Origin of the sequence: Rhodovulum iodosum, assembly GCF_041020385.1 — a bacterium.
Taxonomy (GTDB): Bacteria; Pseudomonadota; Alphaproteobacteria; order Rhodobacterales; family Rhodobacteraceae; genus Rhodovulum; species Rhodovulum iodosum.
In genome coordinates this window covers 1,548,694-1,659,700 of sequence record NZ_JBEHHI010000001.1, presented here as the reverse complement: position 1 = coordinate 1,659,700, position 111,007 = coordinate 1,548,694, and the positions used below count along the sequence as shown (strand labels likewise).

General features: G+C 67.1%; 110 protein-coding genes and 2 tRNA genes (1 of these 112 cut by a window edge). 56 read left to right on the top strand and 56 right to left on the bottom strand.

The annotated features are described in order from the left end of the window. Nucleotide 1: 1 nt before the first annotated feature. The 3 genes from Ga0609869_RS08125 to deoD all read left to right on the top strand — a co-directional run bounded on the left by Ga0609869_RS08125 (nt 2) and on the right by deoD (nt 3,169). The gene (locus Ga0609869_RS08125) at nt 2-1,969 is read left to right on the top strand and encodes a protein meaA (RefSeq protein ID WP_125408595.1); all 1,968 of its coding nucleotides are present in this window, start codon (nt 2-4) and stop codon (nt 1,967-1,969) included. A 177-nt stretch (nt 1,970-2,146) separates the two neighbouring features. After that, nucleotides 2,147-2,455 (top strand): H-NS histone family protein, encoded by a 309-nt coding sequence (locus Ga0609869_RS08120; protein WP_125408594.1) that lies wholly within the window; start codon nt 2,147-2,149, stop codon nt 2,453-2,455. A gap of 9 nt (nt 2,456-2,464) precedes the next feature. Further along, nucleotides 2,465-3,169, top strand: coding sequence for a purine-nucleoside phosphorylase (deoD, locus tag Ga0609869_RS08115; RefSeq protein ID WP_125408593.1), 705 nt, complete (start codon nt 2,465-2,467; stop codon nt 3,167-3,169). 3 nt (nt 3,170-3,172) lie between these two features. Here deoD and Ga0609869_RS08110 read toward each other — a convergent pair whose 3' ends face one another. From Ga0609869_RS08110 to Ga0609869_RS08065, 10 genes are all read right to left on the bottom strand, one after another. Beyond that, nucleotides 3,173-4,012, bottom strand: coding sequence for an urea carboxylase-associated family protein (locus tag Ga0609869_RS08110; RefSeq protein WP_125408592.1), 840 nt, complete (start codon nt 4,010-4,012; stop codon nt 3,173-3,175). 14 nt (nt 4,013-4,026) lie between these two features. Beyond that, complete coding sequence (locus tag Ga0609869_RS08105) at nt 4,027-4,806, bottom strand: succinate dehydrogenase iron-sulfur subunit (protein WP_125408591.1); 780 nt, start codon at nt 4,804-4,806, stop codon at nt 4,027-4,029. Between the two features lie 10 nt (nt 4,807-4,816). Beyond that, nucleotides 4,817-6,622 carry a succinate dehydrogenase flavoprotein subunit gene (gene sdhA / locus Ga0609869_RS08100; RefSeq protein ID WP_125408590.1) on the bottom strand — a complete coding sequence of 602 codons (1,806 nt, stop codon included), beginning with the start codon at nt 6,620-6,622 and terminating at the stop codon, nt 4,817-4,819. Nucleotides 6,623-6,643: 21 nt separating this feature from the next. Further along, nucleotides 6,644-7,015 (bottom strand): succinate dehydrogenase, hydrophobic membrane anchor protein, encoded by a 372-nt coding sequence (locus Ga0609869_RS08095; protein WP_125408589.1) that lies wholly within the window; start codon nt 7,013-7,015, stop codon nt 6,644-6,646. Nucleotides 7,016-7,027: 12 nt separating this feature from the next. Beyond that, on the bottom strand, nt 7,028-7,411 hold the full coding sequence (sdhC, locus tag Ga0609869_RS08090; protein ID WP_125408588.1) for a succinate dehydrogenase, cytochrome b556 subunit: 384 nt from the start codon (nt 7,409-7,411) through the stop codon (nt 7,028-7,030). Nucleotides 7,412-7,581: 170 nt separating this feature from the next. Continuing rightward, on the bottom strand, nt 7,582-8,616 hold the full coding sequence (locus Ga0609869_RS08085) for a MaoC family dehydratase (RefSeq protein WP_125408587.1): 1,035 nt from the start codon (nt 8,614-8,616) through the stop codon (nt 7,582-7,584). Nucleotides 8,617-8,619: 3 nt separating this feature from the next. Further along, a complete protein-coding gene (locus Ga0609869_RS08080; RefSeq protein ID WP_125408586.1) occupies nt 8,620-8,823 on the bottom strand; it encodes a DUF1737 domain-containing protein in 204 nt (67 codons plus the stop codon). A gap of 4 nt (nt 8,824-8,827) precedes the next feature. Next, complete coding sequence (locus tag Ga0609869_RS08075) at nt 8,828-9,388, bottom strand: NnrU family protein (protein ID WP_125408585.1); 561 nt, start codon at nt 9,386-9,388, stop codon at nt 8,828-8,830. Further along, entirely contained in the window at nt 9,385-10,245 is an 861-nt protein-coding gene (locus tag Ga0609869_RS08070; RefSeq protein ID WP_125408584.1) for an HpcH/HpaI aldolase/citrate lyase family protein, read from the bottom strand. Before Ga0609869_RS08070 ends, Ga0609869_RS08075 begins: the two co-directional genes overlap by 4 nt. Before the next feature lie 90 nt (nt 10,246-10,335). Next, a complete protein-coding gene (locus Ga0609869_RS08065) occupies nt 10,336-11,091 on the bottom strand; it encodes a sulfite exporter TauE/SafE family protein (RefSeq protein WP_125408583.1) in 756 nt (251 codons plus the stop codon). Nucleotides 11,092-11,249: 158 nt separating this feature from the next. Here Ga0609869_RS08065 and mdh point away from each other — a divergent pair, with 158 nt between their 5' ends. The 10 genes from mdh to lpdA all read left to right on the top strand — a co-directional run bounded on the left by mdh (nt 11,250) and on the right by lpdA (nt 23,029). Continuing rightward, nucleotides 11,250-12,212: a malate dehydrogenase gene (mdh, locus tag Ga0609869_RS08060; protein ID WP_125408582.1), complete on the top strand. Its 963-nt coding sequence runs from the start codon at nt 11,250-11,252 to the stop codon at nt 12,210-12,212. Nucleotides 12,213-12,431: 219 nt separating this feature from the next. After that, nucleotides 12,432-13,625: an ADP-forming succinate--CoA ligase subunit beta gene (gene sucC, locus Ga0609869_RS08055; protein ID WP_125408581.1), complete on the top strand. Its 1,194-nt coding sequence runs from the start codon at nt 12,432-12,434 to the stop codon at nt 13,623-13,625. A gap of 5 nt (nt 13,626-13,630) precedes the next feature. After that, entirely contained in the window at nt 13,631-14,092 is a 462-nt protein-coding gene (locus Ga0609869_RS08050) for a hypothetical protein (protein ID WP_125408580.1), read from the top strand. Then, nucleotides 14,092-14,973 (top strand): succinate--CoA ligase subunit alpha, encoded by an 882-nt coding sequence (gene sucD, locus Ga0609869_RS08045; protein WP_125408579.1) that lies wholly within the window; start codon nt 14,092-14,094, stop codon nt 14,971-14,973. The genes Ga0609869_RS08050 and sucD overlap by 1 nt, the downstream gene beginning before the upstream one ends. 26 nt (nt 14,974-14,999) lie before the next feature. Continuing rightward, entirely contained in the window at nt 15,000-15,533 is a 534-nt protein-coding gene (locus Ga0609869_RS08040; RefSeq protein WP_125408578.1) for a DUF805 domain-containing protein, read from the top strand. A gap of 92 nt (nt 15,534-15,625) precedes the next feature. Continuing rightward, complete coding sequence (locus Ga0609869_RS08035) at nt 15,626-18,595, top strand: 2-oxoglutarate dehydrogenase E1 component (RefSeq protein ID WP_125408577.1); 2,970 nt, start codon at nt 15,626-15,628, stop codon at nt 18,593-18,595. Nucleotides 18,596-18,602: 7 nt separating this feature from the next. After that, a complete protein-coding gene (gene odhB / locus Ga0609869_RS08030) occupies nt 18,603-20,135 on the top strand; it encodes a 2-oxoglutarate dehydrogenase complex dihydrolipoyllysine-residue succinyltransferase (protein ID WP_125408576.1) in 1,533 nt (510 codons plus the stop codon). 3 nt (nt 20,136-20,138) lie between these two features. Next, nucleotides 20,139-21,128 (top strand): GSCFA domain-containing protein, encoded by a 990-nt coding sequence (locus Ga0609869_RS08025; protein ID WP_125408575.1) that lies wholly within the window; start codon nt 20,139-20,141, stop codon nt 21,126-21,128. A gap of 2 nt (nt 21,129-21,130) precedes the next feature. Next, nucleotides 21,131-21,526 (top strand): MAPEG family protein, encoded by a 396-nt coding sequence (locus tag Ga0609869_RS08020; RefSeq protein WP_125408574.1) that lies wholly within the window; start codon nt 21,131-21,133, stop codon nt 21,524-21,526. 114 nt (nt 21,527-21,640) lie between these two features. Then, nucleotides 21,641-23,029: a dihydrolipoyl dehydrogenase gene (gene lpdA, locus Ga0609869_RS08015; RefSeq protein ID WP_125408573.1), complete on the top strand. Its 1,389-nt coding sequence runs from the start codon at nt 21,641-21,643 to the stop codon at nt 23,027-23,029. Between the two features lie 171 nt (nt 23,030-23,200). On the opposite strand, the gene Ga0609869_RS08010 is transcribed toward lpdA, so the two are convergent. Both Ga0609869_RS08010 and Ga0609869_RS08005 read right to left on the bottom strand, forming a co-directional pair. Beyond that, the gene (locus Ga0609869_RS08010; RefSeq protein ID WP_125408572.1) at nt 23,201-23,851 is read right to left on the bottom strand and encodes a GntR family transcriptional regulator; all 651 of its coding nucleotides are present in this window, start codon (nt 23,849-23,851) and stop codon (nt 23,201-23,203) included. 32 nt (nt 23,852-23,883) lie between these two features. Continuing rightward, the gene (locus Ga0609869_RS08005) at nt 23,884-24,576 is read right to left on the bottom strand and encodes a M48 family metallopeptidase (RefSeq protein WP_125408571.1); all 693 of its coding nucleotides are present in this window, start codon (nt 24,574-24,576) and stop codon (nt 23,884-23,886) included. A gap of 130 nt (nt 24,577-24,706) precedes the next feature. Between Ga0609869_RS08005 and Ga0609869_RS08000 the strand changes: the two genes are divergently transcribed. From Ga0609869_RS08000 to Ga0609869_RS07990, 3 genes are all read left to right on the top strand, one after another. Further along, the gene (locus Ga0609869_RS08000; RefSeq protein WP_125408746.1) at nt 24,707-25,039 is read left to right on the top strand and encodes a TIGR02300 family protein; all 333 of its coding nucleotides are present in this window, start codon (nt 24,707-24,709) and stop codon (nt 25,037-25,039) included. An 86-nt stretch (nt 25,040-25,125) separates the two neighbouring features. Then, nucleotides 25,126-25,201: transfer RNA gene (locus tag Ga0609869_RS07995), tRNA-Ala, on the top strand. Nucleotides 25,202-25,711: 510 nt separating this feature from the next. Beyond that, the gene (locus Ga0609869_RS07990) at nt 25,712-27,358 is read left to right on the top strand and encodes an ABC transporter substrate-binding protein (protein WP_125408570.1); all 1,647 of its coding nucleotides are present in this window, start codon (nt 25,712-25,714) and stop codon (nt 27,356-27,358) included. Nucleotides 27,359-27,431: 73 nt separating this feature from the next. On the opposite strand, the gene Ga0609869_RS07985 is transcribed toward Ga0609869_RS07990, so the two are convergent. After that, entirely contained in the window at nt 27,432-27,806 is a 375-nt protein-coding gene (locus Ga0609869_RS07985) for a glycine zipper family protein (RefSeq protein WP_125408569.1), read from the bottom strand. Nucleotides 27,807-28,273: 467 nt separating this feature from the next. Between Ga0609869_RS07985 and Ga0609869_RS07980 the strand changes: the two genes are divergently transcribed. Further along, on the top strand, nt 28,274-28,891 hold the full coding sequence (locus Ga0609869_RS07980) for an exopolysaccharide biosynthesis protein (protein ID WP_125408568.1): 618 nt from the start codon (nt 28,274-28,276) through the stop codon (nt 28,889-28,891). Between the two features lie 37 nt (nt 28,892-28,928). Here the strand turns inward: Ga0609869_RS07980 and Ga0609869_RS07975 are convergent, their stop codons facing one another. From Ga0609869_RS07975 to Ga0609869_RS07955, 5 genes are read right to left on the bottom strand one after another with little or no spacing between them, the layout of a single operon-like run. Continuing rightward, entirely contained in the window at nt 28,929-29,111 is a 183-nt protein-coding gene (locus tag Ga0609869_RS07975; protein ID WP_125408567.1) for a DUF3008 family protein, read from the bottom strand. Nucleotides 29,112-29,138: 27 nt separating this feature from the next. Beyond that, nucleotides 29,139-29,279, bottom strand: a complete 141-nt coding sequence (locus Ga0609869_RS07970; RefSeq protein WP_125408566.1) for an entericidin A/B family lipoprotein — start codon at nt 29,277-29,279, stop codon at nt 29,139-29,141. Nucleotides 29,280-29,292: 13 nt separating this feature from the next. Next, nucleotides 29,293-31,116: a sensor histidine kinase gene (locus tag Ga0609869_RS07965; protein WP_125408565.1), complete on the bottom strand. Its 1,824-nt coding sequence runs from the start codon at nt 31,114-31,116 to the stop codon at nt 29,293-29,295. After that, nucleotides 31,113-31,658 (bottom strand): RNA polymerase sigma factor, encoded by a 546-nt coding sequence (locus Ga0609869_RS07960; RefSeq protein WP_125408745.1) that lies wholly within the window; start codon nt 31,656-31,658, stop codon nt 31,113-31,115. Before Ga0609869_RS07960 ends, Ga0609869_RS07965 begins: the two co-directional genes overlap by 4 nt. 5 nt (nt 31,659-31,663) lie before the next feature. Beyond that, nucleotides 31,664-31,804 carry a NepR family anti-sigma factor gene (locus tag Ga0609869_RS07955; protein WP_245972423.1) on the bottom strand — a complete coding sequence of 47 codons (141 nt, stop codon included), beginning with the start codon at nt 31,802-31,804 and terminating at the stop codon, nt 31,664-31,666. 123 nt (nt 31,805-31,927) lie between these two features. Between Ga0609869_RS07955 and Ga0609869_RS07950 the strand changes: the two genes are divergently transcribed. After that, nucleotides 31,928-32,746, top strand: a complete 819-nt coding sequence (locus Ga0609869_RS07950) for a response regulator (RefSeq protein WP_125408563.1) — start codon at nt 31,928-31,930, stop codon at nt 32,744-32,746. Nucleotides 32,747-32,839: 93 nt separating this feature from the next. Here Ga0609869_RS07950 and Ga0609869_RS07945 read toward each other — a convergent pair whose 3' ends face one another. Continuing rightward, nucleotides 32,840-33,010 carry a DUF1328 domain-containing protein gene (locus tag Ga0609869_RS07945; protein WP_125408562.1) on the bottom strand — a complete coding sequence of 57 codons (171 nt, stop codon included), beginning with the start codon at nt 33,008-33,010 and terminating at the stop codon, nt 32,840-32,842. 147 nt (nt 33,011-33,157) lie between these two features. On the opposite strand from Ga0609869_RS07945, the gene Ga0609869_RS07940 reads away from it, so the two are divergent. Next, complete coding sequence (locus tag Ga0609869_RS07940) at nt 33,158-33,475, top strand: ElaB/YgaM/YqjD family protein (RefSeq protein ID WP_125408561.1); 318 nt, start codon at nt 33,158-33,160, stop codon at nt 33,473-33,475. Further along, nucleotides 33,475-33,831, top strand: coding sequence for a hypothetical protein (locus Ga0609869_RS07935; RefSeq protein WP_125408560.1), 357 nt, complete (start codon nt 33,475-33,477; stop codon nt 33,829-33,831). The genes Ga0609869_RS07940 and Ga0609869_RS07935 overlap by 1 nt, the downstream gene beginning before the upstream one ends. Before the next feature lie 6 nt (nt 33,832-33,837). Here the strand turns inward: Ga0609869_RS07935 and Ga0609869_RS07930 are convergent, their stop codons facing one another. From Ga0609869_RS07930 to Ga0609869_RS07915, 4 genes are all read right to left on the bottom strand, one after another. After that, entirely contained in the window at nt 33,838-34,188 is a 351-nt protein-coding gene (locus Ga0609869_RS07930; protein WP_148102876.1) for a hypothetical protein, read from the bottom strand. 109 nt (nt 34,189-34,297) lie between these two features. After that, the gene (locus tag Ga0609869_RS07925; RefSeq protein ID WP_125408558.1) at nt 34,298-35,884 is read right to left on the bottom strand and encodes a phospholipase D family protein; all 1,587 of its coding nucleotides are present in this window, start codon (nt 35,882-35,884) and stop codon (nt 34,298-34,300) included. A gap of 44 nt (nt 35,885-35,928) precedes the next feature. Continuing rightward, nucleotides 35,929-36,117, bottom strand: a complete 189-nt coding sequence (locus Ga0609869_RS07920) for a PLDc N-terminal domain-containing protein (RefSeq protein ID WP_125408557.1) — start codon at nt 36,115-36,117, stop codon at nt 35,929-35,931. A gap of 192 nt (nt 36,118-36,309) precedes the next feature. Further along, entirely contained in the window at nt 36,310-37,224 is a 915-nt protein-coding gene (locus Ga0609869_RS07915; protein ID WP_125408556.1) for a hydrogen peroxide-inducible genes activator, read from the bottom strand. Nucleotides 37,225-37,416: 192 nt separating this feature from the next. On the opposite strand from Ga0609869_RS07915, the gene katG reads away from it, so the two are divergent. From katG to Ga0609869_RS07870, 9 genes are all read left to right on the top strand, one after another. Beyond that, a complete protein-coding gene (gene katG / locus Ga0609869_RS07910; RefSeq protein ID WP_125408555.1) occupies nt 37,417-39,591 on the top strand; it encodes a catalase/peroxidase HPI in 2,175 nt (724 codons plus the stop codon). Between the two features lie 317 nt (nt 39,592-39,908). Then, nucleotides 39,909-40,685, top strand: coding sequence for a DeoR/GlpR family DNA-binding transcription regulator (locus tag Ga0609869_RS07905; RefSeq protein ID WP_125408554.1), 777 nt, complete (start codon nt 39,909-39,911; stop codon nt 40,683-40,685). 264 nt (nt 40,686-40,949) lie between these two features. Continuing rightward, a complete protein-coding gene (locus Ga0609869_RS07900) occupies nt 40,950-41,708 on the top strand; it encodes an SDR family NAD(P)-dependent oxidoreductase (RefSeq protein ID WP_125408553.1) in 759 nt (252 codons plus the stop codon). A gap of 166 nt (nt 41,709-41,874) precedes the next feature. Further along, nucleotides 41,875-42,945 carry a Hint domain-containing protein gene (locus tag Ga0609869_RS07895; RefSeq protein WP_125408552.1) on the top strand — a complete coding sequence of 357 codons (1,071 nt, stop codon included), beginning with the start codon at nt 41,875-41,877 and terminating at the stop codon, nt 42,943-42,945. Nucleotides 42,946-43,120: 175 nt separating this feature from the next. Then, nucleotides 43,121-43,741, top strand: coding sequence for a 30S ribosomal protein S4 (gene rpsD, locus Ga0609869_RS07890; protein WP_125408551.1), 621 nt, complete (start codon nt 43,121-43,123; stop codon nt 43,739-43,741). Nucleotides 43,742-44,028: 287 nt separating this feature from the next. Next, nucleotides 44,029-44,247 carry a GDCCVxC domain-containing (seleno)protein gene (locus Ga0609869_RS07885; RefSeq protein WP_125408550.1) on the top strand — a complete coding sequence of 73 codons (219 nt, stop codon included), beginning with the start codon at nt 44,029-44,031 and terminating at the stop codon, nt 44,245-44,247. Between the two features lie 447 nt (nt 44,248-44,694). Further along, nucleotides 44,695-45,780: a histidinol-phosphate transaminase gene (gene hisC / locus Ga0609869_RS07880; protein ID WP_125408549.1), complete on the top strand. Its 1,086-nt coding sequence runs from the start codon at nt 44,695-44,697 to the stop codon at nt 45,778-45,780. After that, nucleotides 45,777-46,697: a prephenate/arogenate dehydrogenase family protein gene (locus Ga0609869_RS07875; RefSeq protein WP_125408548.1), complete on the top strand. Its 921-nt coding sequence runs from the start codon at nt 45,777-45,779 to the stop codon at nt 46,695-46,697. Before hisC ends, Ga0609869_RS07875 begins: the two co-directional genes overlap by 4 nt. Further along, complete coding sequence (locus Ga0609869_RS07870) at nt 46,694-47,647, top strand: extensin-like domain-containing protein (RefSeq protein ID WP_342772256.1); 954 nt, start codon at nt 46,694-46,696, stop codon at nt 47,645-47,647. Before Ga0609869_RS07875 ends, Ga0609869_RS07870 begins: the two co-directional genes overlap by 4 nt. A 200-nt stretch (nt 47,648-47,847) precedes the next feature. Here Ga0609869_RS07870 and ggpS read toward each other — a convergent pair whose 3' ends face one another. From ggpS to Ga0609869_RS07855, 3 genes are read right to left on the bottom strand one after another with little or no spacing between them, the layout of a single operon-like run. Then, nucleotides 47,848-49,350 (bottom strand): glucosylglycerol-phosphate synthase, encoded by a 1,503-nt coding sequence (gene ggpS / locus Ga0609869_RS07865; protein WP_125408547.1) that lies wholly within the window; start codon nt 49,348-49,350, stop codon nt 47,848-47,850. 1 nt (nt 49,351) lies between these two features. Continuing rightward, nucleotides 49,352-50,134 carry an HAD family hydrolase gene (locus tag Ga0609869_RS07860; protein WP_125408546.1) on the bottom strand — a complete coding sequence of 261 codons (783 nt, stop codon included), beginning with the start codon at nt 50,132-50,134 and terminating at the stop codon, nt 49,352-49,354. Then, nucleotides 50,131-51,276, bottom strand: coding sequence for an NAD(P)H-dependent glycerol-3-phosphate dehydrogenase (locus Ga0609869_RS07855; RefSeq protein ID WP_438826868.1), 1,146 nt, complete (start codon nt 51,274-51,276; stop codon nt 50,131-50,133). The genes Ga0609869_RS07860 and Ga0609869_RS07855 overlap by 4 nt, the downstream gene beginning before the upstream one ends. Nucleotides 51,277-51,850: 574 nt before the next feature. On the opposite strand from Ga0609869_RS07855, the gene Ga0609869_RS07850 reads away from it, so the two are divergent. Both Ga0609869_RS07850 and gghA read left to right on the top strand, forming a co-directional pair. Next, the gene (locus Ga0609869_RS07850; RefSeq protein ID WP_125408545.1) at nt 51,851-52,747 is read left to right on the top strand and encodes a UTP--glucose-1-phosphate uridylyltransferase; all 897 of its coding nucleotides are present in this window, start codon (nt 51,851-51,853) and stop codon (nt 52,745-52,747) included. Nucleotides 52,748-52,832: 85 nt separating this feature from the next. Continuing rightward, a complete protein-coding gene (gene gghA / locus Ga0609869_RS07845) occupies nt 52,833-55,211 on the top strand; it encodes a glucosylglycerol hydrolase (RefSeq protein ID WP_125408544.1) in 2,379 nt (792 codons plus the stop codon). On the opposite strand, the gene ureG is transcribed toward gghA, so the two are convergent. The 9 genes from ureG to Ga0609869_RS07800 form a co-directional block, all read right to left on the bottom strand. After that, a complete protein-coding gene (ureG, locus tag Ga0609869_RS07840) occupies nt 55,208-55,831 on the bottom strand; it encodes an urease accessory protein UreG (protein ID WP_125408543.1) in 624 nt (207 codons plus the stop codon). The genes gghA and ureG overlap by 4 nt on opposite strands. Further along, nucleotides 55,828-56,478, bottom strand: a complete 651-nt coding sequence (locus Ga0609869_RS07835) for an urease accessory protein UreF (protein ID WP_125408542.1) — start codon at nt 56,476-56,478, stop codon at nt 55,828-55,830. Before Ga0609869_RS07835 ends, ureG begins: the two co-directional genes overlap by 4 nt. Then, a complete protein-coding gene (gene ureE / locus Ga0609869_RS07830; RefSeq protein ID WP_125408541.1) occupies nt 56,468-56,947 on the bottom strand; it encodes an urease accessory protein UreE in 480 nt (159 codons plus the stop codon). The genes Ga0609869_RS07835 and ureE overlap by 11 nt, the downstream gene beginning before the upstream one ends. Nucleotides 56,948-56,969: 22 nt before the next feature. Continuing rightward, nucleotides 56,970-57,197, bottom strand: coding sequence for a hypothetical protein (locus Ga0609869_RS07825; RefSeq protein WP_125408540.1), 228 nt, complete (start codon nt 57,195-57,197; stop codon nt 56,970-56,972). A 146-nt stretch (nt 57,198-57,343) separates the two neighbouring features. Next, complete coding sequence (gene ureC / locus Ga0609869_RS07820) at nt 57,344-59,053, bottom strand: urease subunit alpha (RefSeq protein WP_125408539.1); 1,710 nt, start codon at nt 59,051-59,053, stop codon at nt 57,344-57,346. Beyond that, nucleotides 59,053-59,358, bottom strand: a complete 306-nt coding sequence (locus Ga0609869_RS07815; RefSeq protein WP_125408538.1) for an urease subunit beta — start codon at nt 59,356-59,358, stop codon at nt 59,053-59,055. The genes ureC and Ga0609869_RS07815 overlap by 1 nt, the downstream gene beginning before the upstream one ends. Beyond that, entirely contained in the window at nt 59,355-59,519 is a 165-nt protein-coding gene (locus Ga0609869_RS07810; RefSeq protein WP_170168881.1) for a hypothetical protein, read from the bottom strand. Before Ga0609869_RS07810 ends, Ga0609869_RS07815 begins: the two co-directional genes overlap by 4 nt. Before the next feature lie 11 nt (nt 59,520-59,530). Next, the gene (locus Ga0609869_RS07805) at nt 59,531-59,833 is read right to left on the bottom strand and encodes an urease subunit gamma (protein ID WP_125408537.1); all 303 of its coding nucleotides are present in this window, start codon (nt 59,831-59,833) and stop codon (nt 59,531-59,533) included. A 1-nt stretch (nt 59,834) separates the two neighbouring features. Beyond that, nucleotides 59,835-60,704 (bottom strand): urease accessory protein UreD, encoded by an 870-nt coding sequence (locus tag Ga0609869_RS07800; RefSeq protein WP_245972422.1) that lies wholly within the window; start codon nt 60,702-60,704, stop codon nt 59,835-59,837. A 204-nt stretch (nt 60,705-60,908) separates the two neighbouring features. On the opposite strand from Ga0609869_RS07800, the gene Ga0609869_RS07795 reads away from it, so the two are divergent. From Ga0609869_RS07795 to Ga0609869_RS07780, 4 genes are all read left to right on the top strand, one after another. After that, complete coding sequence (locus Ga0609869_RS07795) at nt 60,909-61,382, top strand: thioesterase family protein (protein ID WP_170168880.1); 474 nt, start codon at nt 60,909-60,911, stop codon at nt 61,380-61,382. Nucleotides 61,383-61,478: 96 nt separating this feature from the next. Then, nucleotides 61,479-61,994 carry an ATP-dependent zinc protease family protein gene (locus Ga0609869_RS07790; RefSeq protein WP_125408535.1) on the top strand — a complete coding sequence of 172 codons (516 nt, stop codon included), beginning with the start codon at nt 61,479-61,481 and terminating at the stop codon, nt 61,992-61,994. Then, on the top strand, nt 61,991-62,896 hold the full coding sequence (rimK, locus tag Ga0609869_RS07785; protein WP_125408534.1) for a 30S ribosomal protein S6--L-glutamate ligase: 906 nt from the start codon (nt 61,991-61,993) through the stop codon (nt 62,894-62,896). The genes Ga0609869_RS07790 and rimK overlap by 4 nt, the downstream gene beginning before the upstream one ends. Beyond that, the gene (locus Ga0609869_RS07780; RefSeq protein ID WP_125408533.1) at nt 62,896-63,939 is read left to right on the top strand and encodes a succinylglutamate desuccinylase/aspartoacylase family protein; all 1,044 of its coding nucleotides are present in this window, start codon (nt 62,896-62,898) and stop codon (nt 63,937-63,939) included. The genes rimK and Ga0609869_RS07780 overlap by 1 nt, the downstream gene beginning before the upstream one ends. 33 nt (nt 63,940-63,972) lie before the next feature. Here the strand turns inward: Ga0609869_RS07780 and Ga0609869_RS07775 are convergent, their stop codons facing one another. Continuing rightward, nucleotides 63,973-64,254: an oxidoreductase C-terminal domain-containing protein gene (locus Ga0609869_RS07775; RefSeq protein ID WP_438826867.1), complete on the bottom strand. Its 282-nt coding sequence runs from the start codon at nt 64,252-64,254 to the stop codon at nt 63,973-63,975. Nucleotides 64,255-64,280: 26 nt separating this feature from the next. Between Ga0609869_RS07775 and Ga0609869_RS07770 the strand changes: the two genes are divergently transcribed. Continuing rightward, the gene (locus tag Ga0609869_RS07770; RefSeq protein WP_369022846.1) at nt 64,281-64,457 is read left to right on the top strand and encodes a hypothetical protein; all 177 of its coding nucleotides are present in this window, start codon (nt 64,281-64,283) and stop codon (nt 64,455-64,457) included. Here Ga0609869_RS07770 and Ga0609869_RS07765 read toward each other — a convergent pair. From Ga0609869_RS07765 to Ga0609869_RS07755, 3 genes are all read right to left on the bottom strand, one after another. After that, on the bottom strand, nt 64,454-65,185 hold the full coding sequence (locus Ga0609869_RS07765) for a proteasome-type protease (protein WP_125408532.1): 732 nt from the start codon (nt 65,183-65,185) through the stop codon (nt 64,454-64,456). The genes Ga0609869_RS07770 and Ga0609869_RS07765 overlap by 4 nt on opposite strands. 90 nt (nt 65,186-65,275) lie before the next feature. Then, nucleotides 65,276-66,256: an alpha-E domain-containing protein gene (locus Ga0609869_RS07760; protein ID WP_125408531.1), complete on the bottom strand. Its 981-nt coding sequence runs from the start codon at nt 66,254-66,256 to the stop codon at nt 65,276-65,278. Beyond that, nucleotides 66,249-67,667: a circularly permuted type 2 ATP-grasp protein gene (locus tag Ga0609869_RS07755; RefSeq protein ID WP_125408530.1), complete on the bottom strand. Its 1,419-nt coding sequence runs from the start codon at nt 67,665-67,667 to the stop codon at nt 66,249-66,251. Before Ga0609869_RS07755 ends, Ga0609869_RS07760 begins: the two co-directional genes overlap by 8 nt. Before the next feature lie 146 nt (nt 67,668-67,813). On the opposite strand from Ga0609869_RS07755, the gene Ga0609869_RS07750 reads away from it, so the two are divergent. Together Ga0609869_RS07750 and rpoN are read left to right on the top strand one after the other, a co-directional pair. Beyond that, nucleotides 67,814-71,155, top strand: a complete 3,342-nt coding sequence (locus Ga0609869_RS07750) for a transglutaminase family protein (RefSeq protein WP_125408529.1) — start codon at nt 67,814-67,816, stop codon at nt 71,153-71,155. A gap of 47 nt (nt 71,156-71,202) precedes the next feature. Further along, nucleotides 71,203-72,495, top strand: a complete 1,293-nt coding sequence (rpoN, locus tag Ga0609869_RS07745; protein ID WP_125408528.1) for an RNA polymerase factor sigma-54 — start codon at nt 71,203-71,205, stop codon at nt 72,493-72,495. Nucleotides 72,496-73,068: 573 nt separating this feature from the next. Here rpoN and Ga0609869_RS07740 read toward each other — a convergent pair. Beyond that, entirely contained in the window at nt 73,069-73,992 is a 924-nt protein-coding gene (locus tag Ga0609869_RS07740; RefSeq protein WP_125408527.1) for a DMT family transporter, read from the bottom strand. 62 nt (nt 73,993-74,054) lie between these two features. Further along, a complete protein-coding gene (locus Ga0609869_RS07735; protein ID WP_245972421.1) occupies nt 74,055-75,209 on the bottom strand; it encodes a HupE/UreJ family protein in 1,155 nt (384 codons plus the stop codon). Here Ga0609869_RS07735 and Ga0609869_RS07730 point away from each other — a divergent pair. The 3 genes from Ga0609869_RS07730 to Ga0609869_RS07720 are packed head-to-tail and all read left to right on the top strand — an operon-like array spanning nt 75,208 to nt 77,218. Next, on the top strand, nt 75,208-76,023 hold the full coding sequence (locus tag Ga0609869_RS07730; RefSeq protein ID WP_125408526.1) for a DUF4198 domain-containing protein: 816 nt from the start codon (nt 75,208-75,210) through the stop codon (nt 76,021-76,023). The two genes, Ga0609869_RS07735 and Ga0609869_RS07730, sit on opposite strands and share 2 nt — an antisense overlap. Nucleotides 76,024-76,043: 20 nt before the next feature. Then, nucleotides 76,044-76,619 (top strand): HupE/UreJ family protein, encoded by a 576-nt coding sequence (locus Ga0609869_RS07725; RefSeq protein ID WP_125408525.1) that lies wholly within the window; start codon nt 76,044-76,046, stop codon nt 76,617-76,619. Continuing rightward, the gene (locus Ga0609869_RS07720) at nt 76,616-77,218 is read left to right on the top strand and encodes a hypothetical protein (RefSeq protein ID WP_125408524.1); all 603 of its coding nucleotides are present in this window, start codon (nt 76,616-76,618) and stop codon (nt 77,216-77,218) included. The genes Ga0609869_RS07725 and Ga0609869_RS07720 overlap by 4 nt, the downstream gene beginning before the upstream one ends. Here Ga0609869_RS07720 and queG read toward each other — a convergent pair. The 7 genes from queG to Ga0609869_RS07685 form a co-directional block, all read right to left on the bottom strand. Beyond that, nucleotides 77,196-78,236, bottom strand: a complete 1,041-nt coding sequence (gene queG, locus Ga0609869_RS07715) for a tRNA epoxyqueuosine(34) reductase QueG (RefSeq protein ID WP_125408523.1) — start codon at nt 78,234-78,236, stop codon at nt 77,196-77,198. The two genes, Ga0609869_RS07720 and queG, sit on opposite strands and share 23 nt — an antisense overlap. 84 nt (nt 78,237-78,320) lie before the next feature. After that, nucleotides 78,321-78,986: an FtsZ-binding protein FzlA gene (gene fzlA / locus Ga0609869_RS07710; RefSeq protein ID WP_125408522.1), complete on the bottom strand. Its 666-nt coding sequence runs from the start codon at nt 78,984-78,986 to the stop codon at nt 78,321-78,323. 66 nt (nt 78,987-79,052) lie between these two features. Further along, entirely contained in the window at nt 79,053-79,802 is a 750-nt protein-coding gene (gene mtgA / locus Ga0609869_RS07705) for a monofunctional biosynthetic peptidoglycan transglycosylase (protein ID WP_125408521.1), read from the bottom strand. 51 nt (nt 79,803-79,853) lie between these two features. Continuing rightward, nucleotides 79,854-80,357, bottom strand: a complete 504-nt coding sequence (locus Ga0609869_RS07700) for a DUF1269 domain-containing protein (protein WP_125408520.1) — start codon at nt 80,355-80,357, stop codon at nt 79,854-79,856. A gap of 155 nt (nt 80,358-80,512) precedes the next feature. Next, the gene (gene gltB, locus Ga0609869_RS07695) at nt 80,513-85,051 is read right to left on the bottom strand and encodes a glutamate synthase large subunit (RefSeq protein WP_125408519.1); all 4,539 of its coding nucleotides are present in this window, start codon (nt 85,049-85,051) and stop codon (nt 80,513-80,515) included. Beyond that, a complete protein-coding gene (locus Ga0609869_RS07690; RefSeq protein WP_125408518.1) occupies nt 85,048-85,461 on the bottom strand; it encodes a GFA family protein in 414 nt (137 codons plus the stop codon). The genes gltB and Ga0609869_RS07690 overlap by 4 nt, the downstream gene beginning before the upstream one ends. 154 nt (nt 85,462-85,615) lie before the next feature. Then, entirely contained in the window at nt 85,616-87,049 is a 1,434-nt protein-coding gene (locus Ga0609869_RS07685) for an NAD(P)-dependent oxidoreductase (RefSeq protein ID WP_125408517.1), read from the bottom strand. A 223-nt stretch (nt 87,050-87,272) separates the two neighbouring features. Here Ga0609869_RS07685 and Ga0609869_RS07680 point away from each other — a divergent pair, with 223 nt between their 5' ends. Continuing rightward, nucleotides 87,273-88,076 (top strand): undecaprenyl-diphosphate phosphatase, encoded by an 804-nt coding sequence (locus tag Ga0609869_RS07680; protein ID WP_125408516.1) that lies wholly within the window; start codon nt 87,273-87,275, stop codon nt 88,074-88,076. Here Ga0609869_RS07680 and Ga0609869_RS07675 read toward each other — a convergent pair. Then, entirely contained in the window at nt 88,067-89,059 is a 993-nt protein-coding gene (locus Ga0609869_RS07675) for a complex I NDUFA9 subunit family protein (RefSeq protein ID WP_125408515.1), read from the bottom strand. The genes Ga0609869_RS07680 and Ga0609869_RS07675 overlap by 10 nt on opposite strands. Before the next feature lie 151 nt (nt 89,060-89,210). Between Ga0609869_RS07675 and Ga0609869_RS07670 the strand changes: the two genes are divergently transcribed. After that, nucleotides 89,211-89,297, top strand: a tRNA-Leu gene (locus Ga0609869_RS07670). Between the two features lie 85 nt (nt 89,298-89,382). Here Ga0609869_RS07670 and Ga0609869_RS07665 read toward each other — a convergent pair. Then, a complete protein-coding gene (locus Ga0609869_RS07665; RefSeq protein WP_125408514.1) occupies nt 89,383-90,615 on the bottom strand; it encodes a lytic murein transglycosylase in 1,233 nt (410 codons plus the stop codon). Between the two features lie 382 nt (nt 90,616-90,997). After that, nucleotides 90,998-91,969, bottom strand: a complete 972-nt coding sequence (locus tag Ga0609869_RS07660) for a LysR family transcriptional regulator (protein WP_245972420.1) — start codon at nt 91,967-91,969, stop codon at nt 90,998-91,000. 77 nt (nt 91,970-92,046) lie between these two features. Here Ga0609869_RS07660 and Ga0609869_RS07655 point away from each other — a divergent pair, with 77 nt between their 5' ends. From Ga0609869_RS07655 to Ga0609869_RS07625, 7 genes are all read left to right on the top strand, one after another. Continuing rightward, a complete protein-coding gene (locus Ga0609869_RS07655) occupies nt 92,047-92,517 on the top strand; it encodes a TRAP transporter small permease (RefSeq protein ID WP_125408513.1) in 471 nt (156 codons plus the stop codon). Further along, a complete protein-coding gene (locus Ga0609869_RS07650; RefSeq protein WP_125408512.1) occupies nt 92,514-93,812 on the top strand; it encodes a TRAP transporter large permease in 1,299 nt (432 codons plus the stop codon). The genes Ga0609869_RS07655 and Ga0609869_RS07650 overlap by 4 nt, the downstream gene beginning before the upstream one ends. A 31-nt stretch (nt 93,813-93,843) precedes the next feature. After that, a complete protein-coding gene (gene dctP, locus Ga0609869_RS07645; RefSeq protein WP_125408511.1) occupies nt 93,844-94,836 on the top strand; it encodes a TRAP transporter substrate-binding protein DctP in 993 nt (330 codons plus the stop codon). A gap of 71 nt (nt 94,837-94,907) precedes the next feature. Further along, entirely contained in the window at nt 94,908-96,008 is a 1,101-nt protein-coding gene (locus tag Ga0609869_RS07640; RefSeq protein ID WP_125408510.1) for an NAD(P)/FAD-dependent oxidoreductase, read from the top strand. Beyond that, nucleotides 95,983-96,291, top strand: a complete 309-nt coding sequence (locus tag Ga0609869_RS07635) for a (2Fe-2S)-binding protein (RefSeq protein ID WP_211336855.1) — start codon at nt 95,983-95,985, stop codon at nt 96,289-96,291. Before Ga0609869_RS07640 ends, Ga0609869_RS07635 begins: the two co-directional genes overlap by 26 nt. Further along, nucleotides 96,278-97,672: an FAD/NAD(P)-dependent oxidoreductase gene (locus tag Ga0609869_RS07630; protein ID WP_125408508.1), complete on the top strand. Its 1,395-nt coding sequence runs from the start codon at nt 96,278-96,280 to the stop codon at nt 97,670-97,672. The genes Ga0609869_RS07635 and Ga0609869_RS07630 overlap by 14 nt, the downstream gene beginning before the upstream one ends. A 10-nt stretch (nt 97,673-97,682) precedes the next feature. After that, on the top strand, nt 97,683-98,021 hold the full coding sequence (locus Ga0609869_RS07625; RefSeq protein ID WP_125408507.1) for a RidA family protein: 339 nt from the start codon (nt 97,683-97,685) through the stop codon (nt 98,019-98,021). A gap of 232 nt (nt 98,022-98,253) precedes the next feature. Here the strand turns inward: Ga0609869_RS07625 and Ga0609869_RS07620 are convergent, their stop codons facing one another. The 4 genes from Ga0609869_RS07620 to Ga0609869_RS07605 all read right to left on the bottom strand — a co-directional run bounded on the left by Ga0609869_RS07620 (nt 98,254) and on the right by Ga0609869_RS07605 (nt 102,061). Continuing rightward, nucleotides 98,254-98,697: a hypothetical protein gene (locus Ga0609869_RS07620; protein WP_125408506.1), complete on the bottom strand. Its 444-nt coding sequence runs from the start codon at nt 98,695-98,697 to the stop codon at nt 98,254-98,256. A gap of 294 nt (nt 98,698-98,991) precedes the next feature. Next, nucleotides 98,992-100,530 carry a tripartite tricarboxylate transporter permease gene (locus Ga0609869_RS07615; protein ID WP_125408505.1) on the bottom strand — a complete coding sequence of 513 codons (1,539 nt, stop codon included), beginning with the start codon at nt 100,528-100,530 and terminating at the stop codon, nt 98,992-98,994. 9 nt (nt 100,531-100,539) lie between these two features. Then, entirely contained in the window at nt 100,540-100,971 is a 432-nt protein-coding gene (locus Ga0609869_RS07610; RefSeq protein ID WP_125408504.1) for a tripartite tricarboxylate transporter TctB family protein, read from the bottom strand. Nucleotides 100,972-101,071: 100 nt separating this feature from the next. Beyond that, nucleotides 101,072-102,061: a Bug family tripartite tricarboxylate transporter substrate binding protein gene (locus tag Ga0609869_RS07605; RefSeq protein WP_125408503.1), complete on the bottom strand. Its 990-nt coding sequence runs from the start codon at nt 102,059-102,061 to the stop codon at nt 101,072-101,074. A 240-nt stretch (nt 102,062-102,301) separates the two neighbouring features. On the opposite strand from Ga0609869_RS07605, the gene Ga0609869_RS07600 reads away from it, so the two are divergent. The 6 genes from Ga0609869_RS07600 to Ga0609869_RS07575 all read left to right on the top strand — a co-directional run bounded on the left by Ga0609869_RS07600 (nt 102,302) and on the right by Ga0609869_RS07575 (nt 109,555). After that, a complete protein-coding gene (locus Ga0609869_RS07600) occupies nt 102,302-103,162 on the top strand; it encodes a PhnD/SsuA/transferrin family substrate-binding protein (protein WP_125408502.1) in 861 nt (286 codons plus the stop codon). Further along, a complete protein-coding gene (locus Ga0609869_RS07595) occupies nt 103,159-104,592 on the top strand; it encodes a sensor histidine kinase (protein ID WP_125408501.1) in 1,434 nt (477 codons plus the stop codon). The genes Ga0609869_RS07600 and Ga0609869_RS07595 overlap by 4 nt, the downstream gene beginning before the upstream one ends. Beyond that, nucleotides 104,592-105,806, top strand: coding sequence for a sigma-54-dependent transcriptional regulator (locus Ga0609869_RS07590; protein ID WP_125408500.1), 1,215 nt, complete (start codon nt 104,592-104,594; stop codon nt 105,804-105,806). The genes Ga0609869_RS07595 and Ga0609869_RS07590 overlap by 1 nt, the downstream gene beginning before the upstream one ends. Before the next feature lie 153 nt (nt 105,807-105,959). Beyond that, nucleotides 105,960-106,484: an arsenate reductase (azurin) small subunit gene (locus Ga0609869_RS07585; RefSeq protein WP_125408499.1), complete on the top strand. Its 525-nt coding sequence runs from the start codon at nt 105,960-105,962 to the stop codon at nt 106,482-106,484. 12 nt (nt 106,485-106,496) lie between these two features. Further along, nucleotides 106,497-108,962 carry an arsenate reductase (azurin) large subunit gene (locus Ga0609869_RS07580; protein ID WP_125408498.1) on the top strand — a complete coding sequence of 822 codons (2,466 nt, stop codon included), beginning with the start codon at nt 106,497-106,499 and terminating at the stop codon, nt 108,960-108,962. 68 nt (nt 108,963-109,030) lie between these two features. Next, the gene (locus Ga0609869_RS07575; RefSeq protein ID WP_125408497.1) at nt 109,031-109,555 is read left to right on the top strand and encodes a DUF2478 domain-containing protein; all 525 of its coding nucleotides are present in this window, start codon (nt 109,031-109,033) and stop codon (nt 109,553-109,555) included. Between the two features lie 29 nt (nt 109,556-109,584). On the opposite strand, the gene Ga0609869_RS07570 is transcribed toward Ga0609869_RS07575, so the two are convergent. Continuing rightward, on the bottom strand, nt 109,585-111,007 hold the 3' portion of the coding sequence (locus tag Ga0609869_RS07570) for an amino acid adenylation domain-containing protein (protein ID WP_125408496.1). The gene runs 596 nt beyond the window's last position; 1,423 of the gene's 2,019 nt are visible here — the last part of the coding sequence; its start codon lies beyond the right edge, outside the window — the gene reads right to left on this strand; its stop codon occupies nt 109,585-109,587.

The window sequence follows — 111,007 nt, the reverse complement described above, 5'->3', positions numbered from 1 at the left end:
CATGTCAAACGCCCCCAAAGACCGCCCCTGGCTGTTTCGCACCTATGCCGGCCATTCCACGGCCACGGCATCGAACGCGCTTTACCGGTCCAACCTCGCCCGGGGGCAGACGGGTCTTTCGGTGGCCTTCGACCTGCCCACCCAGACCGGGTATGACAGCGACCACGAACTGGCGCGCGGCGAGGTCGGCAAGGTGGGCGTCCCGGTGGCGCATCTGGGCGACATGCGGCTTTTGTTCGACCAGATCCCGCTGGAGCAGATGAACACCTCGATGACGATCAATGCACCGGCACCCTGGCTGCTGGCGCTTTACATCGCCGTCGCCGAGGAACAGGGCGCCGATGTGTCGAAACTGCAGGGCACCGTGCAGAACGACATCATCAAGGAATACCTCAGCCGCGGCACCTATATCTGCCCGCCCAAGCCATCGCTCAGGATGATAACCGACGTCGCGGCCTATACCCGCGAGCACCTGCCGAAATGGAACCCGATGAACGTGTGTTCCTACCACCTGCAAGAGGCCGGCGCGACGCCCGAGCAAGAGTTGGCCTATGCGCTGGCCACCGCCACCGCCGTGCTGGACGACCTCAAGGGCAAGGTGGCCGAAGAGGATTTCCCGGCGATGGTGGGGCGGATTTCCTTTTTCGTGAACGCGGGCATCCGCTTTGTGACCGAACTTTGCAAGATGCGCGCCTTCGTCGAGCTGTGGGATGAGATCTGCCGCGAGCGCTATGGTGTCGAAGACGCGAAATTCCGCCGCTTCCGCTACGGCGTGCAGGTCAACTCTCTCGGCCTGACCGAGCAGCAGCCGGAAAACAACGTCTACCGCATCCTGATCGAGATGCTGGCGGTGACGCTTTCGAAAAACGCCCGCGCCCGCGCCGTGCAATTGCCCGCCTGGAACGAGGCGCTGGGCCTGCCGCGCCCGTGGGACCAGCAATGGTCGCTCAGGATGCAGCAGATCCTGGCCTACGAGACCGACCTTCTGGAATACGAAGACCTCTTCGACGGCAACCCGGCGGTGACCGCCAGGGTGGAGGCGCTGAAAGAGGGGGCGCGGGCGGAACTGGCGCAGATCGACACGATGGGCGGCGCGGTGGCAGCCATCGAACACATGAAATCGCGGCTGGTGGAAAGCAACGCAGAGCGGATCGCGCGGGTGGAAAACGGCGAGACGGTCGTCGTCGGCGTCAACCGCTGGACCGAGGGCGAGTCCTCGCCGCTGACCGCCGGGGACGAGGCCATCATGATGGCCGACCCCGAGGCCGAGGCCGACCAGATCGCGCGGCTGGAGGCCTGGCGCGCCGGGCGTGACGAGGCCGCCGTCAAGGCCGCACTCGCCGCGCTGCGCGAGGCCGCCACGACGGGCGCCAATATCATGCCGCCCTCCATCGCGGCGGCCAAGGCCGGCGTGACCACCGGCGAATGGGGCGACGTGGTGCGCGGCGTGCACGGGCAATACCGTGCGCCCACCGGTGTGTCCGCCAGCCCCTCGAACCGCACCGAGGGGCTGGACGAGATCCGGACCGCCGTCGACGCGCTGGCCTCGCGCCTCGGGCGCAAGCCGAAATTCCTGGTCGGCAAGCCGGGGCTCGACGGCCATTCCAACGGCGCCGAGCAGATCGCCGCCCGCGCCCGCGACTGCGGCATGGACATCACCTACGAAGGCATCCGCCTGACCCCGGCCGAGATCGTCGCCGCGGCGCAAGAGCAGGGCGCCGACGTGCTGGGCCTGTCGATCCTGTCGGGCAGCCACATGCCGCTGATCGAGGAGCTGATGCAGCGCCTGCAGGCGGCCGGGCTGGCCCATATCCCCGTGGTGGTCGGCGGCATCATCCCCGAGGACGATGCCGAAAGGCTGCGCGCGCTGGGTGTGGCCAAGGTATATACGCCCAAGGATTTCGAACTGAATCGCATCATGTTCGATATCGTGGGCCTGATTGCACCAGCACCGGTCGCGGCGGAATAAGCCGCCAATTCCACCTTTGCGAAAGCAAAAGGAATTTGGTGGTCCTTTTGCGCGAATTTTTACCTCTCATTGTCACTCGATCGAAAAATCGTAACTCCGGTTTCTTGCCAGAGTTACGATTTCAATTGATCTTTTTTATCCCTTGGTAAATGTAGAACCAAAACAAGGAGAGAATTAATGGCTGTAGACCTCGACTCCATGTCGCTCAAGGAACTGGAAAAACTGCGCAAGAACATCGACAAGGCAATTGCCCGGCTCGAAGTTCGGCGCAAAGATGACGCCCGAAAAGCGGCAGAAGAGGCGGCGCGCCAATTCGGCTTTTCCCTCGATGAACTGACCGACGGCAAGAAACCCAAGAAAACCTCGCCGCCGAAATACCGCAACCCCGAAGACCCTAAGCAGACCTGGACCGGCCGCGGGCGTCAGCCCCGCTGGATCAAGGACGCAATCGAGGCCGGGCGCCCGATGAGCGATTTCGAGATCTGACCGGCGCCGATGTCGATACATATTGGCGCCCAACCGGGTGAGATCGCCGAGACGGTTCTTTTGCCCGGCGATCCGATGCGCGCGAAATGGGCCGCCGAAACGTTTCTGGACCGTCCGGCCTGCGTAAACCGCGTGCGGGGTATGCTGGGCTATACCGGCACCTGGCAGGGCCAGCGCATCACCATCCACGGCACCGGCATGGGCATGCCGTCGCTGTCGATATACGTCAACGAACTGATCCGCGATTACGGCGTCAAAACGCTGATCCGCATCGGCTCGACCGGGGCGATGCAGCGCGAGGTGGCGCTGCACGACCTGGTGCTGGCGATGACGGCCTCGACGCTGTCCACCCCCTCGTCCGGCATTTTCCGCGAGCTCAACTTCGCCCCCTGCGCCGATTGGGGGCTGTTGGAGGCGGCCCATCGGGCGGCCGTGTCGCGTGGCCGGCCGGTGCATGTCGGCGGCATCTATTCCTCCGACGCGTTCTACGACGAACGTCCCGACCTGAACGAGGCGATGACCCGCCACGGCATCCTCGCCGTCGAGATGGAAACCGCCGAGCTTTACACCCTCGCCGCGCGGCATGGGGCGCGGGCGCTGTCGGTGCTGACCGTGTCGGACCACCTGCTGACCGGCGCCGCGATGTCCTCTCAAGAGCGGGAAACGGGCTTTGCCGCCATGGTCGAGATCGCGCTCGAGGCCGCTCTGTCCTGACGGTCAGGCGCCGTGATGGCCGGCATAGCCGTTGGGCGCGGGCGGCTGCCACCCGTCCAGCGCCCCCGGTGCCGGCGCGAAGACCTCGACCAGAAGCGGATGACAGGTCGCGCTCTGCGGGCTGTTGGTGCCGCAGTCGCCCCAGGGACAGGCCGACAGCGCGCCCAGCAGGTCGATCTCGGCGAATGCCTCGATGTGGTCGCCGGGGCGCACGGGGCTGGGCTTGGTGAAATAGCGGTGGCTGTCGCGGGTAAACCCCGTGCACATGAAGACGTTCAGCACGTCGTGGACATGAGCCTCGGCCTCGGCGCGCGGCAGCCCGGTCTCGGCCGACAGCGCCCGGGTCAGGTTGGAATGACAGCACCTGTCGTAATCGCTGCCCGCCAGCAGGCGATGGGTATAGGGGTCGCAGCGGGTGCCGATCACGTCATGCACCCCGGCCCCGTCCGCGTCGTAGCCGTACCAGCCCAGCGTATCTTCGGTGATCGTCGCCATCGGGCGCAGATGGGGAAAGCAAGACCACATCCTGTCGCCCAGATCCAGATGCGTGCCATGCAGCGCCCGGGTCTTGCCTGAAAAGAACCGTTCAGACAAATCCTGCGCCGCCCAGAGGTTCAGGTCGCCGACCTGGGGGCCGTCGCTGCAGGTGATGCGAAAAAACTGCCCGGCCGCGACGCGGAAGGTCCGCGCGTCGCGGGGCGGCACGACGGTTTCGGCCACCTTTGCGGCCGCCGCGCGCGCCGCCCGGTAAAGCGCCAGGTCGGGCCCCGGCAGCGTCTCGGGCGGATAGGCGATCACCGGCGGCGCGGCGCGGCGGGCGGCGGCATCCTCGGGTGCAGACATGACGCCCTCCGGGCCTAGACGGCGCGCTCGAGCATCATCTTCTTGATCTGCGCGATCGCCTTGGCCGGGTTGAGGCCCTTGGGGCAGGTCTTGGTGCAGTTCATGATCGTGTGGCAGCGGTAGAGCTTGAAAGGGTCTTCAAGCTGGTCCAGGCGTTCGCCCGTCGCCTCGTCGCGGCTGTCGATGATCCAGCGATAGGCGTGCAGCAGCGCGGCGGGCCCGAGATATTTGTCGCCGTTCCACCAATAGCTGGGGCACGCGGCCGAGCAGGAGGCGCACATCACGCATTCATAGAGCCCGTCCAGCTTTTTGCGGTCTTCGATGGACTGGCGCCATTCCTTGGCGGGTGCGTTCGTCTCGGTCTCCAGCCACGGCATGATCGAGGCGTGCTGGGCGTAAAACATGGTCAGGTCGGGGATCAGGTCCTTGACCACGGGCATGTGCGGCAACGGGTAGATCTTCACCGTGCCCTTGATCTCGTCCATGCCGTAGGTGCAGGCCAGCGTGTTGATCCCGTCGATATTCATCGCGCACGATCCGCAGATGCCTTCGCGGCACGACCGGCGGAAGGTCAGCGTCGGGTCGATCTCGTTCTTGATCTTGATCAGCGCATCCAGAACCATCGGCCCGCAGGTGTCGAGATCGACGAAATAGGTGTCGACCCGGGGGTTTTCGCCGGTGTCGGGGTTCCAGCGGTAGATCTGGAACTTGCGCACATTGGTGGCGCCCTTGGGCTCGGGCCAGGTCTTGCCGGTCTTGACGACCGAGTTCTTGGGGAGCGTCAGTTGAACCATCGTCGCCTCCTCAGTAGACCCGCGCCTTGGGCGCGATCTTTTTCAGGTCGATCCCGCCCTTTTCGGCAGGGGACAGCGGCTCCAGGTGCACCGGCCGGTAGGCGAGCTTTACCTCCGCGCCCTCGATCCAAGAGAGCGTGTGCTTGCGCCAGTTGTCGTCGTCGCGGTCGGGGTAGTCCTCGTGTGCGTGCGCCCCACGGCTTTCCTTGCGCGCCTCGGCGCTGACGACGGTGGCCAGCGCGCTGGGCATCAGGTTGGTCAGCTCCAGCGTTTCCATCAGGTCGGAGTTCCAGATCAGCGAGCGGTCGGTGACCTTGATGTCGCCCATCTTGCCGGCGACCTCGGCCATCTTGGCGCAGCCGTCGGCCAGCGTCTTGTCGGTGCGGAAGACCGCCGCGTCGGCCTGCATGGTCTTTTGCATCTCCAGCCGCAGCTCGGCGGTCGGCACGTGGCCCGCGGCGTGGCGCAGCCCGTCGAACCGGTCCAGCGACTGCTGGATCGAGGCCGCGTTTGGCGTGGGCACGGCCGTTTCGGGGTCGACCACGTCCTTGGCACGGATCGCCGCGGCGCGGCCGAAGACCACCAGGTCGATCAGCGAATTCGACCCCAGCCGGTTGGCCCCATGCACCGAGGCACAGCCCGCCTCGCCCACGGCCATCAGGCCGGGCGCCACCCGGTCGGGGTGGTCTGGCGTGGGGTTCAGCACCTCGCCCCAGTAATTCGTCGGGATGCCGCCCATGTTGTAATGCACCGTCGGCAGCACCGGGATCGGCTCCTTCGTGACGTCGACGCCGGCGAAGATGCGCGCCGATTCCGAGATGCCGGGCAGGCGCTCGGCCAGCGTGTCGGGCGGCAGGTGGCTGAGGTTCAGGTGGATGTGATCCTTGCCCTCACCCACGCCGCGCCCTTCGCGGATCTCCATCGTCATGCAGCGCGAAACCACGTCGCGCGAGGCGAGGTCCTTGTAGGTCGGCGCGTAGCGTTCCATGAACCGCTCGCCCTCGGAATTGGTCAGGTAACCGCCCTCGCCGCGCGCACCCTCGGTGATCAGGCAGCCCGCGCCGTAGATGCCGGTGGGGTGGAACTGCACGAATTCCATGTCCTGCAGCGGCAGGCCCGCGCGCGCCACCATGCCGCCACCGTCGCCGGTGCAGGTATGCGCCGAGGTCGCGCTGAAATAGGCGCGCCCGTAGCCACCGGTGGCCAGCACCACCATCTTGGCGGCGAAGACATGCAGCGTGCCGTCATCCAGCTTCCACGCCAGCACGCCCTGGCACTGCCCGTCCTCGGACATGATCAGGTCGATGGCGAAGTATTCGATGAAGAACTCGGCCTTCTGCTTGAGGCTCTGGCCGTAAAGCGTGTGCAGGATCGCGTGACCGGTGCGGTCGGCGGCGGCGCAGGTGCGCTGCACCGGCGGGCCCTCGCCGAACTCGGTCGTGTGCCCGCCGAAGGGGCGCTGGTAGATGCGCCCTTCTTCGGTGCGTGAAAACGGCACGCCGTAATGTTCCAACTCGTAGACTGCCTTGGGCGCCTCGCGGGCGAGGTATTCCATCGCGTCGGTGTCGCCCAGCCAGTCAGACCCCTTGACGGTGTCGTACATGTGCCATTGCCAGTGGTCGGGCCCCATGTTGCCCAGCGACGCCGCGATGCCGCCCTGGGCGGCCACCGTGTGGCTGCGGGTCGGAAAGACCTTGGTCACGCATGCGGTGCGCAAGCCCTGCTCGGCCATGCCCAGCGTCGCCCGCAGGCCCGAGCCCCCGGCGCCCACCACCACCACGTCGTATTCGTGCGTCTCGTATTCGTAAGCGGCCATCTAGGTGGTCTCTCCAGTAGCTCAGAGGGCGAGGCGGACAACGGCGTAAAGCCCGGCCGCCATGGCGGTGTAGCTGATGCTGATCATCAGGATCAGCAAGGCCTTGCGAGTGACGCCGCTGGCGTAATCCTCGATCATGATCTGCACGCCGCGGCGGAAGTGGCCGAAGCCGACCCAGAATGTCAGGATGACCACCAGCGCCGGGAACGGGCGTGAAAAGGTCGCCACAACGTCTTCGTGGCTGCTGCCCAGCGACGAGCCCACGATCAGCACGAAAACCGGCATCAGCCCGATCAGGGCAACCGAACTGATCGTCGTGGTCCAATGCTCCATGGTCCCTGTCTTGGCCGCGCCCAGCCCCACGGCGCGCTTGCGGTCGGTGATGAAACGCATCGCTTCCCCCCCTCAGACGACGATCACGGTCAGGACCGTGAGAACGGCCGACCCGATGATGACGATCCAGCCCAGCTTTTCGGCGGTCTCCAGTTCCAGCCCGCGGCCCGAATCCCAGATCAGGTGCCGGATGCCCGCCAGCGTGTGGTACCAGAGCGCCCAGAGCGACCCGAACATGATCAGATCGCCGATCCAAGAGGTCAGCACCCAGTCGGCCCGCGCGAATGCCTCCGGCCCCTTGGCGGCCGCGAGGAACCACCAGACGATCAGGATGCTGCCCACAATCAGCGAATTGCCGGTGATGCGCGTCAGGATCGAGGTCACCGAGGTGATCTGGGGACGGTAGATTTGCAGATGGGGGGAAAGCGGCCGGTCTCCCCGGTTCACGTCAGCCATGATGTGCCTCTCGGATGCTACGTCGCGGGCTGGCCGCATGTGATAACGTTTTTTCGCCCGCTGTCACGGCTTGGCGGCGCTAACAGCGCCGTTTTTTCGCAGTCGCAGCGAAAAAACGGTGTTTTGTGATCACCAGATAGCAGCAAGTGATCACAATTCCACCCCCGCGATCAAAGCGGCATCAGCGCCCAATAGTCGAGATCGAGCAGGACCTCGGGCAGGTACTTGCCGTCCTCGCCCTTCAGCGCGCCCGGCTGGCCGCCTGCCTTGACCGCGACCAGCCGCAGCCGGATCGCGCCCACGCCCGGCGCGCCGGTTTCGGCCTTGTCCAGAACCTCGGACCATGCCTTGACGGTATCGCCCGCGAAGCAGGGGTTGGCATGCGCGCCCCCGTTGAGCCCGACAATCATCTGCGCGTTGGCCAGCCCGTTGAACGACAGCGCGCGGGCCAGGCTGATGACATGGCCGCCATAGATCAGCCGCTTGCCGTCGTCGCGGAAGGTGGCGTCGAAATGCACCTTGGCGGTGTTCTGCCACAGCCGCGTGGCCAGCATGTGCTCGGCCTCTTCGACGGTGACGCCGTCGACATGGTCGATCACCTCGCCAAGTTCGTAATCGCCCCAACGGTGCGGCTCGCCCGCCAGCGTGAAATCGTAACCGCTGAAACTCAGCGCCGGCGGCACCACCAGGTCGTCCGCCGCCACGGCCTTGGCCAGGTCCGGTATCGCCGTCACGGGCGCCGGGGCGTCGAGGTCGCGCTTGCGCACCATCACCCAGCGCACGTAGTCGAGCACCGTCTCGCCCGTCTGGTTCAGCCCCCTTGTGCGCACCCAGACCACGCCCGACGTGCCGTTCGAGTTCTGCTTGAGCCCGATCACCTCGGATTCGGAGCGCAGCGTATCGCCGGGCCAGACCGGGCGGTGCCAGCGCCCCTCGGCATAGCCGAGATTGGCCACCGCGTTCAGCGAGATGTCCGGGACCGTCTTGCCGAAGACGGTGTGAAACGCGATCAGGTCATCGAGCGGTGCGGCCGGCAAGCCGCAGCCCTGGGCGAACGCATCGGAGGAAAAAAGCGCGTGCCGCGCCGGGTAGAGCGCGTGGTAGAGCGCCCGCTCGCCGCCCGACACCGTGCGCGGCACCGCGTGCGCAATCACCTGCCCCAGCGCGTAGTCTTCGAAAAACCGGCCCGGATTGGTCTTGGCCATACTCTATAGATCTCCCAGCTTGATATCGGGCGCGTAGGCGCCCTCTACATCCTTGACCACGGCCTGGGCACAGCGCATCCGGCCGCTGCCCGCGTCGTAGGCATAGGCCGGGTCGCCATGCAGGACCCAGCCCCTGGCCAGCGCCTCGGATACCTTGTGGCAAAAGGCGGAATCGTCCTCACCCGTCAGCAAACGGTAAGCGCGCATCGGCTCATCCGAAGGGGTTGTAGCCCAGCAGCGTGTGCAAGAGCGCCACGACGCCGAACACCACGATCCCGCCGGCCACGGCGACCAGTTCCTTCTTCGCCGGCGGGCGCGGCGGCGGCGTCCAGTTGGGCTCGGCGCGGTTGATCAGCGCCATCTCGGCCACGCCCCAGGCCAGAAGCCCGCCAAACAGCACGATCGACGCGACATCGCCGTTGACCAGCAGGTGCGCCACTGCCCACGTCTTGAAGCCGATAAGCTGCGGGTGCCGGATGATGCGCGTGATGCGCGTCTTCGCGCCCGAGGCCGCGTAGAGATAGAAGGCAAAGAGCACGAGAAGGTTGTTGAACCCGGTCATCGCCGCGGTCCGCCCCCAAAGCGTGGGCGTGTCGGCCATGCGGTAGCCGACCACCATCAGTACGATCGAGGCCACGATCGCCACCGCGACCACCCCCTTGGTGCCGCCTTCGCCGATCGTGCCGACCAGGCGACCATGGGCGCCGGGGGCCAGCCGTTTGAACAGATGCGCCGCGCTCCAGAGCAGAACGCCCAGAATCAGCCAGATCATGTCTCCGCCTCCAAATCTGCAATCGCCGCCGCCTTGGCGAGCGTTTCCCTCGCTGTAATGATATGCAGATTTTCCACAATACGACCATCCACCACGGCCACGCCCTGACCGGCGGCCTCGGCCTCTTCAAAGGCGGAAATCTGCCGGCGGGCGAGGTCGATCTCGGCCTCGGCGGGGGCGAAGGCGGCGTTGGCGGCAGCAACCTGGGCGGGGTGGATCAGCGTCTTGCCGTCAAAGCCCATGTCGCGGCCCTGGTCGCATTCGGCCTTCAGGCCGTCCTCGTCCTTGAACGCGTTATAGACGCCGTCGACGGCCACGATCCCCTCCGCGCGGGCGGCCAGCAGGCAATGGCCGAGGCTGGCGAGCAGCGGCATCCGGTCGGCGCGAAAGCGGCAGCCGAGTTCCTTGGCCAGGTCGTTGGTGCCCATCACGAAACCCGCCAGTTGCGGATGCGCGGCAATCGCAGCGGCGTTGAGGATGCCGCGCGGCGTTTCCATCATCGCCCAGAGCGGCACACCGGGGGCGAGGGCGGCAAGCGCGTCCAGTTGTTCGGGGCTTTCCACCTTGGGCAGCAGCAGCGCATCGGGGCCGACCCCGGCCAGCGCCGCCACGTCGTCGCGGCCCCATTCGGTATCCAGCCCGTTGACCCGCACGATCCGCGCCCGCTTGCCATACCCGCCGGCGGTCAGCGTCTCGGCCAGCAACGCACGCGCCGCGGGCTTTTCATCCACCGCCACCGCGTCCTCGAGATCGAAGATGATCGCGTCCACGGCCAGCGTCTTGGCCTTTTCCAGCGCGCGCTGTTTCGAGCCGGGGATGTAGAGAACGGAACGGTACGGGCGGGCGCGCGGATCCATGATTCCTCCTGGGGGTCATTTTGTTGCGCAAACGATCACAGGCCGGACATATTGCGCAACCCCTATTCTGCCGCACCGCAGAAAACGGGCTCAGCTCAGCGAATCCCAGATCAGCTTGGTCCCGGTGACGGTCAACAGAACGTAGGTGATGGCGAAAAACAGCCCCTCGGGCACCAGGCGATGCGCCCGCACCCCCAGCCAGGCCCCCAAGAGCGCGAAGGGCGCCAGCAGCAGGTCCGCGCGCAGCGTTGCCCCGGTGAAGATGCCAAGCAGCGCGTAGGGCACGAACTTGTAGATGTTGACCAGCCAGAAGATCAGCACCGTGCTGGCCTGGTAGGTGGTCTTGCCCATGCCCTGCGCCAGCAGGTAGATCGCCACCGGCGGCCCGCCCGCGTGGCTGATAAAGCTGGTGAACCCCGCCAGAAGCCCGGCAACCAGCCCCGCCTCGCGCGAAAACGGCTCGGCCCGGTACCGCAGCAGGCGCAGCCGCACGGCCATCTGGAACGCGACGAAGCCGACCGCCACGGCGCCGATGAGAAACCGGAACAGATCGGCCGGCGCCACCTCGTAAAGCCCCGCGCCCAGCGCCACGCCGGGCAGCGCGCCCAGCGCGATCAGCCGGACAGAGGGCATGTGCCATTGCCCCCAATAGGGCCTCAGTGTGGCCAGATCGACCAGCATCAACAGCGGCAGCATCACCCCAAGCGCCGTGGCCGGATCGACCACCAGCGCCAGAATCGGTGTCGCGGCAAAGGCGGCGCCCGATCCGAATCCGGCTTTCGAAACCCCGGCGAAAATCACCGCGGGAATTGCAAGGGCCCAGAAGGTCGCGTCGGTCAGCTCCACCGGTCTGCCCCGGAAAATCTTCGATAGCCAAAGCCTTAGTCGATACGCCAGGCAAAGGAAAGCGACAGGGCCGACCCCGCTGCGGCGCGGCGCTCTTGCGCGGACGGCGGGGAAGGACTACGCAACGCCCACCAAAAAACCAGTCAGGGACATACCTCATGGCCAGACCCAAGATCGCCCTCATCGGCGCCGGACAGATCGGCGGCACGCTTGCCCATCTCGTCGCGCTCAAGGAGCTGGGCGACGTCGTTCTGTTCGACATCGCCGACGGCGTGCCGCAGGGCAAGGCACTCGACATCGCGGAATCCGGCCCCTCGGAAGGCTTCGACGCCAGCCTGAAGGGCACCACCGACTATGCCGATATCGCCGGCGCAGATGTCTGCATCGTGACCGCAGGCGTGCCGCGCAAGCCGGGGATGAGCCGCGACGACCTGCTCGGCATCAACCTCAAGGTCATGAAATCCGTGGGCGAGGGCATCCGCGACAACGCGCCGAACGCTTTCGTGATCTGCATCACCAACCCGCTGGACGCGATGGTCTGGGCGCTGCAGCAATATTCCGGCCTGCCGCCCGAAAAGGTGGTCGGCATGGCCGGCGTGCTCGACAGCGCGCGGTTCCGCCATTTCCTGAGCCTGGAATTCGACGTGTCGATGAAGGACGTCACCGCGTTCGTGCTCGGCGGGCACGGCGACACGATGGTGCCGCTGACGCGCTACTCGACCGTGGGCGGCATCCCGCTGCCCGACCTGGTCAAGATGGGCTGGACCAGCCAGGACAAGCTGGACGCGATCGTACAGCGCACCCGCGACGGCGGCGCCGAGATCGTCGGCCTGCTCAAGACCGGCTCTGCCTATTACGCGCCGGCCACCTCGGCCATCGAGATGGCCGAGTCCTACCTCAAGGACCAGCGCCGGGTTCTGCCCTGCGCGGCATGGTGCGACGGCGCGCTCGGGCTCAACGGGCTTTACGTGGGCGTTCCCACGGTGATCGGCGCGAACGGCATCGAAAAAGTGATCGACATCACCCTTGCGAAAGACGAGCAGGCGATGTTCGACAAATCGGTCGACGCCGTGCGGGGCCTCGTCGAGGCCTGCAAGGGCATCGACGACTCGCTTGCCTGAGGGCGCTGAACGCTAGACGACCGGGCCGGCCCTTCGGGACCGGCCTTTTCTTTCGCAGCCCCGCGCCCCGATATGGGCGCTTTGTGATCACACGATTTCCAGCCGTGATCACAAATTGCAGAAATCCCGCCGTTCCAGGCGTCTTGCGGCAGAAAGACGTTTCGCCGCACAGGCCGCTGTGCCAAGCAGGCCGAAACCGGAACCACATGGGACAGCTTGATGAATATCCATGAGTACCAGGCCAAGGCGCTCTTGCGCAGCTACGGCGCCCCGGTGTCCGACGGCCACGTCGTGACCCGCGCCGAAGAGGCCAAGAGCATCGCCGGCGAGCTTGACGGCCCGCTCTGGGTCGTCAAGGCGCAGATCCACGCCGGCGGCCGCGGCAAGGGCCAGTTCAAAGAGGCCGAGGCCGGCGAAAAGGGCGGCGTGCGCCTTGCCAAATCGGTGGGCGAGGCCGCCGAAGAGGCCAGAAAGATGCTCGGCCGCACCCTTGTCACGCACCAGACCGGCCCCGCGGGCAAGCAGGTCGGCCGCGTCTATATCGAGGACGGCTCGGACATCGCGCGCGAGCTTTACCTTGCGCTGCTGGTCGACCGGCAGACCAGCCGCGTCGCGTTCGTCTGCTCGACCGAGGGCGGCATGGATATCGAAGACGTCGCCGCCAAGACGCCCGAGCGGATCCTTTCCTTCTCGGTCGACCCGGTCACCGGCTACCAGGGTTTCCACGGCCGGCGTATCGCCTTTGCGCTGGGCCTCGAAGGCCAGCAGGTCAAGCAATGCGTCAAGCTGATGAGCCAGCTCTACAAGTGCTTCATCGAGAAGGACTGCGAGATGCTGGAGATCAACCCGCTGATCGTCACCGAAGCGGGCAACCTGAAATGCCTCGACGCCAAGATGGGCTTTGACTCGAACGCGCTTTACCGCAACGACGACATCCTCGCCCTGCGCGACGAGACCGAGGAAGACCCCAAGGAGTTGCAGGCCAGCAAGTATGACCTGAACTACATCGCGCTCGATGGCGAGATCGGCTGCATGGTCAACGGCGCCGGGCTGGCGATGGCGACGATGGACATCATCAAGCTTTACGGGTCCGAACCCGCCAACTTCCTCGATGTGGGCGGCGGCGCCACCAAGGAGAAGGTGACCGAGGCGTTCAAGATCATCACGAGCGACGAGAACGTGAAGGGCATCCTCGTGAACATCTTCGGCGGCATCATGCGCTGCGACGTGATCGCCGAGGGCGTGGTGGCGGCCGTGAAAGAGGTCGGCCTGAAGGTGCCGCTGGTGGTGCGGCTGGAAGGCACCAATGTCGAGAAGGGCAAGGAGATCATCAACGGCTCGGGCCTCGACGTGATCGCGGCGGACGACTTGAGCGATGCCGCCGAGAAGATCGTGAAGGCGGTGAAAGGCTAGAGCGAATGCCGTACACTTTTAAGACCAACGAGCTCTCAAAACTTCCGAGAACCGACGAAGAATTGACGCTTACATCCAACCACAATCACGTGGTGGGCGAGTTCGCGCAAAGCGACCCCGTCTTTGTGTTCGTTGAGAACGGCTCTATTCTCGGTGCGGTCGGAGGCATGGTCGCCAGAGGTATGCTGGTTGATGCGACGCCGGTTGAAAAGTCGGTGCGACTCACCATCCGGTTCGATGGCGTAAAGGTGTCCGCACCATTGTCATTGAAGAATCTCGATCGCTTCGCTCACCCAAAAAAATACCACCTGCCGGAACGTGACAATCCGGCATTGAGGGGCGTTTTCTCCATTTTGCAAGATGTTGCCGAAATCAGAAGAAACACGACGGGCCAGCCGGTTCATGCGCTCTCTGAAGATGCCGCAGACTGGCTGAACCTGTACCATTTCGAGAAAGAGAGAAGCTAATGGCTGTCCTCGTAGACGAAAACACCAAGGTCATCTGCCAGGGCTTCACCGGCTCGCAGGGCACCTTCCACTCCGAACAGGCCATCGCCTATGGCACGCAGATGGTCGGCGGCGTGACGCCGGGCAAAGGGGGCCAGACGCACCTGGACCTGCCGGTCTTCAACTCTTGCCACGAGGCGGTGCAAAAGACCGGGGCGAACGCGTCCGTCATCTACGTGCCGCCCCCCTTCGCCGCCGACTCGATCCTCGAAGCGATCGACGCCGAGATCCCGCTGATCGTCTGCATCACCGAGGGCATCCCGGTCATGGACATGATGACCGTCAAGCGCGCGCTGGAAGGGACGAAATCGGTCCTTGTCGGCCCCAACTGCCCCGGCGTCATCACCCCCGAGGCCTGCAAGATCGGCATCATGCCCGGCCACATCCACAAGCGCGGTTCGGTCGGCGTCGTCTCGCGCTCGGGCACCCTGACCTACGAGGCCGTCAAGCAGACCACCGATGTCGGCCTTGGCCAGTCGACCTGCGTGGGCATCGGCGGCGACCCGATCAAGGGGACGGAACATATCGACGTGCTGGAATGGTTCCTCGCCGACGATGAAACCCAGTCGATCATCATGATCGGCGAAATCGGCGGCTCGGCCGAGGAAGAGGCCGCGCAGTTCCTCGCCGACGAGGCCAAGAAGGGCCGCAGGAAACCCACGGCGGGCTTTATCGCCGGCCGCACAGCGCCCCCGGGCCGGCGCATGGGCCACGCCGGCGCCATCGTCGCCGGCGGCAAGGGCGGCGCCGAGGACAAGATCGAGGCAATGAAAGCGGCGGGCATCGTGGTCGCCGACAGCCCGGCCGAACTGGGCCAGGCTGTGTTGAAGGCGATCGGCTAGGGAAACCGGTCGCCAAGGGAGGGAACATGGGCTTCGGCAATGCCGTAAAGACCTGTTTCAGGAAGTATTTCACCTTTTCGGGGCGGGCCAGCCGCCCCGAATACTGGTGGTTCGCGCTGTTCGTGTTTGTCGGCAGCCTCGTCCTGGGCGGCCTCGACGCGTCGCTGTTCGGCACCACCGTGGTCGAAACCGACGGCGCGACCGAGATCCGCTCGAACGGACCGCTGGGGGGGCTGTTTGCGCTGGCCACCTTCATACCCGGCCTCTCCGCCGGCTGGCGGCGGATGCATGACAGCGGACGGTCCGGTTTCTACCTGCTTTACCCGCTGATCGTCATGCTCGGCATCGGCAGTTTCGCCGCCTTTGTCGGCGGGTTCGACCCGCTGATCTCGGGCAGCGCCGAGGCGGTGGTCGGCTCGATCGCCGGGCTGGTCCTGCTGGTGGCCGGGCTGGTGTTCCTGGTCTCGCCGCTGCTGGTTTTATGGTGGCTGACCCGCCCCTCGCAGCCGGGCAGCAACGAATACGGACCCAACCCGCAGAGGGCCGCGCCATGGAGCTGACCCGCCCGACCCGTCTGCATAACCGACGATGGCCCAGCCACCGCGCCCGCATTTTCCACACCGACCGCCATTGAATCACTTGTGAGATAGACATGACCGAACAAAGCCCCAACGACGCCTTTCACGGCTCCAGCTTTTTGCAGGGGCATAACGCGGAATATATCGAACAGCTCTACGCCCGCTACGCCAACGACCCGGACGCGGTCGACTCCGCCTGGCGCGAGTTTTTCGAAAGCCTCGGCGACGACGAGGTCTCGGTCAAACGCGAGGCCGCGGGCCCCTCTTGGGCGCGGCGGGACTGGCCGCCGGCACCGCAGGGCGAGCTGATTGCCGCGCTCGACGGGCAATGGCCCGGCGCCCCGGTGAAAGAGGCGAAGGCCACCGAAAAGAAAATCCGCAAGAAGGCCGCCGAAAAGGGCGTCGAGGTCACAGACGACCAGATCAAGCGCGCCGTGCTGGATTCGATCCGCGCGCTGATGCTGATCCGGGCCTACCGCATCCGCGGCCACCTGGTGGCCGATCTCGACCCGCTGGGCCTGCGCAACCCGACGCTCCACCCCGAACTCGACCCCGGCTCTTACGGGTTCACCGAAAAGGACATGGACCGCCCGGTCTTCATCGACAACGTGCTGGGGCTTCAGGTCGCCTCGATGCGCGACATCCTGGAGATCGTCAAACGCACCTATTGCGGCACCTTCGCCCTGCAATACATGCACATCTCCGACCCCGAGCAATCGGCCTGGCTGAAAGAGCGGATCGAGGGCTTCGGCAAGGAGATCAAGTTCACCCGCGAGGGCCGGCGCGCGATCCTGAACAAGCTGGTCGAGGCCGAGGGCTTCGAAAAATTCCTGCACGTCAAGTACATGGGCACCAAGCGGTTCGGCCTCGACGGGGGCGAGGCGCTGATCCCCGCGATGGAGCAGATCATCAAGCGCGGCGGCGCGCTGGGGGTCAAGGAGATTGCCATCGGCATGCCGCACCGGGGCCGTCTGAGCGTGCTGGCCAACGTGATGGGCAAGCCCTACCGCGCGATCTTCAACGAGTTCCAGGGCGGCAGCTTCAAGCCCGAGGACGTGGACGGCTCGGGCGACGTGAAATATCACCTCGGCGCATCCTCCGACCGCGAGTTCGATGGCAATTCGGTGCATCTCAGCCTCACCGCCAACCCCAGCCACCTGGAGGCCGTCAACCCGGTGGTCCTGGGCAAGGTGCGCGCCAAGCAGGAACAGGAAAAAGACCGCGAACGCACCACCGTCCTGCCGGTGCTGCTGCACGGCGATGCGGCCTTTGCCGGCCAGGGCGTGGTGGCGGAATGCTTTGGCATGTCGGGCCTTGTCGGCCACCGCACGGGCGGCACCATGCACCTGGTGGTGAACAACCAGATCGGCTTTACCACCGCGCCGCATTTCAGCCGGTCTTCGCCCTACCCCACCGACATCGCGCTGATGGTCGAGGCGCCGATCTTCCACGTCAACGGCGACGACCCCGAGGCGGTGGTCCACGCCGCCAAGGTGGCCACCGAGTTTCGGCAGAAGTTCCACAAGGACGTGGTGATCGACATCTTCTGCTATCGCCGCTTCGGCCACAACGAGGGGGATGAGCCGATGTTCACCAACCCCCTGATGTACAAGAAGATCAAGAAGCAGAAGACAACGCTGCAACTCTATACCGACCGCCTCGTGAAGGACGGCTTGATCCCCGAGGGCGAAATCGAGGACATGAAGGCGGCCTTCCAGGCCCATCTCAACGAAGAGTTCGGGGCCGCCAAGGAATACAAGCCCAACAAGGCCGACTGGCTGGACGGCCGCTGGAGCCATATCCAACGCGGCGGCGGTGACGATTACCAGCGCGGTGACACAGCCATCGGCGAGGAAACCCTGCAGGAAATAGGCCAGGCGCTGACCTCGGTGCCCGAAGGGTTTTCGATGCACCGCACCGTGTCGCGGCTGCTGGAAACCAAGAAAGAGATGTTCGCCACCGGCAAGGGCTTTGACTGGTCCACGGCCGAGGCGATCGCCTTTGGCAGCCTGCTGACCGATGGCTACCCGGTACGGCTGGCGGGGCAGGATTCGACCCGCGGCACCTTTTCCCAGCGCCATTCGGCGCTGGTCAACCAGGACACCGAGGAACGCTATTACCCGCTCAACCACGTCCGCCAGGGCCAGGCCCGCTACGAAGCCATCGACTCGATGCTGTCGGAATACGCGGTGCTGGGCTTCGAATACGGCTATTCCCTGGCCGAGCCCAACGCGCTGGTGATGTGGGAGGCGCAATTCGGCGATTTCGCCAACGGCGCTCAGATCATGTTCGACCAGTTCATCTCGTCGGGCGAGCGCAAGTGGCTGCGCATGTCGGGCCTGGTGGTGCTGCTGCCCCACGGCTTTGAGGGGCAGGGCCCCGAGCACAGCTCGGCCCGGCTCGAACGGTTCCTGCAGATGTCGGCCGAGGACAACTGGATCGTGGCCAACTGCACGACTCCGGCCAACTATTTCCACATCCTGCGCCGGCAGCTGCACCGCAGCTTCCGCAAGCCCTTGATCCTGATGACGCCGAAATCGCTTCTGCGCCACCGTCTGGCCGTCAGCGAGGCCAAGTCGTTCCTCACCGGTTCCTCGTTCCACCGGGTGCTCTGGGACGACGCCGAAATCCGGAATTCCTCGGAAAGCCAGCTCAGGCCCGACGCCGAGATAAAGCGCGTCGTGCTGTGCTCGGGCAAGGTCTATTACGACCTTCTGGAAGAGCGCGACGCCCGCGGCATCGACGACATCTACCTGATGCGGCTGGAGCAGTTCTATCCCTTCCCGGCGCTGAGCCTGGTGAAGGAACTCGAACGCTTCCACGACGCCGAAATGGTCTGGTGCCAGGAAGAACCCAAGAACCAGGGCGCCTGGAACTTCATCGAGCCAAACCTCGAATGGGTGCTCAGCCGGATCAACGCCAAGCACGGGCGGCCCCGCTACGTCGGCCGCCACGCCACCGCCTCCCCCGCCACCGGGCTCGCCAGCCAGCACAAGGCCGAACAAGCCGCGCTCGTGAACGACGCGCTGACAATCGAAGGGTAACATTACCATGTCCACTGAGGTCCGCGTCCCCACGCTGGGGGAAAGCGTCACGGAAGCCACCGTCGCCACATGGTTCAAAAAGCCGGGCGACAATGTCTCCGCCGACGAAATGCTCTGCGAGCTGGAAACCGACAAGGTGACGGTCGAGGTGCCCGCCCCCGCGGCCGGCACGCTGGCCGAGATCGTCGCCGGGGAAGGCGAGACCGTTTCGGTCGACGCGCTCCTGGCAACCATCTCCGAGGGCGCCGCGGCCCCCGCCGGCAAACCCGACGTCGCCCCCGCGAAAAGCAGCGGCAGCGCCAAGAAGAAAAGCGCCCCGGCCGGCGACAGCATCGACGTGATGGTGCCCACGCTAGGCGAAAGCGTCACCGAGGCGACCGTCTCGACCTGGTTCAAGTCCCCCGGCGACGCCGTCGCCCGTGACGAGATGCTCTGCGAGCTGGAGACCGACAAGGTCTCGGTCGAGGTGCCCGCCCCCGCCGGCGGCACCCTCGGCGAAATCCTCGCCCAGGAGGGCGAAACGGTGCAGGCCGGCGGCAAGCTCGCGGTGCTGACCACCGGCGAGACCCCGCAAGACGCCGAAGCGCCCGCCCCCGAAAAGGCCCAAGCCGCCGAGGCGCCCTCGGGCAAGTCTGTCGAACACGCCCCCTCGGCCAAGAAGCTGATGGCCGAAAAGGGCCTCAGCCCCGACGACGTGGAGGGCACCGGCCGCGACGGGCGCATCATGAAAGAGGACGTGCAGCGCCGCCTCGCCGAGGGCGCGGCCAAGCCCGCCCCCGCCGCGGCCCCGGCCGCCAGGCCTGGCCCGTCATCCCGCGCGCCGGTGCCCGCCGAGGACGCCGGGCGCGAGGAACGGGTCAAGATGACCCGGCTGCGCCAGACCATCGCCCGCCGGCTGAAAGACGCCCAGAACACCGCCGCGATGCTGACCACCTATAACGAGGTGGACATGTCCAGCGTCATGACGCTGCGCCGCGAATACAAGGACCTCTTCGAAAAGAAGCACGGGGTCAAGCTGGGCTTCATGTCGTTCTTCACCAAGGCCTGCTGCCACGCGCTGCGCGAGGTGCCCGAGGTCAATGCCGAGATCGACGGCACCGACATCGTCTACAAGAACTTCGTGCATATGGGCATCGCGGTGGGCACCCCCACGGGCCTGGTCGTGCCGGTGGTGCGCAACGCCGACCAGATGGGCTTTGCCGAGATCGAACAGCGCATCGCCGAGCTGGGCATCCGCGCCCGCGACGGCAAGCTGTCGATGAACGAGATGCAGGGCGGCACCTTCACCATCTCCAACGGCGGCGTCTACGGCTCGCTGATGTCCTCGCCCATCCTCAACCCGCCGCAATCGGGCATCCTGGGCATGCACAAGATCCAGGACCGTCCGATGGTGGAAAACGGCCAGATCGTGATCCGCCCGATGATGTATCTCGCGCTCAGCTACGACCACCGCGTCGTCGACGGCAAGGGCGCGGTGACCTTCCTGGTGCGGGTGAAAGAGGCGCTGGAAGACCCGCGGCGGCTGTTGATGGACCTCTGATCAATGGGACTCCTGGAAACACTCTTCAACCGCAAGCGCGAGGGCCGCTTCATCGTCCGACCCGGCGAGAAGCGGCGCGACAACCAGGTCTATTACGAGATGAGCGGCGCGACCCGCCGCGCCCACCGCTCTTGGTACCGCGGGCCACACACCAATTTTCACCCGGTGCGCGACAGCCTGGCAGAGCCCGACGCCTTCGAAAAATACGTCGGCCACGGCTGGCTGCCGGCCGAACCCTTCATCGGCAGGCAGACCTACATCGCCGCCTTTGGCAGCTGCTTCGCCGCCGAGGTGACCAAGTTCCTCGCCCGAGAGGGCTACAACGTCTTCGGCCGCAACCTGCGGCTCGACGCCCATATCGTGCGCTCGGGCGAAGGCATCGTGAACACCGCCGCCCTGCGCCAGCAATTCGAATGGGCCCTGGAAGGGGCCGGCGCGGCCTCGGGCCAATGGCACGACAAGACCGGCGCAGAGCTCGAGGTTTCCCAGAGCGTGCGCGAAGAGACCCGGCGCATCTTCGAAGAGACCGAGGTGTTCATCCTCACCCTTGGCCTGTCCGAGATCTGGTACGACAAGCAAACGGGCGAGCCCTTCTGGAAAGCGATACCGAAGGATGATTTCGACTCCACCCGCCACGGTTTCCGCGTCCTCACCGTGGCCGAGAACCTCGAAAACCTCCAACGGGTGCGCGCGCTGATCCGCGCTCACCGCCCCGGCGCGGCGATCGTGCTCACCCTGTCGCCGGTGCCGCTGGCCGCGACGTTCCGCCCGGTTTCCTGCATCACCGCCAACGCGGTGTCGAAGGCCAGCCTGCGCATGGCCATAGACGAGCTGATGCGCGCGCACGACGACGACGAGAGGCTCTTCTACTTCCCCTCCTACGAGATGATCACCGCCTTCCTGCCCGATCCCTACGAAAACGACCTCCGCCACCCCACACGCGCCGCCGTCGCCCAGGTGATGCGCGCCTTCCAGAAAGCATACCTCTGCTGACCATGACACCAGAACTCACCGTCCTCGCCCTCGCCATCCTGCTCCAGGCCGTCCAGCTGACGCTGCTGGCCGTGCCCGCCAACATGGAGCTCGGCACCCGCTACACCCTCAGCCCGCGCGACGAGCCGCCGCCCGAACAGCTCTCGCGCCGCACCGCCCGGATGCAGCGCGCGCTGAGCAACCATTTCGAGGCGCTGACGCTCTTCACCGCCGCGGTGGTCCTGGTCAGCGTATCGGGCCAGTCCGGCTGGTTCACCGCCGCCTGCGCCTGGGTCTACCTGCTGGCGCGCATCGCCTACGTGCCCGCCTATACCCGCGGCTGGGTGCCCGCCCGCTCGATCCTCTGGGCCGTGGGCTTTTTCGCCACCATCCTCATGACCCTCGCTGCGCTCCTATGAGCTTCTTCTGGCGAAAAATATCCTCGGGGGGCGCCGCCCGGCACGGGCGGCGGGGGGCAGACAGCCCCCCTCCCCGGCCAATCACCCCTAGATACGCCCCGACAGGAGGCCCAAATGGCAAGCTATGACGTCATCATCATCGGTTCCGGCCCAGGCGGCTATGTCTGCGCCATCCGCTGCGCGCAGCTCGGCCTGAAAACCGCCTGCGTCGAGGGGCGCGACACGCTGGGCGGCACCTGCCTGAACGTGGGCTGCATCCCGTCCAAGGCGCTGCTGCATGCCAGCCACCAACTGCATGAGGCCGAGCACAACTTCGCCAAGATGGGCCTCAAGGGCAAATCGCCCTCGGTCGACTGGGCCCAGATGCAGGCCTACAAGGACGAGGTGATCGGCCAGAACACCAAGGGCATCGAGTTCCTGTTTAAGAAAAACAAGGTCGACTGGATCAAGGGCTGGGCCAAGATCACCTCGGCCGGCAAGGTCGAGGTGGGCGAGGAAACCCACACCGCGAAATCCATCGTCATCGCCAGCGGGTCCGAGGCCTCCAGCCTGCCGGGCGTCGAGGTGGACGAAAAGGTCGTGGTCACCTCCACCGGCGCGCTGAGCCTGCCCAAGGTGCCGAAAAGGCTCGCCGTGATCGGCGCGGGCGTGATCGGGCTGGAACTGGGCTCGGTCTACGCACGGCTCGGCGCCGAGGTGACGGTGCTGGAATATCTCGACCAGATCACGCCGGGCCTCGACACCGAAATCGCGCGCAGCTTCCGCTCGCTGCTCAAGAAGCAGGGCCTGGAGATCATCACCGGCGCGGCGGTTCAGGGCACCGAGGCGCTGAAAACCAAGGCCAAGGTCAGCTACACCCTGCGCAAGGACGACAGCGAGCACCAGCTCGACGCCGACGTGGTGCTGGTGGCGACGGGGCGCAAACCCTTCACGAAAGGGCTCGGGCTCGACGCGCTTGGGGTGGAGACGACCAAGCACGGCCAGATCGCCACCGATGCCGGTTACAAGACCAGCCTCGCGGGCGTCTATGCCATCGGCGACGCGATCGAGGGCCCGATGCTGGCCCACAAGGCCGAGGACGAGGGCATGGCCGTGGCCGAGATCCTGGCCGGGCAGAAGGGCCACGTGAATTACGACGTGATCCCGGGCGTGATCTACACCCATCCCGAGGTCGCCAGCGTCGGCCAGACCGAGGACCAGCTCAAGGAGGCGGGGCGCGCCTACAAGGCCGGAAAGTTTTCGTTCATGGGCAACGGCCGGGCCAAGGCCAATTTCGCCGCCGACGGCTTCGTCAAGATCCTCGCGGATGCCGAAACCGACCGCATCCTCGGCGGCCATATCCTGGGCCCCGCGGCGGGCGACCTGATCCACGAGATCTGCGTCGCCATGGAGTTCGGCGCCGCGGCCGAAGACCTCGCCCGCACCTGCCACGCGCACCCCACCTATTCCGAAGCGGTGCGCGAGGCGGCGCTGGCCTGCGGCGACGGGCCGATCCACAGCTGACCGGGCGCGGCCGGTCACAGGATTATTGCCAGGAAATACGGCCCAGGCGTTTCGGCCGGACCGCTTGGGCCGCACCTGTCGGACCGCCGGCGCCAGCGTCCGGCGGACGTGCGGATTTTACCCGTGTGCATTGGGTATTTTTTCCAAGAAGAAGCCCCGGGGGCGGCGGGCTCAGGTGGCCAGCAGTTTCAGCCCCTGGGTGACGTCGGTGCGCACCGCCAGCCTGAGCCCCGGCTCGTCGCCGGCGCGCAGGGCGGCGAGGATCATCCGGTGATGCTGCGGCGGCTCGGTGCGCCCCAGCCTTCCGTAGAGCGCGCGCATGGTGGGGCCTAGCTGCAGCCAGACGGTTTCGGCCATCGCCAGCATCGCCGGAGCCTGGGCGCGCAGGTAAAGCGTGCGGTGGAATTCAAGGTTCGAGCGGATATAACCCACCGCGTCGCCCCGCGTGGCGAGCTCGCCGATGGTGGCGTTGATCGTCTGCAGCCGCTCGATAAGGGCCATGTGGGCGCGCGGCAGGGCGCGGCTGGCCAGTTCGGGTTCGAGCAGGGCCCGCAACGCGGCCAGTTCCTCGATCCGCTCGTTGGTGAGTTCGGGCGTGGCGACCCGGCCCGACGAGGACAGGCTGAGCGCGCCTTCGGCCACCAGCCGGCGCACCGCCTCGCGCGCGGGCGTCATCGACACGCCGAACTGCCGGCCGATGCCGCGCAGCGTCAGCGCGGCGCCCGGCATCAGCTCGCCATGCATGATCTGGGTGCGCAGGGTTCGGTAGACGCGGTCATGGGCCGCGGTGCCGGCCTCTCCGGGGCGGGTCTGGATGAGCATGGGCCATTGTGATCACAGCGACCGGCCCGGCGTCAATCGCCAAAACGGAAGCGGTGCAGGCTGGCGGCGTTCTCATGCAGCCAGGCGCGGCGGGCGGCATGGTCGGGGCAAAGCCGCGCCACGATCGCCCAGAACGCCGGCGAGTGGTTCATTTCCACCAGATGCGCCACCTCATGGGCCGCGACGTAGTCGAGCACCGCGGGCGGCGCCATGATCAGCCGCCAGGAATACATGAGGTCGCCCTTGGCCGAGCAGGAGCCCCAGCGCGAGCGGGTATCGCGCAGGGTCAGCCGCCCATAGCCGCGCCCCAGCGCCGCCGCGTGCCGGTCGGAAGCCTGCGCCAGCCGCTGGCGCGCCCGCTCCTTTAGAAATCCCCGTACCCTTGCGCCGGCCGCTTCCGGCGGGCCGGGCACGACGAGTTGCCCCAGCTCGAGCCGCGGCGCGCGGCCCGGGCCGGGCACCAGCGTCACCTGCGTGCCCTCGACCGGCAGTTCCGCGCCCAGCCCGACCTGCGCGGTGTCGGGGCGGCGTCCCAGGTGGCGGCGGATCCAGCCCTCTTTTTCCCGCAGGAAGGCAAGCCCCTCGTCGAGCGGCGCGCGGTCCGGCACTGTCAGCGTCACCCGCCCGTCAAGCTGCGAGATGCGCAGACTATAGCGCCGCGCCCTGCCGGAGCGGCGGATATGAACCGTGACCGGCGGGTCGCCGGGAAGGCAGGCGGTGGACATGGCGGCGGAACGTCGGAGCAGCGAGAGGACACCGGGGCTGAGGTCTTGGCCAAAAGGGCTTTGACACGTCGCGGGACTTGTGGCAGGTGGCTGCAACCGCGAAATCACCGCAACGTTTCACGAGGACATCATGCCCAAGGAAGAATGGGGCGTAAAGCGCGTTTGCCCGAATTGCTCGACCCGATTCTACGACTTGCAGCGTGACCCGATGACCTGCCCGTCCTGCGGGCACAGTTTCTCGCTGGAAAGCCTGACATCGGGCAAGGGCCGCACGCTGATCGCCGACAAGCCCGCGCGCAAACCCCAGCCCGAAGCCGAGCCCGAGATCGACAACGACGCCGATGTGATCGAAGACGACAGCACGGATGTCGATCTGGGCGACGACGTTCTGGAAGACGACGAAGACGACAACGTCTCGCTCGACGACATCGCCGATGTCGCCTCGGACGACGACGATAGCTGACGGCCACGCCGCCCGATTTTTTTCTTGAACTCGGCGGCGGGCTTCCATAGATAGCGGCGGGCGGGTAACGCCCGCTACCCAAGGTCGGGGCCATAGCTCAGTTGGGAGAGCGCTTGCATGGCATGCAAGAGGTCAGGGGTTCGACTCCCCTTGGCTCCACCAAACTTCTCTAAGTGGTATCGAAATGGAACGGGCCGGATTTCCATCTGGTATCCTATTCCTTTTTTCTAACGGTCTTCTGTCATGTCTCTCCTCGGGGCGGCTCTGCATCGGACCGGGCCCCCGGGTGTCGTTTGGTCCCCCGCTCTATTTTGAATGAAACAGCCACTGTCCAGGCGGTCTTCCGGCCTGACGCATAACTTGCCGGGGTGGCGGCGCCACCAGGGTCATGTCCAGCAGAGCCCGGGCGGCAGGACCCGGAATCAGGACGTCCTTGCATTGGCGCGCCGACGCCCGCACACTTATGGACTGAAGCGGCCTGCTCGATGTTCTTTAGGAGGGTCTCGGAGGGAACGGGCCGCAACAAGACCGCGCGACGAAAGCCGCAGGGCCAGCCCGCCGCCGCAGATGACGGCGGTTGGCAGCGCGGTCGCACCGCTCGCTCACGGCCCGTCAGATCGGCCGGACCGGGTGCAATTGAATTCAGCCAGGAAACACGGGGAGACACGCCCGATGACAGATTTCGAAGCCCGCCGCGCGCGGACCCACCCGGCCGCGGCGCTTTACGCGGACGAGCACCGCGCCGGGGCGATGAGCCGCCGCGAATTCCTAGGCCGCGCCACGGCGCTCGGCGTGGGCTCTGCCGCGGCCTATGGCCTGATCGGCCTCGACGCACCGGCCCGCGCGGCCACACCGCAAATGGGCGGCACCCTGCGCGTCCAGATGAGCTGCCGCGAGTTGAAGGATCCGCGCACCTATGACTGGCCCGAGATGGCCAACCAGACGCGCGGCACGATCGAGTATCTCGCCGAGGTTCTGCGCAACGGGACGCTGGCGCCGATCCTGCTGAAAAGCTGGCAGGCCAATGAAGACGCCACCGAATACACCCTGAACGTCAGGCAGGGCGTGACATGGAACAACGGCGATGACTTCACCGCCGAGGACGTGGCCGCCAACATCGTCGGCTGGTGCGACGAATCCGTCGAGGGCAACTCGATGGCGACGCGGATGGCCGCGCTGGTCGAAAACGGCACCGCCGCCGACGGCGCGATCGAGGTTGTCGATAGCCATACGGTCCTGCTCAGGCTGCGCTACCCCGACGGGACGCTGATGTTCGGCATGGCCGACTACCCGGCCGCGATCATGCACCGCGACAGGATCGGCACTTCGGTTCTCGACCACGGCATCGGCACCGGCGCTTATGTGTTCGACGAGTTCCGGGTGGGCGAGAAGGTCGTGCTGGTGAAGAACCCCGACCACACATACTGGGGAGAGACCTTTCTCGACCGGGTCGAATTCCTCGATTACGGCACCGACCCGGCGGCCTGGCTGGCCGGGGCCGATTCCGACGAGTTCGACATGGCCTACGAAACGGTGGCCGATTTCATCGAGATTTTCGACGCGCTGGGCTGGGTCAAGAGCGAGATCGGCACCGCCGCGACCGTGGTGATCCGCCCCAACCAGGAGGCCGAGATCGACGGCCAGACGCCCTATGCCGACGTGCGGGTGCGCCGTGCCCTGGCGCTGGCCGTAGACAATGCGGTGCCGCTGGAACTGGGCCTTTCCAACCGCGGCGCGCTGTCGAACAACAACTACCACGTGGCGCCCGGCGTGAACCCGGACCATGCCGACATCCCGGCCCATGAACGCGATGTCGAAGAGGCCCGGCGCCTTATGGAAGAGGCCGGCATGATGGAGTACGAGCATGACCTCGTGTCCATCGACGACGGATTCATCAAAGCCACGACCGACGCGGTGGCGTCGCAACTGCGCGACGCGGGCTTTCAGGTGAACCGTACGGTTTTGCCCGGCTCGACCTTCTGGAACAACTGGACCAAGTACCCGTTCTCGTCCACCAACTGGGGCCACCGCGAAACCGGCATCCAGTCGATGAACCTGGCCTATCATTCCAACGCGACATGGAACGAAGCGGGCTTTCGGTCCGAGGCGTTCGATGCGTTGCTGGCAGAGGCGACCGCGATTGCCGACAACACCGCGCGCCAATCGGTCATGGCCAAGCTGGAGCAGATGATGGTGGATGAGGGCGTCGCGATCATTCCCTATTTCCGCGCGATCTTCCGTCACTACAAGGACGGCTTGCTCGGCGCGGAGCAACACCCGAAATACGAGATCAACGTCCACCGGCTGGGGTGGTCCTGATCGACGATTGACGGGGGCGGCGGGCGGCGGCAGGCCGCCCGCGCCAGATCGGCGAGGGCGGCCCGCGTCAGGCTCAGCCGACCACGTTGTAGCCGCGGCCGCGCATGCAGTTGCGCACGATGGCTTCCTTGTTCTTCTGCTGCTGCAGCGCACTTGCGGCCACGCCGGCGGCTGCGCCGACCAGCGCGGCGTCGCGCACATTGGTACCTTTGTTGTTCAGAACGGCCGTGGTGCCGCCGGCTGCGGCGGCCCCGGTCGCGGCGGCCGCGGCAGTATTGTTGTCAAACGCGCCCTGCTGCGACGCCAGCGCCTGGCAATAGGCCAGATCGTTGGAATAGTTCGGACCGATCGGCCCGTCGACGATCGGCTGGTAGTTCGCGCCCGATGTTGCGCAGGCTGCAACCGACGCGATCAGCGGAATGGCAAAGAGATGCTTGAGTTTCGGCATTTTGGGCCCTTTCGGCACGTGGCATTGTTGGTCAGACGGCCCGGTTTCAAATGGACCTCGTCATACTCTAGCGCAAGAAATACCGCTGTCACACCGCATCGCGGCAGGCCCGGCATATTGCGGCCGGGTGGGCAGGGCACCCCATTGGAAACGCAGATGGCCGCCGATAGGCGCAAGCCCCGGCAAAGCGGCACGCACACGGATTTCAGGTGTTTGCCAGATCGGCCGCGGCGAGTGGAAATCGGCCGGCAAACCGACTACGTCTCTGCTTAGCGAAAGCGTTTTTTCGAACGCCGTTTGGCCCGAACGCGGCTCGACGTGTGTTTTCACGCATTATTGCGCCTTTCGTGCCGAACCGAATGCCGGTTTCTGCGTTGTAGTGATGTCGCGGCACGAGGGGTGGCAGCGCGACTGTCTCGGGATGACGCGCAAGCCCGACAAGGCCGCCCATCGGGCCGGAGAGCAGGATGACATTGGACGACAGCATTGCCGAGCAAACGGCCGCGCGCTTGGTGGAAGCACCGGTGACCACCGTGCTCGAAGAGGTCGCGGCGGTGGCGCGGGACGATGTCGTGTCGATCCGGGCGCTGTTCGAGGCGCTGGGCACGGCCTCTTACGCGCCACTGATGATGGCGCCGGCCCTGGCCGTGGTGTCGCCACTCAGCGGAATTCCGGGGTTTTCCAGTCTTTGCGGTATAACGATCAGTATTTTCGCGGCACAGATGGCGGTCCGACGCCGCCACGTCTGGGCGCCGCGGTGGCTGATGCAGCGCCGCATCCGCGCCCGGCAAGTGCGGCACGCAGTCGATTGGCTGCGCCGGCCCGCGGCGTGGCTGGAGCGCATCGCGCGCCCGCGCCTGGCCGCTCTCGTCACCCCGCCCTTGCTGCGCCTGTTGCAGGTGCTGTGCCTGGTGGCAGGCCTGGCAATGCCTTTCCTGGAACTGGTGCCATTCTCATCGTCGCTTCTGGGCGCATCGGTGGTGATGCTGAGCGTTGCGATGCTGACCAAGGACGGGCTGCTCGCGCTGGCGGGCATGGCACCCTTCCTCGGCGCGGCTGCCATTGTCGCGGCATTGCTGATTTAGCCGCGCGGCGCGATGGTCGGGCCGACCTCTCCGGCCGCTAGCCCTTTTCTTCCGGCAGGTCGTCGTGGCCGGTCGAGGCAAAGTCCTCCAGCTCGGCCTCGGACATCGTCTCGAACATCTCTTTCGATGCCCCCTGAAGCTCGGCTTCGGGCATCTCGCCGCGCTTGGCGGCGAGGGCGGCGCCAGCGGCGCGTTGCTGTGCTTTCGATTTGGCTGGCATCGGGGTCTCCTGCGGTTGGGCGCGGCCCTAGCGCTTAGCCTCCCGGGCCTCGCGCGAGATTGTCTTGCCTGCGGTTTCCAGGTCGCGCCCCGCGCCTTCGACGGTTTCGCAGGCGGTCAGGGCCATGAAGCTGAAAAGCGCGAGGGCAGCGGCGGCGAAACGGGTCATGGATCCTCCAGAATCAATCGGTATTGGAACGCGCATCTTGCGCGCCGGTTCCCTCGTCCGGCAAGGTGTCGGTCTCGTCGTCGGGCTCGGGGGCAAGCGGCGTAAAGGTAACGTGTAGCTCATATCGCTCGGGCTCGGCCTGGATTTCAAGCGCGCCGTCGAGCTGCGCCGCGAAGGACTCGATCAGCTTCTGCCCCAGCCCAGATCCGTCGGCATCGCCCGGCGCGGCGTCCGCCTGCGCCCCGGCGCGGGAATTGACCACCGACAGGCAGACGCGCCCATCCTCAAGCGCCTGCAGCGCGATGGTGATCCAGGGCGCGCCGGAAGCGGGCGCGCCGCAATACTTCACCGCGTTCATGGCCGCCTCGGTTGCCAGCAGCGACAGCGGCACCGACTGGTCGGGGCTGACCTCGACCGGGCTGAACTCGGTCGAGATCCTGACCCGTTCATCACCGCCGCCGATATCGCCCACCACCACGAGCTGGCCGATGATGTCGTCGAGCAGGCGGTCGGCGCGCACCATCGACAGCTTGCGCGCAAGGTAGAGGTAGCGGTGGATCGCGGCCAGCGCCATCACCCGGTCCTGCACCCGCCTGAGCAGGGTTTGCGCCTCTGCGCTCTGGGCGTTGCGGATCTGCATGTTCATGATCGAGGTGATGAGCTGGAGGTTGTTCTTCACCCGGTGGTGCACCTCCTTCAGCAGGATGGTCTTTTCGGCCAGGTCCTCTTCCAGCGCACGCTCCTGCTCGGCCAGGCGCCGGGTCATCGACCGGAACGCCTCGGCCATCACTTCCAGCTCGTCCGGCGCGTGGTCCAGCCGCTCGGTCTCGAAATCGGTCTTGCCGCCGGCATAAAGCTGCATCCAGGATCGCAGGCGGCGGATATGGCGGATCACCAGGCGATGCACGCCGAAAAACGCCACCACCATGCCCGCGCCCCACATCAGCAGCGGGAAATAGAGCGCCATCGCGCGGCCCGCCCGTGGCAGCAGGCTGGTGCGGTCGGGGGCCCAACTGCCCAGCACGTAGACGCGCCCCTCGACCACCGGCACCACGGCGAAATCGCGCGTCTCGCCGCGCCGGTTTTCGCCCCGGAACGATTGCCGGCCGCTGGCGGCCAGACGTTCAAGCGTCCGCCCCCGAGGCAAAACCTCTTCGAAATCCTGCGGCGGCGTGCCGTAATCCCTTTGCGCGGCCTCGGCGGTCAGGAACTCTCCCTCGCCGTCGAAGACCAGCAGATCGACAGGGTCGCCCTGTCCGTCGAGCGAGTAATAGACGGCCGCGTAGGGCATCGAGATCAGCACGAACCCCTGCAAATCGCCGCGCTCGTAGACCGGCACACTGACCCGCACCACCCGCACATGACGAAGATTGGCATTGGTGCGGGTGTCGACCCGTGGCTTGGGGTCGCGCAGGATGTCCAGGAAATAGGCGCTTTCGGCGACGCTCAGCCGCTCTCCGGTGGACGAACAGGTGATGTTGCCGCGGGTGTCGATGAACCCCGCAAAAATATAGGCCTCGCTCTCGTCGACCAGCCTTGCAAGAACCGCGTCGCAGGACAGCCCGCCGCCGTCGAAAAGGACATTGGCCGCCGCCACCGTCTTGGCCGCGCCGAAGGCTGACTGGATCAGCGCCTGGGTGCGGGCCGCGGCGCGCTGTGTACGGTCCATCAGGGCGACGCCCGATAGCCGCTGGGATTCGTGCAAGACCTTCGAGGTTTGGTAGACCGAAATCAGCCCGAGCGGCAGCATCGCAACGGTCAGCGCACCGATCAGCCAGACCGCCAGCGATTTGGTCACCCGGCGCGTCGTGATCCGCGCCTGCAACCGTTCGGTCATGCGGTCGACGCCCCGGAAAGGCCGGCCAGGGTGGTCGCGTCGGTCATTTCCAGATCGTCGGTATCATCGAGGTGCATCAGTTCGGCCAGTCGCGCCCGCGCCCGGTTGACCCGGCTCTTGATCGTGCCCACCGCACAGCCGCAGGTGGCTGCGGCCTCTTCGTAGGAAAACCCCTCGGCGCCCACCAGGATCAGGGCCTCGCGCTGCTCGTCCGTCAACTCGGCGAAGGCCGTCTTGAAATCTTCCAGCGCGAGCCGGCCGTCATGGTGCGGCTTTTCCGACAGGTGGCTGGCCAGCACGCCGTCCGGGTCCTCGACCTCGCGCTTTCGTTTTCGGTGGAGTGAATAGTAGGTGTTGCGCAGGATGGTGAACAGCCACGCGCGCATGTTTGTGCCCGGCTCGAACTTGTCGAGGTTGTCCCACGCCTTGACCAGCGCATCCTGCACCAGGTCGTCGGCCGTGGCGCCGTTGCGCGTCAGGCTCAGTGCGAACGCGCGCATCGCTGGCAGGTGTTCTATCAGTTCGTCGCGGGGGTCGGTTATTTCGCTCACGAGTCGGCCTCGCTGTCGGGCACGGCCTTGCCCTTCTCGCGCAGCTCGTCGAGAAGCTTGAGAAAGCGCTCGGGCACCTCCTCTTGTACCGTGTCCGCGTAGACCCGCCGCAGGTTCGCGTCGATTTGCTCTTCCATGCGCCCCCTGGGTTGCGTCTTTGGCATTTGTACCGGTCCGCCCTATTTCGCAAATTTCTGGAACCGAACGCGCCCGTCTCGCGTTCGGTTCCCATCACGATGCAACTTTTTTCGAGGTCATGCATGACGGAACCTAATGATGGGGACGATCTTTCCCAAGCGATCGGGGCCGAGTTGCCCTATGTGCGCCGCTATGCGCGGGCGCTGACCGGCAGCCAGAAAAGCGGCGACGCCTACGCGCTGGCCACGCTCGAAGCGATCCTGGCCGACGCGTCGGTCTTCGAGCGCGGGCTTTCGGCCAAGGTGGCGCTTTTCAAGGCGTTCAATCGTATCTGGTCGTCTGCCGGCGCGCCGATGGACGCGGCAGAGGCCGCGACGCCGACCGAGGCGCAGGCGCAGGCGCGCCTCGCCCAGTTGACCCCCAACACCCGCGAGGCGCTGCTGCTGCATTCGATCGAGGGCTTCGGCGCCGAGGACATTGCCGAGATTATCGGCACGGATGCCGACGAAGCGGCAGACTTGGTGCGCATCGCGCGCGAAGAGATGTCCAAGGCGATCTCGGGCCGGGTTCTGATTATCGAGGACGAGGCGATCATCGCGGTCGATATCTCGGCCATCGTCGAGGGGTTGGACCACGACGTGACCGGCATCGCCCGCACCCGCGCCGGCGCCGTCGAGCTGGCGCGCAAAACCCCGCCCGACCTGATCCTCGCCGACATCCAGCTCGCTGACAAATCCTCGGGTATCGACGCGGTGAACGATATCCTTTCGGAACTGGGCGAACGGCCCGTGGTGTTCATCACCGCCTTCCCCGAGCGGCTGTTGACGGGTGAACGCCGTGAGCCCGCCTTCCTGATCTCCAAACCCTATTCGGAAGACCAGGTGCGCTCGGCCGTCAGCCAGGCGATGTTCTTTGCCAGCACCGAGACGCTGGGCGCCTGACCACGCCCGCCGCCCGAATGAAAAAAGGCCCCGCCGGTCACCGGCGGGGCCTTTTCGTGCCCGGCTCTTATGGCGGGCGGGATCGGCCGCTCGTCAGGGCCTACGGCCCGACAGCAGGCGCATCAACACCGCGCCCACGAAAAGCACGAGGAAGATGAAAAACAGGATCTGCGCGATCCCGGCCGAGGCAGAGGCAATGCCGCCAAAGCCGAAAACGCCCGCGATGACGGCGACGATGAAGAACATGAGGGCCCAATAAAGCATGGGGGTCGTCTCCTTTGTTGTTCGCTTGTCGTGGGTCAACGCGCCGCAGACCGGCCGGTTCCGCAAGACCCTGCCAACCACGCGGTGGAACCCTGACCGCCCTCGCGCGTTGATTTCCAGATTGGACGGACAAAAAGGAGACGCAACATGGCCAGCAATGCCAATGGCGCCGCCAGCAGCGAAGATCTCGAACGCCAGATCGACGCGCTCAAGGCCGACATCGCCGGTATCTCGCGCACGCTCGCCGACATGGGCGCCGAGCGTCGCTCGGAGCTTCAGGACAGCGTTCACAAGACCGCATCCGACCTCAAGGCACGGGGCGAAGCCACCTTGGACGATGCGCGCGCCCGGGGCGGAGAGCTCGGCGACCAGGCGGCTGACGCAGTGCGCCGGCAACCGGCAACCGCGATGGGCCTGGCCGTTGGCCTGGGCTTTGTCGTCGGTCTGATGACGGGGCGGCGCTGATGATGTTGCCCAACCCGCTAGAGGCGGCAGAGCGGCGCGCCGAGGCGCTGTCGCACCGCCTGGCGCTTCGGGCGGCGGGCGCTGCCTGCGTCGCGGCTGGCGCGGGGTTCCTGACGCTGGCCGCCTGGCTGGTTTTGGCCGCGCAGGGTAGCCCGCTCTATGCCGCCACGGTGATCGGCGCGGTCTATGCCGGGCTGGGCCTATTGCTGTGGGCCATCGCGCCGGGCGGCGGCGCAAGACAAAACACGCCGCAACAGGCAGAGCCCGACCCCTACGGCCCTTTCTTCCAGATGGCCGAAGGCTTCGCCGTGGGGATGGAGGCCGGTCGCGCTGCGCGCCGGCCTGAAGCGCGTTGAGCGGGTTCAGCCCTCGCTCAGCGCCTGGTGCACCATCTCGTCGGTAAACGGGCGCAGCAACAGCCGCCAGCCCGTACCGGCAATCCGTTCGACATCCTCACCCATGGTCAGAACCATCCGGGCGCCGTCGCGCGCCAGTTGAGTCGACAGGGTACTGTTGATCGCCTCATCGTAGCGCATCTCCAGGAACGCCGCGTCAACCGGGCGGATTTTGTGCAGCTCGGGCCCGATCTCATCGACCGAGGCATAGTGCACCACGCGGCAGGGGCCGCGTGACTCGATGGCCTGGATCAGATCGGCCGAAATTAGGGCGTCGCGTTCCAGCACCAGGTAGGTCGGTGGCGTCAAGGCAGGCATGTCCGTCAAGATCCCGGTTCGTGCCAGTTTTAGCCACAAACGGGGTGCCATGCCATATTGCCGCGACGCTCACGCGCGAAATCCCGCCCAAATCTGCCCAAAAAGCCGTCTAGACCATCGCGTCCGGCACGCCGGGCGCCGGCAGCGCGATTTCGCGTGCCGGTTGCGAATCATAGGGAACGAGAAAACCCTGGCGTTCGCTCGGGGCGGCGCGCGCGTTGCGCTCGGCCAGCGCGACCCACCGCCCGAAGGCCGTGGCCGGGGCCAGCGCCGCATCCTCGACCGGATCGGGCAGCCAGTGCCCCATCGCCCGGCGGCGCAAATGCGCCAGTTGGTCAGGCTCGGTCAGCTCCAGCCCGGCCTCGCTATCCCAGCACAGGCTGCGCCCGTTGAGATTGGCCGATGACAGGATCGCCGCCCGGTCGTCGAAGATCGACAGTTTGGAATGCACGTAGACCAGCGGCGCCGCCTCCAGCGTCTCGCGTCCGTCGCCCGGATGGGGACGCGACTGAACCGGCGAGACCACCAGCATACGCCGCTGGCCGAACCCGTCGCGGATCACGTCGAGGCAGCGCTGCTGCAGATGCTCGCCATAGCGCGCATCGAGGCCGCGATTGTCTTCGAAGGCCACATCCTCGGGCGCGGCGGGCACCAGCAAAATCAGGCACAGATCCGGGCAGGCGCGGGCGCGGCGGGCCAACGCACGGGCCAACGGCAGGTGCCGGAAGAATTGCGTTTCCATATAGATCAACTGGCGCGCCTCGGCGATCCGCGCGAAATGCGCCCGTTCCAGTTCGCGCACCATCGGCACGGGTGAAAACCGGAACGGCGCCCGCCGGGCCCGGCGCGACAGGGTCCGCAAAAAGCCCGGCGCCGGCGGGGGCGGCGCCCGGCGTCCCGCGACCGCATCAAGAAAGCCCTCCAGATGGGCCGTGGCCGCGGCCACAACGGGGCCTTCGACCATCGCCTGCAAATCGTGCCAGGTGCTGTGCGGCGCGCGGCGATGGCCGGGCGTGTCATAGCGCCGTTCGTTGAGGTCCAGCCCGCCGATATAGAGGCGGCGCTCGTCGAAAACGGCCATCTTTTGGTGATGGGTCGCCGGAAACAGCCTGGGCAGCGCCGCCCGCGGGGCAACGCCGTCTCGCCCCGGGCGCACCAGCGCGGCCAGGCCGGGGGCCTCGGACAGGTAGCGCGCGCGCTTGGCTTCGGGCAGGGCGTTGAGCTTGCCGATCACGCCGCGCAACCGGCCGAAGGCACCGGGCGCCAGCACCAGCCGCGCCCCTGCGCCGGCCTCTGCCGGATGGCAGTCGCTGATCACCTCGAGCCCGCCCTCGCCGGCCAGTTCGGCCGCCGCCGCGAACCAGCGCCGCGCGCGCCAGCACAGGCGGTGCAGGTCATCGGCGCCGATCGGGTCGAAATCCGACAGCACCATCCGCACCCGGACGCCGCGCCGGAGCGTATGCACCAGCAGGTCGAACCAGTCCTCGCCGATCTTGCGCGCCGCGTCGGAGCGCAGCCGCGTGGACAGGTCGAAAACGCGGAAACTGGCCGAAATAGTATTTTCGGCCGCCAGGAATTCACGTTCGAGCGCCGGGTAGGCCTCGGCGGCGGTCACCAGCACGTCGAAACGCGTCACCGGACCCGTCTCGCCGCGGCGCGGGTCAACGGCTGCGCCCGCGGCGCGCGGATCGGTCATCTTCACTTGCCCTGCTCCTGTGCTGGGGCGGGTCGGTCAGGTTTTCAGCCGGCAGACGCCGCGCGAGGCCCGGCCAGCAGCCAGATGATGAACCCCACGATAGGCAACAGCACCACAAGCAAAACCCAAAGCACCTTGCGCCCCGTGCTGACCGAAGAGCCCAGGACCGCGACGATGGCCCAGATGTCGAGTACGAGGACGATCAGACCGCCAAGCCCGGTGATTTCCATCATGGATGTCCCTTTTCAATTCTGCGTCGGTTTATCGGGGATCAACGCAAGGCGGCGGACATGGTTCCCTTGTCGCGGCGGCAACGCCATCCGTCAGCCCGGGTCAGGCTGTTGGCGACATCGGGCCCGCGCCTGGGACAACCGCATCGTGCGGCTGCCCCTCACGTCAGGTCGCGCCTGACCCGGCCGCAACCCTCAGGGCAGGCCGGCATCCTCATCCATCCGGCCGGCGGTCTGGCGGACGATCTGCGCGATCTCGGCCAACTGGCCGGCCAGCGGGTTGGTCTTGCGCCAGACCATCCCGATGGTGCGCTTGGGCCGCGGCCGCGGCAGGCGCACGACCGAGACCGCGGCCGACCGCGTCTCGATCGGCACGGCCATCTCGGGGATCAGCGTCACGCCGATGCCGGCATTGACCATCTGCACCAGCGTCGCGAGCGAACTGCCCTCCATCAGGTCGCGCGGCAGGGCCGACGCGGACTTGCAAAACGAAATTGCCTGATCACGAAAGCAATGCCCCTCTTCGAGCAGCAAGAGGCGCATCTCGCGCAGGGTTTCGGAATTGGGCACCGGCTTGCCCGCATCCTCGCGCGGGCGCACCAGGACGAACTCCTCTTCGAAAAGAGGCTCTTCGACCAGGGCGGGCTCCGAGACCGGCAGGGCCACGATCGCACTGTCGAGCCGGCCCTCCATCAGGTTGTCGATCAGTTTGCGGGTCACCGTTTCGCGCGGGCGGATATCCAGCGCGGGGTAGCGCGCGGACAGATCGGTAATGAGCGCCGGCAAAAGGTAGGGCGCGACGGTCGGGATCACCCCGACGCGAAACCGGCCGGCCATCGCCCCGTGCGAGGCGCGGGCGAGGTCGTCCAGCTCGTCGACGGCGCGCAGGATGTCGCGCGCCCGCGCCGCGAAGGCCTCGCCAAGACCGGTCAGACGAATACGCCGCGCGCCGCGCTCGACCAGTGGCGCGCCCAGGCGTTCCTCCAGTTCCTTGACCTGCATCGACAGCGCCGGCTGCGAGATCGCGCAGTCTTCGGCGGCACGCCCGAAATGGCCGTGCCGGGCCAGCGCCTCGAAATAGCGGAGTTGTTTCATGGAGAGATTATTCATAAGGTAAGGTTATCGTGCACATCAGAAAATTCAACTTAATGTAATGGTAAATTCTGTTAGAACGATTCTAGGAGAAGAGGCTTGGGAGGGGATTCGCTCACATGCCGGCACACAGGCCGCGGTGGCGTCATGCGCCGCCCCCAGGGCCATCTTCCGAACCTTCAATCGACGCAGCCAAGATCGGAGAGCGATATGGATGGAAATGACGCGAGCATGAGCGGCAAATGCCCGGTAATGCATGGCGGGATCACGGCCACGGGCGTGTCCAACATGGATTGGTGGCCCAACGCGCTGAACCTCGACATCCTGCACCAGCACGACACCAAGCCCGACCCGATGGGCGAGGATTTCGACTATGGCGAGGCGGTCAAGACGCTCGATTTCGACGGGCTCAAGAAAGACCTCCACGCCCTGATGACCGATAGCCAGGACTGGTGGCCCGCCGACTGGGGCCATTACGGCGGGCTGATGATCCGCATGGCGTGGCACGCGGCAGGGTCCTATCGCCTGGCCGACGGACGCGGCGGCGGCGGCACCGGCAACCAGCGTTTCGCGCCGCTGAACTCCTGGCCCGACAATGTCAGCCTCGACAAGGCCCGCCGGCTGCTGTGGCCGATCAAGAAGAAATACGGCAACAAGATCAGCTGGGCCGACCTGATGATCCTGGCCGGCAACGTCGCCTACGAGTCGATGGGGCTGAAGACCTTCGGCTTCGCCTATGGCCGCAAAGACATCTGGCACCCCGAAAAAGACACCTACTGGGGCGCCGAGAAGGAATGGCTGGCCCCCTCGGACGAGCGGTATGACAATGTCGCAGACCCCTCGACGATGGAAAACCCGCTGGCCGCGGTTCAGATGGGCCTGATCTACGTCAACCCCGAGGGCGTGAACGGCCAGCCCGACCCGCTGAAGACCGCGGAGCAGGTGCGCGAGACCTTTGCCCGGATGGCGATGGACGACGAAGAAACCGCCGCGCTCACCGCCGGCGGGCACACCGTGGGCAAGTGCCACGGCAACGGCGATGCCGAGGCGCTGGGCGCCGAGCCCGAGGCCGCCGGACCGGAAAGCCAGGGGTTCGGCTGGGCCAACCCGAACATGCATGGCAAGGCCGCCAACGCGGTGACCTCGGGCATCGAGGGCGCCTGGACGTCGGAGCCGACCAAGTTCGACATGGGCTATTTCGAGATGCTGCTCGACCACGAGTGGGAGCTGAAGAAAAGCCCTGCCGGCGCCTGGCAGTGGGAGCCCGTGAACATCGCGGAAGAGGACAAGCCGCTTGACGCCTCCGACCCGTCGAAGCGGCACAACCCGATCATGACCGACGCCGACATGGCGATGAAGATGGACCCGGTCTACCGCGAGATCATGGAGAAGTTCCGCGCCGACCCGGCCTATTTCCAGGACGCCTTCGCGCGGGCCTGGTTCAAGCTGACCCACCGCGACATGGGCCCCAAGGTGCGCTACATCGGCCCCGAGGTGCCCGAGGAAGACCTGATCTGGCAGGACCCTATCCCGGCCGGCCCGACCGGATATGACGTGGACGCCGTCAAGGCCAGGATCGCCGACAGCGGCCTCGGCGTGGCCGACATGGTCGCCACGGCCTGGGACAGCGCCCGCACCTATCGCGGCTCGGACATGCGCGGCGGCGCCAATGGCGCGCGCATCCGGCTGGCGCCCCAGAAAGACTGGGAGGGCAACGAGCCCGATCGCCTGGCCCGCGTTCTGTCGGTGCTCGAACCCATCGCCGCCGAGACCGGGGCGAGCGTGGCCGATGTCATCGTGCTGGCCGGCAATGTCGGGATCGAACAGGCGGCCAAGGCGGCCGGCGTCGACGTCACGGTGCCCTTCGCGCCGGGCCGCGGCGATGCCACTGACGAGATGACCGACGCCGACTCCTTCGACGTGCTGGAACCGCTGGCCGACGGCTACCGCAACTGGCTCAAGAAGGATTACGTGGTCAGCCCCGAAGAGATGATGCTCGACCGGACCCAGCTCTTGGGCCTGACCGGGCCGGAAATGACCGCGCTGGTCGGCGGCATGCGGGTGATGGGCACCAACCATGGCGGCACCGCGCACGGCGTGCTCACCGACCGTCCGGGTGCGCTGACCAACGACTTCTTCGTCAACCTGACCGACATGGCCTACGCGTGGGAGCCCGCGGGCGACAACCACTACGAGATCAAGGATCGCAAGACGGGCGCCGTGAAGTGGACGGCGACCCGCGTGGACCTTGTCTTCGGGTCGAACTCGATCCTGCGCGCTTATGCCGAGGTCTATGCCCAGGACGACAACGCCGAGAAGTTCGTCAAGGACTTCATCGCGGCCTGGGCCAAGGTGATGAACGCCGACCGCTTCGACCTGGCCTGAGGCGAACAGGCCCCCCGCCGCGCCAAGTCCGCAGGGCGGGGGGCTGACTTTACTTCCGGCCGTGGCCCACATGCGCCGTGTCGGTCGAGACCCTTGTGACCAGCAGCGCCCGGCCGGCAGGCCGGGCGCTGTTGCCTTTGCGGGCCATCCGGCCTGCCGGGCCAATGTCGAAAGCGCGCCTGTTGCGGGATGGGCGCAATCGGCGCCGCTGGCTTGATCCGGGACGGGCAGGCGCGCCCTTAGGGCCCGCCCCGACCGGACGCGCGGCTTGCCGGCCCGGCGCAGGAATGCGAAGACATGAAAAAACGGCGAGGCTCATGTCGCAAACCTTCCGGCACCCCGAAATACTCGAGATCGCGCGGCGCGAGGGCAAGGTCACGGTCGATGACCTGGCCGCGCGGTTCGGCGTCACGCTACAGACCATCCGCCGCGACCTGACGGAGCTGGCCGAGGCGGGCCGGCTGGAGCGCGTGCATGGTGGCGCGATCCTGCCCTCGGGCACCACCAATATCGGCTACCAGGAACGCCGCGCGCTGAATGCCGATGCCAAGGCGGCCATCGCGCGGGCCTGCGCCGCGCGCGTGCCCGGCGACGCCTCGCTGTTTCTCAATATCGGGACCAGCACCGAGGCCGTCGCCCGCGAACTGCTGCACCACCGCAACCTGATGGTCGTGACCAACAACATGAACGTGGCCAACATCCTGGTGGCCAACCGCGACTGCGAGATCATCGTCACCGGCGGACAGCTGCGCCGCACCGATGGCGGGCTTGTCGGCTCTCTCGCGGCGGGCACGATCGGCCAGTTCAAGTTCGACCTGGCGGTGATCGGCTGTTCGGCGCTGGACCGCGACGGCGACATGCTGGATTTCGACATTCAGGAGGTCGGCGTCAGCCAGGCGATCCTGCGCCAGTCGCGGCGGACCTTCCTGGTCGCCGACCAGTCCAAGCGCCAGCGCACGGCCCCGGCGCGGATCGCCTCGCTGGCCGAGATCGACACGGTCTTTACCGACCGGCCGCTGCCGCCGGACTTGCAGCGGCGCTGCGCGGAATGGGGCACCGAAGTGGTGATCGCCGAGGCGGACGGCGACCGCTGAGGCAGCGTGCGGCCCGCCGGGGGCCCTGCCCCCGGACCCCCGGGATATTTAGCGCCAGAAGAAGCGGGGGGGCGGACGTTGGACGGCCATGGCGCCAGCGAGGCCCGATCGCATCGACAACCGGAAAGAGGCGACGCCGATCCTTTGTCGGGTCGCGGCCGCGGGCTGCTCCGGCTTGGGATCGGCGGATCTCTTCGCTATCATCGGACATGGGTCAAGGCGCGCCACGCCGCGCCGCTGCAAGGGACGGGAGCGGACCAGGACATGAGTGAACGTTTCGCACACTATCCAAGCCTCGGGGGCAAGACTGTGCTGGTGACCGGCGGCGCGTCGGGGATCGGCGCCGAGATCGTGGCCGCCTTCGCGGCGCAGGGCAGCCGGGTGGGCTTTGTCGATTTCGACGCGCAGGCCAGCGCCGACCTGGCGGCGCGGGTGCAGGGCGCGGTCGATTACGAACTGTGCGATCTGCGCGACATCGCGGCGCTGAACCGCGCGGTCGCGGGCCTGAAGGCGCGGCTGGGGCCGGCCGAGGTGCTGGTCAACAACGCCGCGCGCGACGACCGCCACGCCTGGGCGGACGTGACGCCCGACTATTGGGACGAGCGCATCGCCACCAATCTGCGGCACATGTACTTCGCGATCCAGGCGGTGGCGCCGGACATGATCGCCGCCGGTCGCGGGTCGATCGTCAATCTCGGCTCGAATTCGTGGTGGGAGGCGGTGGGGGGCCTGCCGGTCTATGCCACGGCCAAGGCGGCTGTGCACGGGCTGACCCGTTCGATGGCGCGCGAACTGGGGCCTCACCGCATCCGCGTCAACACGGTGGTACCGGGCTGGATCATGACCGAGCGGCAAAAGGCGCTGTGGGTCACGCCGGAAAAGCTGGAGACGCACCGCGCCCGGCAATGCCTGCCCGACCTGATCGAGCCGGTCCACGTGGCGCGCATGGTGCTGTTCCTGGCCTCCGACGACGCGGAAATGTGCACGGCGAACAACTACATGGTCGAGGCCGGATCGATCTGAAACCGGCCCGCCCGCCCCGGCGCGCGTTGTGCCGGGGCAACAGCCTGTGGATAATTTGCCCGCAATTTTTGGCCGCGATTCGCTTTCTCGCCCCTGCCTCTTTCCCGGATGAGCTTCGCGTGTTAACCGTTTCGTAATAAAAAACGAATTGAGGCGGGCTACAGGTATGAAAGCGGGCTTTCGCGGCACGTTTGTCGTTTCCTGGGCGCAAACAGAAGTGGATGGGGTCGCGGCGGCGCCGGTCGAGGCGTTGCGCGTGGGTGCGTCATGGGCGTGGTCGGGGCAGGCCACGCGCGTCGACGGGCCAGCGGACATCCTGCCACTCGGCAATGCGTCCGGGACAGAGGAGTTGCGCCAGCGCGCCGCACGGTCGGTGCGGCGCCTGGTGGGAATGGCCATCGATCCGGGACCGGAGGAAACCGCGGCGCTGAGCGGGCCTCTGCGCGACCGGGCCTTCGTCGTCACCGACGGCATGTCCAGCTACACCGGCACCCAGATCCCCACCGGGGCGGGGCGCCCGCCGCTGTTGATGTTTCTCGGCGAGATGCCGCCGGCGGGGGTCGAGCTGTGGGTGGTGCGCGAGATTGCCGAAGCGCCGCCGGTGCATCAGATAGGCGACGTGCCGCCCGGTGTGATCTGCTTTGCCGCGGGCACCCGGATCGACACGCCCGAGGGGCCCGTGCCGGTCGAGACGCTGGCCCCGGGCGACCGTATCCAGACCAAGGACGACGGCGTGCAGGAGATCCTTTGGGTCGGCCAGCGCCGGATGAGCGGCGCCCGGCTATACGCCATGCCGCAGCTTCGCCCGATCCGCATCCGGTCGGGCGCGCTGGGCGCCGAGCGGCCCGAGGGCGACCTGATCGTGTCGCCCCAGCACCGGGTTCTGGTGCGGGGCCGCGCGGCGGAGGTGCTGTTCCAGACGCCCGAGGTGCTGGTCGCGGCGGGGGATCTGCTGAACGACCGCACGATCCTGGTCGACCACACGCTGAGCGAGGTCACCTATGTGCATCTGATGCTGGAACGTCACCAGATCGTCTGGGCCAACGGGGTCGAAACCGAAAGCTTCCACCCGGCCAACACCTCGCTCGACACGGTGCCCGGCGACCAGCGCGACGCGCTGATCGAGGTATTCCCGATGCTGGCGCACGATCCCTATTGCTATGGTGATTTCGCCCGGCGCAATCTCGATGCCTCGGAGGCGGCGATCCTGCAATACGAGGGCGCGCTCAGCCATTGACAGGCGCCAGGGCATCTGTATAAGCCCTCCATTCCGGCCCGCGAGGGCCGGTTTTCATTGGTGTTGGTGGCCCCCGCAAGGGGATGCCTGTCGGGATGACGCGTGAAGCGGAATGCCAAAGGACAACGCCCTTCATAGCTGCCCCCGGGCAGCGCCCTGTTGAAGGAGATCAGCCGTGACAAAACGCACGTCTGCCAAGTACAAACTCGACCGCCGGATGGGTGAAAACATCTGGGGCCGTCCGAAATCCCCCGTCAATCGCCGCGAATACGGCCCCGGCCAGCACGGCCAGCGCCGCAAGGGCAAGATGTCCGACTTCGGCCTGCAGCTGCGCGCCAAGCAGAAGCTGAAGGGCTACTACGGCGATCTGACCGAGAAACAGTTCCGCCGCATCTATGCCGAGGCCGAGCGGGTGCGCGGCGACACCGGCGAGCTGCTGATCGGCCTGCTGGAGCGCCGCCTCGACGCGGTGGTCTACCGCGCCAAGTTCGTGCCGACCGTCTTTGCCGCACGCCAGTTCGTGAACCACGGCCATGTGCTGGTCAACGGCAAGCGCGTCAACATCCCCTCCTACCGGGTGCAGGAAGGCGACGTGATCGAAGTGCGCGAGAAGTCCAAACAGATGGCCGCGCTGCTGGAAGCGGTGCAACTGCCCGAGCGTGACGTGCCCGACTACATCGACGCCGACCATTCCAAGATGAAGGCCACCTTCGTGCGCACCCCGGGCCTGTCGGACGTGCCCTACCCGGTGCACATGGAACCGAACCTCGTCATCGAATTCTACGCGCAAAACTGAGGCTGACGCCTCACCACGCGACAAAAGGGCCCGCCGGATCACCGGCGGGCTTTTGCGTTTCGGCCGCCCGGCGGTCGGGCAATCGGCCGGTTTGACGACCAGTAGCCCCGCCATCTATTCGGATAGCAATTCATCAGGCGGAAACGACTGGCCCGATGACAGCCCCGCAAACCCCGATATCGGCCAGCGCCGTTGGCATCGACGTGGTACCGCGCCCCTGACGGACGGCGGCATCGCCGGCGCGGGCACTCTATCCCCTCCGCCCCAAGCGATGCTAATGTAGGAGTATGGCGGATCGAGCGATTGTCCTTGAAAGCACCATTACCTGCCCGAATTGCGGGCACTCGGCCGTGGAAACCATGCCGACCGATAGCTGCCAGTGGTTTTACGAGTGCAAGGCGTGCAGCAAGGTCTTGAAACCGCTGCCCGGGGATTGTTGCGTCTACTGCTCTTACGGGACGGTGCCGTGCCCGCCGATCCAGAAGGGCGATGACTGCTGTGGGTAGATAGCGGCCTGCGCACCACGTCCGCGTTGTAGACACGGCGCCGGCCACGTCGCACCAGGCGCGCAACACGATGGGCGCGTTGAAGTCCGCGAAAGGCGGAAGCGCGGGTAACGTCTCTTTGGCCTCGACGACCGGCGCCTCGGATCCCGAACCTGACACGGTGTGCAACTGAAGGCGCGGGCCGACCCGGCCACCGGCGATCAACAGCCCGCCCAACACGGCCCGAGATCAGAACGGCGAAACCGAGCATCCGCTTTTTTTCACGGGGCCCTCCTGAGGTGCGGCCGCGCAGAACAAACGGCCTGCGAATGACACCCGATGACAGTCGGTGCGGCGCGCCGATGGGCGGTCTATCCGCAACAGCCGGCAGGGCGGTCGCGCACCGGCGGTTTCGCGCTGGCCATGGCGCGGGTGCGCCGCTAGATACTGGCGCTCAGGAGGAAGAGCATGACCGAGATCCGACCGCAGCCGGGAATCATGGACATCGCGCTTTACCAGGGCGGTCAATCCCATGTGGCCGGCGTGGCCGACGTGGTAAAGCTGTCGTCGAACGAAAACCCCTTTGGCCCCAGCCACCGCGCCCAAGAGGCGTTCCGCCGAACGGCGCATACGCTGCATCGCTACCCCGCGACCGACCACGCCGCCCTGCGCGCGGCTATCGCCGAGCGGCACGGGCTGGACGCCGACCGCATCATCTGCGGCGCGGGCTCGGACGAGGTCATCACCTTTCTCTGCCAGGCCTATGCCGGACCGGGCGACGAGGTGATCCATACCGAGCACGGCTTTGCCATGTACCGTATCTCGGCGCTGGCCGCGGGTGCCACGCCCATCGAGACGCCCGAGCGAGAGCGCACCGTCGATGTCGACGCGGTGCTTGCGGCCTGTAGCCCTCGCACCCGGCTGGTCTTTATCGCCAACCCGGCCAACCCCACCGGCACCATGATCGGCGCGGACGAGACCGCGCGACTGGCCGAGGGGCTGCCGCCGCAGGCGATCCTGGTGCTTGACGGGGCCTATGCCGAGTATGTCGAGGGCTTTGACGGCGGCGCGGGCCTGGTCGAGGCGCGCGAAAACGTGGTGATGACGCGCACCTTTTCCAAGCTCTACGGGCTGGGCGGCCTGCGCATCGGCTGGGGTTACGGGCCGCGGCCGATCATCGACGTGCTGAACCGGGTGCGCGGGCCCTTCAACCTCAGCCAGCCGCAACTGGAAACGGCCGAGGCCGCGATCCGCGACCGCGACCATGCCGAACGCTGCTACGCCGAGAACGCCCGCCTGCGCACCTGGCTGTCGGACGCGCTGGCCGAGCGCGGCGTGCCCACGGACAGATCCTTCGCCAATTTCCTGCTGGCGCGCTTTGCCGATTCCGAAGAGGCCGAGGCCTGCGATGCCTGGCTGAAGTCGGACGGGCTGATCGTGCGCCAGACCGCGGGCTACAAGCTGCCCCATTGCCTGCGCATCACCGTGGGGGACGAGGCGTCCTGCCGCCGCGTGGCCCATTCGATAGGTCGCTTCAAGGAGAGCCGGTTATGAGCGTGGTCTACGGGCGCGTGGCGCTGATCGGCCTCGGCCTGATCGCGTCGTCCATGGCCTGGGGCATGCGCCGGGCCGGCCTGGCCGAAGAGATCGTGGGCACCGCGCGTTCGGCGCAGACGCGCGAAACCGCGCGCGAGATCGGCCTGTGCGACCGCGTGGTCGACACCGCCGCCGAGGCTGTGAAGGACGCCGATCTCGTGGTCCTCGCGGTGCCGGTGGGCGTGATGGGCGCGGTGGCCGAAGAGATCGGCCCGCATCTGAAACAGGGCGCGACCGTTTCCGATGTGGGCTCGGTCAAGCGCGCGGTGATCGCCGCGGTCGGCCCGCACATCCCCGACGGCGTGAATTTCATCCCCGCGCACCCGCTGGCCGGGACCGAGCATTCGGGCCCCCGTTCGGGCTTTGCCGAGCTTTTCGACAACCGCTTTTGCCTGTTGGTACCTGCAGAGAATAGCGACCGGCAGGCGGTGGACCGCCTGAGAGCCTACTGGGAGGGGCTGGGCGCCAATGTCGAAGAGATGGATGCCGATCATCACGACCTTGTTCTGGCCGTCACCAGCCACGCCCCGCACCTGATCGCCTACACGATGGTCGGCGTGGCCGACGATCTGCGCCGCGTGACCGACAGCGAGGTGATCAAGTATTCCGCCGCCGGTTTCCGCGATTTCACCCGCATCGCGGCGAGCGACCCCACCATGTGGCGCGACGTTTTCCTGACCAACAAGGACGCGACACTGGAAATCCTCGGCCGTTTCACGGAAGAATTGTTCGCATTGCAGCGGGCCATTCGAACCGGAGACGGAGACATGCTTTTCGATTACTTCACGCGCACCCGCGCGATCCGCCGCAGCATCATCGACGCCGGGCAAGACACCGACGCGCCCGATTTCGGCCGCTCGAAGGTGCACCCGTGATCCGGCTGGCCGCCGCCCTGCTTTCCCTGTTGCTGACCGCCACGGCCGCCGCCGCCCTGCCCGAATCCTCGCCACGCCCGGCGCCGCGCCCGGCGCTCGGGGCCGAGGCCGGGGCGCTGCCGCGTGTGCCGCTGGTGCCGGTGCATATCGGGGCCAAGCTGCGCCCGCAGGCCCGTCCGGCAGAGGCGGCGCCCACGGCGGCCCCGCCGCCGCGCCCCGCGGTGCCTGTCTTTTACAATGCGCGCACCCGCCCCGAACCGCGCCCCGCCCGCACGGCGCCGGTGGTGAAGGTGCGCCAGATCTCCAGCGGAACCGCGCTGACCCGGTCGGCCCGCCCCGAAAACCGGCCGCGCACGCCCGGCCAAAAGGCGGTGCTGGCCGCCGCAGGGGTGCGCAGCCAGCCCAGCACGGTAACGCGGGGCCGGCGCGGGGCGATCTGCGGCGACCGCGACATCCGCGGCAAGGAACTGGCGCCGATTCCCGGGCGCATTCGCGGCTGCGGCGTCGAGGCGCCCGTGCAGGTGACCGCAATCGATGGCGTGGCGCTGACCGCCCCGGCGACGATGGATTGCAATACCGCCCGCGCGCTCAAGACCTGGGTGCGCCAGGGGGTGAAGCCCACGGTCGGCCGGCTGGGTGGCGGCGTCGACAGCCTGCGCGTGGTGGCCCACTACGCCTGCCGCACCCGCAACAACAAACCCGGCGCCAAGATTTCCGAACATGGCCGCGGGCGCGCCGTCGATATCGCGGCGATCAACCTGAAAAACGGCGTGTCGATGACGGTGCTCAAGGGCTGGCGCGACCCGGTACAGGGCAAGCTGCTGAGAGCGATGCACAGATCGGCCTGCGGGCCGTTCGGCACGGTGTTGGGGCCCGGCTCCGACGGCTACCACAAGGACCATTTCCACCTCGACACGGCGCGGTACCGGTCAGGGACCTATTGCCGCTGACGGCCCAGCACCGGGATCTGGCCGGGTGAACCGAATGCCTGCGCGGCACATTTCAGGGGCGCAGCCCCATATTCGGTCGGGGCGTCGGCGAAACCGACTGGCCGCTTTCGCAGGACTTTCAGACAGCAAAACACCGCCCAACCAAATTGGGCGGCGTCGATCTGTGCATAGGTCCGCTCCGGCGGCGCGCGCCGGGAGCGTCAGGCGGCGGGCACGGTCTCGGCCTCGGTCTTGGCCGGTGCCAGCGCACGCATCTGATCTTCGGCCCAGAACCGGACGTCGTGGCGGCGCACGATCTCGTGCAGGGCGGCCATACGGTCGCGGCGCTCGGCCTCTTCCATGTCCAGCGCCTGTGCAATCGCGCTGTCCATCGAGCGGTTCGAGAACGGGTTGGTCAGCAGGGCCGACCCCATCTCGACCGCCGCGCCTGCGAATTCCGACAGCACCAGCACGCCGTCGCCATCGGTACGGGCCGCGCAGAACTCCTTGCAGACCAGGTTCATCCCGTCGGCCAGCGGTGTGATCCAGGCCACGTCGGCGGCGCGGTAGTAGGCGACCAGATCGTCGAACGGGATCGCGCGAGAGATCAGCGCGATGGGCTGCCATTCCAGGCTGCCGAAATGGCCGTTGATGCGCCCGGCCAGCTGTTCGATATCGGTCTGGATGTTCTCGTAGACCGTCATGTTGCGGTTGGCCGGCACCGAGACATGCATCAGCCGCAGCTTGCCGCGCAGGTCGGGGCGCGCTTCCAAAAGGCGCTCGTAAGACAGCAATTGCTCGATCCCGCCCTTGGTGTAATCGGTCCGCCCGACCGACAGGATCATTTGCGCCCCGCCCAGGTCGGCGCGGATTTCGGCGGCGCGCTTGGCCGTTTCGGGGCGCGCGGCGATGCTTTCGACATAGTCGGTATCGACCCCGACCGGCGAGGATTGCACGATGATCTTGTGCCCGTCGAAATCCAGCTCGGTCGGCACGCTGCGTTCCGACAGCGCGGTGACCTCCGACGCCAGGTCGGGCGCAACGGGTTCGCGCCGGGTCACGGCGACATCCAGCAGGCTGCGCGCGGCCGAGACGAAGTTGTTGGCATAGCGCGGGATGTGAAAGCCCACCACGTCGCAGGTCAGCAGGCTTTCGAGGATTTCCTTGCGCCAGGGCAGCACGTTGAACATGTCGGCCGAGGGGAACGGCGTGTGGTGGAAAAAGCTGATCTTCAGATCTGGCCGCATGGTCCGCAGATAGCCCGGCACCAGCCACAGGTTGTAGTCATGCACCCAGACCACGGCGCCCTCGGCGGCCTCGTTCGCGGCGGCCTCGGCAAAGGCCCAGTTCACTTCACGAAAGGTCGGCCAGTCGACGGGGTCGTAATTGTACCGCTCCTTGAAGGAATGCAGGATCGGCCAGAATGCCTCTTTCGAAGTGACGTGGTAAAAGCTGCTCACCTGCTCGGCGGTCAGGGGCAGGCGCGAAACCGTGTATTTGCCGTAGGCATCCTCGATCTCGATCACCCGGTCGAACTCGGGGTTGGCCGGGTCGTCGGCCTGTTTCCACGCGACCCAGGCGCCGCTTTCGAACCGGCCGAAAAAGCTTTTCAGCGTCGGCACGATGCCGTTGGGGCTCTTGTTTTCGCGGAACTCGGTCTTGCCGTCGACCTCCACCTCTTCGTAGGGCTGGCGGTGGTAGACGATCACCAGATTGGACGGCATATCAGCCTCCTTTCGGAATGTCGTGAAGGGAAAAGGCGTCGATCGCCTCCATGATCCCTGCCGCGCCATGGGCGCGGGCTTTGTGCACATGCCCGAGGGGCGCCACCCGTTCGATCAGCGGCGCCTCGGAATTGCCGACGGCCACCGCGTTCAGCCCGCATTCGAGCATCGACAGGTCGTTGAGCGTGTCGCCCGCGGCCAGCACCCGGCCTTCGGGCACTCCCAGATGTGCGATGAGCCGTTTCAGCGACGGGCCCTTGGACACGCCCTGAGGCAACACGTCGAAAAACCGGTTGTCCGAGATCAGCCAGTCGAGGTCCAGTTCCTCGACCTTGCCCTTGGCGCTGTCGCAAAAGGCGTCGGCCTCCAGATCATAGCTGACCCTGTGGCGGAACGCGGTGGGTTGCAGCGTCAGCCCCGGATGGCCGTCAAGCGCCGCGCGCACCGCGTCGCCCTTGCCGCCCCAGCGCCGGGCGATATCGGCCTCAAGCGTGGGGATCGGCGTGATGGTGCCGTCGTGCGATACCTCGGCAATCGACGTGCCGACGTCGCAAACCACGTATTCCGGCCATGGCAGGCCACGTTCCTCGCACAGCTCGACGATGAAATCGGGATCGCGCCCGGTGACGAAGATCAACCCTATGGTTGTACGCTGATCGTCGATCCAGTCGTAGAGGCGGCGGCGGTCGTCCTGGGTGCCGCCCAGGAACGTACCGTCCAGGTCGGTGGCCAACACGAAACGCCGCTCGGACAGCGGCGGCAAAAGGGTTTCGGCAAGCGTCATACCGGGGCTCCGAAGGGCAGCAAGGCGTTGGGTTCGGGATGGTCGAGCGAGATGTCGAGCGCCCGCGGCTCGGCCTCGATGGGCCGCACCCAGAGGTCGGAAAAGCTCTGGTTCAGGTCGGCGCCCTCGTGCAGAACGGCGTTGACCGTCTCGCAAATGGGCATCGGCACGCCGATCCGCCGCGCCAGGTCGATCACCGAGATGGCGTTGACCTCGCCCTCGACGACGACGGGCTTTCCATCGAAACACGCCTCGCGGGCCAGGCCGCGGCCCAGTTGCATCCCCAGCGACATGTTGCGCGACGTGGTGGACGAACAGGTCAGGGTCAGATCGCCCGCGCCCGACAGTCCGGTGACGGTTTCACGCTTGCCGCCCAGCGCCTCGGCCAGCGCCTTCATCTCGTCCATGCCGCGGGCGATCAGGGCCGCGCGGGTGTTCTCGGCAAAGCCGGCGCCCGACATCATCCCGCAGGCGATGGCGATCACGTTCTTCACCGCGCCGCCCACCTCGACGCCCACCAGGTCGTCCGAGATATAGGGGCGAAAGCCGCCGCCGCTCAGCGACATGGCCAGCCGCGCGGCCGGGCTGGCCCCGGGCGTCAACCGGTCGGCATAGGAAAACGGAAACGCGACGGTCGCCGCGGTGGGATGGCCCAGGGCGGTTTCCCGCGCGAATGTCGGGCCGGAGACGGCACCGATGGGATGATCGGGCAACTCTTCCGACGCCACCTCGGACAGCAACAGCCCGGTGCCCCGCTCGATCCCCTTGGCACAGAGCGCAAGCGGGATGCCCTTGGGCAGCACCGGCGCCGCGGCCCGGCAGATGTCGCGCAACGTTGCCGAAGGCGTGACCAGCAACACCGCACCGGCGCCGTCCAGCGCCTCTTGCAGGTCGGCGGTCGCCATGATCCCCGGCGGCAGGTCGATATCCGGCAGGTAATCCGGGTTCTGCCCGGTGCGCGAGATCGCGGCGGCCAGGTCGGGCCGTCGCGCCCAGAGCGTGACGTTTCGCCCGCTACGCGCCAGCACGCTGGCCAGCGCCGTCCCCCACGACCCGGCACCGATCACGGCGACGGTGGGGTAAGGGCTGGATTGGGGATTGGAGGATTGCGAATAGCTGTCTTTCATTCCGCTCACGGGCATCTATGGCTCTGCTTATCGGCCGAAGGACATTGCGGCCGCGCGGTGGGACGTGGCGTCACCCATACCGCGCCTGCCCCGTGCCGGGTCATCGGCCTGCCCTGACCCGCCGACGCACGAAGCGCTCTGCACATAAGGTACGCCATGCGGCCGGTCTTTCAAGGCAGTGCCGCAGCGCGGCGTCCGTGGCCGGTGATTTGGCCGTTCAATTATTTCATAGTGCTTAGCAAAAATACGAACTGCGCAAAAATTGTGCAACCCCTCAAGGCCCAGAAAAGCGAGGATTTGGTTGTCGACACCGCTATCGCTGAATCGCGACAGTCAGGCCCGGCGCGGCGACTTGCGGCTTTTTATAATGATTTACAAATATTTATAGTGGTTCTGGCTGCTAGGTGCGCGCAACAGGCCGCCGCTCCCCGATCGGTCGACACCGGCCTCGCCCGACCCGCCGGTTTTCGCCGACCGAATTGATTTGGCGGGCCAAGTCCCTAAAATATATTCACATAACGAAGTTTACTGCACCGCAGCAATCTTCTCGACAGCTACGTGCTGCACCAGTTTAAGGAGTAGGATCCGCATGACCTCTGCCACCGTCAGAACCGCCATCTTTCCGGTCGCCGGGCTGGGCACCCGTTTTCTGCCCGCCACCAAGGCCACCCCGAAAGAGCTGTTGCCGGTCATCGACACGCCGCTCATCCAGTACGCCATCGACGAGGCGCGCGATGCCGGGGTCGAGCGGATGGTCTTCGTCAGCCACCCGTCGAAATCGGCCATCGAACGCCATGTCCGCGCCGATCACGACCTGATCGAGACGCTGCACGCCCGCGGCAAGAGCCATATCGCCCGCGAGCTTCACGCCGCGGCGCTCGACGAGGATGAGCACGAGGTGGAATTCGTCATGCAGCACGAACCGCTTGGCCTCGGTCACGCGGTGCTCTGCGCGCGGCCGCATGTGCTGCCCGGGCCCGTGGCGGTGCTGCTGCCCGACGACCTGATCCTGTCCGGCCCCGGCTGCCTCAGCGAGATGATCGCCGCCTACCAGGCCTGCGACGCGGGGCACATGGTGGCCACCATGGACGTCACCCGCGAGACCGTGTCGCGCTATGGTGTGCTGGTGCCGAAACGGCATGACGGCCGGCTGGTCCATGCCAGCGGCATGGTCGAAAAGCCCGCCGCCGAGGACGCGCCGTCGCTCAAGGCCGTGGTCGGCCGCTATATCCTCGACGGGGCGATCTTTGACACGCTGGCCAGCCAGCCCCCCGGCGCCAATGACGAGATCCAGCTTACCGACGCGATCGCACGAGACGCCGGGCCGCTGGGCCTGGCCGGTTTCGCCTTCTCGGGCGAGCGCTTCGATTGCGGCTCGAAAGAGGGTATGCTGCGCGCCACGCTGTCGCTGGCCGCCCAGCACCCGAGCTATCGCCAGGTGCTGACCGAGTTCGCCACACCCGCCACGGCGATGGCCGCCGAATAAAGGCGCCCGTCGTCCAGCCCTTCCCGACCGGTCGGCGCGCACCATGCGACGCTGGCCGGTCATCTCGTTCAAGACAAGGAATCGAATGTCCCTGACAGACCGCGCCATCCCGCGCGACGACAAGGCGCAGGCCCTCGCCGACTGGTGCGCCGAAATCCACACCACCGCCTCCAGTCAGTTCGAGGCCAGCCGCGCCATCGCCCGCCGGCTGGGTGCACAGGTGGCCGAAGACCACGTGACCTTCGGCTTCTGGACGCCGGAATTGCAGGATCAGCGCGTGCCCGAGGGCGACGTGTTTCTCGAGGTGCTGGCCCCGACGGGCGCGCTGGACCTTACGATTTCCCACCAGGAGCAGCGGTTCGAGAAAGTGTATCTGCCCGTCGCCCGCTACGAGGGGTTCACCTTCGCCGCGGTCGCGGGGCTCGGCGCGGGCAGGCGCGACCGGCTGGGCGATTTCTACGCACTGGCCTGGCGCGACGGCCACGGCGCCTGGCACCGCATCTTCGACCCGCTGGCGATGTCGCTGCCCTTCGGCGCCTTCGCCCCGGCCGAGATCTACGACGTCGACGCGATGCAGGCCGCCCGGTCCGACGCCGACTATTTCCGCGCCTTCGCCGGCGCGGCGCCGCACAAGTTCGGCCCGCCCACCAACATCCTGCAAATCCATGTGCCAACCGCCACCGCCGGCGGCACGCTGGCCAGCCTCACCCGCCAGTACCACCGCCTGGCCGAACGCGTCGAGCACGGACTGAGACTGGAACCCGCCGACGCGCTGTTTCTGGGCTACGACGCGGTGCAGCTCTTGCCGGTCGAGCCCACGACGGTTTACGAGACCGGCCCCGCCTTCTGGCAGGAAAACCCGGTCTCGGAGGGCGAGGTCGACATCACGCTGACCCGTCCCGACACCACCAATTGGGGCTACGACGTGGTGATCTCGGGCATGGCCACGGTGAACCCCGTGCTGACCGAGACCGGTCGCCCGGACGAGTTGGTCGATCTCGCCGCGGTGCTGCACACCTTCCCCGGCAAGCCCAAGATGCTGATCTTCGACGTGGTCTTCGGGCATTCCGACAATCAGGGGCTCGAAGCGCTCAACCCGCATTTCTTCGCCGGGCCGAACATGTACGGCCAGAACCTCGATTATCGAAATCCCGCGGTGCGGGCGATCCTGCTAGAGATGCAGCGGCGCAAGGTCGACTTCGGCGCCGACGGCGTGCGCATCGACGGCGCGCAGGATTTCAAGTGGTGGGATCCGTCCCTGCAGCATCTGCGCCATGACGACGACTACCTTCAGGAAATGGCCGACGTGGAACAGCAGGTCGCCGGGACGCGCTACCGCCCCTGGATGATCTTCGAGGATGGCCGTCCCTGGCCCGACGAGGATTGGGAACTGAGCTCGAGCTACCGCGCGGTGATCGAGGCCCAGCGCGACGACGACGTGTTCCAGTGGGGGCCGCTGACCTTTGCCCACAACACGCCGTTTCTCTACACCTTCTGGCTGTCCAAGTTCTGGCGCATCCGCGAAATGCTGGAGATGGGCGAAAACTGGATCTCGGGCACCGCCAACCATGACACGCTCAGACGCGGCACCCAGGTCAACCCCAAGCTCAACATCAACACGCGCCTCGGCGAGACGCGGATGGAGCTGTTGGACAAGGCCTATGACAACCCCGCGGTGTCGATGCTGACCTACGCCGTGTTCCCCGGCGTGCCGATGGATTTCCTAAACGCCACGTCGCGGGCCAGCTGGGGCTTTGTCCGCAACCAGGATGACTCTTACGGGGTCAAGGTCGTGGCCGAAGAGGCGATCAGCCTGAAATGGCAGGTCGACGAATACAGCTATTCGGTGCCCGGACATTTCACCCGGCTGAAAGAGCTGGGCTTTGACACGCGCGAAGACCTCGCCCGGTTCTTCGAGTTCCTGCCGGCGCTGGTCGAGGTGACCGATTACGATCTCGACACCATCGCCACGCTGCTGAACGCGGTCGAGCCGCCGCTGGCCGGCCCCCCGCGCTTTACCGTGCCGGTCCTGAAACAGATCGCACGGGCCTGGATGGACGACATGCACGCCTATTGCAATGTCGCCAACTCGATCAGCGCGCTCGACCCCGCGCAGACCGATTTCATGCTGGCGCTGCGCCGGTTCCGCCGGGCCAACCCGTGGCTGCGCGGAAACTTCGGGCCGAGCGATCATTTCGACTACATCCGCCCCCTGGGCGGGCGCACCCTGTTCACCGCGCTGCGCAATGCGCCCGAGGGCGGGCAGAGTTTCACCATCGCGCATATGGAGGGCGGCCCGACCGACGAGGTCGACCCCCTCACCCTGCCGATTGCGGGGCTCGACGGGTTCGGCTGGCGGCTGGCGCTGCGCACGCCGGGGATCGGCGGCGATTACAACGGCGGGCCGATCACGCTGCGCGATTCCATGGCGCTGACATTTACCCGCGACCTGCCCGTCGGCTAGGCGCGCTCGACCAGCCCGCCCAACTCGCACAGTTGGGCGGCGATCTCTGCCACGCCCTCGCCGTTGCGAAGCGAGGCGAAGAGGAAGGGCCGCCCGCCGCGCATCCGCGTGGCGTCGCGCTCCATCACCGACAGATCGGCGCCGACATAGGGCGCCAGGTCGGTCTTGTTGATGATCAGCAGGTCCGACCTGGTGATCGCCGGCCCCCCCTTGCGGGGGATTTCCTCACCCGCGGCCACGTCGATGACGTAGAGCGTGATATCGGCCAGTTCCGGGCTGAACGTCGCCGACAGGTTGTCGCCGCCCGACTCGATCAGCACCAGCTCGAGGTCGGGGATGGCCGCCGTCAGCTCTGCGATGGCGGCGAGGTTGATCGAGGCATCCTCCCGGATCGCGGTGTGGGGGCAGCCGCCGGTCTCGACACCCTTGATGCGGTCCGAGGGCAGCACCTGCATCCGCGTCAGCGCCTCGGCATCCTCTTGCGTGTAGATGTCGTTCGTCACCACGGCGAGCGAAAAGCGGGGCGCGAGGGTGCGGGCAAGCTGGGCGGTCAGCGTCGTCTTGCCGGCGCCCACCGGGCCGCCGATGCCCACGCGAAGGGGGCCGTTGGGGGAAGTCATGAGCGGAACAGCCTCGAATACTGGGTTTCGTGTTTCATCGACGCGATATCGGCAAGAAAGACCGAGCTTTCCAGATCGTCCAGCCCGGCCTCGGCCGCCTCTTCGGCCAGCCGCAGGCACAAGGGCGTCAGCGCCGACAGCGTCTGTTGCCCCTCGGTTTGCCCGATCGGGATCAGCCGGATGCCCGCCGAGACGAGGTTGGACGTAAACGCATGCAGGTACATCCGCGCGGTCAGCACCATGGGCAGCCCCTCGACCCGCGCCGCGCGGCCCAGCGCCACCGGATAGGTCAGCGCGGGCAACGCAGCCCCCGGCCAGACCGCGCCCAGCGTCTCGGCAAAGGCGCGGCCTTGGGCCTCGGCCTCCAGCAGGCGCTCGGCCGAAGGGGCAAAGGCGCGCGCCTCGGCATCGATCCCGGCCACCTCCTCGGCGCTTTCGGCCCGGTAGGCGGCGGCCAGCAGGATCGCATCGCAGCGCCCGGCGCCGTGGGCCAGCACATCGCCCAGCCAGCCCCGCAGCGTGGCCGCATCGCGCACGTCGCCCGCCTCGACCGCCCATTCCAGCCCGTGGCTGTAGGTGAAGGACCCCACCGGAAATGCGGGCGACAGCCATTGCGCCAGCAGCAGAACCTCGGCGTCAGTGGTCATGGGAGTGGCCGTGATGGGTGGTGTGCCCATGTTCATGCGCATGGGTCCGGCCATGCCCGTAGGCCCCGCCCTCGGGCGAGAAGGGCGCCACGATCTCGGCCACCTCGGCGCCCAGCCGGTTCAGCATGTCGCGGATCACGTGGTCGCGCTGGATCAACAGCCGGTCGGCCTCGATCTGGCAGGGTGTGTGGCGGTTGCCGACATGCCAGGCGAGCCGGGGAAGGTCGCCGCGGACCTCCAGCAAATTCTCGTCCGCCGCGGCCACGGCCACCTTGCGCCCGTCGGCCAGCACGAAACACTCGCCCGCCTCGACCGAGGTCGTCTTGGCCAGGTCGACGACGAAGGCCAGCCCGCCATCGCTGACCAGCCGCTTGCGCCGCAGGAACCGGTCGTCATAGCTCAGCGTCACGGTATCGTCCGCGCCGCCCGGCGGGGCCACGTCTTGCGCGACGGGAAGGGCGCCGGTCATGCCGCGCCTCCGGCCGCGCTGGCTACAGGTTGAACAGATCGCGGAAAACGTAGCGCGGAATGTCTTCGCGGGTGATGCCCAGCTGCGAAAGCTGCGCGTCGGAATAGCTGTTCAACCGCTGGATCTCGCGCATCCGCGACCGGCTGAGAACATAGGCGTTCACGCCCTGCCCCAGCCCTGCAAAGAAGGCGTCGATGCGCTGGGACATGCCCGGCGGGCTGAACTTGAAGGTGATACTCGGCGTTGCCATAGGAAACCTCGTCTCGATCTAGAGGTGGTTTCCTCCCATGAAATGCAGGATAGGCCTGCCGACAGCCGCCGACCACGCCCGTTAAGGCATGCCCGTCCTGCGAATGCTGCATTGCAGCAGATTTCCGCATATCCGCACCCTTTCGCTCAGAACATGAAATAGCGCTGAGCCATCGGCAGCACCTCGGCGGGCTCGCAGGTCAAGAGCTCTCCGTCGGCGCGCACCTCGTAAGTTTCCGGGTTCACCTCGATCTTGGGCGTGGCGTCGTTGAGCACCAGGTCTGACTTGCCGATGCCGCGGGTGTTTTTCACCGCCACCGTCTGCTTGGCCAGCCCCAGCGCCCCGCCGATCCCCTCGGCCTGCGCCGCCTCGGACACGAAGGTGACGGCGGAATTTTCCAGCGACCGGCCGAAGGCGCCGAACATCGGCCGCGTGTAGACCGGCTGCGGCGTTGGGATGCTGGCATTGGGGTCGCCCATCTGGGCGCAGACGATGGTGCCGGACATCAGCACCGTCTCGGGCTTCACCCCGAAAAACGCCGGGTTCCACAGCACCAGATCGGCGCGCTTGCCCTCTTCCACGCTGCCGATCTCGTGGGAAATGCCGTGGGCGATCGCCGGGTTGATGGTGTATTTCGCCACGTAGCGGCGGACGCGGTAATTGTCGTTGTCGCCGGTTTCTTCGGCCAGCCGGCCGCGCTGTTTCTTCATCTTGTCGGCGGTCTGCCAGGTGCGGATGATCACCTCGCCCACCCGGCCCATCGCCTGGCTGTCCGACGCGATGATCGAGAACGCCCCCATGTCGTGCAGGATGTCTTCGGCCGCGATGGTCTCGCGCCGGATGCGGCTTTCGGCAAAGGCCACGTCCTCGGGGATCGACTTGTCGAGGTGGTGGCAGACCATGAGCATGTCGAGATGCTCTTCCAGCGTGTTGACCGTGAAGGGCCGCGTCGGGTTGGTCGAGGACGGCAGCACGTGTTCCTCGCCGCAGACCTTGATGATATCGGGCGCGTGCCCGCCGCCTGCGCCCTCGGTGTGGAAGGCGTGGATCGTGCGGCCCTTCATGGCCTTTATGGTGTTTTCCACGAACCCGCTTTCGTTCAGCGTGTCGGTGTGAATCATCACCTGGACGTCCATGTCGTCGGCCACGGAAAGACAGCAGTCGATGGCGCCGGGCGTGGTGCCCCAATCCTCGTGCAGCTTCAGCGAACACGCCCCGCCCTTGACCTGCTCGACCAGAGCGGCCGGCAGCGAGGCGTTGCCCTTGCCCGCGAAGGCCAGGTTCATGGGGAAGGCATCGGCCGCCTGCAGCATCCGCCCGATATGCCAGGGCCCCGGCGTGCAGGTGGTCGCCATCGTCCCCGTCGCGGGGCCCGTGCCGCCGCCCAGCATGGTGGTCAGCCCCGAATGCAGCGCGTCCTCGATCTGCTGCGGGCAGATGAAATGGATATGGCTGTCGAACCCGCCTGCCGTGACGATCTTGCCCTCGGCCGCGATGGCCTCGGTTCCGGGGCCCACGATGATATCCACGTTCGGCTGGGTATCAGGGTTGCCCGCCTTGCCGATCTTGACGATGCGCCCGTCCCTGATGCCGATATCGGCCTTGGTGATGCCGGTGTGATCGACGATCAGCGCATTTGTGATGACCGTGTCCACCGCGCCCTCGGCGCGGGACGCCTGGCTTTGCCCCATCCCGTCGCGGATCACCTTGCCGCCGCCGAATTTCACCTCTTCGCCATAGGTGGTCAGGTCTTTCTCCACCTCGATGATCAGGTCGGTATCGGCCAGGCGCAGCTTGTCGCCGGTGGTGGGACCGAACATGGCGGCATAGTCGGCGCGGGAAATCTCTCTGGGCATCAAAGCTCCCCCATCACCTGCTGGTTGAAGCCATAGACGCGCCGCGCGCCCGCGATCGGGATCAGCTGCACCTCGCGCCGCTGCCCCGGCTCGAACCGCACCGCGGTGCCCGCGGCGATATCCAGGCGCATCCCGCGCGCCGCGGCGCGGTCGAAGTCGAGCGCGGAATTGGACTCGGCGAAATGGTAATGGCTGCCGACCTGCACCGGCCGGTCGCCGGTATTCGCCACCATCAGCGTGATCGGCGCACGGTCGGCGTTCAGCGTCAGCGTGCCCTCGGCGGCGAAGAGCTCTCCGGGGATCATGTGCGCCGCCCGAACCGGAACGCGATCACCCCGCCGGCCACCAGCAGCGCGGCCAGGCCCAGCGTGCCGGCGTTCAACTCGTGCACGTGCGGGTAAAGGCCGTCATGGGCGCTGGCCGGCGCCGCGGCCAGCATCGCGGCGAGAAGGGGAAGTGCTTTCATACCTGGTCTCCTCAACGAATGGGATTGTGGACGGTCACCAGCTTGGTGCCATCGGGAAAGGTCGCCTCGACCTGAACCTCGTGGATCATCTCGGGCACGCCCTCCATGCATTGATCGCGGGTCACCACCGCGGCGCCGGCCTGCATCATCTCGGCCACGCTGCGCCCGTCGCGGGCGCCCTCGACCACCGCGTCGGTGATCAGCGCCACCGCCTCGGGGTGGTTCAGCTTGACGCCGCGGGCCAGCCGCTTGCGCGCCACCTCCGCGGCCATGGCGACCATCAGCTTGTCTTTCTCTCTCGGGGTCAGTTGCATCTCACGTCATCCACGATCGGGGCAGGGCGTTGTCGGTCAGCCGGGTCAGCACCGGCACGAGCGTCTTGCGCAAAGCGTAGCCGTCCGCGGCGACCAGCCGCAACACCAGAAGGTCGGGGCGGATCAGGCTGACGCCGCCGGTCCGGGGCATCAGCGCCCGCAGGGGCGCCAGATGCGCCTCGGCGCCGGGCGCGGCCAAGACCATGCTGGCCATGGCGACGCCCCCCCCGGCCACGCCCCGGCGCCCCAGATGGGCACAGATATCTCCCGTCAGGCCCAGCCCGTCACGGTAAACCGGCACGCCCTCACGGCGGATCGAGATACGGTCGCGGAACCGGGCATCGGTCAGCGCCTCGCCCATCGCCAGGCGGCCAAAGACCAGCGGCTCGACCATCAGGAACGCGGCGTCCCCGGCAAGCTCGACGTCGAGCCTCCGGTCGAGCGCGGCACCATCGTAGAGGATCGTCTCTTGCGGCAGCCACTCGGCCCGCGCCCCGGGCCCGGCCGACACGAGGTTGCGCACCTGCCCGGTCTCGCCCGGCTGGGCGCGATAGGCCCGCTCGGCCGCCTGGGTGGTGACGCGCAGATGCGCCCCCGCACCGGCCCGCGCCTCGAGCCGGAACCGGTCGCCCCCGGTGATGCCGCCCGCGGAATTGATGGAAATGACATCCAGCGCAGGCCCGCGCGGGCGCGGAAACAGCGCCTTCATCGCGCCCGCCTGGTGCAGGTCTTGCAGAACGCTGCCCCGCGCCGTGGCCTTGGCCGCGACCGCGATCCGGCCCATCGCGCGCGGCTGGGTCGTTCCTGCCGAGAAAGCCTGATAAGTGATCGCCGCCTCCCGCTCCTGCACAAGACCGCATCGTTTTTTCATGGGGCCTCATGGCGGGCACGGGAAATCGCTGTCTTACCTGACCTTCCACGGCCGACTGCCCGGTTCAAGGGCGCAGCACGCGCCGCTTGCCGAAAATCTGTGCGGGTTCGGGTGCCCGGCCCCGGCGGCAGCCCTTGCCAATCCACGCGGCGCGGCCCCATGATCGGCGCGCCCGCAACACGCCGAAACGAAAGGTCGGATCGCGTGAAACCCCATGTCTACAAGACCGTCGTCGCCGCGGAGTGGATCGACTATAACGGCCATATGCGCGATGCCCATTACGGGCTGGTGTTCAGCCATGCCGTCGAATCCTTCGAGATCGCGCTGGGAATGGACGCGGCGTATCGCAAGGCGACGGGTTGCACATTCTACCTGATCGAGGACCATTGCTTCTATCTCTCCGAAGTGAAGGAGGGCGACCCGCTGAGCGTCGAAATCCGCGTTCTGGAACACGACGAAAAGCGCATCCTGCTGCACCAGACCATGACCAGCCGCGGCACCGTGGCGGCGGTGTCGGAATATATGGAGCTGCATGTCAGCCAGCAGGACACCCCCCGCGCCGCGCCGATGCCCGAGGCGATGCAGCAAATCCTGCGCGACGCCCGGCTGAGCGCCGAAGAGACGGCCGGGCTGCGCCACCGGGCGCGGCCGATGGGTCTGACCCGTGGGCGGGCCTGAGCGGGCCGCGACATGCCGTTGACACCTCCTTCCGCCCGGGCGCGCGCGGACCGCACGCCGACGCATTCGGGCCAACAAACCGACGAGACGGAGACCATGAACCGAAAAACCGCCGCAGCCGGTAAGAAGACAGCGCACAAGCGGGCCAAGACGCCGCCGCTGGTGATCGGCTGGCGCGAGATCGTCGACCTGCCCGACCTGGGGCTGGACAGGGTGAAGGCCAAGATCGACACCGGCGCGCGCACCACGGCGCTGCACGCCGGCGACCTGCGCTTTTACGATGCCGGCGGCGCCCAATGGGTCGAGTTCCGCCCGCCCGATCTGGGCCACGTCGCGCCGGACCTGTGCCGCGCCAGGGTGCATGACCGGCGCGCCATCAAGAACACCAGCGGCGTGCCCGAAGAGCGTGTCATCATCCGCACCCATCTGCATATCGCCAACCGGAACTTCCTCATCGAGGTGGCGCTCGCCAATCGCGGCGACATGGCCTTCCCGATCATCATCGGCCGCACCGCCATCCGCTATCACCGCCTGCTCGTCGATAGCGGCCGGTCGTGGATTACACGGCCAAAACCCCTCAAACGCCCGAAAGCGAAAAGGAGCCCGTCATGAAAATCGCGATGCTGGCCCGTAATCCCAACCTCTATTCGCACAAGCGCATCAAGGAGGCCGCCGAGGCGCGCGGCCACGAATTGCAGATCATCAACACCACGCGCTGTTACATGAACATCGCCTCGCGCCGGCCCGAGATCTATTACAACGACGAGAAACTGCCGAAATTCGACGCGGTGATCCCGCGCATCGGCGCCTCGGTCACCTTCTACGGCCTCGCCGTGCTGCGCCAGTTCGAGATGATGGGCGTCTATCCCGTCAACGAAAGCGTGGCCATCGGGCGGTCGCGCGACAAGCTGCGCTCCATGCAGCTTCTGGCGCGCGACGGCATCGGGCTGCCGGTGACGACCTTCGCCTACGACCCCAAGCAGACCGACGAGGTGGTCAAGGTGGCCGGCGGCGCACCGCTGGTCATCAAGCTTTTGGAGGGCACGCAAGGGATCGGCGTGGTGCTGGCCGATACCGACCGATCCGCCCGCTCGGTGATCGAGGCGTTCCGCGGCGCCAATATCAACATCCTCGTGCAGGAATTCATCAAGGAGGCCGGCGGCAGCGACATCCGCGCCTTCGTGATCGGCGGCAAGGTGGTGGCCGCGATGAAACGCACCGGCGCCGAGGGCGAGTTCCGCTCGAACCTGCACCGGGGCGGCCATTCCAACGTGGCCCGGATCACCCCCGAGGAACGCTCGACCGCCGTGCGCGCGGCCAAGACGATGGGCCTGAACGTCTGCGGCGTGGATATGCTGCGCTCGAACCACGGCGCGGTGGTGATGGAGGTGAATTCCTCGCCCGGCCTGGAGGGCATCGAAAAGGCCACCGGCAAGGATATCGCGAACCAGATCATCGAGCATATCGAGAAATCCGCCGCGCCCGGCAAGACGCGCACCAAGGGCCGCGGCTGATGCCTGTACGGGCTGGTTTCGACCTCGGCGGCGAAACCGTCGCCGCCGGCCAGCGCCGCACCGTCGATCTGCCTGTCAGCGTCCTGTCGGACCACACGCCGGTGACCATGTCGGCCCACGTGATCCACGGCAAGCGCGCCGGGCCCACCGTTTTTGTCACCGCCGGTGTGCATGGCGACGAGGTGATCGGGGTCGAGGTCGTGCGGCGCCTGCTCAGCCTGCCGGTGCTGGGCAGCCTGCGCGGCACGCTCATCGCGGTGCCCATCGTCAACGCTTTCGGCTTTCTCGCCCGCTCGCGCTACCTGCCCGACCGGCGCGACCTGAACCGGGCCTTCCCGGGCTCGACCACCGGGTCGCTGGCCGCCCGCCTGGCGCATCTGCTGATGAACGAGGTCGTGACCCGATCCGATCTGGGCATCGACCTGCATTCCGCCGCGATCCACCGCACCAACCTGCCGCAAATCCGCATCGTGCCCGACCGGCCGCACCTCTTGCGCCTCGCCCGCGCCTTTGGCGCACCCGTGGTGCTGCCCTCGCAACTGCGCGAGGGCTCGCTCAGGAACGCCGCACTGGAGGCTGGCATCGACGTGCTGCTCTACGAGGCGGGCGAGGGGCTGCGGTTCGACGAATTCGCAGTGCGCGCTGGGGTGTCGGGCATCCTGCGCGTGCTGCATGTGCAGGGGATGGTTCCGGCCAAGGGCATCTCCAGGGCGCGCAGCACGCCGCTGATCTGCCGGTCCAGCCGCTGGCTGCGCGCGCCCCAGGGGGGCCTTCTGCGCAACTACAAGTCCGAGGGTGACGTGGTGCAAAAGGGCGAAACGCTCGCCATCGTTTCCGACCCGTTCGGCGAGGTCCATACCGACGTGGTCGCCCCGGATGACGGCATCATCGTCGGCCGGGCCGTCATGCCCATCGTCAACGAGGGCGACGCGCTGTTCCACCTGGCCGCGATCACCTCGTCGACCGATGCCGAGGACACGATGGAGACGCTGACCGCCCAGGTCGAGGACGACCCGCTCTTCGACGAGGACGAGATCGTCTGAGCCGCTATTCGGCCGCGGTGGCCGGTGCGCGCATCAGCGCGGCCAGGCCGGTGCCGTGGTCGGCCAGCGCCTCGGGCGCGGGCGAAATGCCGGCCTCATCATCCGCTTGCCGACCATGTCGGCGCGGGGGTCGTTCATCGCGTCCACCGCCAGCAACTGGGGCCCGGCGAAATACCCGTGCGACCGCCCCTTTTCGCCGTCGCGGCCCACCGCTTGGGTACAGCCGGCGTTCAGCCCCGCGATCTGAAGCTTGACGTCGTTCTGGTCCGACCAAAACGACGGCTTGGCCGCGTAGGGCGCGGCCCCGCCCAGCATCGCCGCCGCGGGCCCCGGTCTGGTCGATGGCGTTGGGCACGCTTTCCAGCCCGATGCGGGCGCCGCGAAAGCGAAAGCTCGCGCAATCGCCGGCTGTGCTGATCGACGGGGCCATCCTCGCCGCGCAGAACGCGCGCGACCCCGGCTTTGCCCGAGACACCGGGCGTCTGGCTGCGATCTATCACGACACGGTCGGGCGCTAGACCCGGATTTTGACCATCTCGCCGAATGCGTTGCGCAGCGCCGCCGACCAGGCTTCGGAAAGCTCCAGGAACTTCGGGTCGTTCTCCTCGATCCGGCGCAGCTGGGAAAAGCAGACGCTATGCGACGGCATCACCGCCAGGTCGAGGGGCATACCCACCGACAGGTTCGAGCGCAGGGTTGAATCCATGGACAACAGCGCGGCGGTGATCCCGGTTTCCAGCGACGTGTCGGGGCCGATCACCCGGTCGAGGATCGGCTTTCCATATTTGTGGTCCCCGATCTGGAAATAAGGCGTGTCGTCGGTCGCCTCTATGAAGTTGCCCGCCGAATAGATGTGAAACAGCCGTGGCGTGCCGCCGGCGCGATGGCCGGCAAGGATGATCGAGCTCATCGCGCTTTCGCCCATCGACGACAGGCCCGGGCCGTAGCGGCCCTGCACCACGCGCATCGCATCGCCCACGATCTCGGCCATGTGGAACATCGAACTGGCGGTGAACAGCGTCTCGATCCCCGATTCGGGGTTGTCGATATTTTCCTGCAACAGGCTCATCACCGCCTGGGTGATCGCCAGGTTGCCCGCGGTCACCATCGTGATGACGCGCTCGCCCTGCACCTCCCAGGTAAACATCTTCTTGTATTTCGAGATGTTATCGACACCCGCGTTGGTGCGTGTGTCGGAGAGACACACCAGGCCTTCATTGAGCTTGAGCGCAAGGCAATAGGTCATGGAAAGGCCCGATCGGTTATGGCGGAGCGACGGTGATACGCCCCAGCCGCCAACCGCCGCAAGCGAAAGCCGCATGCGCGCGCCGACGGATTATTGGGTCTGTTGCGCCAAAGCTTGCACATCGCCGCCGTCGAATCCGTAGACCCGTCCGATATCCTGCGCCAAAGCGTTGATGGAAATGATGAAATCGGTCAGCCATTCGTGCAGGCCATAGCTGATTATCGCATCCACCTCGGCCCTAGCGACATGATCGCACAGGCGTTCGGCCTGGATCGCCACCGTGTTCTGGGCGTCGGTATAGGCGCCGATATCGTGCAGCTCTTCGGCAATGCTCAGAACGCTGGACATCAGCGACCGCGGGCTCTTGAGGTTGCACACCAGAAGGTCCACCACGCCCTCGGCGTCGACCGTGCGCCGGTAGAGGTGGCGATAGGCGACCGCGGCATTGGCCGCGCGCAGCACCTGCAGCCATTGCAGGTAATCCAGCCCGCCGCCCACATCCTGTGTTTTCGGCAGCAGCACGTGGTATTTCACGTCCAGCAGCCGCGCGGTGGCGTCGGCCCGCTCGATCCGCTTGCCGAGCTGGATAAAGGCATAGCCCTCGTCACGCAAAAGCGTCGCGTCGATCGATCCGCGCACCAGCGCGCCGCGCGCCTTGACCCATTCCAGGAACTCGGGAAAGCCCCGGCCGAGGGTGCCGCGCGGCTCCATCCGCTTCATCTCGGTCCAGGACTGGTTGATCGCGTCCCACACCTCTCGGGTGACAGCGGTGCGCATGGCGCGCGCGTTTTCGCGCGCCGACGACAGGCATTGCTTGATCGAGGACGGGTTTTCCGGGTCAAAGACCAGATGCGCGGACACATTGGCCTGTGTCGCGTTCTCCAGCGGCTCGGGAAACGTGGTCTGACAGCCCGACGCGATCAGGATCGAGGCCCATTCGGTGGCCTTGGTGCCCGGCGGGCTGGGCAGCGCTTCCATCCGGCTGCCGGCGTCCAGCAGGCGGGCGATGTTTTCCATCCGCTCGACGTAGCGCGACATCCAGAACAGACCGTTTGCGGTGCGACTAAGCATCAGAGCCCCCTTCGCTAAGGACCCAGGTGTCCTTGACCCCGCCGCCCTGGCTGGAATTGACGACGAGCGATCCCTCGCGCAGCGCCACCCGCGTCAGCCCCGAGGGGATCAGCCGCGTGGTCTTGCCGGAAATCACGAAGGGGCGCAGGTCGACATGGCGTGGCGCGAGGCCTTCCTCGGACAGGATCGGCGCGGCCGACAGCGCCAGCGTCGGCTGGGCGATAAAGCCGTCCGGGTCGGCCTTCAGCCGCGCGGCATAGGCCTCGATCTCGGCCTTGGTCGAGGCGGGCCCGACCAGCATGCCGTAGCCGCCCGACCCGTGCACCTCCTTGACCACCAGTTCGTGCAGATGCTCCAGCACGTATTTCAGATCGTCCGTCTCGGAACAGCGCCAGGTGGGCACGTTCGACAGGACCGGTTCTTCGCCGAGGTAGAACCGGATCATCTCGGGCACGTAGGTATAGATCGCCTTGTCGTCGGCGACGCCCGCGCCGGGCGCGTTGACGATGGTCACGCCGCCGGCCTTCATCGCGCCGATGATGCCCGGCACGCCCAGCAGGCTGTCGGGCCGGAACACCTGCGGGTCGAGAAAGGAATCGTCGATCCGCCGATAGATCACGTCCACCCGCTCGGGCCCGTGGGTGGTGCGCATGTAGACGCGGTCATCCACGACGAACAGGTCCGGCCCCTCGACCAGCTCGATCCCCATCTGGTCGGCCAGGAAGGAATGCTCGAAATAGGCCGAGTTGTAGTGGCCCGGCGTCAGCAGCGCGAGGGTCGGTTCGCCCTCGCACATCGGCGGCGCGACCGACTGCATCGCCTCGGCCAGCATGTCGCCGTAGCCATCCACGGGGCGGATCACGCTGTCGCTGAAAAGCTCGGGGAAAAGCCGGCTCATCACCTCGCGGTTCTGCAGCACGTAGGACACGCCCGATGGCGTGCGGCAATTGTCCTCCAGCACGTACATCTCGGACTCGGAGACGCGCACCAGGTCGACGCCCACGACATGCGAATAGATGCCCCGCGGGGGCGTGTAGCCCTCGACCACGGGTTCGTAGGCGTCGTTGCCCTCGATCATCGGCAGCGGCACGATGCCCGCCTTGACGATCTCGCGCGGCCCGTAGATGTCGCGCAGAAAAGCGTTCAACGCATCGGCCCGCTGGATCGAGCCCCGCTCGATCATGTCCCATTCCGACGCGCCGAAGACGCGGGGCACCATGTCGAACGGGATCAGCCGGTCGGGGTCGCCGCCCTCGCCGTAGACGGCGAAGGTAATGCCGATTCTCCGGAACAGCGACTCCGCCTCTTCGCGCTTGGACAACAGCGCCTCGATCCCCTCGCGCTCCACCCAATCGGCGATGATCCTGTATTCGGGCCGGACATCGCCGCCCTTCAGCATCTCGTTGAACATTAATTGGCCCTTTCGACTATGGAGCGTGGCAATTCCGTGCAGGGAAGGCAATAAGCGGTATGGCCAAGGTTTTAAGGCTTATTCGCCTTGCAGAAAACGCCTTGATCTGGCCTCGTATGCACAAACACAAGGCAATCCGAGAATTCATGAGCATCACGGTCGCCCTGACTCACCGCACGAGCTACACCTATGACCGGTTGATCGGTCTCGGGCCGCATGTGGTGCGCCTGCGCCCCGCGCCGCATGCCCGCACGCCGATTCTCAGCTACAGCCTCAAGATCGAGCCCGAGGGCCATTTCATCAACTGGCAACAGGACACCTTCGCCAACTGGCAGGCGCGGCTGGTGTTTCCCGAAAAGGTTCATCGGCTGGATGTGACGGTCGACCTTCTGGCCGATCTGGTCGCGATCAACCCCTTCGACTTTTTCCTCGAAGACGCCGCGCAGGAGGTGCCGTTTCGCTACGACGAGGGGCTGCTCGAGGATCTGCGCCCCTATCTCAAGACCATCGACACCAGTCCGCGGTTCGACGATTTCGTGCGCGGCGCGCCGCGGCCCCAGGGCACGACGATCGACTGGCTGGTGGCGCTCAACCAGTATGTGCAGGACGCCATCGCCTATACCGTGCGGATGGAACCCGGCGTCCAGACACCGACCGAGACCATCGACAAGGCGCTGGGCTCTTGCCGCGATTCCGGCTGGCTGCTGGTCGCGCTGCTGCGCCAGTTCGGCTATGCCGCCCGCTTCGTGTCGGGCTACCTGATCCAGCTGGCCGCCGACCAGAAGGCCGTCGGCGGCCCCTCGGGCCCCGAGACCGATTTCACCGACCTGCACGCCTGGGCCGAGGTCTACCTGCCCGGCGCCGGCTGGGTCGGGCTCGACCCGACCTCGGGCCTGTTCGCGGGCGAGGGCCATATCCCGCTGGCCTGCACGCCCGAGCCCGGCAGCGCCGCGCCGATCACCGGCGCCCATGACGTGGCCGAGGTCGGCTTCGAGTTCGAGATGTCGGTGGCGCGCATCACGGAACCGCCCCGCGTCACCCGCCCGCTGACCCCCGTGCAGTGGGCCGAGGTCGACCGCGCGGGCCAGGCGGTCGACGACCGCATCGCGGCCCAGGACATGCGCCTGACCATGGGCGGCGAGCCTACCTTCGTCTCGGCCACCGACCGGGACGCCGAGGAATGGACGGTCGACGCCGTGGGCCCGACCAAGCGCCACTTTGCCGACGCACTGATCCGCAGGCTGCAGGCCCGCTTTGCGCCCCATGGCGTGCTGCACCACGGCCAGGGCAAATGGTACCCCGGCGAACAGCTGCCGCGCTGGGCCTATTCGCTGCTCTGGCGCGGCGACGGCCAGCCGCTCTGGTCGTCGTCCGACCTGATCGCGCGGGAGGGGCCGGGCGAGGCCACGCACGAGACCGCCGGGGCGTTTTGCCGATCGGTTGCGAAAAAGCTGGGGCTCGAAGACGATTTCGCCCAGCCCGTCTATGAGGACCCGATGGAATATATCGGGCGCGAGGCGCTGCTGCCGCAGAACGTGACGCCCGAAGACAGCAAGCTGGATGATCCCCAGGAACGGGCGCGCCTGGCCCGCGTGTTCAACCGTGGGTTCGAAAACCCTACGGGCTACGTGATCCCGATCCAGCTGGCCCAGAGCCAGGCCACCGGCAGCCGCCGCCTGCGCTGGAAGACCGAGAAATGGTCGACGCGCCGCGGCCGCCTCTTTTCGGTGCCCGGCGACAGCCCCGTGGGCTTTCGCCTGCCGCTCGGCTCGCTCAACTGGCTGGGCGACAGCCCCGAGCAGTTTCAGCGCGATCCGATGTCGCCTGCGGGCCCCCTGCCCACGCGCCAGGTGCCGCAGCCCCGCACCGACCCCGCCCCCGACACCGCAGATCACATGTCCGCCGAAGACGTGCTGGGCCACCACCCGCACGCGCAGGACTGGGTGTCGGGCGGCACCACCTTCACCACCCCCGACGGGGCGGTGCGTACCGCGCTGGCGGTCGAGCCGCGCGACGGCATCCTCCATGTCTTCTACCCGCCCACGGGATCGGCCGAGGAATATCTCGACCTTCTCGGCGCGGTCGAGGAAACCGCCCACGAGATGGGCGTGCCGATCCGCAACGAAGGATACGAGCCGCCCCGCGACGCGCGGATCAACGTCATCCGCGTCACCCCAGACCCCGGCGTGATCGAGGTCAACATCCATCCCGCCGGCAACTGGGCGGAGATGCGCGAAATCACCGCCGCGCTGTACGAAGAGGCCCGGCAATGCGGGCTCGACAGCGTCAGCTTCATGATCGACGGGCGGCTCACCGGGTCGGGCGGCGGCAACCATATCGTGGTGGGCGGCGCGACGCCGGCCGACAGCCCGTTCCTGCGCCGGCCCGACCTGCTGGCCTCGGTCATCCGCTACTGGCAGGCGCACCCGTCGCTTTCCTACCTGTTCTCGGGCACCTTCATCGGCCCCACCAGCCAGGCCCCCCGCTTCGACGAGGGGCGCCCCGAGGCGATCTACGAAATGGAGATCGCCATGGCCGAGCTCGACCGGCTGACCGGCGAAGGCACCTACCGGCCCTGGCTCGTCGACCGGCTGTTCCGGCACCTGTTGACCGACATGTCGGGCAACACCCACCGCGCCGAGATCTGCATCGACAAGCTCTTTTCGCCCGACGGTCCCACCGGGCGGCTGGGCCTGGTCGAGTTCCGCGGCTTCGAGATGCCGCCGCATTGGCAGATGAGCATGGCCCAGGCGCTGGTGCTGCGCGGGCTCTTGTCGTGGTTCTGGGACCACCCCTATTGCGACGAGATGCAGGGGTGGGGCACGGCGCTGCACGACCGGTTCCTGCTGCCAGCCCATGTCTGGGCGGATTTCAAGACGGTACTCGACGATCTCTCGCGCGCCCACGGCATCGCCTTTGACCCCGGCTGGTTCCAGGCCCAGTTCGATTTCCGCTTCCCGTTGGCGGGCCGCACCGAAGTGGCCGGAGTGGGTATCGAGCTGCGCAACGCCATCGAGCCATGGCTGACGCTGGGCGAAGAGCCCGGCGCCGGCGGCACCGCGCGCTATGTCGACAGCTCGGTCGAGCGGATCGAGGTCGCGCTGACAGGCCATGACCCCGAGCGATATACCCTCACCTGCAACGGCATCGCCGTGCCGCTGGTGCCGGACGCGGACCGCCACGTGGCCGGCATCCGGTTCCGCTCGTGGCAGCCGTGGTCGGCGATGCACCCCACCATCGCGGCGCACGGGCCGCTGGTCTTCGACCTTTTCGACCGGCACGCGGGGCGGTCGGTGGGCGGGTGCACCTACCATGTCGTCCATCCCGGCGGGCGGGCCCATGACGACCGCCCCATCAACGCGCTGGAGGCCGAGGGCCGCCGAATCGCGCGGTTCGAGGCAGGCGGCCACACGCCCGGCGCGACGATGCCCGCCTTCCGCGCCGTCCACCCGGCCTTCCCCTTCACGCTCGACCTCAGGCGCGGATAGCGCCGCGGCGCTTTACAACGGCATGGCCGCGGCGACATGATACGGCCATGGGCCGACCGCTGAACCTCGCGCCGAAGCTCGCGCTCAAGCAGAAAACCAATTTGGCGATGACGGCCCAGCTGCGGCAGGCCATCGCGGTTTTGCAATTGAGCAATCTCGAACTCTTGGCGTTTCTCGAAGAGGCCGCGCGGGACAACCCATTCATCGACATCGTCGGCCCCGAGCGGGCCGTGGCGCCCGGCGCGGGGCCCGCCCCCCCGACCGGAGACGGCCTGCCCGACAACGCCCCAAGCCTTGTCCACCATGTCACCCGCCAGATCGAGCTGGCCATCGCGGACCCTGCTGCACGCCGCGTCGCGCTGGCCTTTGTCGACGCGCTGGAACCCCATGGCTGGCTGGGCGAGGATGTGCAGAGCATCGCCGCGCGCTGCGGCTGCCCCGTCGCCGAGGCCGAGGCCGTGCTGGAGGTCTTGCAGGGCTTCGAGCCCGCCGGCCTTTTCGCCCGCTCCCTCGCCGATTGCCTGCGGTTGCAGGCGCGCGACCGGGGCGTGCTGAGCTCCGCTCTCGACTGCCTGCTCGACAATCTCACGCTGTTGTCCGATGGCGGCCCCGGCGCGCTGGCCCGACGGTGCGGCTGCGACGAGAAAGAGGTGCGGCGCAACCTCGCGCTGCTGCGCCGGTTCGACCCCAAGCCGGGTCACGCCTTTGCCGTCGACCCTCTGATCCTGCGCCCGCCCGATGTCGTGGTGCGGCGCGACGGCCCCGGCTGGTCGGTGACCCTCAACCGCGCCACCCTGCCCCAGCTGCGGCTGCGCGACGGGCTCGGCGCCGCGGCGCCGGCATTGGCCGCGGCCCTGGCCGAGGCGCGCAGCCTCAAGCGCGCCATCGACCAGCGCAACGCCAGCACCCTGGCGGTGACCGCGGAAATCGTGCAGCGTCAGGCCGCCTATCTCGACGGCGTCCGCCCATGCCCCGGCCCGCTGAGCCTGCAAGAGGTGGCCAACGCGCTGGGCCTGCATCCCAGCACCGCCGGACGCGCGGCCGCCGGGCTGACCGTGGAAACACCGCAGGGCGTGATGGATCTGCGCGCGCTCCTGTCGCGCGCGATACCGGCGACCGCCGCCGGCGGCGCCGTTTCGGCGCGCGAGGTCATGCACCGCATTCAGACCATGATCGCGGGGGAACCGGCCGAACGCCCGCTGAGCGACGCCAAGATCGCCGCCGGGCTGCAGGCGCAAGGCGTGGCCATCGAACGGCGGACTGTCACGAAATACCGGCTGCGGCTGAACATTCCCGGATCGGCGGCGCGCCGCAGGACAGCGCTGGCGGACGGACGGTAGCGCCGGGTTGCCGAACGCCGGAGCGATGCGCAGAGGGCCGCAGCCGAACCTGGGACGCGCGGCACTTCACCGGCATCACCGCCGCACGTTCCCGACCGAAGCCATGGGTGTTCCATACTCACGGAACCGCCCCGGCGACCTCGCTCTGCCACCAAGCGAGGCGCGGTCTTCCCCGGCGCCGCGACCTCCAGCTTCATCGCAGAATACCAGTCGGCATGGGCGCGGATTTCCCCTTGGTCAGGCCGCTAGCCACCCCGGTCATCATCTCATGCTCGCGCGCGCCCGCGCAAAACGCCTCATGCTGGCGGGTGGTATTGCTGGCCGGCTCGCCCGATATGTGCGGCGCGATGGGCACCTGCGCCACGCCCTGCAACCCGTGAAAGACGCGGCAAAGGCCGGCCTCCAGGTCTTGCGCCAAGGCGCCCCGCGGCGAGGAACACCACGTCAGCGGGCGGCTCTTCGCCCTTGTACTCGATAGTGCGCACGTCGCCCCCGCCATGCCCGGGGAAGCCCAATTTCTGGCCCGCCGCGGTCTGCCGGTTCAACGCGCCCGGCGGGATAGAGCGGCCGCGCTCAGCCCTGGGGCGTCATCCCCGGGCGGGCCTTGCCGCGCTCGATGCCCAGCTGCCGTTCGCGCCAGATGATCAGCACACCCGCGGCGATCACCAGTGCCGCGCCGCCCAGCATCGTCGGCGTCGGCACCTCTGAAAAGACGAAATAGCCGATGGCCAGCGCGAACAGCATCGAGGCATAGTCGAAGGGCGCGACCATGGCCGCCTGTGCGTAGCGATAAGCCGATGTCAGGCAGATCTGCGCAAGCCCGCCAAGCAGCCCCGCCGCGACCAGCATCGCCGCCTCGCCCGGTCCCGGCACCACCCATCCAAAAGGCAGCGTCAGCAGAGACAGCACCGAGGCCGTGACCGAGAACCAGAAGACGATGGCCGCGGTATGCTCTGACTGCACCAGCTTGCGCACGAAGACCTGCGCCAGCGCCGCGCAGGTGGCGCCCGCCAGCACCACCACCGCCCCAAGCGCCTCGCGCGGGTCCATCTCGCCACTGCCGAAGGCCGACAGCCGCGGGCTGAGCACGATCAGCACGCCGGTCAGCCCCAGCCCCACCGCCGCAAGGCGGAAGAGCCGCACCCGCTCGCCCAGAAACATCGCCGCGAACACCACCACCAGAATCGGCGCGGCATAGCCGATGGCGGTGACCTCGGGCAGCGGCAACAGGCCCAGCCCGGCAAACATCAGGCACATCGCCGTGCTGCCGACCAGCCCGCGCCAGAAATGTCCCAGCGGGTTGCGCGTGCGCAGCCCGACCGAAAGCTGGCGCTGCCAGACCAGCCACACCACGATCACCGGGATCGCAAAGAACGAACGGAAGAACACCGCCTCGCCCGGCGGCACATGAACCCGGGTGGCCTTGATCAGCGCCGACATCGCGACGAACAGAGCGACCGAGGCGAGTTTGAGCGCGATCGCGCGGGCGGGGTTCATCAGGACGGCTCCGGGCGGGGACGATCCTGACTACGCCGGGCCGCCGCGCTTGGGAAGGGGGCTCACAAAAGGGTGCGCTCGACCAGCCACCAGCCGCCTGTCGCGGCAATGACCAGCGAGGCCGGCACCGCGATACGTGCGCGGTACCAGGGCCGGTCGCCGAACCACACCGCCACCATCAGATAGGCCAGCGCGAGGATGGTAAGCTGGCCCAGTTCGACTCCCACGTTGAACCCGATCAGCCCGCCGAGAAACCGCGCCGGGTCAAGCCCGATCTCACCCAGGATCGAGGCAAAGCCCAGCCCGTGCAGCAGGCCAAATCCGAACACCACCGCGGTGCGCAGCGGGCTCATCCGCGACCACAAGGTGTTCTCGACCGCGATATAGACGATCGAGGCGGCGATCAGCGGCTCGACGACAGCGGCCGGGACCGTCACTATTTCCAGCACCGCCAGCGCCAGCGTCACGGTATGGGCCACGGTAAAGGCCGAAATCTGCACCAGCAAAGGCCGCAGCCGCAGCGCAAAGAAGAAAAGCCCCAGAACGAAGAGTATATGATCGAGCCCCTTGGGCAGGATATGGGTGAACCCCAGCCCGACATAGCGGCCGAAATAGGTCAGCGCCCCGACCTGCGCCACGCCGGTGCGCGGCAGCGGGTCGCTCAGCGCGCCGCCCTGCAGATACCCGGTATAAAGCTCGTTCTCGCCCGGCCCCACCTGGCGCAGCACCAGCGGCCCGTAGGCGGCCAGCCACCCCACCTGCACCGGCGCCTCGCCCGGCGGCAGCGCGGCGGTGACGGTCAGGAACGAATCCCGCGGCAGGTCGGTATCGCCCACCTCGGGGATGCGCAGATCGGCGAACTGCGCCGCGACGGGGACGCCCTCGACCTCGATCCTCAGCCCCTCGCGGATCCGCGGCCAGGCCCGGTCAAAGGCCGCGCGCAGCGCGTCGGGCTCCATCGCGCGCAGCTGGTCGTAATAGCCCGACAGCGGCGAATCGTTGGTGTCGTCCAGCCCGGCAAGGTCGATCCCGGCGACCATCGCCTCGGCCGTCAGGCGGATATCCATGCTCAGCCGCTCGGCCCCCACCTCGACATCGGCGATGGCAGGCCGCACCTCATGGGCATGCAAGACCCCGGCCAGCGCGATCAAAACCGCGGCAACCAGCGCCATCGCGCTTGACTTGGCCGCCCGGCGCGACAGCTTGGCTCTCGTCATGACTGTGCTCATCCGCCTTGCCTTTCTCGCCCTGTCGGCGCTGGCCCTCGGCCAGCCCGCCCGCGCCCATGAATTCTGGATCGAACCGCAGGGCTGGCAAGTGCCCGCGGGCACCGACATCGTCGCGGATATACGCGTGGGGCAGGATTTCAAAGGCCCCGAGTACAGCTATTTCCCGCCCAACTTCGCCCGTTTCGAGCTGGTGATGGGCGAAACGTCGACACCGGTGCCCGGCCGCCTGGGCGATCGGCCAGCGATGACCATGCCCGCCCCTGCGCCCGGCCTGGCCATTATCGTGCACGAAACCACCGACAAGCGCCTGACCTACACCGAGTGGGAGACATTTGTCGGCTTCGTCACCCACAAGGCGTTCGCCGATGCGCTGGCCCGCCACGCTGCGCGCGGCCTGCCCGAGACAGGCTTTTCCGAAACCTACCGGCGCTACGCCAAGGCGCTGGTCGCGGTGGGCGGCGGTGCGGGGGCCGACCGCCGCGTCGGGCTCGACACCGAGATCGTGGCGCTGGCCAACCCCTATACCGACCCGCTGCCCGGCGGCCTGCCGGTGCAGGTGTTTCTCGGCGACACGCCGCGCGCCGGCGCGCAGCTGGAGGTTTTCGACCGCGCGCCCGACGGCACGCTGACCCTCACCCGGCAAACGCTCGATGCCGAGGGCCGCGCCGATGTGCCCGTGCGCGCGGGCCATACCTACCTGCTGGACGCCGTCGTGCTGCGCGACACCGGCACCGACGATCCGGGGCAAGGCGCGGTCTGGCATTCGATGTGGGCCTCGCTTACCTTCCACCTGCCCGACTGAACCTGTGCGAGAGGTCCCCGATGCACCGCACCCTGCCCCTGATCCCGGCCCTTCTCGCCACGCCGGCGCTCGCCCATACCGGCGCGGGTATCCAGGGCGGTCTGATGAGCGGCTTTACCCACCCGCTGTTCGGCTGGGACCACGTGGTGGCCATGGTCGCGGTGGGCCTCTGGGGCGCGTTCCTGGGCCGGCCGGCGATCTGGCTGTTGCCGGTGGTCTTTCCCATGGTCATGGCCTTCGGCGGCGCGCTGGGCGTGATCGGCGTGCCTCTGCCGGCGGTGGAACAGGGCATCGCGCTGTCGGGCGTGGTCCTGGGCCTGCTGGTCGCGCTGGCCGTGCGCGCACCGATCTGGGTGGCCGCACTCATCGTCGGCGTCTTCGCCATCTTCCACGGCCATGCCCACGGCACCGAGCTGCCGACCGCCGCCAACCCCTTCGCCTATGCGCTGGGCTTCGTCACCGCCACCGGGCTTCTCCATCTCGCCGGCATCGCCTTCGGGTTTCTCACGGCGCTGCCTTGGGGCCAATGGGCGGTGCGCGGCGCGGGCGTGGTGGTCGCGCTGGTCGGCGCGGCTTTCCTGACCGGCCTGGCATGAGGCGCGCCGCCGCCCTTGCCCTGTTCCTCGCCGCCCCGAGGGCAGAGGCGCACGCCTTTCGCTCGGGCTCGGAAAGCTACGCCGCGTTTGTCGAGGGCGCGTCGGTGCCGCTCAACGACCCCGGCATCCTGATCTGCCTCGCCGCCACGGGCCTCGCCCTCGGCATCTGGCGCGCCCGCGGCCTGCCGGCGGTCTGGCCCGCGCTGATCGTCGGCCTCGCCGCGGGTCTCGCGCTGGCCCCGCTTGCCCCCGTCTGGTCGGGCATCGCTGCCCTGGGCCTGGGCATCCTTGCCGCGGTGATGGGCGTCACCGCCCTGCCCTGGCCCCGCTGGGCGCTGGCCACGCTGGCCGCCTCCGCGGGCCTTCTGGCGGGCTTTGCCAGCCTGCAGGGCCATGGCTGGGGCGAGCTTCCCCTCAGCGTGGCCCTGGGCGTCTTTTTCGGCGCCCACCTTGCGCTCGTCGTGCCTGCCGGGCTGGTCGAAGCCTGCCGCCGGCGGCTGGTCGCCCCCTGGGTCATGATCGGCTGGCGCGTCGCGGCCTCGTGGCTGGGCGCCGTGGCGCTGTTGCTGGGCGCGCTCAGCCTGACCCCAGCCGCCTGACCGCCCAGCGCGCCGCATCCGCCACCGCCGGGTCCGCATCGTCGACCAGCGCCCGAACCGCGCCGATCAGCCCCGGATCGTCCGAATTGCCGATCGCGTAGCAGACATTGCGCACGAATCGTCCCCGCCCGATCCGCTTGATCGGCGAGCCGGAAAACCGCGCGCGAAACCCCGCATCGTCCAGCGCCGCCAACTCGGCGAGCGGGGGCGCCACCAGGTCGGGCCGCGCCGCGTAGCGCGCCTCGCGCGCGGTCATCGCGAACTTGTTCCACGGGCACACCGCCAGACAGTCGTCGCAGCCATAGATGCGGTTGCCCAGGCCGGGGCGCAACGCCTCGTCCACCGGCCCCTTGTGCTCGATCGTCAGGTAGGAAATGCAGCGCCGCGCATCCAGCTGGAATGGCGCCGGGAAGGCGTCGGTCGGGCAGATATCCAGGCAGGCCGTACAGGTCCCGCAATGCTCGCCCTCCGGCGCATCGGGCGCGATCTCGACCGTGGTGAAGATCGCGCCGAGGAAGAACCAGTTGCCCAGGTCGCGCGCCAACAGGTTGGTGTGCTTGCCCTGCCAGCCCAGCCCGGCGGCCTCGGCCAGCGGCTTTTCCATCACCGGCGCGGTATCGACGAATACCTTGATCTCCGCGCCGGGCGCCGCCTCGATCAGCCACCGCCCCAGGCGCTTCAGCCGCTTCTTGACGATGTCATGGTAATCGCGGTTCTGCGCATAGACCGAAATCGCCCCCCGGTCGCGCCGCTCCAACACCGCCAGGGGGTCGGCCTCCGGCGTGTAAAGCTCTGCCAGCATCACCACTGATCGCGCCTCGGGCCACAGCGCCGCCGGATCGCCGCGCCAGCCCATCCTCTGTTCCATCCAGGCCATTTGCCCGTGCCGCCCGCCCCCCACGAAAGCGGCCAGTCGTCCGGCCGCCTGCGGTATCGCGTCGGGCCGGCACACCCGGCACTTGGCAAATCCCTCCGCCCCGGCCTGCGTCAGCAGGCGGGATTTCAGCCCAGCGCCCATGCTTCTTCTGGCCCAAATATCCTCGGGGGGAGTCCCGGATGACATCCGGGACGGGGGGCAGACAGCCCCCCGCCGACGCCGGGTTCAGAAATCCAGGTCGGCATAATGCGCCGGCGGCGGAAAGCCCGGCACCTGGTCGGCCAGGATGCCGCGAAAGGCCGGGCGCGACTTGATCTTGGCATACCAGTCCTTGACGTTGGCGTTGCGGTTCCAGTCCACGTCCGAGATGTAGTCCAGCGCCGACAGATGCGCGGCCGCGGCGAAATCGGCCAGCGTCATCCGGTCGCCGGCCAGCCAGCGGCGCTGGTCCAGAAGCCACCCGAGGTAATCGAGATGGAACTTGATCGCCTGCGCCCCGGCCTTGACGTTGCGGCTGTCGGGGTAGCCCTCGCCGGTGATCTTCTTGTTGACCCGCTCGTACAAGAGCTTCGAGGTCACTTCGGCGTGGAACTTGTCGTCGAACCAGAACACCAGCCGCCGCGCCTCGGCCCGGTCCCGCGGGTCTGACGGCATCAGCGGCGGCTCGGGGCAGGTTTCTTCCAGGTACTCGCAGATCGCCTGGCTTTCGGCAAAGGTACGTCCGTCCATGCGCAGGACGGGCACCTTTCCGGCGGGGTTGCGGCGCAGGAAATCGGCGTCGCGCTCCCAATAGCGCTCCTCCACCAGCTCGACCTCGATCTTCTTTTCCGCAAGCACCAGCCGCACCTTGCGGCAGAAGGGCGAGAGCGGAACGTGGAAAAGGCGGTTCATTCTGGTGTCCCTGGCGTTTGGCATGGGCCATTCCGTTCTTGTTCTTGCCGCGGGGCGGGCGGAGATTCAACTCTCGAAGCAGGCGGCGCGGCCATCCGCGCGGATCGTGGCCGCCCCGTCCTCGATCTGCCGCGCCCGCCGTGTCAGCCATCCCGACAGGTTCGCCGCGTCGCGGCCCTTGGGGTCGGGCAGTATCGCGGCCAGCGCCGCGGCCTGCGCCGGCGTCAACGCCTCCGGCCCCACACCGAAATAACGGCCCGCCGCGGCCTCGATACCGAACACGCCCTCGTCCCACTCTGCGATGTTGAGGTAGATCTCAAGGATGCGCCGCTTGGGCCACAGTGCCTCGACGAGCGGCGTCAGCCCCGCCTCCAGCGCCTTGCGCGTCCAATTGCGGCCCTGCCAGAGAAACACGTTCTTGACCGTCTGCTGCGTGATGGTCGAGGCGCCGCGCTGGCCGCCCTCCTCGATGGCGTCGCGGATCGCGTTCATGTCAAAGCCCCAGTGCAGGCAGAAATTGGCATCCTCCGCGGCCACGACCGCGCGCACCATCACAGGCGCCACCCGGTCGATCGGAACCCAGGCGTGATCGACCCCGCCCAGCCGGCGGGATTCGGACCAGATCGTTTGGGTGGTGGGCGGCGGCACCACGCGCAGCGCCAGAACCACCGCCAGCACAAGGAAGGCGGCGCCGAAGACCACCCGCGCGCTCCAGCGCCGCAGCCACGCCGTGAGACGGCGCAAAGGCGAAGGCCGGGCCTTCGCCTTGCCACGCCGGGGCGCGGTTTTCTTTCGTTTTGTCGCTGCTCTCGCCATGGGCCGTGTCTTAGCGCAGCCACGGCGCCATGGCTATCGGTCCGGCCGCGATCAGGCGGCGGTATCGGCGCGTTCCAGCACCTCGCGCAATTTCGCCTCGTCATCCTTCGACAGCGAGCTGCGCAGCACCCGGCCCGAGGCGTTCACCTCTTCCAACCGGTCGACCACCTTGTCGCCGGTGGCCTTGCGCACCAGCACGAACACCGCCGAACTGCCCGGCGTCAGGGTGTCGCCGATCTCCTTCATGAACTTGTCGTCGATGCCGATATCGCTCAGCGCGCCCGACACCGCCCCTGCGCCGGCGCCCACGGCCAGCCCGAAGAGCGGGTTGAGGAACAACAGCCCGATCAAGAGACCCCAGAAAGACCCGCCCACGGCGCCCGCCGCGGTCAGGTTCGTGGCCTGGTGCAGCTTGACCTTGCCATCCTCGTTGCGGGTGACGACCACGACGTCGTCCATGTCGATGAGATAGTCTTTCTGCATCCGCACCAGCTCGGCGCGCATGTCGAAGGCTTTGCTTTCGTCGTCGAAGGCAACGGCAATCAGGTCTGCCATGTCTTTCTCCTTTCGTTGACGGGTTTCGGGCCGGCCTGCGGGCGCGCCCCGTTCACCGGCAAAACGCGCGCCTGCCGGCCCGGGTTCCAGAAAAGAAAGCGCCCCCGCGGACCAGGGTCGCGGGGGCGCTGACGGTCGTGTGCGGATGCGGCGGCTTACTCTGCCGGCACGGCCTTCTCTTCGATGCCGAGCGGGTAAGACAGCTTGTTGAGCATCTCTTTCGGGCACACCTGCAGGAAATTGGCCCGCTCGAGATCCCAGTGGCGCAGGATGTCGTCGGCCTTGCGGCTGCCGGTCTCGGCGAAGTGGCGTTCGATCAGCCCCTTCAACTCGGCCTCCCAGTGCTCGACGGTGACCGGGCAGGTGACCAGGGTTTCGAGGTTCATCCGCTCCTCGGCTTTGCCCTCGGGGTCGTAGAGATAGGCCATGCCGCCGGTCATGCCGGCGCCGAAATTGGCCCCGATCGAGCCCAGGATCACGGCGATGCCGCCGGTCATGTACTCGCACCCGTTCGAGCCGCAGCCCTCGACCACGACCTGTGCGCCCGAGTTGCGCACGGCAAAGCGTTCGCCCGCCCGGCCAAGCGCAAAGAGATACCCCTCGGTCGCACCATAAAGCACGGTGTTGCCGATAATCGTGTTCTCCGACGCCACCAGCGGCGAGCTGAGCGGCGGGCGCACCACGACGGTGCCGCCCGACAGGCCCTTGCCGACATAGTCGTTGGCATCGCCGGCGACGATGATCTTGAGCCCCGGCGCCGCGAACGCGCCCAGCGACTGGCCCGCGCTGCCGGCCAGTTTTACCGTCAGGTGGTCGGGCTGCAGGCTGTTGTGCATCCCGAAACGCTGCACGATATGGCTGGACACCCGCGTGCCGATGGTCCGCGCGGTGTTGCGCACCGCGTAGGACAGCTGCATCTTCTCGCCATCCTCGAAGAACCGGTGCGCATCGCGCAGGATCTCGGCGTCCAGCGTGTCGGGCACATCGTTGCGCGGCTTGTAGCGGTCGTATTTGGGCCGGTCCGACCCGTCGACCTGCACCAGAAGCGGGTTGAGGTCGAGATCGTCCAGATGGGCCGAGCCGCGGCTGACCTGGGTCAGCAGGTCTGTCCGCCCGATCACGTCGTCCACCGACCGCGCGCCGATCTGGCTGAGGATCTCGCGCACCTCCTGCGCGTAGAAGGTGATCAGGTTCACCACCTTGTCGGCATTGCCGGTGAACTTGGCGCGCAGGCGCTCGTCCTGCGTACACACACCCACGGGGCAGGTGTTGGACTGGCACTGGCGTACCATGATGCAGCCCATGGCGATCAGCGCGGCGGTGCCGATGCCGTATTCCTCGGCCCCCATCATCGCGGCCATGACGATGTCGCGCCCCGTCCGCAGGCCGCCATCGGTCCTGAGCGTCACCCGCTCGCGCAGGTTGTTCATGCTCAGCACCTGGTGCGCCTCGGTCAGGCCCATCTCCCACGGCAGACCGGCATATTTGATGCTGGTCGCGGGGCTGGCCCCGGTGCCGCCGTTATGGCCCGATATCAGGATCACGTCGGCCTTGGCCTTGGCCACGCCGGCGGCGATGGTGCCGACGCCGGACGAGGCCACCAGCTTGACCGTCACCTTGCAGCGCGGGTTGATCTGCTTGAGGTCGTAGATCAGCTGCGCCAGATCCTCGATCGAGTAGATGTCGTGATGCGGCGGCGGCGAGATCAGCGTCACGCCCTTGGTCGAATGGCGCAGACGGGCGATCAGGTCGGTCACCTTCATGCCGGGCAGCTGGCCGCCCTCGCCGGGCTTGGCGCCCTGAGCCACCTTGATTTCCAGCTCTTCGCACTGGTTGAGGTATTCGGCCGTCACGCCGAAACGGCCCGAGGCCACCTGCTTGATCTTGGCCGAGGGGTTGTCGCCGTTGGGCTCGGGTACGAAATGCGCCGGGTCCTCGCCGCCCTCGCCGCTATCGGACTTGGCGCCGATCCGGTTCATCGCCACGTTCAGCGTCTTGTGCGCCTCGGGGCTGAGCGCCCCCAGCGACATGCCCGGCGTCACGAACCGCTTGCGGATCGCGGTGACGCTTTCCACCTCTTCCAGCGGCACGGGCTTGCCCAGCGGCTTGATGTCCAGCAAGTCGCGCAGGTGGATCGGCGGGTTCGCCCGCATCGCGGCCGAAAACTGTTTCCACAGCTCGAAGGACGCACGGTTGCAGGCCTCCTGCATCAGGTGCATCGTCTTGGCTTCCCAGGCGTGGGTCTCTCCGGTGCGCCGCGCCTTGTAAAAGCCGCCGATGGGCAGCACGTCGCGCCCGCCGCGCCAGCCCAGGTGATGCACCTGCTCCAGCTTGTGCTGGATGCCGCTGACGCCGATCCCCGAGATACGGCTGTGCATGCCGGGGAAGTATTCCGCACACATGGCGCGGGAAAGGCCCACCGCCTCGAAGTTCAGCCCGCCGCGATAGGACGACACCACCGAGATGCCCATCTTGGACATGATCTTGAGCAGGCCGAGGTCGATGGCCTTGCGGTAGCGTGCCACGGCCTCGGTCAGCGAACAGTCGATCAGCCCCCGCGCGATGCGGTCGGCCAGCGTGTCCTCGGCGAGGTAGGCGTTGACCGTGGTCGCGCCGCAGCCGATCAGCACGGCGAAGTAATGCGGATCGACGCATTCGGCCGCGCGTACGTTGAGCGAGGTGAAGGTGCGCAATCCCTTGCGCGTCAGCCAGCTATGCACCGCCGAGGTGGCCAGGATCATCGGCATCGGCACCTTGTCTTCGCCCTGGTGCTGGTCGGTCAGCACCAGGTGCCCGGCGCCCGAGCGCACGGCGTCCTCGGCCTCGGTGCGGATGCGGGCCAGGCCCTCGCGCAGCGCGTCGGGGCCGGCATCGGCCGGGAAGGTGCAGTCGATCTCGGCCATCGGCACGACGAACTGGTTCACCAGCTTCTCGAACTGGGCGTTGCCCAGAAACGGGCTTTCCAAGATGATGATGCGGGTTTGCGTGCCGTCCTCGTCCAGCACGTTGCGCAGGTTGCCGAACCGCGTCTTCAGGCTCATCACCCGGTATTCGCGCAAGCTGTCGATCGGCGGGTTCGTCACCTGGCTGAAATTCTGCCGGAAGAAATGGCTGAGCGGGCGGTATTTTTCCGACAGCACCGCCGAGGGCGTGTCATCGCCCATCGAGGCGATGGCCTCTTTGCCGTCATCGGCCATCGGCATCAGGATCGTCTCGATCTCTTCCACCGAGAACCCGGCCGCGATCTGCCGCTTGCGCAGCTCGGCCCCTTCGAAGATCGGCTTTTCGTCGACGCTGCCCAGCGAGTCATCCAGCTCGTGCACTTTTTCCAGCCACTCGCCGAAGGGCTGGCTAGCGGCCAGCATGTCCTTGAGCTCGCTGTCGTGGTAGAGCTTGCCCTCTTTCATGTCGACGGCGATCATCTGGCCCGGACCCAGCGCGCCCTTTTCGCGCACCTTGGATTCCTCGATCGGCACCATCCCGGCCTCGGACCCCGCGATCAGCAGCCCGTCGCCGGTGACGACGTAGCGCAGCGGGCGCAGGCCGTTGCGGTCCAGCCCCGCCGTCACCCAGCGCCCGTCGGTCATGGCCAGCGCCGCGGGGCCGTCCCACGGCTCCATGACCGAGTTCACGTAGGCGTACATGTTGCGCCAGGATTCCTTCAACTCCACCGCCTGCTGCGACCAGGCCTCGGGCACAAGCATGGTCTTCGCCATCGGCGCATTGCGCCCGGCGCGCACCAGCACCTCGAACACCGAGTCGAGCGCGGCGGAATCGGACGAGCCCAGCGCGACGATCGGCTTGATGTCTTCGGCCAGTTCACCGAACGTCGAAGACGCCATGCGGATCTCGTGGCTCTTGAGCCAGTTCAGGTTGCCCTTCAGCGTGTTGATCTCGCCGTTATGGGCCAGCATGCGGAACGGCTGGGCCAGCCACCATTGCGGGAAGGTGTTGGTCGAATAGCGCTGGTGATAGATCGCAAAGGCGCTTTCGAACCGCTCGTCCTTGAGGTCGGGGTAGAACTCGGCCACGTCCTGGGCCAGCATCATGCCCTTGTAGATCACGCTGCGGCAGCTCAGCGAGCACAGGTAAAGCGTTGGCACCTGCGCCGCGGCGGCGGCCTTTTCGATGCGGCGGCGGATGACGTAAAGCTCGCGCTCGAAGGTCTCTTCGTCCACGTCCTTGGTGTTCGAGATCAGGATCTGCTCGATCTCGGGGCGCGTGGCGTTGGCCTTTTCGCCCAGCACGTCGGTATTCACCGGCACGTGGCGCCAGCCGTAGATGTAATAGCCCATCCGCAGCACTTCGGTCTCGACGATGGTCCGGCAGACCTCTTGCGCGCCGAAATCGGTGCGCGGCAGGAACACCTGGCCCACGGCGATCAGCCGGTCGGGGTCGGGCTCGTGCCCCGTGCGGCGGATCTGGTCGTAAAAGAACGGCACCGGGATCTGCACATGAATGCCCGCGCCGTCGCCGGTGCGCCCGTCGGCATCGACCGCGCCGCGGTGCCAGACCGCCTTGAGCGCGTCGATGCCATTCTCGACCACCTTGCGCGACGGCTTGCCGTCGATCGCGACGACCAGACCCACCCCGCAGGAGGCATGCTCGTCATCGGGGCGGTAAAGCCCATGCTCGGCCATGCAGGCACGCTTGGCTTCCTCGCGGGCGACCCAGGCAGCATCGTATTTCGTCATCGTGCATCTCCCTCGACGAAGGGGTGGGAATTCTCGTACTCGGCGCGGCTGGCGCGCGGGTGCGATCCTGCAAGCCGGACACAGGCAAAGGCCCGGTCGGCATAAACTTCGTGGCTTAGCGGAAACTCCGACGCGGCGTCGAACAGGCCGGGCATCAGGTCGTAGTCCTTGCCGTCGTCGCGAATCCACAGATGGGTGCCGCAGGCCGGGCAGAAGGCGCGTTCGGCAAGGGGCGACGACCGGTAGGTCCGGACCTCTCCGGTCACCCGAACCTCCGCGGCGGCGGCCTCGACCGCCCACATCGCTGCCCCGGTCCACCGGCGGCAGGCCGCGCAGTGGCAGGCAGAGGCCGCCTGCGAGGAGGGGATGGCGGTGATCCGCACCGCGCCGCACAGGCAATGTCCGTCCATGGTTGCCACGTTCGCCTTCACTCTTTCTCAACACTCCGGGTCAGGCGTGCTGTCCTGCTTGTCCGTCGGTCGGCGGGGGCGCCTGCAAAAGGTCCGATGGAAGTCCGAAGAAAACCAGGTTTTCGAAATCGCCTTGCAGATGCCTCCCGGGCGGTCACTCGGCCGCCACCTGCGCCGGTTGGGCCAGGTACTCTAGAATGCTGTCGGCCGCCTCGCGCCCATCGCGGATCGCCCAGACGACGAGGCTGGCGCCGCGCACGATGTCACCCACGGCATAGACGCCGGGAAGCGAGGTTTCGTGGCTGCGGAAATCGGCCTTGATCGTGCCCCAGCGGGTGACTTCCAGCGCGGTCTCGTGCCACAGCGTCGGCAGGTCCTCTGGCTCGAAGCCCAGCGCCTTGATCACGATATCGGCGTCTTCGGTGTAATCGGCGCCCTCGATCACCTCGGGCGTCTGGCGGCCGGTCGCGTCGGGCGGGCCAAGGCGCATCCGTTGCACCATCACGCCCTCGACCGGGTCGCCGACAAAGCCCTTGGGGGCGGTCAGCCAGACGAATTCGACACCCTCTTCCTCGGCGTTCTGCACTTCGCGCTGGCTGCCCGGCATGTTGGCCCTGTCGCGGCGGTACAGGCATTTGACCGAGGCCGCGCCCTGCCGGATCGCCGTGCGCACGCAGTCCATCGCGGTGTCACCGCCGCCGATCACCACCACGCGCTTGCCGTGGGCGTCGAGCTCGCCGTTTTCGTATTCGGGCACCGCGTCGCCGAAACCGATGCGGTTCGACGCGGTGAGATAGTCGAGCGCGCGCACGACACCCGCCGCGCCCACGCCGGGGGCCTGCAGCGAGCGCGACTTGTAGACGCCGGTGGCGACCAGCACCGCGTCATGCTTGCCGCGGATCGCGTCAAAGCTGATATCGGTGCCGACATCGCAGTTCAGCACGAACTCGGCCCCGCTCTGTTCCAGCTGCTCGACGCGGCGCATGACCACCTCTTTCTCCAGCTTGAAGCCGGGGATGCCATAGGTCATCAGCCCGCCGGCGCGGTCGTGGCGGTCGTAAACGGTGACCTGCACGCCGGCCCGGCGCAGGGCGTCTGCCGCGGCCAGCCCGCCGGGCCCCGCGCCGATGATCCCCACGCTCTCGCCCCGCTCGGAGGTCGGCGCGATGGGTTTGACCCAGCCGCGTTCCCACGCGGTGTCGGTGATGTATTTCTCGACCGAGCCGATGGTGACCGTGCCGTGGCCCGACTTTTCGATCACGCAATTGCCCTCGCACAGGCGGTCCTGCGGGCAGATTCGGCCGCAGATTTCCGGGAAGGTGTTGGTGGCCTGGCTCATCGCGTAGGCCTCTTCCAGGCGGCCTTCGGCGGTCAGGCGCAGCCAGTCGGGAATGTTGTTGTGCAGCGGGCAATGCGATTGGCAATAGGGCACACCACACTGGCTGCAGCGCCCGGACTGCTCGGCCGCCTTGGCATCGCCGTACTCGGCGTAAATCTCGTCAAAGTCCTGCGCCCGCAGATTCGGAGCCCGTTTTTCCGGCATCTCCTTCGCAACATCCACGAACTGAAGCATCTTCTGCTTCGTCATGACGGACTCCTCCCGACCAATTCTTTCGAAGCGCCTCTATACGGAGGTTCGGGCGCAAATAAAAGTCATTATTGCTGACCTATATAAAAATATTTTCGTCTTCACAAGCGGTGTGGATACAGCCGCAGCACTTTTTAGGTAAGCACATGTTACCCAAATGCCCGCTTTCCTTATCGAATCAGCCCACTATGGTGTGCGCGTTCCTGCGGCAGTGTTGGCACCCATGGCACTTTATCATCTTCTACTGATCGCGGTCATCCAGGGGATTACCGAGTTCCTGCCGATCTCGTCATCGGGCCACCTGATTCTGTTGCCCAACCTGACCGGGCTCGCCGATCAGGGCCTGGTGATCGACGTCGCGGTGCATGTGGGCACGCTGGGCGCGGTGATCCTCTATTTCTGGTCCGACGTCGCGCGCGCGGCGGGCGGGCTGGTCCGCCTCCTGCGCGGCCAGATCGACACGCCCGGCGCGTTTCTGGCGCTGTGCCTGATCGTGGCCACCATCCCCGTGATGGCGCTGGGGCTGGCGATCAAGCTGGCGGGCTTCGACGAGGCGATGCGCTCGACCGCCGTGATCGGCTGGACGATGCTGATCTTCGGGCTCGTGCTCTACTGGTTCGACGCCCGGTCGCCGCAGACCCGCGCCGCGCCGGCCTGGACGCTGAAGCACGCGGTCATCATGGGGCTTTGGCAGGCCATCGCGCTGATCCCCGGCACATCGCGCTCGGGCATCACCATCACCGGTGCCCGGGCGCTGGGCTATGCGCGCGAGGACGCGGCGCGGCTGGCGATGCTGATGTCGATCCCCACGATCCTGGCCTCTGGCGTTCTGCTCGGCGCCGACGTGGCGGTCACCGCCGACATGTCCGCCGCGCGCGACGGGGCGATCGCGGCGGTCTTCGCCTTTCTCTCGGCGCTCCTGGCGCTGGCGGTGATGATGCGCCTGACCCGCACGGTCAGCTTTCTGCCCTACGTGATCTACCGGGTGATCCTCGGGCTGGTCCTGCTGGGCATCGCCTATTTCTGAACCTTGAGGTTCTTGGCCGACTCGCGGATGTCGGAATACTGCCCGCCGGGGCGAAAGCGCCACAGGTATTCGGGCAGGACCGCGCCCACCGAGACAGGCTCTATCCCCAGCTCGGCAAAGCCCATCGCACCCGGCGACACCACGTTGTCTCGGGCAAGGTTCCTGACCTGGTCGCGGGTGATCATCGTGTTGGTAAACAGCCCCCCCGTCATCGACTGGACGAGGTCGAAGAACGTGCCCATCGCGCTGCCCACGAAAAACGGCAGGTTCAGCACCAGAACGCCCGGCCGGCGGATCACGTCGAGCATCTCCTCGATCAGGTCGGCGAAGGGCCGGGTCTCGGGTCCGCCCAACTCGTAGATGCCCGGCTTGGCCTGGCCCAGCGCCGCCATGGCCGCCGCGCGCGCCACATCGTCGACGTAGACCGGCTGAAACCTTGTCGCGCCGCCGACGACGGGCAGCACGGGGGTGAACCGCGCCTGCGCGGCAAAGCGGTTAAAGAACTGGTCCTCGGGGCCGAAGACCACCGAGGGGCGCAGGATCACCGCATCGGGGCAGTGCGCGCGCACCACCTCTTCGGCCCGACCCTTGGTCTCGGCGTAGACGCTTTTCGATTTCGGATCGGCCCCGATGGCCGAAATCTGCACCAGACGCGATATGCCCATCTCGGCACAGGCCTCGGCGATATGCCGCGCGCCGTGATACTGCACCAGACCGAACGTGTTTCGCCCAATCTCGTTGAGGATGCCCACGCAGTTGACCGCCACGTCGGAGCCCTGCAACGCCCGGCGCACCGAATCGGAATCGCGGATGTTGCACAGCACCGGCTCGACCTGGCCCACCGCGCCGTAGGTCTTGACGAAAAGCGCCTCGTTGGGCCGGCGCACCGCCACCCGCACCCGCCAGCCCGCCTGCGCCATGCGCTGGACGATGTAACGCCCCACGAAACCGGATCCGCCGTAAATGGTAACGAGTTTCGACATGGCGTGGGGGCCTCCCGTTCAACTGGTTGCAAGCAGGAATATAGCTGCGACCCGAACGGAACAAGCCGCGATCGCGCGACGTGGCCCCGGCGCTGCGAACACCCGTTGACACCACCCGGCGCCGGATATATCAGACCGCTCCACGACACCTGCCCAGGTGGCGGAATTGGTAGACGCGCTAGCTTCAGGTGCTAGTGTCCGTACGGACGTGGAGGTTCGAGTCCTCTCCTGGGCACCATATCCCCATAAATCTTTTTTACTTCGGCTTTTGCGTGGGGGGTGCATCCCTTCGGAAAACCTCACGCCGACACGTCTGCCGTGACCTATTGCAGCCTTGCCAGCAGAGCAAGCGAGGGCTCGCCGTCGACCGGCAGGCCGGCACGCGCCTGGTAGCCCCTGATCGCGGCCGTTGTGTCCGGGCCGATCACCCCGTCCGCGCCCTGCGTGTCGAAACCGCGCGCCGTCAGCCGGCGCTGCAGTTCCTTTCGGTCGTCGATGGTCATGCCGCGCTCGTCGGGCGGAAAACCCGCCTGGAGCGGCGGCTTGCCCGCGAGACGGTCGGCAAGGTGACCGACGCCGATCCCGTATTTTTCGGCGTTGTTGTAGCGAAGGATGACGTTGAAGTTGCGGAACACGGCAAAGGCCGGTCCGCGCCGGCCTTGCGGGATCAGGATCGCCGCCGATCCGTGGTCAGGCAGCGGGCGCCCGGCGGTGTCGGTCACCCCCATCCCTGCCCAGGCGGTGGACCGGCGCGCGTTGCCGCGCCCGGTCAGTCCGGCATCGAACCCGGCGTTCAGGCGCACCTCCATCCCCCAGGGCTGGCCCGACCGCCAGCCCGATCTTTGCAGATAGGCCGCGGTCGAGGCCAACGCGTCGGCCGGGTCGTCGGACCAGATGTCACGCCGCCCGTCGCCGGTGAAATCGACGGCATAGGCCTGGTAGGAGGTGGGAATGAACTGGGTGTGGCCCATCGCGCCGGCCCAGCTTCCGGTCATCCGCGCCAGCGTGATGTCGCCACGCTCGAGGATTTTCAGCGCCGCGATCAACTGCCCTTCGAAGAACGCGCCGCGCCGCCCTTCGAAGGCAAGCGTCGAAAGGGCCGAGATCACCGGGATGTCGCCGCGGCGCTCGCCGTATTTGCTCTCGAGTCCCCAGATCGCCGTCACGACCTCGGGGGCCACACCGTACCGCGCCTCGATGGCCGCCAGTGTTCTTGCCTGTCGCGCCAGCGCGGCACGCCCCTTGCTGATCCGTTCGTCCGAGGCGGCGATCGCGATGTAATCCTCAAGGCTTCGCGTGAACTCGGTCTGACTTCGGTCTTTCTCGATCACGGCGGGAAGGTAGCCGACGCTACGGAAAGCACGATCGAGTGTCTGCTGCGAAAGCCCCCGCGCCGCGGCCTGCAAGCGGAAGCTGGCAACCCAGGCATCGAAGGCCGGGTTCGGCACCGGCCTGATTGAGGATTGCGACACCGTCGGCAGGCTCTGCTCGCCGACACAGCCCGAAAACATCGTCGTCGCAAGGCCCGAAATCACGGTTCTTCTCGAAAGTTTCACGTCCTGCCCTTTTTTGCTCGATCCTGTTTCTCGACGCCCCGCCGACCAGCCGCGACGTGCCGCGTTCGAGCCGATCCAACGGGGAGGCAAAGCCCCCTTGATTGATGATACTCGAAACGGGCGCATTCTGTGATCTTCAAACCGCCAATCGCCCGTCTGACGCAGATTTGAACGGCTTCTTGCCGCACGGCATCGCGGCAAGACGGGGGCCGGCGCACCGGAACGCCATCAACGCAAACTCCCTTGCAAAGCGCCGGAGCCGGCCCGCCATCGTCGGCGCGGACCCTACTTTCGCGGGTTATGTGACGAACCGGTTGGGGGTCGGGCGCCGGGATCACGGACTTTTCGGCGGCGGCGCCGCAACGAATGCGCCACGGATCGCTCAGGTTGAACTGAGCAGATCGACCATGCGCTGCTGCATGGTCTCGATCGCATCCTCGAGATAGGCCGAAAACGCCTGTGCGATCTGGGCCTGTGTCACGTAGCCGGGGGTCAGGATCGACACGCTGTTGCTGATCCTCGGCCGGAACCGCCGGATGACAAGGCGTGCGGGGCGTGGCGTTTGCAGCAAGTGGCTGTAGGCCGTGATCATATCGCAGATCATGTAGCAATAGCCGGCGGCCACGAATTGGAGGCCAGGCAGAAATGTGCGCAGTTCCAGACGCTTGTTGAAACGCCGGCCGGACATCCGAAACGCAGCCTCGGTCTGGATCGCCGTTGGATGGTCGTCGAACAGAATGGCCATCGGCTTGCCGTCCAGATCGTCGGGCGCAATCACATCCTTGCTCGCTAGCGGATCATCGGCCGGCATGATGCAGACGCATTCCAGGTCGAAATCCGTCTGTTTGATCGATGCACGCCGCCTGGGCGTTTCGGAAAAGCCGATATCGAATTGTTGAGAGGCCACGAGGTCCTCGATGAGGTCCGATGACCGCATGTTGAAAACGATCTCGATCTCGGATCTGCCTTTCAGGAACTCCGTCAGGAGATGGGGCAGGAACTGGTCCGACGCAGCCGGATGGCAGGCGATGCGCAGCTTGCCCGTTTCCAGTGCCCGGATCCGGCTGAGCGTGTGCTTGGTGCGCTCGACGCGGGTCAGGATCGCATCGGCTTCCTCCAGAAAGAAATGCGCCTCGGGTGTCGGCGTCAGTTTGCCCTGTTCTCGAATAAAGAGCGGGAAACCGAGTTCCTGCTCCATCGTTGCGATCATCGTGCTGACGGCCGGCTGCGTGCGGCCGACGGTCCGCGCCGCTTGCGAGATCGACCCGCTGCGCATGACTTCTCGAAAGGTTGCGATCTGGCGTATCGAAAGGTTCAAGGCACGCCCATAAACTGCATTGATGAAGTCACTCAAATTTTCAAATTGATTTTATGGGTACTGTCCAGTGAAATCCTCAACCATCGATGCCCGCGCGGCGTTGGAGGGGATCTATGGACAGTTTTGCGAAGTACCTGCTGACCGCACTGATCGGCATTGTCGCACTCGGCCAGTTCGTGCAGGTGATCACACGCTACGTCCTGCAGATCCCTGTCATGGGATTGGAAGAGACGATGCTCTATCCCACGCTCTGGCTTTACATGCTGGGCGCGGTGAACGCCTCGCGCGAGAACACGCATATCCGGGCCAATGTCCTGGAGATCTTCCTCAGGACCAAGCGCCAGCACACCATCCTGGCCATCGTCGGCGAGATCATCAGCCTGATCATTGGCCTGTGGCTGTTGAGCTGGGCCTGGGAGTACACGCGCTACGCCTGGCGCGTCTGGAAGGAAAGCCCGACCCTCTACATCCCGACCTTCTATTCGGACGTCGCGCTGGTGGTCGGCCTTGTCCTGATGATGCTCTACACGGCCTGGCACCTCTGGCGCCATGTCCGCACCCTTTCACGCGGAGCCGCCCAATGATCGAGATCGCCCTTCTGGCCATTGCCGTCCTGGTGCTGACGCTCACGCTGGGCGTGCCGCTGCCCTACTGCTTTGGCGCGGCGCTGATGGTGATGTATTTCATCGGCGACGTGACGATGAAGGGCATGATGCTCTGGGGGTTTCAGCAACTCGGCAACCCGGTGCTGCTGGCCATCCCGCTCTTCGTGCTGGCGGGCACGATCATGTCGGAATCCGGCATCGCGGCCTCGCTGCTACGTTTCGTCAACGCGTTCGTGGGGCATGTGCGCGGCGGGCTTGGCGTGGTGGCCGCGGTGTCCTGCGCGGTGATCGGGGCGATCTCCGGCTCGGGGCTGACCGGCATCGCCGCGATCGGGCCGCTGCTGATCCCCGAGATGGAAAAGCGCGGCTATCCGCGTGAATACGCCACCGCGCTGATTGCCAATTCCTCGATCCTCGGCCTGCTCATCCCGCCCTCGGTGACGATGATCGTCTATGGCTGGGTCACAGACACGTCGATCCTGGCCTGTTTCCTGGCGACGCTGGGGCCGGGCCTTCTGATCATGTTCAACTTCTCGGTGGTGAACCTGTGGATGAGCCGCAAGTTCAACCTGGTCCTCGATGACAAGCCCAATTTCAAGGACCTGTCCGGCGAGATCGCGCGCCGCGGCTTCAACGCGACGCCCGCGCTCTTGATGCCTATCATGATCCTCGGCGGCATCTACGGCGGCATCATGACCCCGACCGAGGCCGCGGCGCTGGCCGTCATCTACGCGATCCCGGTCGGATTCTTCGTCTACAAGGGGCTGCGCTGGGACAACTTTCTTGCCGCCGGCAAGGAGGCCGCGACCGCCGTGGGCGCGATCATGTTCATGATCCTGTTCTCGATGATCCTGGGCCAGATGTTCGTCTACGAAAGCATCCCGCAGGACCTTGTCAGCGCCATTTTCGGCATCACCGAGAACAAGGTGCTGCTGCTGATCATGATCAACATCCTGCTGTTCCTGGTCGGCATGGTGGTCAACGACGTGACCGCCATCATCCTGATCGCGCCGCTCTTGTTGCCGCTTATGAACGCGATCGGCGTCAGCCCGGTGCAGTTCGCCGCGATCATGGGCGTGAACACGGCCATGGGCGGCGTCACCCCGCCATATGCCTCGATCCTGTATCTCGGCGCCCGGATCGGCAACGTGAAGGTCACCAAGGTAATCCCGCCCGCGATGGTGCTGATCGTGACATGCTACGTGCCCGTCGTCTTCCTGACGTCGCTGTGGCCCGACCTGTCGCTCTTCCTGCCGCGTGTATTCGGCTACTGACCCACCCCAATCCAACAGAGGAGACAGAAACATGAAAACTTTCCTGACCGGAACGGCCGCGGTTGCCCTGATGGCCTTTGCCGGGGTCGCCAACGCGGCGGACCTCAAGATGAGCCATGTGCGCCCCCAGGACGCCACGATCGACAAGGAGTTGCGCACCTTCGCGGCAGAGGTGGCCGAGGCCACCGGCGGCGACGTGAATATCGAGATCTTCCCGGCCTCCGCGCTGGGCGACTACACGACCGTGCAAGAGCGCGTCAGCGTGGGCGCCATCGACATGGCCACGCAGCCCGCCGCCACCGCCGCCGACCGGCGCATGCAGATCAGCTCGTTTCCGTATCTTGCCAATGGCTGGGACGACGCGCGCGCCATCTACGGCCCGGACGGCCCCGTGCGCACCGTGATGGCCGACCTCTATGCCGAGCAGGACATCACCATGCTGGCGGCCTACCCGGTCTATTTCGGCGGCATCTCGCTGAACACCGACCCGGTGAATCCGGGCGACCCGTCGCAATCGAACGGCATCAAGGTGCGCGTGCCCGGCATCAAGAGCTTTCAGCTGACCGGACAGGCACTTGGCTACATCCCGTCGCCGATCCCGTTCTCCGAGGCCTTCACCGCGATCCAGACCGGCGTGGTCGACGGCGTGATCGGCTCGGGCGCCGAGGGGTATTACGCCTCGTTCCGCGACGTGACCAAGGCCTACATCCCCGCGAACACCCATTTCGAGGTCTGGTACATGATCATCTCCAACGGCTCGATGGCCGAGCTGGACGCCGAGGATCAGGAGGCCCTGACAGCCGCCGCGGCAGAGTTCGAGGCGCAGCGCTGGACCGTGGCCGAGGAAGACCAGGGCAAGTGGGAACAGCGGCTGGCCGACGAGCTGGGCACCAACGTGGTCGAGCTGAGCGACGAGCAACTCGCCGCCATGGCCGCGAAGGTCCGCGCCGATGTCTGGCCCGAGGTTCTCAAGGATGTCGGGGCCGAATGGGGCCAGGACATTCTCGACCAGATCGGCAAGTAAGCGCCGGTCGGCCGGCGGGCGGGCCCTGACCGGGCCCGCCCGTCACCGCCCCCTTCGGAGGAACATGTCAGATGGATGCGGACTACGCCATCATCGGCGGCGGTGTCGTCGGGCTCTCGGTGGCGTGGGGGCTGCTCAAGCGGGGGCTGCGCGTCACCGTGATCGATGGCGACGACGGGTCGTTCCGCGCCAGCCGCGGCAATTTCGGCCTGGTCTGGGTGCAGTCCAAGGGCATGAACCAGCCGCGCTACGCGCAATGGAGCCAGCACTCCGCGTCCATCTGGGCCGAATTCGCCGAGGAACTGGGCCACAACACCGGGCGGGCCGTCCCGTTGCAGCAAAAGGGCGGCTATGACCTGCATTTCTCAGAAGAGACGCTGCAGGCCACCGTCGAGAAATACAAAGTGCTCAAGGAAAAACTCGGCGGCGATTACCCGTTTGAGGTGCTGGGTCACAACGCGCTGCGCAAGGAAGAGCCGCATATCGGCCCCAAGGTCGTCGGCGCAATCCTGCACCACCAGGACGGGCACGCGAACCCGCTCAAGCTTTTGCTGGCGCTGGCCGACGATGTCCGCCGCATGGGCGGGCAGGTGCTGAACGGCAAGACCGTCACCGATGTAGAAAAGCCCGACGGGTTTCGCATCCGGTGCAGCGACGGCACGACCGTCGCCGCCGCCAAGCTGGTCCTGTCCGCAGGGCTTGGCGCCGCCGCGCTGGGCCCAAGGCTGGGCTTCAAGGCGCCGGTGCGGCCGCAGCGCGGGCAGGTCCTGATCACCGAGAAGCTGCCGAAAATGATCAATCGCCCCTCGCTGATCGCGCGGCAGGTGGACGAGGGCGGCATCCAGATCGGCGCCACGAACGAAGAGGTCGGCCATGACGACCGCGTGACGCAGCCGGGCCTGTCCGGCCTCGCCGCCGAGGCCATCGCCGCCTATCCCGCGCTGGCCAAGGCGCAGCTTGTGCGCAGTTGGGGGGCGCTGCGCGTGCTGTCGCCTGACGGGCTGCCGATCTATCAGGAAAGCCCCGACATGCCGGGCGCCTTTCTCGTGACCTGCCACAGCGGCATCACGCTGGCCGCCGCGCATGCGCGTAACCTGCCCGATTGGCTGGAAGCGACGGACGCCGCCCCGGACCTGGAGGTATTCAGTGAACACCGCTTCGCCGTTTCTTGACCTCGAAGAGGCGCCCCGCGTCCCGGTCCGCTTCGAGGGCGCGCCGCTCGACCTGCCCGAGGGCGCGAACCTGGCCGCCGCCTTGCTGGCCGCGGGCGTCCGGGTCTTCCGTCACACCCCGGTTTCAGGCGCCCCGCGTGCGCCCTTTTGCATGATGGGGGCCTGTTTCGACTGCCTCGTCGAGATCGACGGCGTGGTGCGGCAGGCCTGCATGGTGGAGGTGACCGAGGGGCTGGAGATCTTCCGCCCGCATGAGGAGGGTCGTGCGGATGGCGCAAAGTGACCTGATCGTCATCGGCGCCGGACCGGCCGGCATGGCCGCCGCCGCGACAGCGGCGGAATATGGGCTGAGCGTCACGCTTCTGGACGAACAACCGCGCCCCGGCGGGCAGATCTACCGCGACGTGGACCGCGCCGCGCCACGCCGGGGCACGATCCTGGGGGCGGATTTCAGCCATGGCGCGACACTCACCGCAGGGCTGCGCCACGACCGGGTAACGCATCTTGGCGGCGCCGTTGTCTGGGCCATCGAAAACGGGTTCCGCGTCAGCTACACGCGGAACGGCCGGGGCGGGCAGGTGTCGGGGTCGCGGATCTTGCTTGCCACCGGTGCGCTGGAACGCCCGATGCCGCTGCCGGGCTGGACGCTGCCGGGCGTCATGTCCGCCGGCGCCGCGCAGATCTTGCTGAAACAGTCGGGCGTTCTGGCCCGGCGCGCGGTTCTGGTGGGCGCCGGTCCCCTGCTTTACCTGATCGCCGCGCAGATGGTGCGGGCGGGCACACCGCCGCTGGCGCTGGTCGAAACCCAGTCCCGAGGCGCCCTGCTGTCTGCGATGCGACATGCCGGGGGCGCACTGCGCGGTTGGCCCTATCTCTCGAAGGGCTTGGGCCTGCTGTCGGAAATCGTGCGGGCACGGGTCCCGCGATTTACCGGGGCCACGGCGCTTGCCATCGAGGGTGACGGCAGCGCCGAGGCTGTCAGCTTTCGCAGCGGCGGCAAGGCGCACCGGATCGGCTGCGACACTGTTCTGTTGCATCACGGCGTCGTGCCGAACACGCAGGCGGCCCGGTCGATCGGCGTCAGCCATCGCTGGGATGCGGTGCAGCATTGCTTTGCGCCGGTTCTGGACAAATGGGGCGCGACCGATGTCGACGGCGTTTTGATCGCCGGCGACGGGGCCGGGATCGGCGGCGCGCAGGCGGCCGAGATCGCCGGACGCCTCGCGGCGCTCGGGGTGGCGTCCGATCTGGGCATGCTCTCGCCGGCGGACCGCGACGCGGTGGCGGTGCCGCTGCTGCGCAGGCAGGCGCGCGAGCTTGCCGCGCGTCCATTCCTCGACGCCGCCTATCCGCCTTGTGCCGAGGCCCTTGCCCCGGCGGACGCCACGATCGTCTGCCGCTGCGAAGAGGTGACCGCCGGCGAGATCCGGGGCTACGCGAAACTCGGCTGCCTGGGCCCGAACCAGGCCAAGGCCTTCGGCCGGCCCGGCATGGGACCCTGCCAGGGGCGGTATTGCGGTCTCACGGTGACCGGGTTGCTTGCCGAGGCGACCGGGCAGACACCTGACGAGACCGGCTATTACCGCATACGTCCACCGTTGAAGCCGGTGACATTGGGCGAGCTGGCCGCGATGCAGGACACCCGTCATGACGCGGCCGAATAAGGGGAAAGACATGATCGAACGACTCGAAACCGGAACCCGGATGAGCAAAATCGTGAAACACGGCGGGGTTGCCTATCTCTGCGGCCAGGTCGGCGACGGCGCGACGGTGGCCGAGCAGACGCGCGACTGCCTGGCCCGCGTCGATGCGCTGCTCGAAAAGGCCGGCTCGTCCCGCGACCGGATTTTGCAGGCGATCATCTGGCTGTCCGACATGGCCGATTTCGAGGAAATGAACACGGTCTGGGATGCCTGGGTGCCCGAGGGTCATGCCCCGGCGCGCGCCTGCGGCGAGGCGAAACTGGCACGGCCGGACCTCAGGGTCGAGATCATCGTTACCGCAGCCTGTTGACGCACGGCCGGCGCACCAACCGGACGTGGATCGGGACACCAGGGACACGCTCCACGTCTCGGTCTTCTAGCCTGTCAACCAGACCGCGGGAAACGCCGCTGAGCCAATCACCATGTTCAACCGGGGCCAGTGCCTGAGCCACCCTTTTGAGAGGCATGCCGCCGGTCGCGGCGCCCTGGGGTGAGTGCCGTCGGTCGTGATGATCTCGCCATCTGGCCCCCGCCGCGCCACCTCAGGGCATCATGACCGTACCGGACACGCTGTTGGTGCTCTCTCCGGTCGCGGGATCGGTAAGCGATGCGAACGTCCCCTCGCCCGTCGCCTCCGTCCATTTGCCGGTGCCGCCAGAGACGGTCCAGGTGCCGGTCATCGCACCGTCGGCATTCATTCCGCCGGCCATCCAGTCCATCGTCACCAGGTCGCCGTCGGCATCGGTGTAAAGGCATTTGCCGCCGCCCGAGACCGCGCCCGCATTCACTTCGACCGCGCCGAAGCAGGGGCCGCTCATCCCGGTCATCGGATGGTTGGCTGCATCAAAGGAGAACTCCGAATACGCGGTGTGCAACTGCATCAGCATGTGGTTTTCGGACACCTGATGCGGCGTGCTCATCGACTTGCCCATACCCGTGCCGTCCGACGTGATCTCGCCCGAAACGGCGGCGGTGCCTGCGGCCATGAAACAGGCGGCAGCAAGGAAACGGTGTCCAATCATTTGTCTGGTCCTCCCGGGAACGCGCAGGCGTTGGTGCCGGCGATGCGCGAGTCTACCACAAACCGGGGCGCGCGCGGGGAATTGTGGCGTCTGGCGCCGGCCTGCCCTCGCGCGCCCCTCGTCCATGACGCGCGCCCGGGCCCGGGACATGGCGGGGAAAGCTGGCCCTTTGCATGTCCGCAATCTCGGGACGACCAGGAATGCCGCGCCAGGCGCGGGCGGGCCGATGTGCGTACCGCCCGCCCCTTGTGTCTTTCGTCAGTCGCTGATTGCACCCTCTTCGTCGCGGCGCTTGTGCATCCGGGCCTTGACCCTGCGGCCGACGATCAGCGGCAGGACGAACCCGATCAGGGCGATTGTCCAAAGCCCGATGGCAAGCGGGCTGTCGACCAGCGTCCACCAGTTGCCGTTGTCGATGGTGATCGCCCGGCGCAGGTTGTTCTCCATCGCGTTGCCCAGCAGCGTGCCGAGGATGATCGGCACGAGCGGCACGTCGAGCTTGCGCAATGCCCAGCCCATCACCCCGAAGCCGATCATGACCAACAGATCGAAACTGGACCCCGAGATGCCGTAGATACCCACGAAGCTGACCATCGCCACAATGGGCATCAGAACGCGCGAGGGGATCATCAGCACGCGCGTGAACAGCCCGACCATCGGGATGTTCATCGCCAGCAGCATGAAGTTGGCGATGAATAGCGCCGCGATCAGGCCCCAGACCACGTCGGGATTCTGGGTGAACAAAAGCGGCCCGGGCGTGATGTTCAGCGCCAGCAGCACGGCCAGAAGCACAGCCGTTGTCCCCGACCCCGGCACGCCGAGCGCCAGCATCGGCACCAGGGCGCCCCCGGCGGCCGCGTTGTTGCCCGCCTCCGGGGCGGCCACGCCGCGCGGATCTCCGGTGCCGAAGGTGCCCTCCTTGTCCACCAGCCGCTTTTCCATCGAATAGGAAATGAACGACCCCAGCGAGGCCCCCGCCCCCGGAAGCACGCCCGCGAGGAACCCCAGGAAAGAGGTGCGCAGCATGGTGGGAATACAGCTCTTGATCATCGAAAGCGGCGGATAGAGCCGCCCGATCTCCAGCTTGCGCCCCTCGGTTTCCGAACCGCCGTGGCGGTGTTCGAGAAAGATGAAGACCTCGCTGAGCGCGAAAAGCCCGACGATCGCAACCAGGAAATCGAGCCCGTCATAGAGATGGACCTCGCCGAAGGTAAAGCGCGGCACGCCGGTCTGGGTGTCGACCCCGATGGTGGCGAGGCCCAGCCCAAGCGCCGCCGCGAAGGCCGACTTCGCCTGGTTGGTGGAACTGACGCCGCCGAGCGTCATGAAGGCCAGCGCGAAGAGTGCAAAATATTCCGCCGGCCCGAACAGCAGTGCGATCTTCACCAGTTGCGGCGCCAGCAGGATCAGCCCCCAGGTCGCAAAGAAGGCGCCCACGAAAGAGGCTATGCCCGAAAGCGAGAGCGCCTCGCCGGCCATGCCCTTTTTCGCCATCGGGTGGCCGTCGAGGCAGGTCATCATGGCCGGTTCGTCGCCGGGAATGTTCAGCAGGATCGACGAGATCCGCCCGCCATACATCGCGCCGTAATAGACCGAGGTCAGCAAGATCAGCGAGGGCGTCGCCCCAAGCCCCAGGGTGAAGGCGAGCGGAATGAGGATCGCGACACCGTTCGAGGGGCCGAGGCCCGGCAGCGCCCCCATGACCGTGCCGAGAAAACAGCCGAGGAAGGCAAGCAGCAGGTTTTGCCAGGTCAGAGCGATCGCGAAGCCGTCACCGAGGGATGCGAGGGTTTCCATATCCGACCCTCAAAAGCCCCAGGGGCCGCGGGCGAGCGACAGCCCCAGCACGAGGTGGAAAATGACATAGATGCCGACCGAGGTCCCGACACCGGTCAGCGCGGCTTCGACCGGGCCAGACCCGAGCCGCCAGGCGAGATAACCGGCGGCAAAGGCGGTAGCGGTGACGAAGCCCGCGACTGGCAGCAATTCGGCGTAGAGGATCATCACGACGACGGCCGCGACGATTTCGACGAGGCGCCCCAGGGCGGGCCAGGCGGGTTCGGGGTCGGGACGCAGGGCGATCACAGCCGACGAAAGGCCCAGTATGGTTGCGACAATGAGGGGAAAGGCCTTGGGGCCAACGGCGTCGGAAAGGAAGCTTTCCTCGATCGTCAGCGCGGAAACCGCGAAGCCGATGGCCAGAAAGACGCCGAACAGGCCAAAGATGCGGTCGCTCATGGCAGACCTCCTTCGACTGGGATGGCAGGCAGGCGCAGACCCAGAACGACACGGGCCCCGCGCCGCCGGCCGGCCTTTGCCGACCGGCGCCGTTGCCGTCTTACTTGATGATGCCGATCTCGCGCGAGATGTCCTGGATCTTGGCCACCGACTCGGCCACGAACTGCTGGAACTCGGCACCCTGGAGGTCGAGCGGCGCGAGGCCGTTGGCGTCCATCACCGCTTTCCATTCGTCCGAGGCGTAGAGATCGGCGATCTTGGCCACCCACGCGTCATAGGCGTCGTCCGACATGCCGCCCGGCGCGTAGAAACCCCGCCAGTTGGCGCCGATGGCGTCGATGCCCTGCTCTCTGGCCGTCGGAAAGTCGGAGAATTCGCCGCCCAGGCGTTCGGGCGACAGCACGGCGATCACCTTGATGTCGCCGCTGTCGACAAAGCCCTTGGCCTCGGAGATATCGCCGGTGAAGGCCTGCACGGACCCCGCCAGCAACTGCGTGACCGCCTCGCCGCCGCCGTCGAAGGCGATGTACTTGACCGAGCGCACGTCCTCGATGCCATAGGTATTCGCCGCGATCAGCACCTTGAGGTGATCCCAGCCGCCCACGGCCGAGCCGCCCGCGATCGAAATCGTGGTCGGGTCCGACTTGATCTGGTCCAGCAGCTGGGGCAGCGTGTCGATTTCGCTGTCCGAGGCGACCGCGATCACGCCGTAATCGGCGCCGATGGAGGCCAGCCAGCGCACCTGATCCATGGTGTTGCCCGGATAGGCACCCTGCGCGAGCCGGGTCGCGGTCGCCGACGAGGCCGCGACGATCAGGTCATTGTCGTCACCCCGCTTGTTCACGACCTCTGCGAAGGCCACGCCGCCGCCGCCGCCGGCAAGGTTCACCACCTGCATGGTCTGGTCGATCAGGCCGAGATCCTGCAGCGACTTGCCGACCTGGCGGCAGGTAAAGTCCCAGCCGCCCCCCGGATTGGCCGGCGCGATGCACTCGGGATTTTCAAAACTGTAATCCTGGGCGTTGGCCGCAACGGCCACCACGCCTACAAGACCGGCCGCAATCAGGCCGCGGATCGCTGTAAAGCTCATGTCTCTCCTCCTTTTGCTGGGCGGGCCCGCCCGTTTGCGCGTCCCACCCGGGTTCCCCGCACTCTCGACCGCGTTTTGCGGCCTCCCCCGTTGCGAATTGGAACCAATCCAGCGAACGCTTCCGTCACCGACTTGTCAACGAAAGAAAGGCGGACGGTAACACATCGATCCTGCGACGGCCCCTTGCAGAAGATTGTCAGAACGCCGCCCGTCGACGTACCATCGCCCCGGGGAGGAAGAATGGGTCCGATCACATTCGACAGGCGCAGGTTCGTTGCGGCCGCCGCCGCATGCGCGCTGCCGCGGCCGGGGCGGGCAACAGGCACGACCTTTCGCCTGGGTCTGACGCCTGTCTTTCTCGACAACGATGCCCTCGTCATCGAGAAGTTGCAGTCGACCTTCCATCTGGCCATGGGCCGACCGATCGAACTGGTGCAGCGGCGCACCTACCAAGAACTCACGGGGTTGCTGCTGAACGGCACCGTCGATGCGGCGTGGATCTGCGGCTATCCCTATCTCCAGCATGCCGATCAACTGCACCTTGTCGGTGTACCGGTCTGGCGTGGCCGGCCGCTCTACCGGTCCTATCTGATCGCAGCGAAGGGCGACACGGCCGCCGGTCTTGCCGAACTCGAAGGCGGCAGCCATGCGTTTTCGGACCCCGACAGCAATTCCGGCTGGCTGGTCACCGCCTCCGACCTGGTGCGCCTGGGCCGCACGCCAGAGGACTTTTTCGACCGCACGATCTTTACCTACGGGCATCGCAACGTGGTGCGCGCCGTGGCCAGCGGCCTGACCCGCTCGGGCAGCGTGGACGGCTATGTCTGGGAAATCCTCGCCGAAGTCGAGCCGGGCCTGACCGGCGCGACGCGGGTCGTGGCCAAGTCCGAATGGCTGGGCTTTCCGCCCTTCGCGATCCGCGCCGACAGGGCGAACGAGCCGGCCACGACCCGCTTTGCCGAGGTGCTGCGCGCCTTTCCCGAGTTCGAGCACGGGCCGGCCACGCTGCGTCTGCTGCACCTGGACGGCTTTGCCGAGGGCGATGATGCGCTTTTCGAGGGCATCGCGGTGCGAATGCGCGATGTGGAGCGTTTGCGATGATCCGGGCGCTGCGGCGCGTGCCGCTGGCCATTCGGGTTCCGGCCGTTGTGGCCGTGCTGATGGTGCTGGCCGGGCTGGTGGCATCGCAGCAGGTGCTGGCGGAACTCAAGCGCGGCCAGGAGGCCCGGCTGAGAGAGATCGTCCGGCTGCATGTCGATGGCCTGTCGGTGGCGCTTGGCCCGTCCGTCCTGCGCAAGGATGTCTGGGAAATCTACGACACGCTCGACCGGGCCAGCCGGGCCGCCGATCATCAACGCATGGTCCTGACCGTTGTGGCCGACGGGGGCGGGCGCATCCTCGCGGCCAGCGACCCCCGCCGCGCGCCTGTCGACGGCGATCTGGGGGCACTGGCCGGGGTGTCGGCGGCCAGGGCCGTCGATGCAATCGCACTGGACACCGGCGCCGAGGCCCTGCGCGTGATGACGCCGCTGCTGTACCAGGGGCGAAATGTCGGGTCGATCCTGACCGTTCTCGACGTCGCCGACCTGGTGCGTGACCGTCGGCGCACCGTGCGCGCGCTGCTCGCGTTCAATGCGGCGGTGACGCTGACATTGGCCCTCGTCGGCTATGTCACCATCCGGCGGATGATGCGACCGGTGGCCATCCTCGCACGGCACATGGGCGCGGTCGGCGCCGAGCCGGCACCGATCCCCGATGCCCAGCTTCCCGCGGGCGACACCGAGATGGGGCGGCTTTTCGGCACCTATAACCGCATGACCGGCGCGATCAGGGCGCGGGCCGACGCCGAGCGGCGGCTCTTCGAACGCGAACGGCTGGTCAGCCTCGGCCGCTTGTCCTCGTCGCTGGCGCACGAGATCAACAACCCGCTGGGCGGATTGCTGAATGCGGCCGACACGATCCGGGCCTATCCCGACCGGCCCGACATCGTGCGCACCTCGGTCGAGCTGCTGTTCCGCGGGCTGAACCACATGCGCGACGTCGCAAAGGCAATCCTCGACCACAACCGGCTGGACCGGACCGGCACGGCGCTGACTACCGAGGATTTCGAGGATCTGCGGCTGCTGATCTCACCCGAGTTGCAACGACAGGCCCAACGGCTGGACTGGTCGGTCGAGGCAACGGCCGAGGACCTGGCCCCCTACCCCGCCGCCCCCGTGCGCCAGGCGGTGCTGAACCTCTTGCTGAACGCCTCGACCGCAGCGGGGCACGGGGGCTGCGTGTGCCTGTCGGCCTCGGCCCCGGACGGAATGCTGAAGATCGACGTCAGCGACGACGGGCCGGGCCTGCCGGACGCGGCGCTTGGCCGTCTGCTCGACGGGCATGGGGCCGGCGCGGGCGGCGGGGTCGGATTGGGCGTGGTCCATGATGTGATCGCCGAACTGGGCGGGTGGATCGAACATGCCCGCAGCGGCGGGCGTACCGTCATCGCCGTGTGCCTGCCGCCCGGACCGCCGCAGGGCGGCGCCTGATGCTGGGCGGCGCCCATATCGTTCTGGTAGAGGATGACCAGATCCTCGGCGCCTCGCTCGCCCAGCGGCTGGAGATCGAGAACGCAACGGTCGTCTGGCTGCGGCAGGCGGCGCGGGCGCTGCCAGCCATCCGGACCCCGCGCGCGCCGATCGACGCGGTGATCTGCGACATCCGCCTGCCCGATGGCAGCGGCGAGGACATCTTCGTCACACTCTGCCAGACCTCGGCCCCGCCGCCCTTTCTGTTCATCACCGGACGCGGCGAGATCGAGCAGGCGGTGCGGCTGATGCGCGCCGGCGCGGCCGATTACATCACCAAGCCCTTCGAAATGGGCGTCTTCCTGGAACGGCTGCGCCTGCTCATCGGCCCACGCGAGGACGCGGCCTTGCCCGCGCTGCTGGGGGTGTCGCCAGCGGCGCGCGAGGTCGGGGCGCTGATCGACCGTGCCGCGGCCGGCGCCGGCCCCGTTCTCGTCCATGGGGCGCCCGGCACCGGCAAGACACGGGTCGCCCGGCGCATCCATGCGCTGTCGGACCGGGCCGCCGCACCGCTGATCGAGGTAAATCTCGCGCGCGAGCCCGACCAACGCGCCGCTATCGCGGCGGCCACCCGCACGCTGGGCGAAGGCATCATCGTGCTTGTCGGGCTCGAGCGGATCGAGGCGCCCGCCCAGGCCGAGCTACTGGACACGCTGCGCGGCGATTTTGCCGGGCGCCTCGTGGCCACCTGCGGCCCCGGTATCGACAGCCTGCGCGCCACCGGCGTGCTGCGGGCCGATCTCGTGGCCGCCCTTGCCGGGATGACCGTTCCCATCCCGCCGCTGCGGGACCGGCCTGACGACGCGGTCTGGCTGGCCCGTGAAATCCTGACGCAGCAGGCCGGCGGCGGGTCCGACGCGCCGCCTGTCCTGTCGGGGCTGGCCGAGGCATCGCTACGCAGCCATGACTGGCCAGACAACGGCCGAGAGCTGCGCGCGCGTGTCATGCAGGCGGTGAAGCTTGCCCGAGACGGGACGATCCAGCCTGCCGATCTGTTTCCCGAACGCCGGCTGATCCAGCATTTTCCCACCCTCGCCGAGGCGCGAGAGGCCGCCGAGCGCGATCAGATCCTCGCCGCGCTCGAACGCACCGGCGGCCAGGTGGGCGAGGCCGCGAGGGCCTTGAACGTTTCGCGCACGACGCTGTGGGAAAAGATGCAAAAGCTGGGCCTATGACACGGCCTACCATGTTCGGTTTTCCGAACAGACCTCGACATCTCTGATTTTTCAATACCTTGCCGCGGCGCGGCAACCGGTGACGGGCTGTCGCGGCCAGCGCCCCTCCTTCCGTATCATGACGGGATCGAAACTGTGAGGGAGGACAGTTCCATGAAATGCAATCGTCTGGTCGATGCCGGTCGCCGACAGTTCCTGCGCGGCGGCATCGTGGGCGCCGCAGGCGCGGCGGCAAATACCGTTCTGCCCGCCCGGCAGGCCGCGGCACTCAGCCTCGCGCGGGTCGAATACCCGTCGAACCGGCTGGCCAATATCGCCGATCTCGCCGTCGATACGCCGCTCGACATCGCCTATCCCGACGCCGACAGCCCCGGCGTTCTGCTCAAGCTCGGCACCGCGGTCGAGGGCGGCGCGGGGCCGGATGGCGACATCGTCGCCTTCTCGGTGCTGTGTCCGCACAAGGGCTGGCAGCTAAGCTATCACGCCGCCGACCGGACGCTGAACTGCCCCGGCCACTACTCGCGGTTCGACTGCGAATCCGGCGGGCAAGAGGTCTGGGGCCACGCCACCCAGAACCTGCCGCAATTCCTGCTGCGCGTGGACGACGCGGGCGACATCTTTGCCGAGGGCGTGGACGAGCTGATCTACGGCCGCCTGTCCAACGTCCTGGATACCTGAAGGGGGAGCATCATGGCCTACAAAAGATTTACCGACCGCCTGCCGATCATCCCCGCGGATGCGCAGGAACGTAACGTCACCTGCCACTATTGCATCGTCGGTTGCGGCTACAAGGCCTACACCTGGCCGCTGAACCGGCAGGGCGGCGGCGCCCCCTCCGACAACAAGTTCGGCGTCGATCTCACGCGCCAGCAGCCCACCGAGACCGAGGCGTGGTATGCGCCGTCGATGTACAATGTCGTCAAGCAGGATGGCCGCGACGTGCATCTCGTCATCAAGCCCGACGTGAACTGCGCGGTGAACTCGGGGCTGGGCTCCGTCCGCGGGGCCCGGATGGCCGAGAACCGCCGCTCCGACATCACCGGCACCCAGCAGCAGCGCCTGACCGAACCCATGGTCTGGCGCTACGGCACCTGGCAGCCGACCACCTGGGCGGATGCGCTCGACCTCGTGGCGCGGGTCACCGCGCGCGTGATCGACATGGACAACGAGGACGATCTCTTCGTGTCGATGTTCGACCACGGCGGCAGCGCCGGCGGCTACGAAAACACCTGGGGCACCGGCAAGCTCTACTTCGACAGCATGAAGGTGAAGAACTGCCGCATCCACAACCGCCCGGCCTACAATTCCGAGGTGCATTCCACCCGCGACATGGGGGTGGGCGAGCTGAACAACGCCTACTCGGATTACGAGATCACCGACACGATGGTGCTGGTGGGGACCAACCCCCTGGAATGCCAGACCAACCTGTTTCTCAACCACATGATCCCGGGCATGCGCAACGGCGCCCGCGTGGTGATCATCGACCCGCGCCGGACGGTCACCGTGAACGCCTGCGAAGAAGCGGCCGGTGCCGAAAACGTGCTGCACCTGCAGATCGCGCCGGGCACCGACCTGGCGGTGGCCAACGCCCTCTTCACCCATATCGCCGACCAGGGCTGGGTCGATTCCGACTTCATCGCGGCCTCGACCTTTGCCGACGGCGTGGCCCAGGCGGTCGACGAGGCGCACCCCACCGCGCTGGGCTCTTTCGAGGCCGCGCGCGAGGAATGCCGGATGTCCGCGGCCGATGCGGCCGCGATCTGCGGCGTCTCCGAGGCCGATATCATCAAGGCGGCGGAATGGATCGCCCGACCCCATGACGACGGCACCCGCCGCACATGCGCGATCGCCTATGAAAAGGGCGTGATCTGGGGCAACGACAACTATCCCACCGTCGGCGCGCTGGTAAATATCGCGCTCGCCACCGGCAATATCGGCCGCGAGGGCGGCGGGGTCTGCCGCCTTGGCGGCCACCAGGAGGGTTATTTCCGCCCCTCCGACGCCCATGTCGGCCGGCCCGCCGCCTATCTCGACCAGCTGATCATCGGGGGTCAGGGCAAGGTGCACCACATCTGGGCCAACGATCACTACAAGACCACGCTCAACGCCTCCGAGTTCAAGCGCGTCTACAACCGCCGCTCCAACATGGTGAAGGAGGCGATGGATGCCCGCGCCGGGACGACGCGCGAGGAACTGGTCGATGCCATCGTCGGCGCGATCGAGGCCGGCGGCATCTTCTCGGTCAATGTCGACGTGATCCACAGCCAGATCGGTCAGGCCGCGCATGTGATCCTGCCGGCGGTGGAATCGGGCGAGATGAACCTGACCTCGATGAACGGCGAACGGCGGCTGAGGCTGACCGAGAAATACATGGACGGGCCCGGATCGTCGAAGCCCGACTGCCTGATAGCGGCCGGGATCGCCCAACACCTCGAACGCGTGCTGCGCGAAGAGGGGCGCGACGCCTATGCCGACCGGTTCACCGGCTACGACTGGCAGACCGAGGAGGACGCCTTTGTCGACGGCTACCAGACCGGCAACCCGGAGGTGACCTATGACCGGCTGCGCGCGATGGGCAACAACGGCGTGCAAGAGCCGGTCACCGGCTACGCCGACGGCAAGCTGGTGGGAACCAACCGTCTTTACGCCGACGGGGTCTTCAACCGGCACGGCCGCGAAGACGGCAAGGCGCTGTTCTGCCTCGGGGCGTGGCGCGGGCTGCAGGCGCCGGGCAAGGCGCAGCAGCAGGCAAACCATCGCTTCCTGATCAACAACGGACGGTCGAACCTCAACTGGCAAAACTGGTTCCTCGACCAGGACAACGACTTCGCCATCGACCGCTTCCCGCTGCCGTTCATCCAGATCAATCCCGAGGACGCGGCGGATCTGGGCGTAAAGAGCGGCGACATGGTCGAGGTCTACAACGATGTCGGCGCCACCCAGGCGATGGCCTATCTCGAACCGACCGCGCGGCCGAACGAGACCTTCATGCTGTTCGGGGCGCCCTCGGGCGCGCAGGGCAACGTCATCAACCCCGGCGTGAATGAGCTGGTCCTGCCGAACTACAAGCAGACCTGGGCGAATATCCGCAAGATCGCGGACCCAAGCCCGGCCGCGGAAAAGATCAGCTTCAAATCCTGGGAAGTCGAACTCTGATCGACGGCGCCCGCCCGGTGACCGGGCGGGCGCCGCCTTTTTCAGTCAAGCCGAAGGAACACAACGCAATGCACCTTGCCTATACGACGATGCCGGGCCGCGGCGATGCCGGGATGCTGTTTTTCGACCTCGCGAAAGAGCTGACGGCGCAGGGCGCGCGGGTCGCCGGTCTGGTCCAGATCGACCCGCGAGCGCCCGACAGCCACCCGTGCGACATGGACCTCAGGGTGTTGCCGGACGGCCCCGAGATACGGGTCTCGCAATCCCTCGGCGCGGGGTCGCGGGGGTGCCGGCTGGATACCGGGGCGCTTGAAATGGCCGCTGCCGCGGTCGGCCGCAGCGTTGCCGCGGGCGCCGATCTGTTGATCGTCAACAAGTTCGGCAAGCTGGAATCGCAAGGGCGCGGCCTTTGCGGCGCCATCGCCGAGGCGATCGGCCGGGACATACCGGTGATCGTCGGCGTCAACGATCTCAACCTCGAGGCGTTCCTCGATTTTTCCGATGGCCTCGCCACGGCCCTGCTGCCGCGGCGCGATGTCCTGATGGGGTGGGTCCGTCACCTGGCCGACGACCGGCCGGTGCCCGTCGGCTGAGCGCCCGCACCGGGCCTTGGTGGATGCCGCTACCCCGGCGCGGCGCGGTCCGTGCTGCCCGCAAGCACCACGCCATCTTCGGGCAGACGCTCGGCCGCCCAGCTTTCGACCGCCATTTGGTGGACGCGGGCGCGGATGTCCTCGGGCACCGGCGCGCCGATTCCGGGCGGACGCACGGGATCGTCGTGAAACAGGTAGAGCCGCGCGCAGAACTGCTCGATCGGCAGCGAGGCCTCTCCGTGCCGCTCTCCGAACCCGGAGGTCGAGACCACGACACCGCCGCCCCAATCCTGGCCGCTGTCGTTGTTGGGGTTGTAAAAATAGATCCGCATATCGCCGTGCTGGTCCTCGGCGACGCGCAGGATGGCGATGGCGTGCCAGCCAACGAACCGCGCGGCGCTGTCGGTCACCGCGATCCCCGCGGGCTGCGGATGGATAAGCGGGCGCCCGCCGTTGAAACGCGGATCGTAGCTCTTGAAAAACCGGGTGAGGAACGTGTCGAACTCGGCCAGCCGCCCGGTGCCGACATCAACGGCCACAAGACAGGCCCGTGACACCCACCAGCCGTGGAATTCGGGGTTGACCCAGCGATGCGGTTCGCCGCCGCGCGGCGCGCAGAGCCGGCCCATCTCTGCATAGATCCGGTCCAGGTGGGGCACCAGAACCACCGAGACCGGGTCGGCGTCGATCGGCGCCGAAAGCGCCAGCCCGGCCGGCAGGTCGGCCGAGTTGATCGGCTGACCCTCGAAATGCATCAGCACCGAGTCGAACTCGCCCGCCTGGGCGATCAGGTTCAGCAGGTAGTCGGGGTCGTTGAGAGCCCACATCGAGATAGCTCGGGCCGACTGGCAGGTCGGGTTGGCGCCCTGTCCGACGCCAAGCGGCTGGCCCAATACCTCGAGCACCCCGGCCAGAAGCCGGGTTTCCGGGGCCACGGCGTCGCCAAAGGCCAGCGCCAGCCTCTGCGCCGTTCCTGGCGTCAATTGCATCGACATCTGCCGCCGAAGGGCCGGGGCCAGGGGCGGCAGGTGCAGGATGCCGCGCTCCAGCAGCATGGCCAGGCCATAGGCCGCCTGCGGCGTCCATTCCGAGACCGCCGCATCGATCAGGTCCACCGCCAGCCCGCGCCAGCGGCGCCAGCAATCCTTGCCCGTCGGCCCCAGGCCCAGCGCCTCGGGCACCAGCTCGACCTCGGCAATCGGCGCGACCCAGCGCAGGAACGCCGCGTGGTAATCCGAAACCAGGCCCGTGTCATGCATCGCCCGCGCAAACCCCTGCGCCTCGCGGTGCAGCCCGGCCTCGTCGAGATGGCCGAGCCGGCCGAGATAGACGGCCACGCCGGGGTCGTCGCGGCATTCGGTGGTAGGGCCGAACAGCGCGCTGACAAGGCGCTCGACGCCCAGCCGCTCGGCGCCGGCGTCAAGCCCCTGCCGCGTCATCGCGATGGCCATC

Coding starts and splice junctions, on each gene's coding strand:
- Ga0609869_RS08125 (WP_125408595.1), top strand. CDS start 2: ATGTCAAACGCCCCCAAAGACCGCCCCTGGCTGTTTCGCACCTATGCC.
- Ga0609869_RS08120 (WP_125408594.1), top strand. CDS start 2,147: ATGGCTGTAGACCTCGACTCCATGTCGCTCAAGGAACTGGAAAAACTG.
- deoD (WP_125408593.1), top strand. CDS start 2,465: ATGTCGATACATATTGGCGCCCAACCGGGTGAGATCGCCGAGACGGTT.
- Ga0609869_RS08110 (WP_125408592.1), bottom strand. CDS start 4,012: ATGTCTGCACCCGAGGATGCCGCCGCCCGCCGCGCCGCGCCGCCGGTG.
- Ga0609869_RS08105 (WP_125408591.1), bottom strand. CDS start 4,806: ATGGTTCAACTGACGCTCCCCAAGAACTCGGTCGTCAAGACCGGCAAG.
- sdhA (WP_125408590.1), bottom strand. CDS start 6,622: ATGGCCGCTTACGAATACGAGACGCACGAATACGACGTGGTGGTGGTG.
- Ga0609869_RS08095 (WP_125408589.1), bottom strand. CDS start 7,015: ATGCGTTTCATCACCGACCGCAAGCGCGCCGTGGGGCTGGGCGCGGCC.
- sdhC (WP_125408588.1), bottom strand. CDS start 7,411: ATGGCTGACGTGAACCGGGGAGACCGGCCGCTTTCCCCCCATCTGCAA.
- Ga0609869_RS08085 (WP_125408587.1), bottom strand. CDS start 8,616: ATGGCCAAGACCAATCCGGGCCGGTTTTTCGAAGACTACGCGCTGGGG.
- Ga0609869_RS08080 (WP_125408586.1), bottom strand. CDS start 8,823: ATGCGCGCTTACCGTTTGCTGACGGGTGAGGACGATTCCGCCTTTTGC.
- Ga0609869_RS08075 (WP_125408585.1), bottom strand. CDS start 9,388: ATGATCTGGCTGATTCTGGGCGTTCTGCTCTGGAGCGCGGCGCATCTG.
- Ga0609869_RS08070 (WP_125408584.1), bottom strand. CDS start 10,245: ATGGATCCGCGCGCCCGCCCGTACCGTTCCGTTCTCTACATCCCCGGC.
- mdh (WP_125408582.1), top strand. CDS start 11,250: ATGGCCAGACCCAAGATCGCCCTCATCGGCGCCGGACAGATCGGCGGC.
- sucC (WP_125408581.1), top strand. CDS start 12,432: ATGAATATCCATGAGTACCAGGCCAAGGCGCTCTTGCGCAGCTACGGC.
- Ga0609869_RS08050 (WP_125408580.1), top strand. CDS start 13,631: ATGCCGTACACTTTTAAGACCAACGAGCTCTCAAAACTTCCGAGAACC.
- sucD (WP_125408579.1), top strand. CDS start 14,092: ATGGCTGTCCTCGTAGACGAAAACACCAAGGTCATCTGCCAGGGCTTC.
- Ga0609869_RS08040 (WP_125408578.1), top strand. CDS start 15,000: ATGGGCTTCGGCAATGCCGTAAAGACCTGTTTCAGGAAGTATTTCACC.
- Ga0609869_RS08035 (WP_125408577.1), top strand. CDS start 15,626: ATGACCGAACAAAGCCCCAACGACGCCTTTCACGGCTCCAGCTTTTTG.
- odhB (WP_125408576.1), top strand. CDS start 18,603: ATGTCCACTGAGGTCCGCGTCCCCACGCTGGGGGAAAGCGTCACGGAA.
- Ga0609869_RS08025 (WP_125408575.1), top strand. CDS start 20,139: ATGGGACTCCTGGAAACACTCTTCAACCGCAAGCGCGAGGGCCGCTTC.
- Ga0609869_RS08020 (WP_125408574.1), top strand. CDS start 21,131: ATGACACCAGAACTCACCGTCCTCGCCCTCGCCATCCTGCTCCAGGCC.
- lpdA (WP_125408573.1), top strand. CDS start 21,641: ATGGCAAGCTATGACGTCATCATCATCGGTTCCGGCCCAGGCGGCTAT.
- Ga0609869_RS08010 (WP_125408572.1), bottom strand. CDS start 23,851: ATGCTCATCCAGACCCGCCCCGGAGAGGCCGGCACCGCGGCCCATGAC.
- Ga0609869_RS08005 (WP_125408571.1), bottom strand. CDS start 24,576: ATGTCCACCGCCTGCCTTCCCGGCGACCCGCCGGTCACGGTTCATATC.
- Ga0609869_RS08000 (WP_125408746.1), top strand. CDS start 24,707: ATGCCCAAGGAAGAATGGGGCGTAAAGCGCGTTTGCCCGAATTGCTCG.
- Ga0609869_RS07990 (WP_125408570.1), top strand. CDS start 25,712: ATGACAGATTTCGAAGCCCGCCGCGCGCGGACCCACCCGGCCGCGGCG.
- Ga0609869_RS07985 (WP_125408569.1), bottom strand. CDS start 27,806: ATGCCGAAACTCAAGCATCTCTTTGCCATTCCGCTGATCGCGTCGGTT.
- Ga0609869_RS07980 (WP_125408568.1), top strand. CDS start 28,274: ATGACATTGGACGACAGCATTGCCGAGCAAACGGCCGCGCGCTTGGTG.
- Ga0609869_RS07975 (WP_125408567.1), bottom strand. CDS start 29,111: ATGCCAGCCAAATCGAAAGCACAGCAACGCGCCGCTGGCGCCGCCCTC.
- Ga0609869_RS07970 (WP_125408566.1), bottom strand. CDS start 29,279: ATGACCCGTTTCGCCGCCGCTGCCCTCGCGCTTTTCAGCTTCATGGCC.
- Ga0609869_RS07965 (WP_125408565.1), bottom strand. CDS start 31,116: ATGACCGAACGGTTGCAGGCGCGGATCACGACGCGCCGGGTGACCAAA.
- Ga0609869_RS07955 (WP_245972423.1), bottom strand. CDS start 31,804: ATGGAAGAGCAAATCGACGCGAACCTGCGGCGGGTCTACGCGGACACG.
- Ga0609869_RS07950 (WP_125408563.1), top strand. CDS start 31,928: ATGACGGAACCTAATGATGGGGACGATCTTTCCCAAGCGATCGGGGCC.
- Ga0609869_RS07945 (WP_125408562.1), bottom strand. CDS start 33,010: ATGCTTTATTGGGCCCTCATGTTCTTCATCGTCGCCGTCATCGCGGGC.
- Ga0609869_RS07940 (WP_125408561.1), top strand. CDS start 33,158: ATGGCCAGCAATGCCAATGGCGCCGCCAGCAGCGAAGATCTCGAACGC.
- Ga0609869_RS07935 (WP_125408560.1), top strand. CDS start 33,475: ATGATGTTGCCCAACCCGCTAGAGGCGGCAGAGCGGCGCGCCGAGGCG.
- Ga0609869_RS07930 (WP_148102876.1), bottom strand. CDS start 34,188: ATGCCTGCCTTGACGCCACCGACCTACCTGGTGCTGGAACGCGACGCC.
- Ga0609869_RS07925 (WP_125408558.1), bottom strand. CDS start 35,884: ATGACCGATCCGCGCGCCGCGGGCGCAGCCGTTGACCCGCGCCGCGGC.
- Ga0609869_RS07920 (WP_125408557.1), bottom strand. CDS start 36,117: ATGATGGAAATCACCGGGCTTGGCGGTCTGATCGTCCTCGTACTCGAC.
- Ga0609869_RS07915 (WP_125408556.1), bottom strand. CDS start 37,224: ATGAATAATCTCTCCATGAAACAACTCCGCTATTTCGAGGCGCTGGCC.
- katG (WP_125408555.1), top strand. CDS start 37,417: ATGGATGGAAATGACGCGAGCATGAGCGGCAAATGCCCGGTAATGCAT.
- Ga0609869_RS07905 (WP_125408554.1), top strand. CDS start 39,909: ATGTCGCAAACCTTCCGGCACCCCGAAATACTCGAGATCGCGCGGCGC.
- Ga0609869_RS07900 (WP_125408553.1), top strand. CDS start 40,950: ATGAGTGAACGTTTCGCACACTATCCAAGCCTCGGGGGCAAGACTGTG.
- Ga0609869_RS07895 (WP_125408552.1), top strand. CDS start 41,875: ATGAAAGCGGGCTTTCGCGGCACGTTTGTCGTTTCCTGGGCGCAAACA.
- Ga0609869_RS07885 (WP_125408550.1), top strand. CDS start 44,029: ATGGCGGATCGAGCGATTGTCCTTGAAAGCACCATTACCTGCCCGAAT.
- hisC (WP_125408549.1), top strand. CDS start 44,695: ATGACCGAGATCCGACCGCAGCCGGGAATCATGGACATCGCGCTTTAC.
- Ga0609869_RS07875 (WP_125408548.1), top strand. CDS start 45,777: ATGAGCGTGGTCTACGGGCGCGTGGCGCTGATCGGCCTCGGCCTGATC.
- ggpS (WP_125408547.1), bottom strand. CDS start 49,350: ATGCCGTCCAATCTGGTGATCGTCTACCACCGCCAGCCCTACGAAGAG.
- Ga0609869_RS07860 (WP_125408546.1), bottom strand. CDS start 50,134: ATGACGCTTGCCGAAACCCTTTTGCCGCCGCTGTCCGAGCGGCGTTTC.
- Ga0609869_RS07855 (WP_438826868.1), bottom strand. CDS start 51,276: ATGCCCGTGAGCGGAATGAAAGACAGCTATTCGCAATCCTCCAATCCC.
- Ga0609869_RS07850 (WP_125408545.1), top strand. CDS start 51,851: ATGACCTCTGCCACCGTCAGAACCGCCATCTTTCCGGTCGCCGGGCTG.
- gghA (WP_125408544.1), top strand. CDS start 52,833: ATGTCCCTGACAGACCGCGCCATCCCGCGCGACGACAAGGCGCAGGCC.
- ureG (WP_125408543.1), bottom strand. CDS start 55,831: ATGACTTCCCCCAACGGCCCCCTTCGCGTGGGCATCGGCGGCCCGGTG.
- Ga0609869_RS07835 (WP_125408542.1), bottom strand. CDS start 56,478: ATGACCACTGACGCCGAGGTTCTGCTGCTGGCGCAATGGCTGTCGCCC.
- ureE (WP_125408541.1), bottom strand. CDS start 56,947: ATGACCGGCGCCCTTCCCGTCGCGCAAGACGTGGCCCCGCCGGGCGGC.
- Ga0609869_RS07825 (WP_125408540.1), bottom strand. CDS start 57,197: ATGGCAACGCCGAGTATCACCTTCAAGTTCAGCCCGCCGGGCATGTCC.
- ureC (WP_125408539.1), bottom strand. CDS start 59,053: ATGCCCAGAGAGATTTCCCGCGCCGACTATGCCGCCATGTTCGGTCCC.
- Ga0609869_RS07815 (WP_125408538.1), bottom strand. CDS start 59,358: ATGATCCCCGGAGAGCTCTTCGCCGCCGAGGGCACGCTGACGCTGAAC.
- Ga0609869_RS07810 (WP_170168881.1), bottom strand. CDS start 59,519: ATGAAAGCACTTCCCCTTCTCGCCGCGATGCTGGCCGCGGCGCCGGCC.
- Ga0609869_RS07805 (WP_125408537.1), bottom strand. CDS start 59,833: ATGCAACTGACCCCGAGAGAGAAAGACAAGCTGATGGTCGCCATGGCC.
- Ga0609869_RS07800 (WP_245972422.1), bottom strand. CDS start 60,704: ATGAAAAAACGATGCGGTCTTGTGCAGGAGCGGGAGGCGGCGATCACT.
- Ga0609869_RS07790 (WP_125408535.1), top strand. CDS start 61,479: ATGAACCGAAAAACCGCCGCAGCCGGTAAGAAGACAGCGCACAAGCGG.
- rimK (WP_125408534.1), top strand. CDS start 61,991: ATGAAAATCGCGATGCTGGCCCGTAATCCCAACCTCTATTCGCACAAG.
- Ga0609869_RS07780 (WP_125408533.1), top strand. CDS start 62,896: ATGCCTGTACGGGCTGGTTTCGACCTCGGCGGCGAAACCGTCGCCGCC.
- Ga0609869_RS07775 (WP_438826867.1), bottom strand. CDS start 64,254: ATGCTGGGCGGGGCCGCGCCCTACGCGGCCAAGCCGTCGTTTTGGTCG.
- Ga0609869_RS07770 (WP_369022846.1), top strand. CDS start 64,281: ATGGCGTTGGGCACGCTTTCCAGCCCGATGCGGGCGCCGCGAAAGCGA.
- Ga0609869_RS07765 (WP_125408532.1), bottom strand. CDS start 65,185: ATGACCTATTGCCTTGCGCTCAAGCTCAATGAAGGCCTGGTGTGTCTC.
- Ga0609869_RS07760 (WP_125408531.1), bottom strand. CDS start 66,256: ATGCTTAGTCGCACCGCAAACGGTCTGTTCTGGATGTCGCGCTACGTC.
- Ga0609869_RS07755 (WP_125408530.1), bottom strand. CDS start 67,667: ATGTTCAACGAGATGCTGAAGGGCGGCGATGTCCGGCCCGAATACAGG.
- Ga0609869_RS07750 (WP_125408529.1), top strand. CDS start 67,814: ATGAGCATCACGGTCGCCCTGACTCACCGCACGAGCTACACCTATGAC.
- rpoN (WP_125408528.1), top strand. CDS start 71,203: ATGGGCCGACCGCTGAACCTCGCGCCGAAGCTCGCGCTCAAGCAGAAA.
- Ga0609869_RS07740 (WP_125408527.1), bottom strand. CDS start 73,992: ATGAACCCCGCCCGCGCGATCGCGCTCAAACTCGCCTCGGTCGCTCTG.
- Ga0609869_RS07730 (WP_125408526.1), top strand. CDS start 75,208: ATGACTGTGCTCATCCGCCTTGCCTTTCTCGCCCTGTCGGCGCTGGCC.
- Ga0609869_RS07735 (WP_245972421.1), bottom strand. CDS start 75,209: ATGACGAGAGCCAAGCTGTCGCGCCGGGCGGCCAAGTCAAGCGCGATG.
- Ga0609869_RS07725 (WP_125408525.1), top strand. CDS start 76,044: ATGCACCGCACCCTGCCCCTGATCCCGGCCCTTCTCGCCACGCCGGCG.
- Ga0609869_RS07720 (WP_125408524.1), top strand. CDS start 76,616: ATGAGGCGCGCCGCCGCCCTTGCCCTGTTCCTCGCCGCCCCGAGGGCA.
- queG (WP_125408523.1), bottom strand. CDS start 78,236: ATGGGCGCTGGGCTGAAATCCCGCCTGCTGACGCAGGCCGGGGCGGAG.
- fzlA (WP_125408522.1), bottom strand. CDS start 78,986: ATGAACCGCCTTTTCCACGTTCCGCTCTCGCCCTTCTGCCGCAAGGTG.
- mtgA (WP_125408521.1), bottom strand. CDS start 79,802: ATGGCGAGAGCAGCGACAAAACGAAAGAAAACCGCGCCCCGGCGTGGC.
- Ga0609869_RS07700 (WP_125408520.1), bottom strand. CDS start 80,357: ATGGCAGACCTGATTGCCGTTGCCTTCGACGACGAAAGCAAAGCCTTC.
- gltB (WP_125408519.1), bottom strand. CDS start 85,051: ATGACGAAATACGATGCTGCCTGGGTCGCCCGCGAGGAAGCCAAGCGT.
- Ga0609869_RS07690 (WP_125408518.1), bottom strand. CDS start 85,461: ATGGACGGACATTGCCTGTGCGGCGCGGTGCGGATCACCGCCATCCCC.
- Ga0609869_RS07685 (WP_125408517.1), bottom strand. CDS start 87,049: ATGACGAAGCAGAAGATGCTTCAGTTCGTGGATGTTGCGAAGGAGATG.
- Ga0609869_RS07680 (WP_125408516.1), top strand. CDS start 87,273: ATGGCACTTTATCATCTTCTACTGATCGCGGTCATCCAGGGGATTACC.
- Ga0609869_RS07675 (WP_125408515.1), bottom strand. CDS start 89,059: ATGTCGAAACTCGTTACCATTTACGGCGGATCCGGTTTCGTGGGGCGT.
- Ga0609869_RS07655 (WP_125408513.1), top strand. CDS start 92,047: ATGGACAGTTTTGCGAAGTACCTGCTGACCGCACTGATCGGCATTGTC.
- Ga0609869_RS07650 (WP_125408512.1), top strand. CDS start 92,514: ATGATCGAGATCGCCCTTCTGGCCATTGCCGTCCTGGTGCTGACGCTC.
- dctP (WP_125408511.1), top strand. CDS start 93,844: ATGAAAACTTTCCTGACCGGAACGGCCGCGGTTGCCCTGATGGCCTTT.
- Ga0609869_RS07640 (WP_125408510.1), top strand. CDS start 94,908: ATGGATGCGGACTACGCCATCATCGGCGGCGGTGTCGTCGGGCTCTCG.
- Ga0609869_RS07630 (WP_125408508.1), top strand. CDS start 96,278: ATGGCGCAAAGTGACCTGATCGTCATCGGCGCCGGACCGGCCGGCATG.
- Ga0609869_RS07625 (WP_125408507.1), top strand. CDS start 97,683: ATGATCGAACGACTCGAAACCGGAACCCGGATGAGCAAAATCGTGAAA.
- Ga0609869_RS07620 (WP_125408506.1), bottom strand. CDS start 98,697: ATGGCCGCAGGCACCGCCGCCGTTTCGGGCGAGATCACGTCGGACGGC.
- Ga0609869_RS07615 (WP_125408505.1), bottom strand. CDS start 100,530: ATGGAAACCCTCGCATCCCTCGGTGACGGCTTCGCGATCGCTCTGACC.
- Ga0609869_RS07610 (WP_125408504.1), bottom strand. CDS start 100,971: ATGAGCGACCGCATCTTTGGCCTGTTCGGCGTCTTTCTGGCCATCGGC.
- Ga0609869_RS07605 (WP_125408503.1), bottom strand. CDS start 102,061: ATGAGCTTTACAGCGATCCGCGGCCTGATTGCGGCCGGTCTTGTAGGC.
- Ga0609869_RS07600 (WP_125408502.1), top strand. CDS start 102,302: ATGGGTCCGATCACATTCGACAGGCGCAGGTTCGTTGCGGCCGCCGCC.
- Ga0609869_RS07595 (WP_125408501.1), top strand. CDS start 103,159: ATGATCCGGGCGCTGCGGCGCGTGCCGCTGGCCATTCGGGTTCCGGCC.
- Ga0609869_RS07590 (WP_125408500.1), top strand. CDS start 104,592: ATGCTGGGCGGCGCCCATATCGTTCTGGTAGAGGATGACCAGATCCTC.
- Ga0609869_RS07585 (WP_125408499.1), top strand. CDS start 105,960: ATGAAATGCAATCGTCTGGTCGATGCCGGTCGCCGACAGTTCCTGCGC.
- Ga0609869_RS07580 (WP_125408498.1), top strand. CDS start 106,497: ATGGCCTACAAAAGATTTACCGACCGCCTGCCGATCATCCCCGCGGAT.
- Ga0609869_RS07575 (WP_125408497.1), top strand. CDS start 109,031: ATGCACCTTGCCTATACGACGATGCCGGGCCGCGGCGATGCCGGGATG.